74 protein-coding genes and 1 riboswitch are annotated in these 86,331 nt (G+C 61.8%); of the genes, 11 read left to right on the top strand and 63 right to left on the bottom strand.

Features of this window, described 5'->3' with window-relative positions; translation table 11 throughout:
- Positions 1-115: 115 nt before the first annotated feature.
- The 35 genes from IEG05_RS14155 to IEG05_RS13990 all read right to left on the bottom strand — a co-directional run bounded on the left by IEG05_RS14155 (position 116) and on the right by IEG05_RS13990 (position 33,129).
- On the bottom strand, positions 116-586 hold the full coding sequence (locus IEG05_RS14155; protein WP_191122282.1) for a ParB/Srx family N-terminal domain-containing protein: 471 nt from the start codon (positions 584-586) through the stop codon (positions 116-118).
- Positions 587-641: 55 nt separating this feature from the next.
- Complete coding sequence (locus tag IEG05_RS14150; RefSeq protein WP_191122281.1) at positions 642-869, bottom strand: hypothetical protein; 228 nt, start codon at positions 867-869, stop codon at positions 642-644.
- Positions 866-1,396, bottom strand: coding sequence for a hypothetical protein (locus tag IEG05_RS14145; protein ID WP_191122280.1), 531 nt, complete (start codon positions 1,394-1,396; stop codon positions 866-868). Before IEG05_RS14145 ends, IEG05_RS14150 begins: the two co-directional genes overlap by 4 nt.
- A gap of 149 nt (positions 1,397-1,545) precedes the next feature.
- Positions 1,546-2,118 (bottom strand): DUF6441 family protein, encoded by a 573-nt coding sequence (locus tag IEG05_RS14140; RefSeq protein ID WP_191122279.1) that lies wholly within the window; start codon positions 2,116-2,118, stop codon positions 1,546-1,548.
- The gene (locus IEG05_RS14135) at positions 2,105-2,308 is read right to left on the bottom strand and encodes a hypothetical protein (protein ID WP_191122278.1); all 204 of its coding nucleotides are present in this window, start codon (positions 2,306-2,308) and stop codon (positions 2,105-2,107) included. Before IEG05_RS14135 ends, IEG05_RS14140 begins: the two co-directional genes overlap by 14 nt.
- 168 nt (positions 2,309-2,476) lie before the next feature.
- The gene (locus IEG05_RS14130) at positions 2,477-2,767 is read right to left on the bottom strand and encodes a helix-turn-helix domain-containing protein (protein ID WP_145770281.1); all 291 of its coding nucleotides are present in this window, start codon (positions 2,765-2,767) and stop codon (positions 2,477-2,479) included.
- The gene (locus IEG05_RS14125) at positions 2,760-3,083 is read right to left on the bottom strand and encodes a type II toxin-antitoxin system RelE/ParE family toxin (RefSeq protein WP_191122277.1); all 324 of its coding nucleotides are present in this window, start codon (positions 3,081-3,083) and stop codon (positions 2,760-2,762) included. The genes IEG05_RS14130 and IEG05_RS14125 overlap by 8 nt, the downstream gene beginning before the upstream one ends.
- A 7-nt stretch (positions 3,084-3,090) precedes the next feature.
- Positions 3,091-3,675 (bottom strand): hypothetical protein, encoded by a 585-nt coding sequence (locus IEG05_RS14120; protein ID WP_191122276.1) that lies wholly within the window; start codon positions 3,673-3,675, stop codon positions 3,091-3,093.
- Positions 3,672-3,956, bottom strand: a complete 285-nt coding sequence (locus IEG05_RS14115) for a hypothetical protein (RefSeq protein ID WP_191122275.1) — start codon at positions 3,954-3,956, stop codon at positions 3,672-3,674. The genes IEG05_RS14120 and IEG05_RS14115 overlap by 4 nt, the downstream gene beginning before the upstream one ends.
- Before the next feature lie 74 nt (positions 3,957-4,030).
- Positions 4,031-4,504: a crossover junction endodeoxyribonuclease RuvC gene (locus tag IEG05_RS14110; protein ID WP_191122274.1), complete on the bottom strand. Its 474-nt coding sequence runs from the start codon at positions 4,502-4,504 to the stop codon at positions 4,031-4,033.
- A gap of 149 nt (positions 4,505-4,653) precedes the next feature.
- Entirely contained in the window at positions 4,654-6,042 is a 1,389-nt protein-coding gene (locus IEG05_RS14105; protein WP_224742830.1) for a hypothetical protein, read from the bottom strand.
- Positions 6,035-6,508 (bottom strand): hypothetical protein, encoded by a 474-nt coding sequence (locus tag IEG05_RS14100; protein ID WP_191122273.1) that lies wholly within the window; start codon positions 6,506-6,508, stop codon positions 6,035-6,037. The genes IEG05_RS14105 and IEG05_RS14100 overlap by 8 nt, the downstream gene beginning before the upstream one ends.
- Complete coding sequence (locus IEG05_RS14095; RefSeq protein ID WP_191122272.1) at positions 6,508-7,242, bottom strand: hypothetical protein; 735 nt, start codon at positions 7,240-7,242, stop codon at positions 6,508-6,510. The genes IEG05_RS14100 and IEG05_RS14095 overlap by 1 nt, the downstream gene beginning before the upstream one ends.
- Entirely contained in the window at positions 7,242-7,808 is a 567-nt protein-coding gene (locus IEG05_RS14090) for a DUF6511 domain-containing protein (protein WP_191122271.1), read from the bottom strand. Before IEG05_RS14090 ends, IEG05_RS14095 begins: the two co-directional genes overlap by 1 nt.
- Positions 7,809-8,666, bottom strand: a complete 858-nt coding sequence (locus IEG05_RS14085) for a P63C domain-containing protein (protein WP_224742829.1) — start codon at positions 8,664-8,666, stop codon at positions 7,809-7,811.
- Between the two features lie 14 nt (positions 8,667-8,680).
- On the bottom strand, positions 8,681-9,046 hold the full coding sequence (locus tag IEG05_RS23345; protein ID WP_224742828.1) for a hypothetical protein: 366 nt from the start codon (positions 9,044-9,046) through the stop codon (positions 8,681-8,683).
- A gap of 6 nt (positions 9,047-9,052) precedes the next feature.
- Positions 9,053-9,319: a hypothetical protein gene (locus tag IEG05_RS23340; protein ID WP_224742827.1), complete on the bottom strand. Its 267-nt coding sequence runs from the start codon at positions 9,317-9,319 to the stop codon at positions 9,053-9,055.
- Positions 9,320-9,325: 6 nt separating this feature from the next.
- A complete protein-coding gene (locus IEG05_RS14075; protein WP_191122270.1) occupies positions 9,326-10,165 on the bottom strand; it encodes an ATP-binding protein in 840 nt (279 codons plus the stop codon).
- Entirely contained in the window at positions 10,165-10,710 is a 546-nt protein-coding gene (locus tag IEG05_RS14070; protein ID WP_191122269.1) for a hypothetical protein, read from the bottom strand. Before IEG05_RS14070 ends, IEG05_RS14075 begins: the two co-directional genes overlap by 1 nt.
- Positions 10,711-10,812: 102 nt before the next feature.
- Positions 10,813-11,739: a hypothetical protein gene (locus IEG05_RS14065; RefSeq protein ID WP_191122268.1), complete on the bottom strand. Its 927-nt coding sequence runs from the start codon at positions 11,737-11,739 to the stop codon at positions 10,813-10,815.
- 11 nt (positions 11,740-11,750) lie between these two features.
- Positions 11,751-13,148 (bottom strand): hypothetical protein, encoded by a 1,398-nt coding sequence (locus IEG05_RS14060; RefSeq protein ID WP_191122267.1) that lies wholly within the window; start codon positions 13,146-13,148, stop codon positions 11,751-11,753.
- Between the two features lie 108 nt (positions 13,149-13,256).
- A complete protein-coding gene (locus IEG05_RS14055) occupies positions 13,257-14,078 on the bottom strand; it encodes a hypothetical protein (protein WP_191122266.1) in 822 nt (273 codons plus the stop codon).
- 11 nt (positions 14,079-14,089) lie between these two features.
- A complete protein-coding gene (locus IEG05_RS14050) occupies positions 14,090-14,359 on the bottom strand; it encodes a helix-turn-helix domain-containing protein (RefSeq protein WP_191122265.1) in 270 nt (89 codons plus the stop codon).
- Positions 14,360-14,495: 136 nt separating this feature from the next.
- Positions 14,496-15,185, bottom strand: coding sequence for a hypothetical protein (locus IEG05_RS14045; RefSeq protein ID WP_191122264.1), 690 nt, complete (start codon positions 15,183-15,185; stop codon positions 14,496-14,498).
- A 110-nt stretch (positions 15,186-15,295) separates the two neighbouring features.
- Positions 15,296-18,064, bottom strand: coding sequence for a DUF4214 domain-containing protein (locus IEG05_RS14040; protein WP_191122263.1), 2,769 nt, complete (start codon positions 18,062-18,064; stop codon positions 15,296-15,298).
- Between the two features lie 379 nt (positions 18,065-18,443).
- Positions 18,444-20,036, bottom strand: coding sequence for a glycosyltransferase family 4 protein (locus IEG05_RS14035; RefSeq protein ID WP_191122262.1), 1,593 nt, complete (start codon positions 20,034-20,036; stop codon positions 18,444-18,446).
- The gene (locus IEG05_RS14030; protein WP_191122261.1) at positions 20,033-22,885 is read right to left on the bottom strand and encodes a glycosyltransferase; all 2,853 of its coding nucleotides are present in this window, start codon (positions 22,883-22,885) and stop codon (positions 20,033-20,035) included. Before IEG05_RS14030 ends, IEG05_RS14035 begins: the two co-directional genes overlap by 4 nt.
- 7 nt (positions 22,886-22,892) lie before the next feature.
- Positions 22,893-24,239 (bottom strand): class I SAM-dependent methyltransferase, encoded by a 1,347-nt coding sequence (locus tag IEG05_RS14025; protein ID WP_191122260.1) that lies wholly within the window; start codon positions 24,237-24,239, stop codon positions 22,893-22,895.
- 73 nt (positions 24,240-24,312) lie between these two features.
- The gene (locus tag IEG05_RS14020; RefSeq protein ID WP_042920170.1) at positions 24,313-25,539 is read right to left on the bottom strand and encodes an ABC transporter ATP-binding protein; all 1,227 of its coding nucleotides are present in this window, start codon (positions 25,537-25,539) and stop codon (positions 24,313-24,315) included.
- Between the two features lie 2 nt (positions 25,540-25,541).
- Positions 25,542-26,339: an ABC transporter permease gene (locus IEG05_RS14015; RefSeq protein WP_191122259.1), complete on the bottom strand. Its 798-nt coding sequence runs from the start codon at positions 26,337-26,339 to the stop codon at positions 25,542-25,544.
- 13 nt (positions 26,340-26,352) lie between these two features.
- Positions 26,353-27,348: a glycosyltransferase gene (locus IEG05_RS14010; protein WP_191122258.1), complete on the bottom strand. Its 996-nt coding sequence runs from the start codon at positions 27,346-27,348 to the stop codon at positions 26,353-26,355.
- Positions 27,349-27,624: 276 nt separating this feature from the next.
- Entirely contained in the window at positions 27,625-28,671 is a 1,047-nt protein-coding gene (gene gmd / locus IEG05_RS14005; protein WP_042920171.1) for a GDP-mannose 4,6-dehydratase, read from the bottom strand.
- Positions 28,668-30,023, bottom strand: coding sequence for a TolC family outer membrane protein (locus IEG05_RS14000; protein ID WP_191122284.1), 1,356 nt, complete (start codon positions 30,021-30,023; stop codon positions 28,668-28,670). Before IEG05_RS14000 ends, gmd begins: the two co-directional genes overlap by 4 nt.
- A gap of 36 nt (positions 30,024-30,059) precedes the next feature.
- Entirely contained in the window at positions 30,060-31,373 is a 1,314-nt protein-coding gene (locus tag IEG05_RS13995; protein ID WP_191122257.1) for an HlyD family type I secretion periplasmic adaptor subunit, read from the bottom strand.
- A gap of 22 nt (positions 31,374-31,395) precedes the next feature.
- Positions 31,396-33,129, bottom strand: coding sequence for a type I secretion system permease/ATPase (locus IEG05_RS13990; protein WP_191122256.1), 1,734 nt, complete (start codon positions 33,127-33,129; stop codon positions 31,396-31,398).
- A gap of 422 nt (positions 33,130-33,551) precedes the next feature.
- Here IEG05_RS13990 and IEG05_RS13985 point away from each other — a divergent pair, with 422 nt between their 5' ends.
- Positions 33,552-34,673 (top strand): glycosyltransferase family 4 protein, encoded by a 1,122-nt coding sequence (locus IEG05_RS13985; protein ID WP_191122255.1) that lies wholly within the window; start codon positions 33,552-33,554, stop codon positions 34,671-34,673.
- Positions 34,674-34,814: 141 nt separating this feature from the next.
- Here the strand turns inward: IEG05_RS13985 and IEG05_RS13980 are convergent, their stop codons facing one another.
- The 4 genes from IEG05_RS13980 to thiC form a co-directional block, all read right to left on the bottom strand.
- Positions 34,815-35,276: an REP-associated tyrosine transposase gene (locus tag IEG05_RS13980; protein ID WP_191122254.1), complete on the bottom strand. Its 462-nt coding sequence runs from the start codon at positions 35,274-35,276 to the stop codon at positions 34,815-34,817.
- Positions 35,277-35,903: 627 nt separating this feature from the next.
- On the bottom strand, positions 35,904-37,331 hold the full coding sequence (locus tag IEG05_RS13975; RefSeq protein ID WP_191122253.1) for an MBL fold metallo-hydrolase RNA specificity domain-containing protein: 1,428 nt from the start codon (positions 37,329-37,331) through the stop codon (positions 35,904-35,906).
- Positions 37,332-38,001: 670 nt separating this feature from the next.
- Positions 38,002-39,297, bottom strand: a complete 1,296-nt coding sequence (gene cytX / locus IEG05_RS13970) for a putative hydroxymethylpyrimidine transporter CytX (RefSeq protein WP_191122252.1) — start codon at positions 39,295-39,297, stop codon at positions 38,002-38,004.
- A gap of 560 nt (positions 39,298-39,857) precedes the next feature.
- Positions 39,858-41,738, bottom strand: coding sequence for a phosphomethylpyrimidine synthase ThiC (thiC, locus tag IEG05_RS13965; protein ID WP_263481113.1), 1,881 nt, complete (start codon positions 41,736-41,738; stop codon positions 39,858-39,860).
- 100 nt (positions 41,739-41,838) lie between these two features.
- Positions 41,839-41,945, bottom strand: a riboswitch (TPP riboswitch).
- A 175-nt stretch (positions 41,946-42,120) separates the two neighbouring features.
- On the opposite strand from thiC, the gene IEG05_RS13960 reads away from it, so the two are divergent.
- Positions 42,121-43,575, top strand: a complete 1,455-nt coding sequence (locus tag IEG05_RS13960) for a TolC family outer membrane protein (RefSeq protein WP_191122251.1) — start codon at positions 42,121-42,123, stop codon at positions 43,573-43,575.
- 173 nt (positions 43,576-43,748) lie between these two features.
- Here IEG05_RS13960 and waaA read toward each other — a convergent pair whose 3' ends face one another.
- Positions 43,749-45,017 carry a lipid IV(A) 3-deoxy-D-manno-octulosonic acid transferase gene (gene waaA / locus IEG05_RS13955; RefSeq protein WP_102832205.1) on the bottom strand — a complete coding sequence of 423 codons (1,269 nt, stop codon included), beginning with the start codon at positions 45,015-45,017 and terminating at the stop codon, positions 43,749-43,751.
- A gap of 118 nt (positions 45,018-45,135) precedes the next feature.
- Between waaA and IEG05_RS13950 the strand changes: the two genes are divergently transcribed.
- The 4 genes from IEG05_RS13950 (at position 45,136) to IEG05_RS13935 (ending at position 48,488) form a co-directional block, all read left to right on the top strand.
- Entirely contained in the window at positions 45,136-45,468 is a 333-nt protein-coding gene (locus IEG05_RS13950; protein WP_038656415.1) for a DMT family transporter, read from the top strand.
- A gap of 60 nt (positions 45,469-45,528) precedes the next feature.
- Positions 45,529-46,704, top strand: coding sequence for an NAD(P)/FAD-dependent oxidoreductase (locus IEG05_RS13945; RefSeq protein ID WP_191122250.1), 1,176 nt, complete (start codon positions 45,529-45,531; stop codon positions 46,702-46,704).
- Positions 46,701-47,510, top strand: a complete 810-nt coding sequence (locus IEG05_RS13940; protein WP_191122249.1) for an aldo/keto reductase — start codon at positions 46,701-46,703, stop codon at positions 47,508-47,510. The genes IEG05_RS13945 and IEG05_RS13940 overlap by 4 nt, the downstream gene beginning before the upstream one ends.
- A gap of 90 nt (positions 47,511-47,600) precedes the next feature.
- Positions 47,601-48,488: a metal ABC transporter ATPase gene (locus IEG05_RS13935; RefSeq protein WP_191122248.1), complete on the top strand. Its 888-nt coding sequence runs from the start codon at positions 47,601-47,603 to the stop codon at positions 48,486-48,488.
- A gap of 70 nt (positions 48,489-48,558) precedes the next feature.
- Here the strand turns inward: IEG05_RS13935 and hldE are convergent, their stop codons facing one another.
- The 4 genes from hldE to msbA all read right to left on the bottom strand — a co-directional run bounded on the left by hldE (position 48,559) and on the right by msbA (position 54,182).
- The gene (gene hldE / locus IEG05_RS13930; RefSeq protein ID WP_191122247.1) at positions 48,559-49,980 is read right to left on the bottom strand and encodes a bifunctional D-glycero-beta-D-manno-heptose-7-phosphate kinase/D-glycero-beta-D-manno-heptose 1-phosphate adenylyltransferase HldE; all 1,422 of its coding nucleotides are present in this window, start codon (positions 49,978-49,980) and stop codon (positions 48,559-48,561) included.
- A 79-nt stretch (positions 49,981-50,059) separates the two neighbouring features.
- Entirely contained in the window at positions 50,060-51,454 is a 1,395-nt protein-coding gene (locus tag IEG05_RS13925) for a PIG-L deacetylase family protein (protein ID WP_191122246.1), read from the bottom strand.
- A gap of 2 nt (positions 51,455-51,456) precedes the next feature.
- The gene (locus IEG05_RS13920; protein WP_191122245.1) at positions 51,457-52,353 is read right to left on the bottom strand and encodes a GNAT family N-acetyltransferase; all 897 of its coding nucleotides are present in this window, start codon (positions 52,351-52,353) and stop codon (positions 51,457-51,459) included.
- Positions 52,353-54,182 carry a lipid A export permease/ATP-binding protein MsbA gene (msbA, locus tag IEG05_RS13915; RefSeq protein ID WP_048330043.1) on the bottom strand — a complete coding sequence of 610 codons (1,830 nt, stop codon included), beginning with the start codon at positions 54,180-54,182 and terminating at the stop codon, positions 52,353-52,355. Before msbA ends, IEG05_RS13920 begins: the two co-directional genes overlap by 1 nt.
- A gap of 198 nt (positions 54,183-54,380) precedes the next feature.
- Between msbA and IEG05_RS13910 the strand changes: the two genes are divergently transcribed.
- Positions 54,381-54,956, top strand: a complete 576-nt coding sequence (locus IEG05_RS13910; RefSeq protein WP_181090258.1) for a BUD32 family EKC/KEOPS complex subunit — start codon at positions 54,381-54,383, stop codon at positions 54,954-54,956.
- A gap of 21 nt (positions 54,957-54,977) precedes the next feature.
- Here the strand turns inward: IEG05_RS13910 and IEG05_RS13905 are convergent, their stop codons facing one another.
- The 16 genes from IEG05_RS13905 to glnE all read right to left on the bottom strand — a co-directional run bounded on the left by IEG05_RS13905 (position 54,978) and on the right by glnE (position 73,372).
- The gene (locus tag IEG05_RS13905) at positions 54,978-56,129 is read right to left on the bottom strand and encodes an O-antigen ligase family protein (protein ID WP_181090186.1); all 1,152 of its coding nucleotides are present in this window, start codon (positions 56,127-56,129) and stop codon (positions 54,978-54,980) included.
- Positions 56,126-56,887, bottom strand: coding sequence for a glycosyltransferase family 2 protein (locus IEG05_RS13900; protein WP_181090259.1), 762 nt, complete (start codon positions 56,885-56,887; stop codon positions 56,126-56,128). The genes IEG05_RS13905 and IEG05_RS13900 overlap by 4 nt, the downstream gene beginning before the upstream one ends.
- Positions 56,888-57,760: a DUF6625 family protein gene (locus tag IEG05_RS13895; protein WP_048330046.1), complete on the bottom strand. Its 873-nt coding sequence runs from the start codon at positions 57,758-57,760 to the stop codon at positions 56,888-56,890.
- Between the two features lie 2 nt (positions 57,761-57,762).
- Positions 57,763-58,719: a glycosyltransferase family protein gene (locus IEG05_RS13890; protein WP_191122244.1), complete on the bottom strand. Its 957-nt coding sequence runs from the start codon at positions 58,717-58,719 to the stop codon at positions 57,763-57,765.
- Between the two features lie 21 nt (positions 58,720-58,740).
- Complete coding sequence (locus IEG05_RS13885; RefSeq protein WP_224742826.1) at positions 58,741-59,508, bottom strand: AarF/UbiB family protein; 768 nt, start codon at positions 59,506-59,508, stop codon at positions 58,741-58,743.
- 105 nt (positions 59,509-59,613) lie between these two features.
- Positions 59,614-60,702 (bottom strand): glycosyltransferase, encoded by a 1,089-nt coding sequence (locus IEG05_RS13880; RefSeq protein WP_191122242.1) that lies wholly within the window; start codon positions 60,700-60,702, stop codon positions 59,614-59,616.
- Entirely contained in the window at positions 60,689-62,443 is a 1,755-nt protein-coding gene (locus IEG05_RS13875; protein WP_191122241.1) for a carbamoyltransferase family protein, read from the bottom strand. Before IEG05_RS13875 ends, IEG05_RS13880 begins: the two co-directional genes overlap by 14 nt.
- A 12-nt stretch (positions 62,444-62,455) precedes the next feature.
- Positions 62,456-63,901: a lipopolysaccharide kinase InaA family protein gene (locus IEG05_RS13870; RefSeq protein WP_191122240.1), complete on the bottom strand. Its 1,446-nt coding sequence runs from the start codon at positions 63,899-63,901 to the stop codon at positions 62,456-62,458.
- Positions 63,901-64,644 carry a lipopolysaccharide kinase InaA family protein gene (locus IEG05_RS13865; protein WP_191122239.1) on the bottom strand — a complete coding sequence of 248 codons (744 nt, stop codon included), beginning with the start codon at positions 64,642-64,644 and terminating at the stop codon, positions 63,901-63,903. The genes IEG05_RS13870 and IEG05_RS13865 overlap by 1 nt, the downstream gene beginning before the upstream one ends.
- On the bottom strand, positions 64,641-65,375 hold the full coding sequence (locus tag IEG05_RS13860; protein WP_191122238.1) for a lipopolysaccharide kinase InaA family protein: 735 nt from the start codon (positions 65,373-65,375) through the stop codon (positions 64,641-64,643). Before IEG05_RS13860 ends, IEG05_RS13865 begins: the two co-directional genes overlap by 4 nt.
- A complete protein-coding gene (gene rfaP / locus IEG05_RS13855; protein WP_191122237.1) occupies positions 65,375-66,181 on the bottom strand; it encodes a lipopolysaccharide core heptose(I) kinase RfaP in 807 nt (268 codons plus the stop codon). The genes IEG05_RS13860 and rfaP overlap by 1 nt, the downstream gene beginning before the upstream one ends.
- Positions 66,182-66,218: 37 nt before the next feature.
- Entirely contained in the window at positions 66,219-67,340 is a 1,122-nt protein-coding gene (locus IEG05_RS13850) for a glycosyltransferase family 4 protein (protein ID WP_191122236.1), read from the bottom strand.
- Positions 67,340-68,341: a lipopolysaccharide heptosyltransferase I gene (waaC, locus tag IEG05_RS13845; RefSeq protein ID WP_191122235.1), complete on the bottom strand. Its 1,002-nt coding sequence runs from the start codon at positions 68,339-68,341 to the stop codon at positions 67,340-67,342. Before waaC ends, IEG05_RS13850 begins: the two co-directional genes overlap by 1 nt.
- Positions 68,342-69,376: a lipopolysaccharide heptosyltransferase II gene (gene waaF, locus IEG05_RS13840; RefSeq protein WP_191122234.1), complete on the bottom strand. Its 1,035-nt coding sequence runs from the start codon at positions 69,374-69,376 to the stop codon at positions 68,342-68,344.
- Between the two features lie 77 nt (positions 69,377-69,453).
- Positions 69,454-70,377 (bottom strand): branched-chain-amino-acid transaminase, encoded by a 924-nt coding sequence (ilvE, locus tag IEG05_RS13835; protein WP_041015860.1) that lies wholly within the window; start codon positions 70,375-70,377, stop codon positions 69,454-69,456.
- A gap of 49 nt (positions 70,378-70,426) precedes the next feature.
- Entirely contained in the window at positions 70,427-73,372 is a 2,946-nt protein-coding gene (glnE, locus tag IEG05_RS13830; RefSeq protein WP_191122233.1) for a bifunctional [glutamate--ammonia ligase]-adenylyl-L-tyrosine phosphorylase/[glutamate--ammonia-ligase] adenylyltransferase, read from the bottom strand.
- Positions 73,373-73,638: 266 nt separating this feature from the next.
- On the opposite strand from glnE, the gene aceE reads away from it, so the two are divergent.
- Both aceE and aceF read left to right on the top strand, forming a co-directional pair.
- Complete coding sequence (gene aceE / locus IEG05_RS13825) at positions 73,639-76,284, top strand: pyruvate dehydrogenase (acetyl-transferring), homodimeric type (protein ID WP_191122232.1); 2,646 nt, start codon at positions 73,639-73,641, stop codon at positions 76,282-76,284.
- Between the two features lie 27 nt (positions 76,285-76,311).
- Positions 76,312-78,318 (top strand): dihydrolipoyllysine-residue acetyltransferase, encoded by a 2,007-nt coding sequence (aceF, locus tag IEG05_RS13820; RefSeq protein WP_191122231.1) that lies wholly within the window; start codon positions 76,312-76,314, stop codon positions 78,316-78,318.
- An 86-nt stretch (positions 78,319-78,404) separates the two neighbouring features.
- Here aceF and IEG05_RS13815 read toward each other — a convergent pair whose 3' ends face one another.
- On the bottom strand, positions 78,405-78,893 hold the full coding sequence (locus IEG05_RS13815) for a hypothetical protein (protein ID WP_191122230.1): 489 nt from the start codon (positions 78,891-78,893) through the stop codon (positions 78,405-78,407).
- Between the two features lie 149 nt (positions 78,894-79,042).
- On the opposite strand from IEG05_RS13815, the gene IEG05_RS13810 reads away from it, so the two are divergent.
- Positions 79,043-81,715 (top strand): bifunctional diguanylate cyclase/phosphodiesterase, encoded by a 2,673-nt coding sequence (locus tag IEG05_RS13810; protein ID WP_191122229.1) that lies wholly within the window; start codon positions 79,043-79,045, stop codon positions 81,713-81,715.
- 111 nt (positions 81,716-81,826) lie between these two features.
- Positions 81,827-82,474: a peptide-methionine (S)-S-oxide reductase MsrA gene (gene msrA / locus IEG05_RS13805; protein WP_014818872.1), complete on the top strand. Its 648-nt coding sequence runs from the start codon at positions 81,827-81,829 to the stop codon at positions 82,472-82,474.
- Positions 82,475-82,886: 412 nt separating this feature from the next.
- On the opposite strand, the gene IEG05_RS13800 is transcribed toward msrA, so the two are convergent.
- Both IEG05_RS13800 and IEG05_RS13795 read right to left on the bottom strand, forming a co-directional pair.
- A complete protein-coding gene (locus tag IEG05_RS13800; RefSeq protein WP_191122228.1) occupies positions 82,887-84,665 on the bottom strand; it encodes an acyl-CoA dehydrogenase C-terminal domain-containing protein in 1,779 nt (592 codons plus the stop codon).
- Between the two features lie 139 nt (positions 84,666-84,804).
- On the bottom strand, positions 84,805-86,094 hold the full coding sequence (locus IEG05_RS13795) for a GGDEF domain-containing protein (RefSeq protein WP_191122227.1): 1,290 nt from the start codon (positions 86,092-86,094) through the stop codon (positions 84,805-84,807).
- Positions 86,095-86,331 lie beyond the last annotated feature (237 nt).

Here is an 86,331-nt window from a genome sequence, read left to right as displayed (position 1 = left end):
GAGGAAACAGGCTGCTTTGCTGACGACCTTCGCCCTGGATGTAGCCCATAAACGACAATGCCCCCATCAACTGATGGAGGCATTGTCTTCAGCTTGCTCTCAGACTGCTAGGTTTTCACACAGTCTGAATTGGCGGATTTGTTTCGTCGCCCGGATCGGCATCGCCGAGCAGATCGTCGATCTCCTTGTCGCTGAAACCGGTCAGCGCCAGGTCGAAACCGGCGGCGGACAGATCGGCCAGTTCGGCAGCCAGCAACTCTTCATTCCATCCGGCCTGCAGCGCCAGTTGGTTGTCCGCCAGGATGTACGCGCGGCGCTGAGTAGGTGTCAGATGATCGAGCACGACCACCGGCACGACATCGAGCGCGAGTTTCTGCGCAGCCGCCAAGCGACCATGTCCAGCCAGAATGCCGCCGTCACCCGAGACTAGTAGCGGCGCGGTGAAACCGTACTCGACGATGCTGCTGGCGATCTGCGCCACCTGTGCATCGGAGTGGGTGCGCGCATTTTTGGCGTAGGGCTTGAGCCGGTCCAGCGGCCACAGCTCGATACGGCTGGCCATGGCAGGGGTGAAGGGAGTCGTCATGGATGACCCTCGACGAAAGTGTTGAAACATTCGTCAGGGGGATCTGACGAAGAAATCAACGCAGGCGCTGCGTGATCTCGCGGGCGACGATAGGAATCAGCGCATCAAGGTGCTGGCGCAGAGCGTCGCGCACCAAGGCTTCGAGAAGCTCGGGTGGCCGCTCTGCCGACACCGGCTCCTCGACGGGATCGGGGCGCAGGCCCGCTGCGAAGGCTTTGCCGACCACATCGCTCACATCGGCGTAGTTCGGCTCGTTGGGGTTCCACATCGGGTGGTTCTTCATCGGGCCAAATCCTCCAGGGCTTCACGAATGGCGACATCGAGGATGTCGGTGACGCCGCGCACATCCGGGTCAGCCACCACCAGGGCGACGATCTCGGGCGCGACCTTGCGCGGGATCTGCTGCATCCGATCCCGCAGCTGGCGGGCCAGCTGGAAATACTTGATGTCGACCTCGTCCTTGCTGATGAGCTTGCCCGTGCGCTCTTCGAATTCGAGCTTGGCCAGGCGGGCCGAGTAGGTTTCGCGCACCGCCCGGGCCTTGTGGTAATCGACGCCCCGGGCATCGTCGCTGGCCTGGGGCAGCGGCGGCGGTGCAGCAGGCTGGGACACCGGCTGTGGTCGGGCGGTGGTCACCCTCGGGGTGGTCGGCTGTGCCGTCCGGGTGTGCCGATCCCACTGGGCATCAGCCTTGGCCGGATCGATGCGGCCATCGAGCTCAGGGTGAATGCGGCCCGTGGCAATCGCCTTCTGGACGGCGGACAGCGCCACGCCGCGATGCCGGGCGTAGGCGCGCAAGCTCATGCTCATGGAAATCTCCAACTGGTCGATGGCAAACCGGGTGACCACCGACCACCTGACCACCTATTTTTTGAGTCTGTCGCTAGGCAAGCGTCGCGCTGCGCGCGGCCCCCGCTTTTTAGATGGCCCGGGAGGACCCATCAGATGTGTCAGATGCGTCAGGTCGCACGGGTGAGCTCTTCCCGCAGTGCCCGTTCCATCTGCCGCTGGTACTCACGCAGCGCGACGCTGCGCACGGTGTCGGCCATGCCAAAGCGCGGCTCGACCTTCTGCTGCCGGCGCAGCAGGTACAAGGCCAGGATACGCTTCTCGTCGCGGCGCTCGAACACGGCACCAGCCCGGTAGAACACGTTCTTCTTCGCCAGCATCGGACCCGGCCACTGGCTCTTGGGGATGACGCGGGTCTGCGCGGTCTGGGCCATCGGGCCGACGGGGATCGCCAACTTGCCGGTCTTGGTGCCGCCACTCTCCTGTAGTGCCATGAACCGATCTCGCGACCAGACCTCGGCCATCAGCGTGCGCGGCTTGGCCGGCGTCACACCGATACCCCGGCTGATCCACGGCCGGCGCAGGTTGAAGCGCTCGGGCAAGCCGTCACGCACCGCATCACGGGCATCGAAGGCCGTGCGGGTCAGTGCGCGGGCGGCGGCGTTCGGAACGTGCTGCCGGGCCAGATCCGACAGGTGCTCTGTCGCCTTGGCCACATCGGCGGTGACATCAAGTTTCAGCATCGGCGGACTTCCGGCGGCGTGGGGCGGTTGGGGTGTCGGCGTTGGTGGTCGGCTCGGCAACGATGCCAGCCTGCTGTGCCAGGATCTGTTCAGCAGTGGCGGCATCAATCTCGACCGTCAGGCCAGGGACGAACGAGCGCACGCCTCCGTCGCCGGTGAGGACAACCGGGCGGGTGATGAGGAGTTTCATGGGGAGTCTCCAGAGGTGGAGCAGGTGGGGCGCGTGGCATTGGCCAGGCCCAGAAAGCACAACGCCCACCGGAACGAATCGGGCGGGCGCAGGTATCAGCAGTACGGGATTAATGTACTTTGTGGGGGGCCAGCATTCAAGTAGGTTTGTTGTCGACCCGCAAAATTTTCACGCGTGAATGGCCGAGAGCGCGTCGGGGTTGGCTTCGACGATCTTGAGCAAGGCGCGCGCTGGTCCGGCAGGACGCACTCGGCGCTGCTCCCAGTTCTGAAGCGTCTTGGGCTTAACCCCAATCAGGTAGGCAAACCGACTCTGCGACAGCCCCGTGCGCTCGCGGATTGCCTTGACGTCAGGCTCGGGAAACTCCTGCACACGCACACCGGCCACGGCCTCTCCACGCATATGGCGGCCCATGTCACGCACGCTGCTCAGCAACTCATCGAACTGTTTGTCATTCATCTCGTATCTCCGCTTGCATCACTTCCGCCAACCGCCGCAGCTGATCCGGCGTCAGGTTCGCACTGACATTCTTCGCGTAGGCGTAGACCAGATAGCACTGCTCCTTGCTGACCCAGTGGTAGTAGATCACCCGGGCACCGCCACGCTTGCCTCGACCAGGCAGCGGAACACGCAGCTTGCGCAAACCCCGACCACCGGGGATCAAGTCACCGGCGGCAGGGTTTTCCAGCAAGGTGTTCTGCAACTCGGCCATATCCTCATCCGAGAACAGTTCGGCTGCACAGCGGACGAAGATCGGGAGTTCAACAAAAACCATGGTCACATTATCCGCTAGAAGCGGACACCTGTGCAAATGGCTTTCTGCTGCCGGAACGCTCATAGCCGTAGTACCGAGCCAGCATCCCAAGGGCTGCCACCAGATAGCCCTTGGCCTCATCCCGATCCTGCCGCCGACCGTTCCAGCCTTCACGCTGAGCCCAATCACGGATCGACATCTGCAGCCCAGCCACGTACCACAGCGCCGATCCGGCCGGACCGCCACTGCCTCCCACAGCGTCCAGTGCATCCCGAACCGCACGGGCGGCGCTGGCGTTACGCTCGATCAACATCTCTCCGGGTGCTGTTCCACACGGCAGGCCATCGAGTCGGCTGCTGGCCACGCCACTGGCAAACGCCCGGGCGAAGTCCTGCGAGAACTGCTGCCCGGCGTCGTGCATGGCGCCAGTGATACTGCCGTTTCGGAGCATCAGCGCCAACGTGTCCACGGTGCGGTAGTGGTCGACGGGCTTCTGATCATCGTCCTCCTCGCGCACGTAGCGGATCACGCTGCCATCAGGGCGGATGTGCTCCTCGCCCAGACGAGGTTTGCGTTCGGCTCGCGCCTTGGCCCGTTGGGTTTTCTTGGTCATGGCCGCCCCTCCCCGAGTTGTCCGAGGGTGGCCAGCGCGCCATCGCGGTCGCGCTGTACCGTTACGGACTTGCCCGTGGTCGCCACCACCGTCCAGGTCTCGCCATCGCCCCGGTCGATAACTTCCCCCTCGGCCCAAGGTGTGCTCTTGCGGGAAGCGCTGGTGCGTGCACCGTAGAGCTTGGTGGCGATACCGGTCAGAAACGCCCTGTCCCAATCGTCGAAGATCTCGTCCAGCGGCACGACCACGACGCCTTGCTTGTGCCAAGCGGCCGCGCGCATTGCCCGCAGCTCATCCGCATGGGCTGGTGATGGCGGCGCTATCCGGCCCAAAGCGCAGGGAATCGAAGGTGTGCTCATACGCATGCGACACCCCCTTGGGCCATAGCCCAGCCCAGCAGCGCCAGCGCATCGGCGTGGTTGTCATCGACCGGATCGAAGCCACCCGCCTTGGCCGCTGCGATCATCTCGGCCTTGCCAGCATTGCCCTTGCCCGTCGCGTGCTTCTTGATCGTGCCCACGGATACGCCCTGGTAAGGGATCTGGTGGTGCTCGCACCATGCCGTCAGATGGGCCATGAAGCCACCGTAGGCATGGGCCGCATCGACGCCGGCGTGTTTACGCACCTCCTCGAATACCACCCAGTCGAGCCCGTCGGCGCACTGCTTGATGTCGGTGAGCCAGCGCTTGAAGCGCAAGTAGCGCATGCCGCCGCCTTCAAACCGCTGCGGCTTGAAGGATTCGCTGCCGCCGTTGATGAGTCCGTCGCGACCGACCAGTGCCCAGCCGGCGGTCGTGCCCAGATCAAGGGCCAAAATCGTTGTCGTCATCGTCAAATCTCCTTTTTGACCGAACCTGACCGGCTCCCGGATAACTCCCTATAGGCGTGTACGCGCGCGCGTGTAGGGGTAAATCCATGGCTCGGACAGATTCGGTCAAATCTGTTCAAAATCAATAAGTTGCAAATCTCTGTTTTCAGTCATCGCGGTAGGGCAAACGGGCGCCGTAGTCCTTGGGTTTGAGCGACAAACCCAAGATCGCCTTCGCGCCGGATGAGGTACGCCCACGCTGGAATCCACGGCGCAGCAGTTGCTGCACGAGCCAGCGGCTGGTGCCGATCCGAGCGGGCCAAGCGCTCCACCCCGCCCACGGTGCTGCTGGCCGCGAGCTTGGCTGCGACCTTGCTGCTGTCTGCACGCACAGCGGCGTGGCGACAGACGTGGCGGATCAGATCGGTGGCCGCCAAGGTCTCCTCGGCCCGCCAGCGCTGGCCATCCCACATGAGCCACTTGCCCCAGGCCGCGATGTAGCGCCAGTCGCGCTGGTAGCGCCGGGTAAAACTCACCGCCAGCGCGTCCTCGGTGCCCCAGACCGTAACATCGCTATCGTGAGCATCGTCATGGTCCGTGGCACTCAAATAACCGCAAGGTGCTTGGTCGTCATCGAAGGGCCGCACCGTGATGCGTGGCCCGGTGGCAATTAAGCCCGCAACGTCGAAGCCCTCAGCCAAGGCGTCCGCCGCATCCCAGCCTTCCGGCTTGGCATCAGGTGGCAGCAGAATGGCGCAGGAAGTGGCGCCGGCCATCAGCACTGCTTGCGAGGCGGCCTCGGCATAGCCGAATCCGGGTTTGTCCCGGTCCGGCCAGATGAGCACGGCTTTACCGGAGAGCGGTGACCAATCCGTCTTGTCGACCGGCGCGTTGGCCCCGTGCATCGCCGTGGTCGCCACGATGCCTGCCTCGATCAAGGCCTGAGCGCACTTCTCGCCCTCGACCAGGATCACCTGCTCGGCAGCACCGATGCCCGGCTGGTTGTAGAGCGGGCGCGGCTCGGGTGGCGCCATCTTGCGGCGCTTGGCATCCCAAGGGCGGAACTCCTTGCGACCCGGTGCCGGGTCGTAGCGATAGACACAGGCGATCAGGTTGCCAGCCGCATCCAGGTAGTCCCACTTGGCCGTGGCCGGACCCAGCTCGTCGACCGGGGCTTCCGCCTTCTTGCGTTTCGGAGGATGGCTGGTGGCCCGACCGACCAGTTGCCCGGCGATCTCCAGCACCCGGGCAAAGTCTGCCTGGGTGTCGAGCCCATGGTGGGCGGCGATCAGATCGAAGATGTCACCGCCTTCACCCGTGGCGTGGTCGTGCCACAGGCCAGCCGTTTCGCCCTTGAGCGAGACCTCGAGGCTGTCACCGGGACTGCCCAGGACATCGCCGACCAGGTACTTCTGGCCACGCTTCTTGCCGGCTGGCAGCAGCGTCATCAGCACCGATTCCAGCCGCGCCAGCAGATCGGCACGGATGGCGTCGCGTTGTGCGTTGAGATCACCACCAGCGGGGAAGGCCTGCGGCGGCACCGAATTGAAATCAAGCATGGATCAGTCCTCCCTGTGGCGGATGGTTGTGGGCATGGCAGGTGATGGAATGCACGGGCGCGCTGCAGGCGCCGACCACCGGATCGGTTGGCACTGAAGGCACCGGCACCTTGATCGGCACCTTCTGCCAGTGCGCCTTCTCGTCGGCGAGGTAGCCGGCCTTCCTGGCGATGCAGCGCACGAAGTCCGGATGCAACCCAACCAAGTCGCACCAGCGCGTGAGGCGATCTCCAAGGAGAAAGCGTCGCGCCTCGCGCCGCTGCCGACGGTTCGTCGTGCTCAGGCAGTCGTGAATGGCTCGGGCGATCACTGCTACTACCAGCCGGGACTCCGGAGTCACCAAAAAGGTGTGGCGATTGAGCAGCTTCTCGATGGCCTGCAGGCCGAACAGGGGCTTGGGCGGGGACCAGCGATCCACCCACTCGGTGCGGTAGGTCTTACGCTGCTTGGAAGAGGCGGTGCTCATCACACACCTCCCCAGCAGCGCTGCGTGTAAGAGCAGAACTTGCATTCGAAGTGGCTGGCCTCGGCAAAGCCGCGTGGCAGCAGTTCACCCGCCTCGGTCGCCTGAATCACCCGCACCGCGCGGTCAGACATCTTCTGGGCCAGCGCCGCATGGAAGGGCACCAGCTCGGTGTAGATCTCCATCGAGTCGGCATTCACCGCCGTGAAAATCGCCGGGTGCTCGTGCAGTCCGAGATAGGCCTGATAGGTCACCACCTGGGCGTGATAGATCGGCTTAGAAACCGCTAGCCCCTTCTTGGCCAGATCGGTCCAGGATTTGTGATTGAGCGCTTTGCACTCCCACAGTGCCGGGTAGGCAAAGCCCTCAGGGCCACCGACGAACACGCCGTCGCAATGCCCTTGCAACTTGCCATCGGCCACCGAGAAGCCGAACTGCTGCCCGTCCTTACCTTCGGTCTTGAGCACGAACCCAGCTGCGCGCAGCCAGCTGACCATGGCGTCTTCCATGCGATGGCCGCGCTCGAAGATGCGCAGGATGCGGCCCGAAAACCCCTTGTCCGGATCGACTGGCGCCTGGGCGTACTCGTATTGCAGCTGGCGCTCGCAACTCACCCCGAGGCGCGAGGCCCCGAGATACTGCCGGCGTGCCTGCTGCTGCTCGCGCGCCTGCAGCCCGGCATCGATCAAGGCCTCGAAGCGTTCAGGGAAGGTCGAGGTGGAATTGAAGTCCAACATCACTTCGCCCTCCTACGCTTGCCTGGCTTGGCCGGAGCCGACTCCACGGTTTCCCACGGCAGGTCGTCTTCCAGATCTGCGAACGGATTGGCCGGATCGAAGGCGCTCGTTGCCGGTGCCGGCTCCAACGTGGCCACCGGCTGCGGTGCCTGCGTTTCATAGGGCGCAATCCCCCGCACCGGCGGATACTTCGCCTGTTGGTGGTGCGCCGCCATCGCCTCCGTCCAGCCGGCGACAATCGCCTCGATCACTCGCAGGGCTTCAGCTTCGCTGTACTGGCCAAGGGGCTTATCGAAGCCGATCTCACCGGCCGCTTCGCCGAAAAACTTCAGGCAAGCGCGCATCGCCGAGCGCTCAAATTCAGTCGGATCAACCATCAGCACATCCCCCTGCCTCGGGCCGGTTTTGAGCCAGCAGCCGTAGAGCGCGTGAAACGCGTCCTGGCATCGGCGACTGCAGAACACCCACTCCATCGGGTACCGACGGGGTTCGCCCGCCTTGAAACGGTTGTCGCTGTGCTTGATGCCCCGGGCCTGTCGCTTGCAGACCCAGCATTGGCCGGCCATTCATTGCCCTCCCTCCAGCGCGCCGATCAGAAGGGTCATCTGCAGTGGCTGGCTGCCGAAGGCGGTGGCGCAGCGGGTGTCGAAGTCCCGGTAGGTCATCGACGAGCGCGCGATCATGGTCACCGCGTGGATCTGCTTCTCCAGCAAGGCAAGGCCTCCGTCGGAGAGCCACTGGTGCGCCTTGTCGGAGAGGCGCTTGCGGTTGCGGATCTGCTCGATAATCTCGCGAGGCATGATCACGTCGTACACCCAGCGCAGGGTGATCTGACCGATCACCGCAGGCGGATTCTGCTGGTGGCCCTGGTAGTGCCAGCCGAAGAGGCTGAACAGCGCCCGGTAGTAGTCGGGGCTGAAACGCCGCTCCCAACTGGCCACGCGCTCGCGCAGCAGGCGCGAGATCAAGGCCTGCAGCGCATCGGGCGCGCGGTGGTACTGGTAGCCGGTGGCCTCATCGATCAGCGCGACCTCTCCGGCCTTCGCCAAGGCCTTCAGGATGCGCTGGCAGTTGGGTACCAGGTGCTGGCGCTTGCGGTGCAGACGACCTTCGAGAGCGGCATCGATCACGCCGGAGGCGACCTCGCTGATGACCCCAGCCGGGAAGAAGGCCGTGGTCTGGCCTGAAGGCAGGCGGATGCTGCAGGCGTTTTCCTGCAAGACCTCCGCTGCACCCGGGGCGACATCGGATAGCAAGGTTTTGAGTTGACTGCCGCGCCGTGATTCGTGCAGGCCAATGGCGGTGGCCAGTTGCCGCTGTACATAGCCCCGGGTGCCGTCTTCCAGCACCACGGCCTCCACCGCCAGGTCACCGAAGCGCACCACGCCGTAGTGGCTGGTCGTGAGAATAGGTGTGCTCATCATCGCCACGCCCTTCCTTACTGCGCCCAAGCGGGTTTGCCGCTGGGGACGTTCGAGGACGCTGGACGTGCTCCAGCTGCCGGTGGCGTATAGCTGGGTGATGCGAGCGCTGCCGGCGCACCGGAGTTACCGCCGGGATTTCCCTTGGGCACAACACCCATGATCAGGGCGTAGTCCTTGTGGTCCGGCTCGATGGCGGCCTTGATGGTGTTGCGATCATCGCCCCGGCCATCCTTCTCAATGTCGATGCGTGCGGCGAACTCGAGGCCATCGAGGTCGGCAAAGCCGCTGATGCGACGGGCCGCCTGCGCCTGGGGGCTGTTGTCCCCCGGATGGACGTTGCGCGCGGAGTTGAGCGCAGCCCGGATGAAGGTACGCCCCATGTTCCCTCAGGTCGGTCCCTTGGGAGAGTGCAGGCCCACGTTCCACCAGATCTTGCGTTTGGCAAACGGGCCTTCCAACACTACGCCTTCGCAGGCGAGGTAGACCGCACCCGTCTCGAAGCTCTGGCTGGCCCAGCCGCCAGTCCAGCCTTGGCTTGGGTCATCGAAACCACCCGGCTTAATGCTCATGCGCAGCTTGGCAGCCGTGTTGCGCGGGATGAGGTCGAAGGACTGCTGTTGTTCAGCGTCGTTGAAATCGTTCCAGTTGGACATGGCGGGTTACTCCTGGGACGCGCGGGCGTTCGGGAAATCAGTGGCGGCCGCAGTGCGGCCGAGGCATTTGGCGATGAGCTTTCCGAGGTGGGGTTCCTCGAGGGGGTCGAGCCGGCCGCTGCGGTCCTTGCTCGGGAAGCCCCAGGCGTTGTCCGCGCCGGTGACAAAGGCGCGATACGGCGTGCCGTCATCGGCCTTCAAGATGGCCAGCGTGATGACTTCATCGAGCACGCCCGGCAGCTCGGCCGAGGTCTTGGCGCCTTCGAGTTGCAACTGGTAGATGCGGCGGTTGAAGTCGTCCAGCTTCTCTTCGAGGATGCAGACGTAGATGACGTGCTTGTCGCGCACGTGCTGCAGGTGCGTGAGCGCGCCGATCATCTCGGTGCCCAAGAGGCCATAGGCACCCCGGGTGTCGGGCTTGCCGGTCTTCTCGGAGAAGGCCGCCGGCTGGGTCTTGCACCAGGCCAGGCACATCCGCGAGAGCACGGTCAGGCTGTCGACGAAGTAGGTGTCGTACTTGGCCAGCTGCCCCGGATCGCCGTACTTCTGGCAGACGTGATCGAAATGGGCTTGCGAGAAGGCCTGCTCGGGCGAGGCACTCGGACTCGGCCCGGCCAGGAACACCACCAGGTCCTTGAGCTCCGGCCAGGTGCGCGGACGAAGGGTGTCCCCCGCCCAGTCGAGGATCGACAGATCGCCGGCCTCGGTATCCACCAGCAAGGTGCGCTCGGCATCGAGCGTGCGGATCTGTGAGGTTTTACCGGCACCCGGCACGCCCACGAGGGCGACCTTGGCGCAGCGTTTTTCTGACAAGCGCTGGTCAGCACTGATGATTGGGAGTGCCATCACTTGCCCTCCCCAACGAGTGCCAGGCGGAAGGCCGGCTTGGCGGGTTTTAGGGTGCGGGCAGCCTCGAAGGGACGGCGCAGGGTTTCCGGCCAGGCGGCGAACTTGCGCTCGGACACCGAATACTTCACGTCGATGTATTCGGCCGGATCGTCGCCATTGCTGGCGATGCGCTGCGCGATAGCGGCCAGCTCATCCTGATCCCAGGACACCGATTTCTTGATCTCGACCGTGACGGCCAGCTCGCCATCGGTCAGATGCGTGGTGCCGGTGTCCTTGCCCGCGTCGAGCAGCTGCGCACGAGCAGCGTCGCCGTAGAGGTCATCGAGTGCGGCGGTCAGTTGCTCGCGGGCGTGGCGCAAGCATGAGTCCATTTCGGCGAGCAGCACGGAGAGTTCCTGCAATGCCGGCTTCGGCAGCGCCTTGATACGCTCGCGGGTAAGGTCTTCGAGTTGGAGGGGAAGGCTGCCGATGTCGAGGACGGGGACAGTCGGTTGTGGGGTGGCCGAAGCCGTGGCCGGGAGGGCCGAAGAATGGGTTTGCATTTCGCAACTCCTTGGAGGTTAAGGAGTCACCTATTCTTCGCACGGCTTGGCAGACGTTTAGCCCATGGTTTGGCAGATGATTTGGCAAAGATGCCGATTGACCTATGACCGCCGCAGCCGATATTTCCCTCGCGTGACGATCTCGATGAAAAGCTCGCGCCGCTCCTTACCGCCCATCGCTTTGTCGAGCGTTGGGGCCACGGAGCCGGAGCGCCCTTTGACCTCAGCGGTCCACGATAGCGGAGCACCATCGCGCGCCTTCCAGAAGAGCTCGATGATCTTGGCCTGGATGCCCTCGAACATCACCGGTGCATCCAGATGTTTGAGCTGCAGTCGGCCCGTCTTGGCATCGAACCATTCCTCAAGCTCGTCGGCCGGGTCTGCGGGCAGCCCGACCAGAACCCGCTCCAGCACCCGCAAATCGAACTGCTCCTCGCCGCCCTCCTCGATCAGCAGATCCTTGACAGCGCGCACTTGGTGACCGTTGGGCAAAGCCAGCTTCGGATCGGTCAGCGCCAACACCACACCCCCGGTACCGAACGCCGGGTCGGACAAGGCTGGGGTGATTTGCTCGCCCGGCAGCTCCTTGAGCCGTCGCCCGAAAAACACCGGCGCGAAGACGTGGCTTTTACCGACACGGATCTCACCCAGATACCAGAGATGACGATCGATCAGGCACCGCCTACGCTCTGCAAACCGGGGTTCGATGCCCAGCAGCGCTGACAGACAGTCAAAGAAGGGCTTACGCTGGAAGCGGTAGCGGGTGATTTCAGCCAGAGGGCCGGTGAGGATCACCTTGCGTCGGTGCGGATGTGGGTAGGTGTAGCGACCAGCGGCTTCGTCGACCGTGACCTCCACCTCCTCACGGATGCCTTCTATCACTTCGACATCGATGTGGCTGAAGTAGCCAATGGCGGCGATCCAGCCCCGATCCAGGAGCACACGGCCAAAGCTACCCAAGTCTCTTCCGAACAGCGTGCTGTCCATCCCGTCCAACCGCTCCAGCCGTTGCAGTGTCTCGTTCAGCATCGCCCGCCTCCTCAGAACTCGGTGACGATGTTCCAGCGTTTCAACAGACGCATCACCAGTTGGCGCTCATCCTCGGTCTTGGCGTTATCGTTCAGGCCGTTGGGAGCGGTGATCTGCACCGTGATGTTGTGGGCGCGACGGTCTTTTTGCTTGGCCATGCGCAGCACCAGCTTGACCTGGCAAAGCGTCCACTGCCTCAGGTCGTCAAGGCCGTAGTCCTCGTAGGCCACGGTGTACACGTTACGGCGATCACGCCGGTCGCGGCGCACCGTGAGTTCGCTGGCGAGATGATGAGTACCGTTTTCGTCTTCCTGCTCGAAGGGCTTGGCCACCTTGATGAGATTAATGCTGATGCGCTCGATGCCGTCGCCCGACTCGGGTTTCAGGAGATTGAACACCTCGGCCGTACCGAAGGCCTCCAGACTGAATTCCCGCAGGGGCATCTCGTCGATCTCGGTGTCGCTGGCCAGCACCACGTCGCGCAGCGCCTTGGCCAGATCTCGACGCGCATTGCGGTCGTCGCAAAACACCGAAAGCGCGCCGCTGCTCGGCTCATACGAGAAGGTGATGCGCTGCAGGGCCTGATCGTGCCTCGTGGTTACTTCGCCGTCGACGATCTTGTCCCAGTGGGCTTCCTTGCCGTTGAAGCCGACCACGATGGTGTGCAGCCAGACCGGTGCTGCATCGCCCTGACCGGCACGGTCCTCGGCCTGGGTCAGGTCACGGCGCTGGAAATGTTCGATCACTACATCCTGCAGCGGCGCCTGCGGGTAGATGGCGGCAATTGCCGTCTTGAGCTTGCCCTGCAGCGAGTCATCCAGTGTGATATCCACCGCCTTCGGCCCCCGGAAGTGGCTGGCGTAGGCTTCGGATTTCCACTGCTTGTTTTGCTGGCGAGCTGTCTCGGCCTGTTCGAACCGACGGTCACGGTCGTCCACCAGCCGACACAGGTACAGGTAGAGCGCGCGGCCGTACTTGTCACCGGCATCCGCCACTGCCTGTTGCTCGGCTTCGTCGTCCTCGCTAAGCAGAGATTTGACGGCCTCGCACCCGTAGTCATCCGACAGCAGCAGGATACGCTGAGCGGCCTCCTCCAGCCGCTGACGGATGGCACCGGACAGGCTCGCCACCACGGTGAACAGGCTTTGCTTGTAGCTGGCGCAGACCTTGTGCTCCCACTCGATGCCGGGGAGCTCCTCAGGGTGCAGGTGCTGCAGCCATTGCTCTACCAGCGCGCGATGCTTGATCTTGCGCACCAGGGTCACGCAGTGCCCCATATCGGGCAGGATCTCTGGCCCGCCATCGGTTGCCCGAGGCTTGCGAGGTTTGCCGCCACCCGTAACAGTCGCCTCTGCGACGAGGACTGTCAGATTTGACTCGTGGTTATCCATCACATCGACTTCTGCCATTCTTCTGCTCCTTTACGAGTGACGGCTTGTTATGCGGTTGCGCGTTTTGTTAATCATAGAGCTCAAAAAATGCCGGCGCCAGGCCGGCGTGTCAGGCACTTCAGCAGCTCAACCTTGCCCTTTGCCGGGCAGCAGCCCGTAGCGTTCCATCCGCACCCGGATGAACTTCGGGTTCACGCCGAAGGTGGCGGCCAATGCGCGCTGAAGGTTTTCCATACCGACAAAACCGAAGGTGCCTTGCTCGACCAAGCGAGGGGTCGAGGCGTGCAGCTCGTCGGAGAGGCCGCCGTCGCGCTTGATGCCGACATCGAAGTCCGGCGCGCGAGCCACGGCAAGTTCGACCAGGCGGTCGTGCGGCACCAGAAGCGAGCCCATGAACTCATTCGCACGGAACTCGGCGATACGGATCTCTTTTTCGAGAGCGGTGTTCTGCGGCAACGCCATAGCACCCAAATGTTCGGCATCCGGCGTGGCGGTGCGGTAAGCACGTCGCTGGCTGTTATCTGGCTCGTCGAACAGCCCCGGTCCTTGCTTTGCGGCGACCAACCAGGCCGGGGCGTCGAAGATGGCGTGGCCCAGTTCGTGGGCGAAAGTGGAGAGCGCCAGCTCGGGCGTAAGTTGCTCGCCGACAGGCGAGATCAGCACGGAGACAGCGTCTTCGCCGCAGTCTGGGTCGAACTCGCACAGGCCCAATACGGGCAGGCCATCTTCATCGGTGACCGGGTGTTCCAGGCTGACCCACAGCTGGTACGGTAGACCGTTGATGGTCAGATCGGAGATGGCCGCCAGTTGCTCCAGCGTCAGCGCATCCGCGCCAGGCGACAAAAGCTGTGCTCTGGCCTCACTGGCGACAGTCTCGATGGCGGACTTTTTCAGGTAGCGTGGTTTGTGAAGGGCGCAGTGGTCATACCGCAGGGAAAGCGCTGGCATCCGTCACCGCCTTAACCCAGGGATTTGCGATACAGGCGAACGACGGTGCTGACGTCCTTCTGCATGTCAGGGGGAAGCCGGCTGGCCTCGATAAAGGCTTCGTCGGGGTTAATGCCTAGCTGCTCGGCAGCCTTGACGATCAGCTCATCCTTGGGTGCCTTCTCCAGCTCGCGCTCGATGCGCGACCAGTAGGCCGGCGAGATACCCAGACTGCGGGCGAACTCGTTCATCGGCACATTGGCCTGCTCGCGTTTTTCTCGGATGAAGGTGCCGAAGCCCATGATCGTTAACCGTTGCGTGATTCGTTAACGATGATTGTAGAGAAGGTGAAGGTTTGCCGTCAACTGTTTCGTTAACGATCAATCAACCCCAACCACCTCCACCTCCTCCCGTAGCCGCTCCCTGCTCAGGTGGGTGTCACTGCCGCCGAAACCGATCCGCTACCCAAGCCACCACACCGCGCTTGGCCGGTTGTGTTGCCTGCGCCTCCTCGCGCTCGATCAACGCCAGCGCTTCTTTCACGCCCATGGGCACGATGCCGTCGGCAGTGACCAGCCCTCGGCGTCTCATCTCCTCGTGCCGGTACGGGTCTCGACGGTTCTGTATCAAGGCATACTGGGCTTTGAGCACTTGCGATTGCGCTTCGACGGACAGGTTGCCGTCTGCTTCGTATCGGCGTTTGAAGGCCTCGCGGTACTTGGGCAGGACGCTGCCGAAGTTGTCCAGGCAATCGGTGACACCCGGGATGAAGTGCTTGACCAGTGCCCAGTGACCCATGCGGTAGATGCCCGCTTGGAGGACCACTTCGTCGTGGAGGCTCTCCTGGTCGGGGGGCTGCTGCTGGTACGCGGCGATGAACGCCTCCAGCGCATCGGCGAGCTTCGGTGTGCCGTCGTCAAAGGCCAGCAGCGAACGCCAGTTGGCCGCCAGCTGGACTAGGCGCTGATGCTCCTTGTCGGAGAACGGCGCACGCAGCACTCTCGCCAGCGTCTTGACCTGGTTCGACAGGCGGCTGTGCTCGCGGTGGATGAGCACGGCGATCAGGGCGGGATCTGGCGTGGCGATGGCAACGGCTCCCTTGTTGTTTCTTCCGTAAAGACCCTGCACACCCGCAAGGCCCTTATGGAAAAAACCCCGCCCCTCTTTCGAAGGACAGGGTTTCAATGGCTTTCACCTCAAGCACCTACCCGAGGGCGGGTGCTTGTCTCTAGGGGAGATTAGGCGAAGGCAAAGTCAGCTACAGTCTGAGTGGACAGATCGACCAGACCAGTCAGCTTTACGACAACGTCAGTAGCAGCGGTGTACGTGCTGGCACCAGTTGCGTCTGCAACCACATAGGTGTCAGCGCCATACTGGAACCAAGTGATCGCAGTGTTGGTAGAGCCATCGCCGGCGGCAGCCAGATTCAGAGCATCAGTCAGGTTGGTGGCTGCCGAAATATTCACCTTGGTTGCAGTGAAAGTCTCATTGCCACGATCAGCAAACACCAGCTTGTCAGTACCGACCACAAAATCAGTGATAGTAGTGACGTTACCGAGTGCAGCCTTGACGTTGAACACGTCTTTGCCTGCGCCGCCAGTGAAAGTACCGCCAGCAGCAGCGGAGACGATGGTGTCGTCGCCAGCGCCAGCAACTACGGTAGCCTTCTGAGCGAGAGTGATAATGTCGTTGGCAGAGCCGCCGTTGACAGTCAGACCTACGCCAGCCTTGTCATCAGCCACAACGTTAGCAGTGTTGATGCTCAGCTTACCGGTAGCTGCGGAACCGTCGATCAGCTTCACAGCACCGCCAGCAGTAGGAGTACCCACGTTGGTGCCGTTGACACCGACGAACGTCAGGTCCAGGTTCTTATCGCCAGTAACAGTCACAGTCTGAAGCTTGGCGTCAGTCAGGGCAATGCTGTTCCAGGTGTTGGCCGCACCGGTAGAAGCGATGCTGACAGTTTCGACGCCCTCAAGCACTACGGTACCAGCCTTAACGTTGGCGGCAGTAGCGGTAGCACCAGTAACAGCGGCACCGTCAAACTTCACAGCGAAGCTATCGGCGGTGCCGGTAGCAGCGTCTTTGACGTTGATAGTGGAGGTACCGGTGTTGTTACCGGAAACACTAAGGCCAACGCCAGCTGCAACGTTATTCAATGTAGCGCCATTAGCACCACCAGTCAGAGTCAGACCAGTGATGGTAGAACCAGTCATCAGCGCAACGTCGAGGTTAGCAGCTGCGGAAATATCAAGAGCTTCGAAGTTCTTGAACTGAGCAGCGTTACCAGCATTGATCAGCGCAGCAGCTACGGTATCAACGCCGTCACCAGCATCGATAACAGTTACAGCGGTAGCTGTAGAAGCTGCCACCGAACCACCATTGACCAGCAGCTTGTCGTTGCCTGCACCCAGGTTGATTGTCGAGCCAGCAGCGACGGCCGACTTCAGGGTTACGGTATCGTTACCGGCACCTGTAGCGACAGTAGTTTTCGCGATGGCCTGGATCGCCAGGCTGTCGTTGCCTGCGCCAGTGGTGACCGCGACAGTGCCAGCAGCCAGGTCGCCCAGAGTCAGGTTACCGGTTGCTGCGGAGCCGTCCAGCTTAGTAGCTGTTGTTACCGGCGCCAGTACCAGATCAGCCGAGCCAGTGATGTTAACAGTCTTAGCAGCAGCGCCAGTTACTGTCAGATTGCTCTTTGTACCGGTGGCATTAACAGTGATCGTTTCAGCCTTCGAGCCAGCTGCAACGCTCACCGCTGCGGGGGTAGTACCGTCTGCTGCGTAGCCTACGCCGTTTGCATTTACGGTCAGGGCAGTAGAAGTATCGTTAGTTACAGTTACTGCCAGTGCCGACTTCTGGTTCTGCAGGCTAACAGTAGCCAGCGCAGCGCCTTTAACACCAGCCGTCGCGCCGGCGATACCGTCAAGAGTTACGGATGTCAGAGTGGTGCCTACCGCGGTGGTGGCAGCGGCAGTGTTTGCAACGTTATCTACAGTAGCAATGCCACCGCCCTTAACGGTTACAGAGGTCAGCGCCTTACCAATAACGTCTGTTGCGCCAGTTCCGGCAGCACCAGACACAATGTTAACAGCCTTACCGCCGTCAACTGCTGCAGCTGCGTTGCCAGCAACAGTCAACGAAACGTTGGTGGTGTCAGCAGCTTTGACTTTGCTACCAGCGGTCCCTGCGGCCACACCGTTAAAATCAGTCAAACCGGCAACGGTAGACACGTCAAATGCCGTAGCGGTAGCGCCAATGTTGCCATTGGTGGTGATGTTCAGCTTTTCAACATTGGTCATCGCGAAGCCAGCGGGAAGCGCGAAAGCATCACCAGGAGCGACTACGGTATCAGCGATGTTCAGCGTATCCACGCCAGCGCCGCCATCGACCTTGTCCAGGCCACCCAGCACAGCGCTGGTAGCAGTCACGGTAGCATTGATGGTATCGCCACCAGCGGTACCGACGATGCTATCCACACCAGTAGTGAGCGTGAAAGTCTTGCCGCTATCACCAGCCGAAGCACCTGCAGCTGCAGCCAGAGCAGCCGGAGCCGACGCCTTGGCGGCATCCAGGCTGGCAGCGTTGGCGTTGACCTTGCCCAGCCACTCGCGGGCGGACTGTGCAGCATTGGCGCCGGTGTAGCCGAGGATTTCAGGCGTGGTGTCGATCTGTGCGGTGAAGGCTTCGGCAGCGGCCAGCTTGTTGGCCACAGCAGTGGCGTCACCGGCGCCAGCGTTGTTCAGGATGGTGTACATGGCTTCAGCCTGGGAGACTTCGCCGCTGTTCAGCTTCTGGACCCAGTACTGCAGGCCTGCCGGCTCGGCATCACGAGCAAACAGGTTGTTGTAGATGGCGTTGACCTTGGCAGCGGAGCCCTGGTTGCCGAACAGCGCCTGCGACTCGCTCGAAGCGGAGAAGCCAGCGATGATCTGGGCCTCGGTCTTGTCAGCCCAATACTGCAGGCCGATGGTGTCCGCCGGACGACCGAAGTAGGCGATGTACATCTTTTGAATCGTTTGAGTAGAAGCAGCCATTGCAATGTAATCCTATTGGGTTAAGTAGGCGTGTGGAGCATAGAACGGAGGTTTAAGGCGGTCAACGAACCGTTACCCCGTCGCCAGCGCGATTAAACCGTAGCTTGCAAGCGGCGAAAAGTACCGTTTGGCCTCTTTTAACCAAATGTGCAGAAACCAGGACTCAATCCCGCTGACCTACCCCTGGCTTAAATCGGGCGACTTGCGCCTGAATTCAACCAGAGGTGCGCTTTGCACTGCACAAAACACGCAAATACGGGTCGTATTGCTGACGCTCCTCGACACGAGGCGGCATTTTGCCTTGGTAAACGGCATTTGGCCAGCAGAATGACGTCAAAAAGATATGTACTTAACCTTGGCGGCGTAGCAGCTCCGGCACCGAGAGCGACAGACCTTGAGCTCCTCGTGCGAGCAGCACCTGGCCCTCAAAGCGCCGCGCCAGGGCCTGACAGCGCTCATCGAGCAGCACCGGACGGCCTGCCAAGAGGTAAGCCTGAATCATCGCGACGGCTTCATCCTGCCGACCGGCGGTGCTGCCCGCGACCCAGAGCATGCTGGCATCGTGCGGCTGAATCCAGCCCGCCGGAACGATGCAGGGCTGATGTTCTGGCTGAGGCTGGCCGGGCAGGACTGACGCAACCTGCTGGAGGATGCGCTGCCAGGTGCTTGGTGTGGGCACGCCAAAACACGCGATGCGTGGAAAGGCCGGCGGCGGCGGCAGTGGTCTTTGCCCGCCAAGAATCTGTTCGAGGCGATCGATCTGCCGGTTGAAGGCGTAATCACGAATGCGCGTGCGTCCGGCTTCAGCGTGGGCGTCGAGCAAGGCGGGCTGGTCGAGATAGGTCATTAGCTGACGGGCCAGGTCTTCGTCGTTACCCGGCTCGAACAGCCAACCGTTGACGCCATCAACCACCAATTCGGGGATGCCGCCAATACGCGATGCCACTACCGGCACGCCGCTGGCCATGGCCTCGGTGATGGTGACCGGCTGGTTTTCCGGGCAGACCGAGGGCAGCACGAAGACGTGGGTGGCGGCCATGCGCTCGGCGATCATGTCGTTGGGCAAGCGCCCCCAGAATCGCTGAGGCAGGTCCGGCGCGAGGCGGCGCAGTTCGTCCTGATAACGGATACGAAGATGCCCATCACCGACGAAATCCACCTGAAGGCGATCAGCGGGCAGCCGCGCCAGCGCGCGCAGCAGCGTCGGTACACCTTTGTGCTCGCCCATGTAGCCAATGAACAGCACGCGCAGGCGGCCCTCGAAGGCCGGCCGCGGGACATTGGCGTAAGTGTCGAGCTCGATGCCGTTAGCTACCACCTGCATGCGCGCGGGATCGAAGCCGGTCGCGACGTAGGCATCGGCCAGGTAGTCACTGGGCGAGATGAAACGATCAACGCCGCTGAATTGCCAACGCAGGTAGTCCTGGCGCATGCGCTGGGGCAGCGGCTGGCTGCCGACATGGATGCTGGCGTGGCAGCTGGAACAGCCGGTTGAATCGACGCACAGGCTGCGCTCATCGGTCATGCGGATGCTCTTGATGCAAAAGCCCCAGTGGTCGTGCAGGGTGAGCACTACTCGAATGCCGCGCGCCCTGGCGCGCTGGATGATCCCGAGGGACAGGCCGACCAGGTGATGGGCATGGACAACGTCTGGAAGCCATTCATCTACCAGCGCATCGAAAATGTCGTCGACTTCGGGGTGCGCCACGTTGTTGCCAGTAGGCGCGAAGTCGGCCGGCTGCAGTGCGACCCGCGTGACCGGCATGTCATCGAACGTTTCGTGCAGCACCGGGTAGCCGGGTTGCGGTCGACTGTTGTCGCCGGCCAGTACCCGCACCTCATGCCCGCGCGCCTGCAGCGCGAGCGCCTGTCGGTGGGCGATGATCTCGGCGCCACCAATGAAGTGCGGCGGAAAGAAATTGGAGATCAGCAGGATTTTCATCGCGTGACCTCGAAGCGGTAGCCGGTCATCTCCGGTAGCCGTATGCAGCGCTCCAGGCCGACAACGCTGAACGCCTCCGCCGGGGCGTCTGCTGGCGCACACACCAGCACACCTTCATCCAGACTGGCACGCGCGCGTCGCACAACGTCCAGGGTAGCGGCCAGGTCCGGCAGCCCTTCGCCCAGTACGATCAACCCCGGTGCACGGCCAGTTCGTGCCAATTCGGCAGCGAGCAGGCTGAATCCGGTATCGGTCGGCAGCGCCAGACAGCTAAGGCCATCACGCACCTCGACCGAGCCTGGGGTAAGCGTGGCGGAAGTTTCGAGCCACCAGGCCTGCGACACGCGCCGCACCACCAGTGCCTTGAGCCAGTCCGGCTGATCAGCGAGCAGCACGGCACTGACCGGTGCATGCCGAATAAGCAGTGCCGCGAACGCAACCTGAGCGGGGCTATCAGCTAGCTCCAGCCCTTCGGGGACCAGTAGATGCTGCCAGTGCTCAGGCAACTGCGCCGGTGCGCGGGCGTGGCCCGCGAGCTGGCCAAGCAAGGCGCGGGCGTAGCTGCGCCAGGTAAGAATTGGCCGGCTGACTGCCTGCTCGGCTAGCCTCGTGTAATAAAGCGCATCGCTGGCGACGGCGGCTATGGCACCGGCCAGGGCTGCAGGGTCGTTCATGTCGAGCGTATGGCAACCGCCGTCTGCCGCCAGCTCGGCCATCACGCCCTCGCTGTGGCAAAGGCAGGGTCGCGCATGCCACAAGCTTTCGACGATGGGCATGCCGTAGCCCTCAACAAGCGAGGGATAGATGGTCAGGTGCGCATTGGCGTACAGCTGATTGAGGCGCCCATCATCAACCACACCGTGCCAGACGATGCGACTGTCATCAGCACTGGCCTGGCTGACCTCATCGGCAATCCACTGGGCACCGGCGTAACGATTGCCGACCAGATCCAGCTGCCAGTCGAGCTGGGGGTAACGCTCATCGAGCAGGCGCAGGGCCGCGAGCAACGTACGGTGATTCTTGCGTGGCTCGAGGGTCGAGACGCAGAGCAGGCGTAAGGCCTGACCAGGAGCCGGTACGGCTGGGGGGTTGCCGGCACGCGGGGCGCCGGTCAGCTCGCCGGGTATCCAGCAGGGCTCGACGACGGCGTGCGGCGTTATGCCTTCCCGGCTCCAATGGGCAAGCAGGTTGCGCCCCGCATCCGGCGAGATGGGCAGTACCCGATCGCATTGCGCCAGGCCGCTCATATACGCGGCGTGGTTGTCCCGAATCGCGAGATCCGCGACGTATTGCGGATGGGTCACGGGTATCGCGTCATAAAAGATGGCTGCGACCTTCATGCCGAGCGCGCGCGCCTGTTTGCGGCGCTCGGGGCCCTGGCGCTCGAAGACGATTTCGCCTTGTAGCAGCCAGGCATCTTGCAGTGACTGGCCGATGGCCGCCAGAGCCAGACGCCGCCCCGGCAAGGAGCGCGGCAGGCGATAGTGCTTAGGGTTAGACTCTGGGCCGCCGTAGGCGCCCAGGTTGCGGTACTCGTCTTCGGTCGGCAGCACGTAGCAGGCAGCCTGCTCGTCCCAGGCAACGAACAGTGGCTGACCGAGCGCCTGAAGCTTGCGTGACAGGCTGCGTACCACCCTGGCTACACCGGTGTTGGCCGGATCTCGCAGACAGGCGCTGGCATCGACAACCAGCCGCGGCGCAGGCAGGTCGCGAATCGGGCCGAGACTGCCGAGCAACTCGACATAGGCCTCGACGGTTCGGGACCAGGTGAAGCGCTCGCGGAAGCGGTCAACGGCCTGACGCCAATCGTCGCCCTGAAGCAGCTGACCGTCGAGCACGGCAAGCGCGCGCTCGGCCATCTGCTCGGCGGTATCACAGAGCTGGTCGGGATGCGCGGCCACTTCGGGATGGGCGCCGAGCCGATAGGCCAGCACCGGCCGGTACAGCCGCTGCATTTCAGCAAGCGGTAGATTGAAGCCTTCCCACAGCGATACGCTCAGGCCGAGATCGGCGCGCGCCATGAGGCGTGCCAGAGCAGCGTCGTCCGGGTGGCCGAGGGGAACGAAACAGGCCTGCAGGTCATCGGGCAACTGCAACTCTTCGGCGCTGGCGAGTACGCCGATACGGGCCTCTGGATGCGCCTGAAGGATGTGACGGGCCAACGGAAACAGCGATTCGCTGTTCTTGTAATTGCCGGTTTCCCAACGCCCGAGGTTGAGGATGAACGGCCCCTGCGAGGTGCTTGAGTCCTCACGGTTGGCGTCACTGCTCCAGAGAATCGCATCGGCGCTCTGATCCAGGTGGTCGGCGCCCAGATGAATAGTGCAGATCCGTGCTTGCGCCCCGGCGTCCGGCTGGCTTTGAGTGCGCGCGATGAAGTCACTGATCGGGGTGACCACCTGCGCTTCGGGCAGATACTCGCGGCGCAGGCTGCGCAGGCGCTCCTGCACCTCGCGGGCCGGGCCCTGGAGGTTATCGAAGGGCACGCCGCCGCAATCGAGCGCCACGACTGGGATACCCCATTGGCGGAACAGCGGGATGGAACCGTAGAACGGCCAGCCACCGATCAGCGCCACGGTGCCTTGTGGCGGATGCCGGTCCGGCGCGAATGCCTTGCGCTGGCCCGCCAGCCATTCAGCGGTAGCCGTATCAAGATCCAGATAGGGACCGGTATGGGAGTCGGGCTGGAGAATGTTGCCGCCGATGCGTTCGAGGACCTGGCGGTCAAGGCGCTGTGCAATGAAGGTGACTTGCCAGCCGCGAGCCTTCAGGCCCTGGGCCAGCAATAGCAGCACGCGGTCGACGCCAAAGCGGAACAGCAGTCGTTCGTTACAGATGATCAGGTGCATGCAAGCCTCAGGGTGCGTAGCCGATGACAGCGTAATCCTGCGCGCCGAACAGCAGGCGATTGAGCGTCTGGGTCAGGGCCTGATCCTCTCCCTGCAGCAAAAGCGCTGGGTCAGCCGGGTGGCGGCGGTCGATCCGAACGTTCACGAAACCACGCGACTCCAGCATGAAAGCCATGAGCGCCGGCGGCAGCGGATTGCGATGGGTCGGATCGGTGTAGAAGTTGCACGCTCCGACGATGAGGTTTTCTGGGTTTGGCGTCTCGAACAGGACCAGCCCGCCCGGTCTGATCACCCGCAGGGCCTCGTCTATCAGTTCGACAAGCACACTCAACGGCACATGCTCGATGACGTGAAATGCGGTTACGGCTGGTAGGCTCTTTTCCGGCTGCTGTCTCAGGTAGACCAACGCGTCGGCCACCTCAGCCTGCAGTCCGCCGCTGCGGCAGTGCTCGACCATGCTGGGGTTGGTGTCTATTCCGAGCGCCTGGACGTTATTGTCGACTAGCAACCGCAGCCATTCGCCGCGTCCGCACCCAAGGTCCAACACCGGCCGGTCTTGACCGAGCACCACCGCTTGCAGCAGCGGGACATTGGCCTGAAGGCGTTCGCGAATCTGCTCAGAGCTGCCGCGGAACCGGTCTTCGAAGGCCACGTACATTTCGGCCGGCATGTCTGCTGCGATCACCGGCTCAGCAGCGACCGTCGGCTGGCTTGTACGGTGCTGTCGCACCTGCTGCTCGAGGCGCTTGATGCGTTCCAGCAGGTAGGCCTGATTTTCCTGTATGGCCAGCCCCTGACTGTAGAGGCTCTGGTTCGCCTGGTCCTGGATTTGCAAACCAAGATTTCGCAAACGCGTATTGCCGTCGGCCGCATGATATTCCAGGTCGCGCAGGCGCTCCGGCAGGTAGCGCAGCACAACAAGCAGATGCAGCAGCCTGTGTGCACCCGGCACCCGGCGTACGATGCCGGAGATCACAACGCGCAGGAGGTTACCTAAGGTGGCGCCGCCCGGTCGCTGTTGCGCACGGCGCAGCAGGCCCGTGACCCGAGGGTGATTGAGTACCCGGCGGAGTGGCGTGCCGGTCAGGCGCGTATAGAGTCCGCGGGCACGCTGCTGCGCATCGGCACCCGCTGCTTGCGCAGCAGGCGCGACGGTTGGCTCCGCCCAAGGCGCGGAAGGCAGGTAGCTTTCCAGCTCGAGAAGCTCGTAAGCGCGCACAAGATCATTGGGCAAATTAGGTGTACCCGCAGCCGGCCCGCCTGCGGCCTCTTCAACCTCAGTAACGCGTTCATACTCTCGGCGAGCCACTTCAGCCGCAATGATGTTCTGTAGTGCTTTTAGATCGGTATCCATGAGGGCATCTGAAAAATGAGCGGCCTGTCGGCCGGTGGGACGTAATCCGGCCGAGACCGGAAAGCATGAGTACTTATTCTGCCGAGGGTGCTGCGAGAAGCTCTCTGACCTCGAAGCGCGACTGCAACGCACAAGCACCGACGAAATGTGGCAGTTCGTGGTTGCTGACCACCTGGAAAACAACCGCCTTGTCCCACCAGTCATAGTTGTCGTCGAGGTGATCGGCGCCGCTGTGGAGGGCGAGCGTCAGACTGTAGCTGCCGGGCCCGACCAGCAACGACGGGATCTCGACACAGACTTCGCGCACCTCGCCTGGCTGCTTGCCGAGATCGCGGAATTCGCCGCGCAGCCAGGTGTTTGTGCCGTAGATATCGTAACCGGTGCGGTCCTTGAGCATGAATCCCAGCGACAGGTCAGCAATAGGTTCATTAGCAAGGATGCCCAGGCGGATGGTCAACGGCGCGCCTACCAGCAAAAGGTTAGCCGGGTAGCCGCGCGAGGACACATCCAGGCTAACAATGCGCGCCTTGCCATTGCCGGAGCGGCCGAGGTAAGCCTCGCCATCGAGCCCAGCCACGACCTCCTTGCGCGCAATCAGCGAATTGTAATAATCAAGCACATCGTCCGGCTTGCCATCGAGCAGCATCTTGCCCTCGCCCAACAGGATCGCCCGGTCGCATAGGCTTTTTATGGCACCTGGATCATGGGATACGAACAGCAGCGTGGTGCCCTGCTCACGGAACTCACGGATGCGCGCAAAGGACTTGTGCTGGAAGTAGACGTCGCCGACAGCAAGCGCCTCGTCAACGATCAGCACTTCCGGACGCACCGCGGTAGCAACGCTGAACGCCAAGCGGACAAACATACCCGAAGAATAGGTGCGCACAGGCTGATCGAAGTATTCGCCGATTTCGGCAAACTGCTCGATGGCCGGTATCAGGCTGGTCGCCTGCTCGCGTTCGAGCCCCTGCATACGCGCGGCCAACAACACGTTCTGGCGTCCGGTAAACTCGGGGTGGAAGCCCATCCCCAGTTCTAACAGTGCGGCAATTCGCCCGCCGGTGCGCACGCTGCCTTCGGTGGGCACGCATGTGCCGCTGATCATCTTCAGCAGAGTGCTTTTGCCGGCGCCGTTTACGCCAATGATGCCAACGGCCTCGCCCTCACCCACCCGGAAGTCGACACCGCGAATGATCCAGTTCTGTTCGCGGGCTACGAGCCCGAGCCAGACGCCGATCGCCTGCCAGCGTCCCTTGATCCTCGGATAAGCCTTGCCAATATTTTCAACAATTATCGTCATGTCTAGATTTGGTCCAGCAGATCGGCATAGCTTCTGCGGTACAACAGCAGGGCAAGTGCGAAAAATACAATGGCAACCGCTAGCGGATATCCCAGCGAGGCGATATCTGGCACATCACCCAAAAAGCTGCTTTGCGCTGCCCGAACAAGCGGGAACAGTGGGTTCCAGGACAACGCCTGTTGCACTGCCGGGGACAGAATCGAAACCGGATAGACGATCGGCGTCGCCCAGAAGATACCTTGGAAGAACACGTCGACAAACTGGCCCACATCGCGAAAAAACACGTTCAACGTAGCCAGCAATGCACCTAAGGCAAGCCCCATCAGCAGAACAACGGCCAGCACCGGAAGAATATAGGCCAGTGACGATGGCATTGGGTAACCGGACAGCAGCATGAAGCCCAGGATCAGTACCAGCAAAATCATGCTGTTGAGCAAGGCAACCACGACCACCGGTATGAAGAGGATGAACTTGGAGAAGTTCGACTTCTTGATAAGGTTAGCGTGCTCAAGAAACAGGCCCTTGCTGCGCTGAACGAGTTCCAACAAGAGATTCCAGGACAGCAGCCCCGCGCAGAGATACATGCTGTAGGCGAACTGGTGCTCTACTCCAGGCAACCGCGCTCGCATGATCTGCGAAAAGATTACCGTGTAGATGAAGACCATGAACACCGGAGGCAGCACCAACCACAAGGGGCCGAACGCCGACCCGACATAGCGGCTTCTGATATCCCGGAGCGTAATGGCATAGACCAGCCCACGGAACCGGAACACGTCACCCACAAGGGGCAGTTTAGTCAAGGCTGAATACAACCTAGGCATAGGCATTTTCCAGAGTTGCGACAAGGCGGGCCAGCGTGCTGGCCCAGGTTCGACCCGCCGAAGCGGGTTTGCGAGGCGCAGGATGCATAAGCGCCTGCGTCAATGTCTCCTGACGAGGCTGAATGTAGAGCGGCCAGTTACCGCCGGCTTCCCGCAATACGGGCAGATCGGTCGCTATGACGGGACAGCCACGCATGCTGGCCTCGAGAACCGGCAGGCCGAAGCCTTCGGCACGAGACAGATAAATCAGCCCGTCAACATTGCGGTACAGCCAGTCAAGCATGGCATCGTCGATTTGCTGGAGGTGAAATAGCCGGTCGTGCAAGCGAGGGTGGTGGTCGATCCGCTCAATCAGCGCATCTACCTTCCATCCAGACCTGCCCACAAACAGCAGCTTGGCCGGATGCAGGCTGTTCCATAGCTCATCGAAGGCATCAAGAATGAGTGCGTGCTGCTTGCGAGGCTCAAGCGTACCGGTGACTAGAAATATCGGCCCTTGCCCGGTTTGCAGGCTGGTGGGCAACCCATGCGGCGAGCGCAACGGCTCGCCAGCAAAGAAGTCACCACCATGAGGCAAAAGCTTGAGCTCGACGCTAAGACCTTTGCGATTGACGTATTCAGCCAGGCGCTGCTGGACGTGGACGCTCGGCGCGAAAAGCACACCGACCCTGCCAAGCAAGGCATCGAGATGGCATCCGAAACGCTGCTGCAAGCCGGGCCGGAACCAGACAGGCTGCTCAATGGGGAGAAGATCATGCACCATCGCATGCACTTGGGCGCCCTGCTCCAATGCGCGGTCGATGGCTGGCCACGGCTCGAGGTACCACGAGGCGTCGAACATGAGCAAATGATCGCCTTCTCCTGGCAGGAACTCGATGCCCTGCTCCTGCCGTGTGGTCACGGCACCTTCGAGCGGATGGGGGGCCAAACCGGGCAGGAGGTACCAGCGTTCGCCCTCGAAACGAACCGGGGCAACGCGGACGTCCATAGGGCCTGACGCCTTTTGCCCAGCCCGGAGAAGACACCGAACCACTCGCTGAATACCCGTATGAAGGCCGGATTCAAGCAGACGAGTGACGTCGAATAGTAACCGCACTTGCGATCCTTCTGGTGGGGGCAATTGGGGCAACAATCGACCTGTGGTGGGCTGAAATTTGCCAAACCAACCAATCCTGATTTACACGCTGCGCCAGCCCTGCAGTTCCCGCCGAAACCAGATCAACAGGGGCAGCGTGCCAACGGCTCAGGGCAAATTCACAATAGGTTAGAAGGACTTACCCGTCTGGACTCGCTGCAAGTCAGCCTCGACCATCAACTGACAGAGCTGTTCAAGCGTGGTCTGAGGTTTCCAACCAAGAACCTGAGTCGCTTTCTCCGGATTGCCGATCAGCAAATCGACTTCCGCCGGCCGATAGAAGCGAGGATTGACCTGCACGAGCGTCTTGCCGGTCCGGCTGTCGATACCGTGCTCGGTTTCAGCGTTGCCCTGCCAATCAAGCTGGATATCCACGGCCTTGAACGCCAGGGAGACGAAATCGCGAACGGTCTCGGTACGATTGGTAGCCAGCACGAAGGTGTCAGGGGTATCAACCTGTAACATGCGCCACATGCCCTCGACGTACTCCTTGGCAAAACCCCAGTCGCGCTTGGCGTCGAGGTTGCCCAGTTCAAGCACAGGCTGCATCCCCAGGGAGATGCGAGCCGCCGCGTCGGTGATCTTGCGCGTGACGAACTCTTTGCCACGTAACGGAGACTCATGGTTGAAGAGGATGCCGCTGGTGCCGAATATGCCGTAGGACTCGCGATAGTTGATCGTCATCCAGTGGGCATAGAGCTTGGCAACGCCATAGGGGCTGCGCGGATAAAAAGGCGTTACTTCGGTCTGCGGAATCTGCTGGACCTCGCCGAACATTTCGGAAGTCGAGGCTTGGTAAAAGCGGATCTTGGGATCGACGATACGAATCGCTTCGAGCAGGTTGACAGCGCCAAGCCCGGTGATCTCAGCGGTAGTAATCGGCTGGTTGAACGACACACCGACAAAGCTTTGTGCGGCAAGGTTGTAAACCTCGTGCGGCTGGGCTTCTTCCATCAGGCGGATGCTTGCGCCCAGGTCGGTAAGATCGTGCTCGACCAGCTCCAGGTTAGGATGCCCGATGGCGCCCACTTCCTCGAGACGCCAAAAGTTCACCGAACTGGTCCGGCGGTAGGTGCCGAATACCTTGTAGCCTTTTTCCAGCAGCAGCTGGGTGAGATACGCACCGTCCTGACCGGTGATGCCAGTGACGATTGCGGTCTTGCTGTTCCTGCTCATTCCGTTGTTTTCCGTTCCAGGGCTCGGGCTTCTTCGCTGCGAGCCAGCCACACGTTGACGTTTTCGACGCTCTGCTCGGACAACCTGCCGGCCCAACGATTCAATACCAGCAGATTGATGATGAAATCGTACTGGGCCTTGAGCAGATCACGGCGTGCCGTATATTCGTTCTGTACGCTTGTCAGGACATCGACAGAGTTGACCACGCCGTACTGAAAACCTTTTTCAGCGGCAACACTGGACTTCTCGGCTGACTCCAGAGCATTGCGCGAGGCACGTATTCGTTCGACGCTGGACTGGGCCGTCAGATAGGCACTGGTGGTTTCCTTGACTACCTGCCGACGTATGGCTTCTAGCTCCTGCTCGGTTGCAAGACGATCGTTATACAGTGCCCGGACCCGTGCGGAGGTCGATCCGCCGCTATACAAGGGAATCTGCACACCAACGCTTGCGACGTAACTGTCGGAGAGTGGCGCCAAGGTATTGTCATAACCGACATCGCTGCGTTGAGCGGTGAGATTCAGGCTCAACTGGGGATAATGCCCCCCTTTGCCCTCACGCACAGCTGCCTCGGCCGCGGCAAGCGCGCTTTCCCGCGCCTTGAGCGCCGGGTTTGCCGCGACAGCCCGATCGATCCAAACATCGAGGCTCTCGCCTGGCACCTGCAACGCGACGTCTTCGCGGATGCGGCTGAGCTTTTCGGCAACCGTGCGCCCGACTAGCTCGGAGAGGTCCTCGCGGCTGAGCCGAACCTGATTACGCGCCTCGACCTCCTGGGCGGCAAGTGCATCGACCCGGGCCCGGAGATCGAGCACGTCGGTGATCATCGCCAGCTTTCTTTCATACATCGCGTTGACACGGTCGAGGTTTTTCTGAGTTGCACGGCGCTCGGCCATGACCAGCTCCAGCTCATCGTCGGATGCCAGCGCTACGAAATAGCGCTGCGCGAGATCGACCGTAGCCTCGGCTTGGGCGTCGACCGCCTGGAACTCGCCCTGGCGCGCCAGGCTTTTGAACTTTTGATAGTTTTCCCAGGCGGCCTTGTTATAGAGGTGCTGAGTCAGGCTGACCAGGTAGCGCTCGTTGTTGTACACCTGCTCGGTGGTGCGGTTGTCGTATTTGGTGCGGTTGAGCGAACCGCTGGCGTTAAGCTGTGGGAGCAGACCACCAAGGGCTTCGCGCTGGCGGGCCTGCCCTCCTACGGCGCGCGCGTACGCGGCAAGCACGCGCGGGTCTTCCAGCCGCGCCTCGCGGTAGAGCGACATGAGGTCGGTGGCATAAGAGGATGCGCTCACGCTGGTTGGAACCGGAATGGCATCCCTCTCAGGCTCGGCTCGCAATGACGCAGCCATCGACGCTAGCAGGATGCAAACAAGGATGCGCACGGGTCAGTCCTCGATCATCGATCGGGCGAAGGCATCCGTCGCCGGTTGCATCAGGTATTGGAGCATGGTGCGGTCGCCGGTGTTGATCAGCACCTCTGCAGGCATGCCGGGCTGCAGCTTGAGCGAACCGAGCGAACGGACACCTTCTTCAGTGAGACTCACCCGCGCGAGGTAGTAGGGCATCCCGGTCTGCTCGTTCATCAACCGGTCCGCCGAAATCTGCACGACCTTGCCTTCGATCTCAGGCGTGGTCGCATTTTTGAACGCGCTGAAACGAATGTCCGCCTTTTTGCCGACGCTGACTCGATCAATATCAATCGGTGAAACCTGAGCTTCGACAATCAGGTCGGATACGGAAGGCACGATATCCAGTAGCGGCGTGCCAGGACTGACCACCCCGCCCACGGTATGAATTTTCATGCCAAGGATCATGCCGTCCTCAGGTGCTCGGATTACGATGCGGCTGATGCGATCTTCGAGCGCTGAAACTCGCTCCTGCAGGTCAAATACCCGCGTTTGCACTTCGGCTAACTGACCGACTACCTCAGAGCTGAAATCTTTGTTGAGTTGGAGAATTTGCAGCTCAGTTTCGCTGATCTGGAGCTTCGTCCGGGTGATGTCGGACTGGTGGTCGGCTATTTCCGCGCGGAGCATGCCGAGCTTGCGCTCCTGCTCCAGCAAACGTTGTTTGTCGACGTACCCCTCGGACAGCAGCTCGGTCAGCTCACCAATTTCGCCACTGTAGGACTTCTCCAGGCTGCGCTTGGTCGCAATCATCGACTGCAGGCCGCTGATTTGCTCGTTCAGCTGACCAATGCGCTTTTGCAGTACCGAAATCTCACCCAACCGCGAACCACGTCGGGCATTGAATATTTGCGTTTCACTTTGTCGCGCTTCAGTTGCCCGCTCGCTGTCGGCCTCCAGCATGCGACTGAAATCGATCGTTTCCAGCCCGTCTCGCTCGGCTGCCAAACGAGCCTCCATCGCTTGCGCTGCGACCAGCTGGCTACGCGTCATGCCATATTCGGCACGCAACTGCGTGTCGTCGAGGACGATCAACGGGTCTCCCGCAGCAACCATATCCCCGTCACGCGCCAACAGTTCTTTAACGATACCGCCCTCAAGATGCTGGACCGTCTTGCGGTACGACTGGACCGTAACGACGCCCGGCGCTAGTGCGGCACTCTCCAGCGGCGCAAAGGTGGCCCAGGTGCCGAAGATACCGAAGGTAACGAAGACGATAAGAAAGCCAATGAGGCGAGAACGGCTATCCGAGGTAGGGAGATCCGCAAGGCTATCGTTAATCTGAGTGTTCATGCTGGTCATCGATAGTCCCTGCTCAAAAGCGAGCCGACGCAACGGCAGGCTGCGACGCTTGAGCTTGCGCGGCCGATTGTTGCTTATTGAGTTCCGCCATGACCTGATCGCGCGGGCCATACATATTGATCGTTCCGCCAGTCATGACCATGAGCCGGTCCAGTTGGCTGAGAATGCTTGTGCGATGCGTAATGACGAAGATCGTCGCCCCGGTCGCCTTCAACTGCTGGATAGCGCCCGCCAAGGCGCGCTCACCCACATCGTCAAGGTTTGAGTTCGGCTCATCCAGGATGATCAACCTGGGGGTGCCGTAAATCGCACGAGCCAGTCCGATGCGCTGCCGCTGCCCTCCGGACAGATTGACCCCGGCAGTACCGATTACCGTGTCGTAGCCCTCCGGCAGCTGCAGAACCATTTCGTGAACACCGGCTGTTTTAGCCGCCGCGATTATCTTTTCGGAGTCGATGTCACCGAAACGTGCAATGTTATCGCTAATGCTTCCTTCAAACAGTTCGATGTCCTGAGGCAGATAACCGACATACGGACCCAGCTCCTGCTTGTCCCAATTGTTGATATCAGCACCGTCGAGCCGCACCACGCCATGCTGAGGTGTCCAGACGCCGAGCAGCGCACGGGCCAACGTCGACTTACCGGAAGCGCTGGGCCCGATGATGCCAACCACCGCCCCGGCTGGAGCCGCGAACGTGATGTTCTTAAGAATGGGGGTCTTTGAGCCAGGCGCGGCGACTATCAGGTTTTCGACCTGGACGTTGCCATCTGGCGCAGGGAGCGACATGCGCTGCGGCTCTGCCTGCTGCAAATCAAGCATCTCGTTAAGCCGAGAATATTGCGAGCGGGCCGCAATGAATCCTTTCCAGCTGCCGATTATAAGGTCGATTGGCGCCAGCGCCCGCCCCAGCAGAATGGAGCCGGCGATCATCAGGCCAGGAGTGATCTCATGCTGCACCGCCAGATAGGCACCAACACCAAGAATCAGCGATTGGATAAGCATCCGGAATGATTTCGATAATGACGTGATCAGTCCGCCGTTATCACTGGCCTCTGATTGCAGCACCAGCACTTTGCGCTGACGCTGACCCCAGCGCCCCATGAGGGTCTGCAGCATGCCCATGGACTCGATGACTTCGGCATTACGCAACGTCTTATTGGTATGCAGATTCGCCGCGATATTCTGCTTGTTGGCTTCAGCGATCGACTTACCGGTCAAGCGCTCATTGGCAACAGCCAGGCACAGCAGGACGATTGCGCTTGCGATGGCGATCCAGCCGAACCAGGGATGAAAGAGAAACATCACGCCAATGTAGATTGGCAGCCACGGCGCATCGAAAAATGCGAAAAGACCGTTTCCAGTAAGGAACTGACGCAAACCGGTGAGGTCATTAAGGGGCTGCGCCGATGCGTCCATGCCACCGCTATCCAGGGCTCGCTTGAAGCTCGCACGATAGACGTCGCGGCTAAGTAACACATCGAGCTTGGTGCTGACCCGAACCATGATCCGTGAGCGAACCCATTCGAGCGCACCCATCGTTATCATCAGGACGGTCATGATGATCGTAAGCATGACCAGCGTCGAAATGCTGCCGCTGGTTACGACCCGACCATAGACCTGCAGCATGTAGAACGACGGCACCAGCATCAGGGCGTTAACAAAGAAGCTGAAGAACCCTACCGAAACGAAACTCCCCTTGCACGCCTTGAGCGCGACCCTGAGGGCGTTTTCCTGCGCGTTACGCATAATTCCAAACTGCCGGGTGCTGAAAAGCGGCGGAGTGTATCACCGAAGCGATCAACATTGAATGTGCCCAGGCTGCACGCGACGAATAGCCGTTCTTGCCGCTGGTCACCCTCGCCGGTAAAGTCGGCGCGCCTTCGCGAATAGCCAAACAACGACTCATGAAGACCTTGGTGCATTAGAAGGCACGGAGAAGATGTCTGCAGATCATCTGCTTGGCGCAGCCTGAGCCGCTCCAGCTGAACCACGATAGAACTCCGTCTGTTCGACTTCGTATTGCTTTGTTTGGCTGCGTTGGCTCGATGCTTTCGACAAACCGCCCGTCAGGCGAACGCATCATGAGACGGCTACCCGGCATCGGAGTGTCAGCCCCAATTCAAGCGTCTAGTCGGGCCAAGCAATCACCAGACCATTACAGGAAAGCAATGCGCGTCCTTCACTTTTTCAAGACCTACCTGCCCGACACAACTGGCGGTATCGAACAGGTTATTTTTCAACTCTGTGAAGGCGGCCGCACGCACGGTGTGCAAGGAGAGGTGCTGGCGTTGAGTGCGACACCTCAGCCGGAGCGGGTTCAGGTGGCCGGCCATGAGGTGAGACGCGCACGCCAGGATCTATTCATAGCCTCGACCGGTTTCTCCCGCGAGGTGTTCGGTATGTTTTCCGAGATGGCCGCCGAAGCCGACGTTGTGCATTTTCACTTCCCTTGGCCGGTGATGGATGTGGTGCACTTCGTGACCCGCCATAGATGTCCTACAGTCGTGAGCTATCACTCGGATATCGTCAAGCAACGCACATTGCTGACCCTCTATCGCCCCTTGATGAAGCGGTTCCTGAGCAGTGTCGACAGGATTCTCGTCGCTTCACCGAATTACCAGCGCAGCAGTCCGGTGCTACAGCAGTACGCAAGCAAGGTCGAGGTCATCCCCTATGGCCTGGATCGGGCGGCTTATCCGCCTTGTTCGCCGGCGAAGCTTGAATACTGGCGCCAGCGGGTCGGGCCGAAGTTCTTTCTGTTCGTGGGTGTGCTGCGTTATTACAAGGGGCTGGGAAGCCTGCTCGACGCGCTGCATGGCACCGAGTTTCCATTGGTGATCATCGGCTCCGGCCCGCAGGAAGCGGAACTCCGCGCCCAGGCAGAGCGACTTCAGCTGCGACAGGTGCAGTTCCTCGGTCGGTTGGACGATGAAGACAAGGCGTGCCTGCTTCAGTTGTGCCATGCGATGGTGTTTCCATCCCATCTGCGTTCGGAGGCTTTCGGCATATCGTTGCTGGAGGCCTCGATGTATGGAAAGCCGATGATTTCCTGCGAAATCGGTACCGGAACGACGTTCGTCAATCTTCACGAAACGACGGGCCTGGCCGTACCGCCGGCCAACCCTCCCGCATTGCGCGAGGCGATGACGCGTCTTTGGGGCAGCCATGAAGACGCAAGCCAGTTCGGCGCGAATGCCGCAACACGCTTCGAACAATTGTTCACCGCCGAACGCATGTGCGCCGAAACCGCACGCGTGTATCGGGAGGTGATCAAGCAACACAGCCACTAGGAGCGGGCCATGCGCGCGAATCGGCCCTGAACCATCGAGCCGGCTTCTGTTCGCGGCCATGGGCCGCTCCTACAAATGCCCGTACCCCACCGTAGGAGCGGGCCATGCCCGCGAACCACGCACCCGATCTGGCCACGACGCTCAAAGCCATTTCGCATCCCACAAGGGATAGTCGGCAATCCGCGTTACAAGGCCTGCGCGCAAAGGATTGGCCACAACGTACCGAGCAGTCGCTAGCAGCTCTTCATCACCCCGGATAGCGCGGTCGTGATAGCCCGCCTGCCATATCGGTTGATTTGAACCGGCCGCCCGTTTGATCAGCCTTCCGCTCTGGGATTTCACATCGCGCATCAGCGCGCCCAGCGAACCTCTGTTCAAGCAGACCAACCAATGCAGGTGATCCGGCATGATCACCCAGGCGAACGACTCTATGCGACCCGCGTCCTCAGCTTGCTTCATGGCAGCAATCAGTATCCGGCCGGCATTGAAGTTGGTGAAAACCGGGCGCCTTTGGTTTGTTATAGCGGTCAGGAGATAAGCCCGACCTGTCTCCGAAACCCTTCCTTTTCTCAGATCACATCCATGCGCTATTCGTGGAGGCATCCCTTGCTTCCTTTTATCTGTTGTTTACGGTCGTGGACCGCTCCTACAAATGCCCGTACCCCGCCGTAGGAGCGGGCCGTGCCCGCGAATCGATCCTGAATCATCGAGCCGGCCCTATTCGCGGCCATGGACCGCGCCTACAAATGCCGGCACCCCGCCGTAGGAGCGTGCGATGCCCGCGAATCGGTCCCAAATCATCGAGCCCGCTTCGGTTCGCGGCCATGGGCCGCTCCTACAAATGCCCGTACCCCGCCGTAAGAGCGAGCCGTGCCCGCGAATCGGTCCTGAATCATCGAGCCGGCTTCGGTTCGCGGCCATGGGCCGCGCCTACAAATGCCGGTACCCCGCCGTAGGAGCGGGCCATGTCCGCGAACCGATCCCGATTCATCAAGCCGGCCCTATTCGCGGCCATGGGCCGCTCCTACAAATGCTTGTACCCCACCGTAGGAGCGGGCCATGCCCGCGAACCACATCCAAATCATCGAGGCGCCCCATTCGCGGCCATGGACCGCGCCTACAAATACCTGTACCCGCTGTAGGAGCGGGCCGTGCCCGCGAACCGATCCCGAATCATCGAGCCGGCTTCTGTTCGCGGCCATAGGCCGCACCTACGTAAACCTGGCGCGGTCAGGGGATATGGATGCTGGCGTTAACGCCTTTGCGTTGGTATTCGCGCTCCAACACCTGACGCAGTTGCTCCTTCGCCTGGGCCTCGCCGTGTACCAGGCGAACCTCGCCTGGCCATTCGCGCATGCCGGTGATGAAGCGCACCAGTCCATTCTGGTCGGCATGTGCCGAATAGCCTCCGAGCGAATGAATTTTCGCCGTGATCTCGTAGCGCTCGCCGTCGAGTTCAACATAACCACCGCGCGGACCAAATTGTTGTATTTCCGCGCCTGGCGTGCCCCGCGCCTGATAGCCGACAAACACGACGTTGTGACGCTTATCGCCAAGCATCGCCTTGAGGTAATTGACGATGCGACCCCCGCTGCACATACCGCCACCAGCGATGACCACGGAGGGCCGTCCGGTCTGTGCCAGATGGTTGACCGTGCGCTGATGGTCGGCGTGGCTGTCGACGGTGATCAGCTGGTCGAACGCCAGCGGGCGTCGGCCGTTGCGAACTCGCTTGGTGGCCTCTTCGTCCCAAAAGGGCTGCAGCTGGCGATAGGCTTCGGTGAAACGGCTGGCAAGCGGTGAATCGAGGATTATCGGCAGTCTGGGCCAGAGATCCGCGTCGGGCATCGCCGACGAGTGATCGCCATTGACGCAGCGATGGATGATGTCTTCCAGTTCGTAGAGCAGCTCTTGGGTCCGGCCAATACTGAATGCCGGGATCAGCACCGTACCCATATCGCGCAATGCGTCTTCGATGACCGCCTGTAACCGCTGGCGCCGATCGGCACGGCTCTGGTGTTTGCGATCGCCGTATGTACTTTCCAGCACCACGATGTCTGCGCGATGAGCGGGCTTGGGCGCTGACAATAATGGCGCGTGGGGCGCGCCCAGATCTCCGGAGAAGACGATGCGTTTCTTCTCATCCGTACGCCGGTCGTGTACATCCACCTCGACGTAGGCCGAGCCGAGAATATGGCCGGCGCGCTGCAGACGGATCCGCGCATGCAGCGAGGCATCATCATGCAGCGTGAACCAGGTTTTGTAGGGCAAGGCGATGATTCGTGCCTCGATGACCGCGAGGTACCGCTCAACCTTCGCCTGGTCACGGCTGATGCCAAGCTTGAAGACATCCTCGAGCACGATCGGCAGGAGTCTGGCGGATGCTTCACTGCAGAGAATCGGCCCCTTAAACCCGGCCGCGAGCAAATTCGGAATGCGGCCAACATGGTCAATGTGAACATGCGTGACGACCAGCGCACGGATGCCGGAGAGGTCAAAGTCGATGTCTAGCCTGTCACCGCCAGCCGCGCCGGACGCAGACGCCTCGGCGCCCTGAAAAAGGCCGCAGTCGACCAGCACGCTGGTGTCGGTGTTCATCCGCAACTGATGGCACGACCCAGTGACACCATCGCGAGCTCCATGGTGGAGGATTTCCATGCGCTATTCCCTTAGCTGTGATTGGACACCGAACAATACCCCAGCGAACGGCGATAGAAATCAGGCAGGTCACATAAGCGCCGTGCGGAGCCTGATAGCCCGCATGGCCGGTTCTGGTTCGCCGCCCATGGCCACGCCCACAGGTTGGCCTACCGTAGGAGCGGGCCATGCCCGCGAACCCGGCGCACGCCCAAACAGGAACCACTAAGCTCCGGCATCTTGCAGCGGTCGTGCGGTGCCTGATAATTCGCATGGATGGTTTCGGTTCGCCGCCATGGCCACGCCCACAGGTTGGCCTACCGTAGGAGCGGGCCATGCCCGCGAACCCGGCGCATGGCCAGGCAGCAACCACTGAGCTCCGGCGTCTTGCAGCAGTCGTGCGGTGCCTGATAATTCGCATGGATGGTTTCGGTTCGCCGCCATGGCCACGCCCACAGATTGGCCTACCGTAGGAGCGGGCCATGCCCGCGAACCCGGCGCATGCCCAGGCAGCAACCACTGAGCTCCGGCGTCTTGCAGCAGTCGTGCGGTGATAATTCGCATGGATGGTTTCGGTTCGCGACCACGGCCACGCCCACAGATTGGCCTACCGTAGGAGCGGGCCATGCCCGCGAACCCGGCGCATGGCCCGCTGACAGCGGGCCTGCTGAGCTGGTCGCTCCAACGCCGCTTATTGTGTAACCGGCGTGCCTGCCGTAGCCCCGCCAAAACGACTCAACACCAGCAGCAACCCGCCAGATAGGAACAATGCCGGCAGGCTGGCCCCGATTTCCGGCCAGGTGTTTGCCAGCACGTGGTAGGCAGCCGCACCACAGCCCCAGGCCAGCAACGTCTCCCAGCGCAACACCGAATTGGTCATTTGCAGCCTGCCGCGGCGCCGCAGGACGTAGTGATCCACCAGCACCACGCCGAACAACGGCGCGAATACCGAGCCGATCAGCAGAAGGAAGTTCTGGTATTCCGCCAGCGGCGCGAACCAGGCAATCAAGGTGCACAGCGCGCCAATGACTAACGCCAGCCGTTCGACCTTGAACGGCAGCAGAATGCCCACTGACACCGCCGCCGAATGGATGTCGGCAAAGGCATTTTCCGACTCATCCAACAGGATCAACAGCAGCGGTATCCCCAGTCCGGCGCCGGCCAAAGCCAGCAGCAAAGCATTGACCTCACCGCTATCGGCAAAGGCCAGGGTGTAGGCGACGCCGAGGCTCATCAGCCAGACGTTGCCGACGAAGAAGCCCAGCACCGTGCCGCCGAACACCCGACCCGCTGCCTTGCCGAAGCGCGAATAATCGGCAATCAGTGGAAGCCAGGAAAGAGGCATAGCGATGGCGATATCGAAGCCCAGCGCAAAAGGCAGCGAGCCGTCGCCTTTACGTGCCCACAGTGCATTGAGATCGGCCTTGTCCAGCAGGTTCCAAGTCAGCCAAACGCAGGCCCCGAGTAGCAGCCAGATACCCCACTTGCGCAGTATTCGGCGAACGAAGGTCAACGGGCCGGTGATCGCCAGTAGGGTGGCCAACGCACCGAAGAACAACGTCCAGAGCGCAGGACTGACCAGCCCACTCTGCTCGCCGAATGCACGGGTTGCCAGCAGGCTCGCCGCGTCGCGCATGACGATGATTTCGAACGCGCCCCAACCGATCAGCTGCACCAGATTCAGCAAGGCCGGTAGCACAGCGCCGCGGTCACCCAGGGTGCGCTTCAGATTGGCCATTGAAGACAAGCCGGTGTCGCTGCCGATCACTGCGACCGCCCCGAGCAATATCACGCCGACGGCGGTACCGCTGACGATCGCCAGCAAGGCGCCGCTCATGCCGAGGCCCGGCGCCAGCAAGGCGCCGAGTTGCAATACCATCAGGCCGACGCCGAGGGAAAACCACAGGGAAAACAGATCGCGTCCGCCGAATACACGATGTTCGGCGGCGATGCTTTGATGGGGGGAATACAGACCTGGAGTCTTCACGTGTTTTCTCGAAGAGTTATTTGAAAACCTGGCACAGCCAGGGTTGTGTTCGCGGGCATGGCCCGCTCCTACGGAAGCATCCTGACGCCTGGTTGTAGCCATGCAGGCTAATCAAGCTCCGCTGACCGCCGGACGGCGGCGTACCGGCGGTTGCGTAGGAGCGGCCAATGGCCGCGAACCGTTTGGCCCGGAATACCCTGGGCTGCGCTCGCGGGCATGGCCCGCTCCTACGGAAGTATCCTGACGCCTGGTTGTAGCCATGCAGGGGAATCACGCTCTGCTGATCACCGAATGGCGGCGTATCAGTGGATGCGTAGGAGCGGCCCATGGCCGCGAACCGGTTGGCCCGGAATATCCTGGGCTGCGCTCGCGGGCATGGCCCGCTCCGACGGAAGTATCCTGACGCCTGGTTGTAGCCATGCAGGGGAATCACACTCTGCTGATAATCGAACGGCGGCATATCGACGGATGCGTAGGAGCGGCCCATGGCCGCGAACCGGTTGGCCCCGGAATATCCCGGGCTGCACTCGCGGGCATGGCCCGCTCCTACGGAATCATCATCACACCTGTTTGTAGATCACCGACCCTTCATCCTTGAAACGCGAGGACTGCTCGGCGAAGCCCGCCTCGATGGCCTTCTGCTCGTCGGTCAGGCCGTGCTCAGCGGCGTATTCGCGCACTTCCTGGGTAATCTTCATCGAACAGAACTTCGGTCCGCACATGGAGCAGAAGTGCGCCACCTTGGCCGATTCCTTCGGCAGCGTCTCGTCGTGGAAGGCACGCGCGGTGTCCGGGTCGAGGCCGAGGTTGAACTGGTCTTCCCAGCGGAACTCGAAGCGCGCCTTGGACAGGGCGTTGTCACGGATCTGTGCGCCCGGATGACCCTTGGCGAGGTCGGCGGCGTGCGCGGCGATCTTGTAGGTGATGATGCCGGTCTTGACGTCATCCTTGTTCGGCAGGCCGAGGTGTTCCTTCGGCGTGACGTAGCAGAGCATGGCGCAGCCGAACCAGCCGATCATCGCCGCACCGATGCCGCTGGTGATGTGGTCGTAGCCAGGGGCGATGTCGGTGGTCAGCGGGCCCAGGGTGTAGAACGGCGCCTCGTCGCAGCATTCCAGCTGCTTGTCCATGTTCTCCTTGATCAGGTGCATCGGCACGTGGCCGGGGCCTTCGATCATGCACTGCACGTCGTGCTTCCAGGCGATCTTGGTCAGCTCGCCGAGGGTTTCCAGCTCGCCGAACTGCGCGGCGTCGTTGGCATCGGCGATCGAGCCCGGACGTAGGCCGTCGCCCAGCGAGAAGCTGACGTCGTAGGCCTTCATGATTTCGCAGATGTCTTCGAAGTGGGTGTAGAGGAAGTTTTCCTGGTGATGCGCCAGGCACCACTTGGCCATGATCGAGCCGCCGCGCGAGACGATGCCAGTCACGCGCTTCGCCGTCAGCGGTACATAGCGCAGCAGCACGCCGGCGTGGATGGTGAAGTAGTCAACGCCCTGCTCGGCCTGCTCGATCAAGGTGTCGCGGAACAGCTCCCAAGTCAGGTCTTCGGCCACGCCGCCAACCTTCTCCAGCGCCTGGTAGATCGGCACCGTGCCGATCGGCACCGGCGAGTTGCGGATGATCCACTCGCGGGTTTCGTGGATGTGCTTGCCGGTGGACAGGTCCATCACGGTGTCCGAGCCCCAGCGGATGCCCCAGGTCAGCTTGGCCACTTCCTCTTCGATCGAGGAGCCCAGCGCCGAGTTGCCGATATTGCCGTTGATCTTCACCAGGAAATTGCGGCCGATGATCATCGGCTCGAGCTCGGTGTGGTTGATGTTGGCCGGGATGATGGCGCGACCGCGGGCCACTTCGTCACGCACGAATTCCGGCGTGATCTCCTTGGGGATCGAGGCACCGAAGCTATGCCCGGCGTGCTGATCCTTCAGCAGCCCGGCCTCGCGAGCTTCGGTCAGCTTCATGTTCTCGCGGATGGCAACGTATTCCATCTCGGGCGTGATGATGCCCTTGCGCGCATAGTGCATCTGGCTGACGTTATGCCCCGGCTTGGCCCGCCGCGGATGACGTACATGGGCAAAGCGCATGGCGGTCAGCTCGGCGTCGTTCAGGCGACGCTGGCCAAACTCGGAGGTCAAGCCCGGCAGCTTCTCGGTATCGCCGCGCTCCTCGAGCCAGGCACTGCGCAAATCGGCCAGGCCCTTGCGTACGTCGATCTGCACGTTCGGATCGGTATAGGGGCCGGAGGTGTCGTAGACGGTAACCGGGGCGTTGATCTCGCCGCCGAAGTCCGTGGGCGTCACGTCCAGGCTGATCTCGCGCATCGGTACGCGGATATCCGGGCGCGAACCCTGCACATAGATTTTCTGCGAACGCGGGAAGGGTTGGATCGACTGCTGGTCGACCTGGGCGGATTCACTCAGGTTCTGTTGTTCTACACGCATCAGGCTGGCTCCTAGAGAATTGTCGGAGCGAACCTGAAAACACGGATGGCAAGGGCATCGGGTGCGCCGCAACTGGCGCTGAGAGAGCTGGCCGAACGACTGGCGAGCACATCTTGTTCCCTACGCAGGCCTTAACCTGATCAGGTTCAACGGGATCCGGAACTTTCCGATCTCAGCCTTCGCTTCAAGGCACCCCGACAAGAACGCCATCGAGTCTAATCAAGACCCAGTACGAACGCCATGCCAAGGGCGAAAGTAGTCGACCGTTCGGTCATTCCGGCCGGCCGCAACCGGCATCTGACATTGCCTCGCACACGCGCCTTGACCCCCCGTCAGCCGCCGCTTAGCCTTGCCCATCAGCTCTATTCAGGATGGACCCAACATGCTGCGCAGACTCCCCCTGGCTCTCGCCGTGGCCTCCCTCACCGCCGGAGCAGCCTGGGCGCAGGAGACCATCCCCCTCGCCAGCAAGACCGATCTGGTCAGCGTCTATCAGCAAGCCGTCAACAACAACGCCGACCTGGCCGCGGCGCGCGCGCTGTTTCGCGCCCGCCAGGAAATCGTGCCGCAGGCGCGGGCCGGCCTGCTGCCCAACCTCAGTGCCGGCGCCGAGCTGAGCGACACCGAAACGGACGTCGACACCAGCATGGGCTCCACCTCGCTGTCGCGCAGCGGCACCGCCTATCAGGCGACGCTGAGCCAGCCAATTTTCCGCGCCGACCGCTGGTTCCAGCTCAAGGCTGCGGAAGCCGTGAGCGAGCAGGCGGCAATCGAATACTCCATCGCTGAACAGGACCTGATTCTGCAGAGCGCCCAGGCCTACTTCGCCGTACTGCGCGCGCAGGACAACCTGGCGGCAGTGAAGGCCGAGGAGGCTGCATTCAAGCGCCAACTCGACCAGGCCAACGAGCGCTTCGAAGTCGGCCTGTCGGACAAGACCGACGTGCTCGAAGCCCAGGCCGGCTTCGATACCGCCCGGGCCAACCGCTCCATCGCACAGCGCCAGGTCGAGGACGCCTTCCAGGCGTTGTACACACTGACCAACCGCGAATACATCGCCCTCGAAGGCATCCACCACACCCTGCCGGTGCTGGCCCCGGTGCCGAACGAGGCCAAGGCGTGGGTCGATACCGCAACGCGGCAGAACCTCAACCTGCTGGCGGTCAATTACGCGGTGACCGCAGCGGAAGAAACCCTGCGCCAGCGCCGCTCCGGCCATGCACCGACGCTCGATGCGGTAGCGTCCTATCGCAAGGGCGACAACGATGCGCTGGGCTTCAGCAACAGCCAGAGCATCCCGGGCTTCGACATGCCGCGCTATACCGGTGACGTCGAGCAGCGCAGCATCGGCCTGCAGCTGAACATTCCGCTCTACAGCGGCGGCCTGACCACGTCGCAGAGTCGCGAGGCCTATTACCAGCTCAGCCAGAGCGAGCAGCAGCGCGAGAGCCTGCGCCGCCAGGTGGTCGAATCCACACGCAATCTGCACCGAGCGGTTAACACCGATATCGAGCAGGTCGAGGCTCGCCGGCAATCGATCATCTCCAATCAGAGCGCGCTGGAGGCGACGGAGATCGGCTATCAGGTCGGCACGCGCAACATCGTCGACGTGCTCGACACCCAGCGCCGCCTGTATGGCGCCGTGCGGGACTACAACAACGCCCGCTACGACTACATCCTCGACAACCTGCGCCTGAAACAGGCCGCGGGCACGCTCAATCCGGACGATCTGCAGCAGCTGGCGGCGTACCTGAAGCCCGACTACAACCCGGACACCGACTTCCTGCCACCGGACCTGCCGCAAACCATCGGCCAGCCGGTGCGGATCGATTACTGAGCGACGGAGGAGAAACAGGTGCATGATCGGCCGGGTAGCGTAGCGATACCTTCATGCACCTGTGCGAGAGCCCAACGGCTAAAACTCTAGCGTTGAGCTGCCCGGGGCGGGAAAACCATCAAAAGCATCCCGCGCCGAACATCGCGGCCTGACGCCGAATCCGCCCGGCCAAATTACCCGAGCAGCCGCCCCAACCCCGCCAGCAACCGCTCCAGAGCACCCTGATTGGCCTTGAGCACGCCGAGACCGGCATCGCGCATCGCCTGGGCCCCGGCTGGATCGCCCCAGAGTTCGCTGACCACCTGCGCCAGTTGCGCGGCATCCTGCACTTCACGCAGGGCGCCAGCAGCGCGTAACTGTGCCGATATCTCGAGAAAGTTGAACAGGTGCGGGCCGCTGAGCACCGGCTTGCCCAGCGCTGCGGGCTCGAGGAGGTTGTGCCCGCCGTTGGGCACCAGACTGCCGCCAACGAAGGCGATATCCGCCAGTGCGTAGAGAAACAGCAGCTCGCCCATAGTGTCGCCGACCAGTACCTGGGTGCCGGCGTCGACTACCTCCCCCGTCGAGCGCCGCACGGCGACAAACCCATCCCTGACCGCCGACTCGTACACCGAGGCGAAGCGCTCCGGGTGCCTGGGCACCAGGATCAGCAGCGCCTGCGGGTGTTCACCGAGCAGCTGGCGATGCGCAGCCAGAATTATCTCGTCCTCTCCGGCGTGTGTACTGGCGGCGATCCACAATGGCCGTTCCAGCGCCGCCCACTGCTGGCGCAATTTACTGGCACGCTCCAGCAGTGCCGGATCGATGGTAAGGTCGAACTTGATCGATCCAGTCACCTCGACGCACTCATCGCGCGCACCGAGCTGGCGAAAACGTTCGGCTTCAGTTTCGGTCTGCACGGCAATCAGGCTCAGCTTAGCCAGCATCGGCGCAGTCAGACGGGCGAAGCGCGCGTAGCCGCGGGCCGATCGCGCGGACAAGCGCGCATTGGCCAGCGCTACCGGAATGCCGCGGCGTGCACACTGATGGATATGGTTGGGCCAGAGTTCGGTCTCCATCACCACCGCCAGCTTCGGCCGCGCGCGCTCAAGAAAGCGCGCCGCCGCCCAGGGCAGGTCATAGGGCAGATAGCAGTGCTGCACGCTGTCGCCGAACAGTGCCTGGATGCGCTCCGAGCCGGTCGGGGTCATGCAGGTGACGGTGATCGGCAGATGCGGATAGCGCGCCATCAGTTCGCGGATCATCGGCGCCGCGGCGATGCTCTCGCCGACCGACACCGCATGCACCCAGATGCCACCCGGACGAAGCGGCGGCAAACCAAAGGCGAAACGTTCGCCGATACGACGGGAGTAGGCCGGCGCGCGCCAGGCGCGCCAGAGCAGGCGCAGAAATACCAGCGGCAGGCCGAGATGGAACAGCAGGGTATAGAGGGTGCGATTCATGGGCGCGGAGCTTAGCAAGCCGCCTGCCGGCGAGCCACAACCGCCACGGCTGGCGAACTAGTTGGCGAGGACGCGACCGAACGGAGTTGACCCTTCCAGTCCACGATCAGGATTTCCCATGTCCGGTTACGTTTACCTGGCCATCGCCATCTGCGCCGAAGTGGTCGCCACCACCTCGATGAAAGCCCTGGCCGGCTTCAGCCGCCCGCTGCCACTGTTGCTGGTGATCTGCGGCTACAGCCTGTCGTTCTGGATGCTGGCGCTGGTGGTGAAGACCATTCCGGTGGGGATTGCCTATGCAATCTGGGCGGGCCTGGGCATCGTGCTGGTCAGCATCGCTGCGGCGCTGATCTATGGCCAGCACCTGGACCTGCCGGCGGTGCTCGGCATGGCGCTGATCATCGCTGGCGTGGCGGTCATTCAGCTCTTCTCCGGCAGCACCGGCCACTGAGCGCCCCGCGAACTGCATGCAGTTATACTGCGCGTCCGTTTCCCCGTATAAGGTCTGCACATGCCTGAATCCCTCAGCACCGACGTCCTGATCGTTGGCGGCGGCGTCGCCGGCCTGTGGCTAAACGCGCGCCTGCGCCGACAAGGTTTTGCCACGTTGCTGGTGGACAAGGGAACGCTGGGCGGCGGGCAGAGCGTGAAGTCCCAAGGCATCATTCATGGCGGTACCAAATACGCCTTGAGCGGCGCCCTCACCGGCGCATCCGAAGCCATCGCCGACATGCCACGGCGCTGGCGCGAGGCTCTTGCAGGCAAGGGCGAGCTGGATCTCAGCGGCGTGCGTCTGTTGTCCGATGCGCACTACCTGTGGTCGCCAGGCACCCTGGCCGGCAACCTCACCAGCTTCTTCGCCAGCAAGGCGGTGCGCTCGCGGGTCGGCCAGGTCAAGGGCGATGAGCTGCCGCCTGCGCTGCAGCATCCACGGTTCAAGGGCAAGGTCTATCGGCTCAGCGAGCTGGTGCTGGACGTGCCCAGCCTGATCGCCCGCCTGGCCGAGCTGGCTGGCGACAGCCTGCTGGCCTGCCAGCAGATTGAACCGCTGCTCGACGGCAACGAGCTGGTCGGGTTGCGCGTCGATGGTCGCGAAATTCGCGCTCAGCGCATCGTATTCAGCGCCGGGGGCGGGACTGCCGAGCTGCTCGCATCGCTCGGCCTGCAACAACCGGCCATGCAGCGCCGTCCGCTGCACATGGTCATCGTCAAGGCGCCGACGCTCAAGCCGCTCTACGCCCACTGCCTGGGCGGCGGCACCAAACCGCGAATCACCGTGACCAGCCATCCGGCGGCAGACGGCGAATGGGTCTGGTACCTGGGCGGCGATCTGGCCGAAGCCGATGGCGTGGCGCGCGACGAAGCCAGCCAGATCGCCGCGGCGAAGAAGGAACTGGCCGAGCTGGTACCCTGGATCGACCTGTCCGCAGCGCACTGGGCCACGCTACGCATCGACCGCGCCGAGCCGGCGCAATCGGCCCTCGCCCGTCCGGACAACGCCTTTCTCGCCGAGCAGGGCCGCCTGCTGGTCGGCTGGCCGACCAAGCTGGCGCTGTCACCGGACTTTTCCGACCGCGTCGAAGCCGCCCTCGCCCGCGACGGCATTCGCCCGGCCAACCATCCCGCGCTACCTGAACTGCCACGTCCGCCGCTGACCGGGCCGTTCTGGGAAGGGCTGCTGCCATGAACGCGACGCTGCATGACCTGCACCGCCCACTGGGCAGCACCGGCCTGCGCATTTCTCCGTTGGGTCTGGGTACGGTGAAGCTGGGCCGCGACCAAGGCGTGAAATACCCCAGCGGCTTCGCCATTCCCGACGATGCCCAGGCGCGCCAACTGCTGAATCTGGCCCGCGGGCTGGGCATCAACCTGATCGATACCGCCCCGGCCTACGGCGTCAGCGAAGAGCGGCTGGGCCCTCTGCTCGCCGGCCAGCGCGATGAGTGGGTGATCGTCAGCAAGGTCGGAGAGGAGTTCGAGAACGGACAGTCGCGCTTCGACTTTTCCGCCGCCCATACGCGCTTTTCGGTCGAACGCAGCCTCAAGCGTCTGCGCACCGACCGCATCGAGCTGGTACTGGTGCATTCCGACGGCAACGATCTGGACATCCTGCAGCACGCCGAGGTCTACCAGACCCTCGCCGAGCTCAAGCGCGAGGGCAAGATCCTCGGCTACGGCCTTTCCGGCAAGACTGTGGACGGCGGACTGCTGGCGCTGCAGCAAGGCGACTGCGCGATGGTGACCTACAACCTCAACGAGCAGGCCGAACGGCCGGTCCTCGACTACGCTGCTGCGCACGGCAAGGGCATCCTGATCAAGAAAGCCCTGGCCAGCGGCCACGCCTGCCTCAAGCCAGGTGAAGACCCGGTGCACCGCAGCTTCGAGTTGCTGTTCGGCCACCCTGGGGTCAGTGGCGCGATCATCGGCACTATCAATCCGCAGCATTTGACGGCTAACGTACGGACTGCTGCTGCCGTTCTGACCGGCAACTGAAGCGGTCCTGGCGGCAACGTTCATCCGCTGCGCGGGCGCGCATTACGCTGATGCCGCGCAGTTACTTTCTTCGCCGCAAGGAGAAACCGAATGCCAAGAGTTCTGGTGCGCAAGAGCCCTGCCGCATTCAAGACCCTGCCGCTCTACGTCGAGGCCAGCCAGGACCACCTGAGCTACCAGAGTCTGGGCCGGCCGTTGAACTTCAGCGAAGTGATCGAACGCCGCCGCCCGGTGGAGGTGTCCGATCCGGGCCGTTTTGCCATCGAACTGGCCAATCTCGGCGTTTCGGTGCGTCTGACCATGAGCTGGCAGGGCCGCGAATACTGGGTACTGGTCCGTCAGCAGCGGCCGGACCGTGGTGACGTGGTCCTCAAGCTGATTTCCGGCTACATCCCGGCCCATGAGCTGAACCTTCCGCTACTCACCGCCATCCAGGAAATCGCCGAAGAATGCCTGCTGGAAACTCCTGAAGGCTGGCTAGCCGGGCGTTTCGGCGATACCTGGCTGCCCACTCCGTACCAGGCCAGCCTGCACTACCGCGAGGCGGTGCACTTCAAGCTCGCCTCGCAATCCGGCGCCACGCGACCGGTGCAGTGCGGCAACATGGTGCTGATGGAGCGTCCTCGCGCCTATGTTCACCTGCCTACGGCATCGTTGCAGCTGGTCTATGACATGCGCATGGAACTGCCGAAGGAAGCGCGTCAGCTGAGCCTGTTTCATGTCGACGAACGCCTGGAAGACGGTCAACTTGTTGCGCGTCTGGAGCGCAGCCGGCCCGACATCTACCTGATACCGCTGCATCAGGGCCAGCCGCAGGATCAGCTGCTGCAACTGCGCAATGGCCAGTTCAGCCCGGTGAACACTCGCGGCCTGTGGCTATCGGAAAGCTTTGCGCCGCAGGAAGGCTGGGTGGTGCGCGACGAGCGCGTTCGCTGGCGGGATTGGTGGGCGGCACGGCCGATGGCGGCCGCCCGTTAACGCGTAGTGGGTAGCCGCGAAAAGCGGCTATCCAGCTACTGACGATACGCGGTAGGCGTATCCAATAGACTCAGCGGCTGCGGATCTTCTCGACGATGGCTGTGGTCGAGCTGTTTTCCACCAGCCCCAGCACCTTCACCACGCCACCGTACGCCTTGACCAACTCGGCACCGACCACCTGAGCGACGCCGTAGTCGCCGCCCTTGACCAGCACATCGGGGCGGACCTGGGCCAGCAGGTTTTCCGGCGTGTCCTCCGAAAAGCACACCACCCAATCCACCGCTTCCAGACCGGCGAGCACCGCCATGCGGCGATCCACCGAGTTGATCGGCCGCCCCGGCCCCTTCAGGCGGCTGACCGAGCCGTCGTCGTTGACTGCCACGACCAGACGGTCACCTTGCGTCCGGGCCTGTTCCAGATAGGTCACATGGCCAGCGTGCAGGATGTCGAAACAGCCATTGGTGAAGACGATTTTCTCGCCCTCTGCCCGTGCATCCTCGACCGCAGTGAGCAATTGTTCGACGGTCATTACACCGCGCTCGGAGCCCTCTTCGCGCTGCACGGCTCGGCGCAACTCGGGTGCGCTGATACAGGCGGTACCCAGCTTGCCGACCACGATACCGGCGGCCAGGTTGGCCAGTGCCACGGCCTGCGGCAGCTGTTCGCCGGCAGCGATGGCTGCCGCCAGAGTTGAAATGACGGTATCCCCGGCGCCGGTCACGTCGAACACTTCACGGGCACGAGCCGGCAGGTGCAGCGGCGCCTGATCGGGACGCAGCAGGGTCATGCCGTGCTCGCCGCGGGTGACCAGCAGAGCCTCAAGGTCGAGAGACGCCATCAGCTCGGCGCCCTTGCTCACCAACTCGGCCTCATCGGCACAATGTCCGACGATCGCCTCGAACTCGCCCAGGTTCGGCGTAATCAACGAAGCGCCGCAGTAGATTTCAAAATCCTTGCCCTTGGGGTCGGCCAGCACCGGAATGCCACGGTGCCGCGCCGCCTGGATCAGCGCCTGATGGTTCTTCAGCGCGCCCTTGCCATAGTCCGACAGCACCAGCACCTTGACCCCGGCCAGCAGCCCTTCCACCTCGGCCAGCAACGCGGCCGGATCGGTGTTGAACGGCTCCTCGAAATCCATGCGCAACAGCTGCTGATGGCGACTCATCACCCGCAGCTTGACGATCGTCGGCTGGTCCTCGATGCGCTGGAAGTGCGCCTGCACGCCCGCCGCAGCAAGGCTGTCGGCCAGGCTCTGGCGCGCTTCATCTTCACCGGTCACACCCACCAGCGCAGCAGGCGCACCCAGTGCCGCGATGTTCAGCGCCACATTGGCCGCCCCACCGGGCCGATCCTCGATCTGCTCGACCTTGACCACCGGTACCGGCGCCTCAGGCGAGATCCGCGACGTGCCGCCATGCCAGTAACGATCGAGCATGACGTCACCGACCACCAGAACGGCGGCTTGGTCGAAACGGGGCATGGACAGCTTCATTGGGGCTCCGATGACTGACAGAAAACGGCGGCGATCATAGCATGCGGCCCGCGCTGGTCCGGCCAGCGTGTCAACGCTGCTAGAGCTTGCGCACCCAGAATAGCTCGTGCCTGCGAACGGCCTTGCGGAAAAACTCGTCGTCGCCGGTGGACGGCCAGCGGCGACCGGCGAGCAACCGCTGGATATGCCGACGCAGCCGTTTTTTCAAGGGTAGCGGCACCTGCAAATCGTGCTGCATCGCCAGCGCCATGGCCTTGTTCAGCCGAGCCTCGGAATCCAGCGTCGGGCTCCATAGGCGATCGGCCGGCAGCGGCTCGATCGCGGGTGGCAGAGCGACCCCATTCTCCGCCGGCCCCATCGGCCACCGATCATTGTCGTGCAGGTGATTGGCATAAAGCAGCAGCGTCTCCGGTTTCCACTCGCCCTCCTCGATCGCCTGCCGTACAGCCTGAGTGGCGGCAACATGGTCGGCATGAGGGTCGAGCTCCGGGTGGGGTGTCACCACTACATCAGGGCGGAAGTGCATCAGCAGCGCACGCAGATCGGCTTGCAGATTTACCCAAGTGGGTTGGCCATTCGCATCCCCAGGCAAAGGCACGTGGTTGCGATTGCGCACACTACGGATGTCTGACTCTCCCGACTCTCGCGAGCCGTAGGCTCGTTCCGGGTCTGCAGCCATAAGCGGTAACTGAAGGCAGTAATAGCCCAACTGTATGCACGATTGCTGTGCGACACCTCCCCAGAGCGGTACCGCCAGGCTGCCCCAAGAGCGCAGTCGTCCCTTCAGCCTTGCTGCGGCAGCGCTATCCAGACCGAGTCGACGATAGTTGTCCGCCTCGATTTCTCCCTGAGTCAACGTAACGATGGCGACTTCACGGGCCCGGCTATACACGCCGAAGGCGGCTAGCTCAGCATCGTCCGCATGGGGCGCGATAATCAGAATTCGCCGTTGCGTATAGTCAGGATTGCGCATCACGTGCAGCACAACATCTGCATCTAGCCGGAAATAGCGGCAATCCAGGCGAAGCGTCCCGGCACGCAGTGCATCTAGCTGTCCCGACAGATTCACGTAACGGCGGCCATGCACACCCCGCTCGAAATCCTGGCGATCATTGTCGACATATACGCGCGGGTCACGTAACCGGCCGAGGCAAGTGGCACGCAGCATCACTTCGAGAATCAAGGTATCTGCATCAGGCAGCTCACCTGGAAACTGCAGACAGCCATTCTCGATACGTCCCACCAGTCGCTGGGCATCGGCAGGGAAATCGTAACGATAGTCTTCATCCGGATAGTAAAACAGGTGATCGGCGAACCAGGCCTCGTGAGCCACCCAACCCAACACCAGCAAAATGGGTATCCACCAGAAGCTGAACACTATGCCCACCACGAGAAGGGCGGCGAACGCGGCGATCATTACAATACGCTTGCTACGACGATGCTGACGGAGCAGTTGCTGCTTGCGTGTACTCATCCTTACACCTGATAGACCGGCACTCGGTTGCACCAGCGATCCTTGTACTCACGATCCGCCCGGCCAAAGGAGTAACGCAGCGGTTTGCCCAACGCCCGCGCCTCGGCCCAGGCTGCCTGGGTATTGACGAAGCTGAGCACGCTGCCTGGGCTGAAGTCCCGCTGCACCGGGTCGACACCGCCATTGATGTACTCGACGGACACCCACTTCGGCGACTCGACCCGATAGAGAACCTGGATGGCGATCGGCTGCTCGTCGAGAAACACCACCGAGCCGGTCATGAACTCGCGCAGCAACTCGAACACCTCATGCAGGTGCGCCTTGCCCGGCGCCTCGAAATTCCAGCGCCGTTGAAACAACTCGGCGTATATCGCCGCCTGCTCCGCCGCAGAAAAATCGAGCATGGGGCGCAGCGCACCGCCCGCCTCTTCCAGCAAACGCTGTTCGCGGCGCTGGTTGTAACGAAACTTCTTCGAGTACGCCTCCGGTTCGCGCGCTAGCGCCAGCCCCTCCGGTTGCTCGCGCAAGGTGCTGATCGCGCCAGCATTGAGCTCGGACACGTAGCGCATGCGCTGGCGGACCGGAATCGCCGCCTGCTCGGCGACGGGCAGGATGATCTCGGCATTACCCAGATCGAACAGCCCGCGCTTGCCGGTCTTTTTCAATACGTCCTTGGACAGCGCCAGATGGCGTCCCCAGCAGGGAATAGCGGCGATCAATTCGCCCTGCCGCTCCCAGGCCAGATAGCGCACCGGAATAACCGCAAGACCGGCCAGGCGCTCGACGACGGCTGGGTGAGTGGCAACGCTGCCGCCATAGCGCTGCCAGATCTGCGCATAGGTGTCGGCATCGATCTCGCACCAGCCGCGCTCACGCCAGCTTTTCAGAAGCTGCAGCATCAGGCGCCCTGCTCGTCCGATACATCGTCCTGGAACTGCGTCGCATGAAGCCTCGCATAGGCACCGTTCGCCGCCAGCAGCTCGGCATGGGTGCCACGCTCGACGATGCGGCCCTGCTCCATCACCAGGATCAGATCGGCCTTCTCGATTGTGCTCAGGCGGTGAGCGATGACCAGCGTGGTGCGGCCCTGCATCACATGGTCCAGAGCCCCCTGGATATGCCGCTCGGACTCGGTATCCAGCGCCGAAGTCGCTTCGTCAAGAATCAGTACCGGGGCATTCTTGAGCAGCGCACGCGCAATCGCCAGGCGCTGCCGCTGTCCACCTGACAGCAGCACGCCGTTTTCCCCGACCTGGGTCTGATAGCCATCGGGCATTTGCTCGATGAACTCGTCGGCGTAGGCATCGCGCGCGGCACGGCGGATGTCATCCAGCGGCGCGCCGGCTAGATCGCCGTAGGCGATATTGTTCGCCACGGTATCGTTGAACAGGGTCACTTGCTGCGTCACCAAGGCGATATGACGGCGCAGGTTGCGCAAGCGATAATCTGCCACCTCGACGCCATCAAGCAAGATTTGCCCCCGATCGTGTTGATAGAAACGTGGAAAAAGATTCGCCAACGTAGACTTCCCACTGCCCGAACGTCCGACCAACGCCACCATCTGGCCCGGCTCGACGGAAAAACTAATGTCGTGCAACACCTGTTTGCCAGTACCGGGATAAACGAAATTCAGTTCGTTGACATCGATTCGACCACTGACCCGGTCACGCTCGACCGTACCGTGATCCTGTTCGGTAACCTCGTCCAACTGTTCAAAAATGCTCTCGGCACCGGCCACGCCCTTCTGGATCGTCGAGCTGACTTCAGACAGCTGTCGGATTGGCTTGGGCAGAAGGCCAGCCAGGGTGATATAGGCCACCAGATCACCTGCGGACGCATCACCACGCAGCAGCAGCACCAAGAACATCAGCAACGCCATGGCGCTGTAGATTACTAATTGCAGAGAGGGCGTATAGACCGCGTTGGTCTTTACCATACGCAGCTGCTTAGCTGTGTTATCCCGGCTCGACGCCAGAAAGCGAGCCTGCTCGTAGCGCTCCCCCCCAAAGCTTCGCACGACCCGGTAACCCTGAATCGTCTCGGAGGCCACATGGGTCACGTCCCCCATCGCCACCTGAATCTTCTTGCTCTGCTTGCGGAATTTTTTGCTGGCACTCGACACCATCAGGCCGATCATCGGCAGGATCGCCACCATCACCAGCGTGAGTTTCCAGTTCATCCATAGCAAAGTGGCGAACAGGAAGATCACCGTCATGCCCTCACGCACCACAACCTTGATCGCGTCCGTAGCCGCACCCGTGACCATGGTCACGTTGTAGGTGATTCGCGAGATCAGGTGGCCTGAGTTGTGACGGTCAAAGTAGCGATTGGGCAGCGTCAGCAGGTTGTTGAACAACGCAACACGCAGATCGTGTACCAAACCCAGCGAGACCTTGGCGAGGAAGAAATTACCAAGAAACGAACCGATGCCTTGCAGGAGGGCGATCAGCACGATCAGCAATGGTACTGCTTGCAACAGTTTCAGCCCGGCTAACCATGGCGCATGCTCCACCACCCAAGGCACGCCGGCAAACAGCCCGACATCAGGATTGCTCAAGCCATCAACGAAGAATTTGAGGATATAGCCCAGCATCGGCTGGGTAGAGGCGAAGATCAGGAAGCCTAAGAGACTGATTGAGAAATAGCCGATGTAGGGCTTCACATAAGTCAACAAGCGCAAGTAGATATTGAGGCTGGAGGCCTGTTCCTGCTTGGGTGTATCTATCATGGCGGCCCTCGCCCTAAACTGAATTAGTTATCTTAACATTCCCAGACCGGCCGCCGCCTGCCACGCACTAGTCCATCGTACTCGAGTGCACCTTTCCCTCACCCCGTCAAGTTCAGGCATGATATGCCGCCATGCAATCGATGAGGATCTCACCACGTGCTGACCTTCACCCCACTGCCGGCGGCTCGGCTGGCCGAGATGCTCGATGGCGCCCAGATCTTGGAGCGGGACAGTTTCGGCCCCAAGGTCTATCAGTTGCGCGATGGCAACCTTCTCAAACTTTTCCGTCGCAAGCGCCTATTTTCCTCAGCGCTGTTGCGCCCCCACTCACAACGCTTCTGCATCAACGCAACAGCCTTGCAGGCGCTTGGCATACCGACGCTGCAACCGTTGGTGCTGTATCGGCTGGACAATCCAGCTTGGACAGCCGTGCTCTATAACCCCCTGCCCGGCGAAACGCTGTCCCAGCTGCTACGCGATGATGAAAATCTCTGGCAATCCTTACTGCCGGCGCTGGCGGCCTTCATCAATCATCTGCATGCCAGCGGCGTATACTTCCGCTCCCTACACTTGGGAAACATCGTCCGCACGCCGGAGGGTGCGCTCGGCCTGATTGACATCGCCGACCTCCAACTTCGCAGGCAACCTCTCAGCCAGCGCCTGATTCATCGCAACCGGGAGCACTTCGACAAGTACCTTCGCAAGGAAGACCTGGCTTTCGATAGCGCACTGCTGTGGAGCAGTTGCGAGGCAGCTCGACTAGCGCGCCATTGAAGCGCCCGGCAGCGGCAGCGGCTAGGCGATGACTGAACGTCTATTGATGATCAACGCCATCGGTAGCAAGACCAGTAGCCAGAGCTCATCGGGATTGCCAACCAGTTTGCTGCCATCAAAATTCAGCACGATCAATGCGATCAGAAGGTACAACCCCCAGGGATCGCGTTGCCGCCAGGCGCGCTGAAGCACCACCACCATCAGCGCAAGGAAGAGCAACAGGGAGCCCAAGCCGCTATAAAGACCAAGTGCTAGAAAGATATTGTGCGGATGCTGGATTGGCGAACCACCTAGAATAGTCGCTTCGGTCACGAATTGCATACCGCACCCCAGCCAAAGGCCGCACTCCCGCCACTCCCCGACCAGGATGCGCCACAGCTCGAAGCGACCGGAGTCGGCACGGGCGAACAGGCTAGCCACTTCGGGCACTTCAAGCATGAGGAACAGAGTCAAGCCGACGAACAATGCCGCGGCGGCACCCAACAACAATAGATAACGCGCCCGGCTCAACGACAGCCAGAAAGCAAACAGCCCGGCCAGCACCAGCATGCCCACCAGCCCGGAACGACTCTGCAGCACATAGGCCATGCAGAATACTGACAGCAGCGCAGCAGCGGACAGCTCCAGCCAGCGACGCTGAGCGAGCCAGGCCGGCAGCGCCAAGGCGAAACAGCAGGCCAGCCACATGCTGGTATAGATTGGCCCGGTCATCCGCCCCGGCAGCCAAAGCACCCGCTCGCCCGGCGCGTAGCGGCCGGTAATCCAGTAGATGATTGCCGAGCCCAGCACGTAGACACTCAGCACCCAGAACAAACCGCGTGAGAACAGCGGCGTACGCAATAGCTGCGGATCGACCAACTGGCTGACCAACAGCACGAATAGGCCAACATAGAGCACATGTTTGAAATACTGTTCGTCGACCGAGAGAGCGCCCACCATTACGTACCAAGCGCACAGCGCCCCCCACAGCCACAGCGCGGGTGACGACCGCACATCGCGCCCTTTGTGTAACAGCAAGACCCCCATGGCGGGCAACGCCAGCAAAACGTAATAGACGTTATTGACCATCTTGCTGGTCGGGAGCAACAGGAAGCTGGACATGAAGATCAACAATGCCAGCGTGAAGTAGCCGCACCGTTCATGTAGCCCCTTCAGATGCTGGACGAAATTCACAGCGCAACTCCAAACAAAAGCCCCACGATGAACGCTACAGCCAGACGCATGCGCTCATGCTTCTTGCGCCGAGCCTTCTTGGCCCGCTCCTCCGGCACGCTGACATGCTCACCGAAGCCCGTATGCAGCACGGCGTCGTTCTCTAGGATCAGCGCATGGCGCTGCTCGTCGGCGTAAAGCCGCGACAAGTCCTTCTCTCCGGCGTGCTGGGCATAGGGAGCATGCTGCTGGTAATCGTTTAGGCGACGCAATCCAGGATTGAAGGAGAACCCCTGCCAATCCTCCTTGTGCGAACCGACCCGGTAGCAAGGAATGCCCTGGATCACCTGACGCTCGCCCAGGTAGACGTATGGGCTGTGAATCGCCAAATCGTGAGCAAAACTGCGCAACCAGACCTGCAGAGCCTGCGGATCGGCCTCCAGCAACACCCTCGACTCCTCGATAAAGCCCGGCCGGTAGAATGCCCAATCGTCTTCGCAGTGAAATACCCACGGCGTCTCTACGTGCGAATATGCCAAATCGATGGATCGCAGCTGTCCCAGCCGCGGCACATTGACAAAGAACGTGGTGTGCTCGCGCCAGTGGTGGGGGATGCAGGCTTCCACCGCCCTATCACCCGAATCCTCGGTGATGAACACCTCGCGGATTGGCGTTGTATTGAAGGCATCGAAGCTCGCTAACGTCCGAGTAAGCAGGTCGAAGCGCCCGCAACTGGTCACCACCAAAGTGACGTTACTGTCCTTGGAAAAGATCAATATTCAAACCTCTCGAAAACCCTGAGGAGTGATGCTCCAGGCATCCTGTACCGCCAGCGTCGCATCGCCGAGCAGCTCACTTTCGCTATAGGCTGGCCAGGCATCACACTTCCAGCCAATGAAGTGGAAGTAGGGAAACTCCCGCTCGCCGTCTCGGTCGTTGAGCAGTCTCCCATGCTGCCAAACCCAGCGTCGTGGAAAATCGAAACTACCATCGTGCCAGGCAATCCGACCATTGGGCGTACTGAAGGCTTCGATGAACTCGCTGCAACGCCGCCAAGGATTGCACGCATCAGCCAGCTGTCGCAGCGGCTTCGGCCAACTCTTGTGACGGATGAACAGCCGACTAAACGCCCCTTCGTCGAAAGCGTTGTGTTCGCTGGACGCCAGCTTTGCCTGCCAGCCAGGCACCTGCATGAAGGCTTCGCACATCCGAATATTGTTGCGCAGCAGGCACAGATGGCCAGAGATGCGCCGCTCATGGGTAGAGAGTAAATCGACACGCTGCAGCCGCTCGGCGCTGAAATAGCTTCGCAGGTCGCCATACACCAAGTCGATATCGCTGAACCCCCAGAAGTCGAAGCCCACCAACTCGTCGGCATGCACATATCCCAGCGCCGGCTTCAAATCGCAAAGTTTGTAAGGGCTTTGCGGCCGAAAATCGATGCGCAGCCGAGCGGAGACCGTGGTGCAATAGTCGTCAAAACTCATTGCCCGAAAGCGCACGTTGTCGGGCGCATTAGGCGGCGTGCCGCAATCAGTGAAGAACAGCCACTGCACGTCCGGATTGAAACGGCAGCTCTGCAGGAAAAACGGCAGCCAGAATGGCCAGCGGCCGAAATAGGGGATAAGAAATAGCAGACGCGGTGTGGTCATGCTCAGACGCCCAGACGATTACGCAGCCGGCAAAACCAGCCGGGAGTCGGAGCGGACCGCAAGGGAGCCTGCATGGCCTGCACGACTCCGGCGCCGATGCGCGCGAAGCTATAACGCGATTCGGCCAGCATCCGGCCGTTGACGGCAATCCTCGCTGCCCAAGCCGGATCGGCACGCAGTTGCGCCAGCTTGTCACGCAGCTCGACGACCGTCCGGTAGAGCACCAAATTTTCCATGTCGACGAAGCCCAGCGCGCGGTTTTCCTCCTCGCCCTGATCGTAGGCCAGCAGCACGCAGCCACAGGCCATGGCCTCGAAGTTCTTGATCATATACTCGCCCATACCCACGTCAGCGCTGACGAAAAAACGGATGCGGTTGAGGGTGTTGAGATACTCCTCTCCGGAATTGGTGCGCGTCACCACCAGATTCTCGACCTTTGCGAGCTCGTCCAGCAGCGCCTTGCGTCCGCTGTAGGCGACGCTTTTCGTGCTGCCAACGAAGCCCAGTTCGATATCGCGCTCGTATCCAAGGTCGCGCAACAGGGCTTGGTCGTAGCCTTTGGGCACGAACACGGCATCGACACCTTCCTGACGCAGACGCTTACTTACCACATATCCAGAGCTGATAACCCGCGCCCAAGGCAGCTTGTGGTAGTGCGCGCTGAACTTGCCGGTGTACTTGCAGCGTATGTAGTTCTGGTAGGCGTCATGTTCGAGAATCACCAGATTCGGCACACTGCGGATAAAGTCCACTTGGCGAATTTCCTGCTTAAAGCGCAGGAAGAACAGGATGCGCTCGTATCTGGCCACGTCCACATGGTCACGAAAATAGCGGCGGAGGTTGGCCTGATCGTCACGCCCCAACCAACGAATGTCGCATTCGCAGCTCCTTTGGATACCCTCATAGAGACGATCCAAAATGGCGCGCTGCTCAGATTGAACAAGGAAAAGAATCTTCATAGCACCACGTACCTAGTATCCCTAAGGCTCATCTCGGGCAACTTTTATACAGTGAGCCAAAAACTCCCGCCTAGCGCTTAATGAGAGGAAGACTTTATACCGCAACGAACGAGAAACTTTGCATCGCTTAAAATGGTTATAATAAGTCCAAAAATCTTTATTTAAAGGAACCACTGAAGCACCAGCAAACTCACGAGCTAATTGATCATACTCCTGCTCTCGCATAAACTGATAAAACCAGAAGTGATAAAAATACCCCATGCAGAACGCCAGACAAAACGAGCGATCAGACACATCGAATGCGCAACACTCAAAGTCAATGAGCTTAAGAGCTCCATCTTTGGCAAGCAGAATATTTTTAGGGTGTGGATCCATATGTACAAAACCCTGACCCAGCATATTTTCAAAAAGCTCGAAAATCTTGGGCAAAATTACTTCGGGGGCCACCTGATTATTCCTCAACGCCTGATCGACGCTTACGGATCCGTCAAAGTACTCTATAACCAGATACTCGTGCTTGAGCAACCCCATTTCTCGCCGGAACCCGTACCCATAAACCTGAGGGACCAGCTTGCTTTTAGAAAGTTTCGACAAGTTACTAAACTCATCCAAAAGACAGTATTTATTTTTTGAGGGGTAAAAAAGCGAGACTCTTACGCAGACGAGACTTCCAATGGCGAATACAATTATACTTAAGTACGGCTCGCTCTGGACCCAATAGGTAAACCGCTCGCCCGTCTTCAACCACGTCCAATGCAGGATAGACTTTACCTGTAAAAATATAATCATGAGTCAGACTCAAACATTTTTCCGCATCCTGCAAAAAATAAAAACTGCAGCCCTTCTCCCGCGTTAAATGAAAGCGACGAGACCAAGGAAAAAAGAAAGGCATAGTTATTCCCCGTGAAACTTCATCCTAAAAAAAACTTGCCGAGCGACTTCGTCACTAAACTTCGATAATTGCTTGGGACAGACTTTCGGCCGTTCACGGGACGCTGCTTTGAGCTGTAAGGCTAGTGCATCGACATTGCCCAACTCAAAAAGCCACCCTCCCCTGCCAACCACCTCTTGCCCACCCCCGCATTCGCTGCAAATAACAGGCACCCCCGCCGCCATTGCCTCCAGCAGCACCATCCCGAACGGCTCATGATCGGAGGTCAGAGCAAACACGTCGAACGCTTTGAAGTAACTACGCCCGTTCGATACCTGGCCAAGAAAGCGTACCCGCTCGGCTATACCCAGCTCGACCGCAAGCGACTTCAGTGACGCTTCCAGCCTTCCGCTACCCATGATCGCCAACAGGCTACCAACTGGCAGGTCCGGCAAGGCGAGTGCGAAGCCTCGAATCAATGTCGCCTGGTCCTTGTCCGGGTGCAGCCTACCTACGTTGCCGACAACCCATGCCCCTTGCGGCAATCCCAAGTACTCCCGAGCCACTTCACGGGATACCTGCTCAGCCTGAACCGCTTCGATATCGATGCGGTTGTACAGCGTCTCGATGCGCTCGGATGGCCAGTTCGGGAGGCAGGCGCGAATATCATCGCGCACGGCATTGGACACACCGAGTAGCGCTAAACGCTTTCGATATAAATTGGCAAACAGCTGACGTGGCCGTCGCTGATAATCGCCAAAGGCGTGGTGGACACCAATGACCGGAAGGTTGGTTCCGAGCAACGCCACATAAACCGGTTTGAAGCGATGGGCGATGCAGAACTCGAAGGAGCGCGTTGCGGCAATACGGCGAATGTCTCGGATCGCCCCCAACTTCAGCCCACGCACGGCGCGGCTACTGTAGTCGAGAAACAGCACTTCGTCCGACGCCGAACCTCGCACGACCTTCTCGCAGGGAGTTCCAGTCAGGTAGACGGTGCAGACCTTATAGGGGGTGCCCTTGAAAAGCGCGGCGTATTGCCGCGCGCAATCGAGAAAGGGCCCGTCATAGCTGTGGCAAAACTGCAGCACCCACTGTTCAGACGCCGTCATACCAATCCTTGCCGTCCTTGACCACGAGGATGTCCTCCATGATCAGGTACTGCAGGTCCGAGCCGTAGAACATGTTCAGCGCATCGGTCGGCGAGCAGATCATCGGTTCGCCGCGGCGGTTGAGCGAGGTGTTCAGCGACACGCCGTTGCCGGTGAGCTTCTCCAGTTCCAGCATCAGGTCGTACCAGCGCGGGTTGTGCCGGCGCTCGAGAACCTGGGCGCGGGAGGTACCGTCTTCATGGACCACCTCGCCGACACGCTCCTTCCAGCCTTCGTTGACTTCGAAGGTGAATGTCATGAACGGGCTCGGATGGTCGACCTTGAGCATCTGCGGCGCCACGGTATCGAGCATCGACGGGCAGAAGGGTCTCCAACGCTCGCGGAACTTGATCTGCTCGTTGATGCGGTCGGCGACGCCCGGCACGCTCGGGCAACCAATGATCGAGCGACCGCCCAGCGCACGCGGACCGAATTCCATGCGCCCCTGGAACCAGGCCACCGGGTTGCCGTCGACCATGATCCTGGCGATGCGCTCGGGGGTGTTGGCGATCTGCTTGAACACTGGCTTGTTCGGATGCCGGGCACAGGCAGCGATGACATCTTCGTTTGAATAAGACGGGCCGAGGTAGACGTGCTCCATCTTCTCTACCGGAACGCCGCGCTGCACCGACACATAGGCCGCCGCACCGACAGCCGTTCCAGCATCACCGGAGGCCGGCTGGACGAACAGTTCCTTGACCTCCTCGCGGGCGATGATCTTCTGGTTGAGTTTGACGTTGAGCGCGCAACCGCCGGCAAAGGCGATTTTGCCGGTCTCGCGGATGATGTCACCGAGATAGTAGTCCATCATCTCCAGCGCAAGCTTCTCGAACAGCGCCTGCATGCTGGCCGCGTAATGAATGTACGGGTCGTCGGCGATATCGCCTTCGCGCTTGGGTCCCAGCCACTCGATCAGCTTGGGCGAGAAGTAGTAGCCCTTGCCCTTCTCCTTGTAGCGACGGAAGCCGATGACGTTGGCGTATTCGGTATTGATGGTCAGCTCGCCGTTCTCGAAGGTCGCCAGGCGCGAGAAATCGTACTTGGCCGCGTCACCGTACGGCGCCATGCCCATGACCTTGAACTCGCCATCGAGCATCTCGAAGCCGAGGTATTCGGTGATCGCGCCATACAGTCCGCCCAAGGAGTCCGGGTCGTAGAATTCCTTGATCTTGTGGATCTTGCCGTTCTCACCCCAGCCGAAGAAGGTGGTGGCGTACTCGCCCTTGCCATCGATGCCGAGAATCGCGGTTTTCTCGGTGAAGCCGGAGCAGTGATAGGCGCTGGAGGCATGAGCCAGGTGATGCTCGACCGGTTGGATCTTGACCTTCTTCAGGTCGAAGCCCAGCTGCTGGAGACACCATTCGATGCGTTTCTTGTAGCGGTAATAGCGGCGGTTGCCCATGAGAATGGCATCCAGCGCGCGATCCGGTGCGTACCAGTAACGCTTGGCATAGTGCCAGCGCGCCTTTTCGAAGATGCTGATGGGTGCGAACGGGATCGCCACCACATCGACGTCGCACGGTTTGATGCCGGCCTGCTCCAGGCAGAACTTGGCCGACTCGTAGGGCATGCGGTTCTTGGCATGCTTGTCGCGCACGAAGCGCTCTTCTTCGACGGCGGCGATCAGCTTGCCGTCGATATACAGGGCGGCGGAAGGATCATGACTGAGGGCGCCGGAAAGGCCGAGAATCGTCAATGCCACGGGTATTGCCTCTTAATCTTCGATGCTGGTGCCGGGCACCGCGGGTAAACGTTGGTCAAGCAGTCGATGCAGGGCGCAGTCGGCCGGCCAGTTGCGCAGAAATCGCGCACGATCCTTGGCATAGGCCCGGGCGAAGCTGGCATCGCTGCCATGCTGCTGCACGGCATCCAGGTCGATTAACGACCAGCGATCATGCTCCCAGAACAGGTTGTGCCCTTTGAGATCACCATGACTGATTCGCTCGCGGATCAGTGCCGCGAACAGCCGGTCTAGGGCAACCAATTCCTGCTCTGGAGGACAGCCATCCAGATACGGCTGAAAACGCGCAATTATATCTTCTCCGCGCAGCAATTCGGTAATCAGCCACGCCGGACCGCGCATCCACAGCCAGCGGCGCTCGATCACGGCCAGCAAACGAGGAGTGGCGATCCCGAGAAAATCGAGCCGATTACCCTCGACCCAGCTGTGCCAGGCGCGGCTCGGCCGCCAGAAGCGCTTCAACCAATGCAGCGGACTCTTGATGTTGTAGCGCTTGATAAGCAGGGCCCGGCCGTCCAGCTCGATACTGGCTACCGTCGCGCTACCACCGCCCTTTAACAACTTGCCTCGAGCGATGAATTCATTGGGGCCATCGATCACCGCCTGCAGCGCTGCCTGCTCGTCACGCCGAACCACTTGCGCCCTGAACGCCCCGATGCTCGCACTGAACAGGCTGCAGTCCCGCACGACCTTCTTCAAATAGTCAGTTAGACGCCAGTCACGGACTTTGTGAACCTGCTTGAGCAACGCCTCCAGCGGCAGGGCGTGCTCGCTGTTGGTCAGCAGATAGGGCACCAGCAGCTCTTCGATGAACGGCTCGATCTCTGCCGGTAGCTGAGCGAAGAAGACGCCAAGATTCTCCAACACCCGCTCGCGCGACAGAGGGCGCCCGGGCGTCTCCGCCTTTACACCGCCGCCGTCTACCACGTAGAGCTGACCGTCGGCCTTGAGGAAGTTGTCAAGATGCAGATCCGCCTGCCAAAGGCCTTGCGCATGCATCCTGGCGATCAGCTCAAGCGCCTCACCGAGCACGCTACGCTGCCCGTCCGTCAGCACAGGCTCCGCCTCGACGGAGCGCCAGCTCTCCCACAGACTTTCGGCGGAATCGAGCCAGTCGAACAGCAGCCAGCCACCCTCACCCTCGTGCCAGCCCTGCCCCACCAGCTCAGGTGTTGGCAAATGCTGGTCGATCAGCAGCTTCGCACCAGCCAGCTCGCGTCGATAATGACGCTGCGCCTTACCACCCACCATCAGCTTGGCCAGGACCTGGCGACCGTTCCAGCGCGCGCGACCGACATAGCGCTGGCCGGGCAGGATGCGCAGCCACAGGTCGACATGCAGACTCGCCTCACCGGACAACTCGACGAGCGCAGGGCAGGCTGGCTCGCGCCCGGCGACCGCCAGATCAGCCAGCCTCATCAGTGCGCCTCCTTGGCTTCGCGCCGGCGCTGCAACTGCAGCAGCCATGGCTCGACCAGGCGAGGATCGTCCAGATAGACACTCAGCAAGTGCCGCACGCCATGCTCACCGATGCAGCTTGCACGCCGCACGAGCGGCTCCAGATCCTTGATCCGGTCGCGCCACCCCAACAACAGAGGACGGGTTTTCTCCAGGTCGATCAGGCAAGTCTGCCAATGTCCGTCCTGCTCACGGAGAAAGATGTGCTTGGGATAGAAGCAGCCATGCATCTGACCGGCCTGATGCAGCGTGCGCGCCAGCACACCGACCGCACCGATGATGGCCTGGCGTCCAGATTCATTCAGCTCGGGCCATCGTTTCAGCCAGCTGCCCAAATCCGTCCAGCCATCCAGTGCACGCGTCAGGAGAATTGCACGCCTTTCGCCATCAATCTTGCGCTGCCCGAAAAAGCTGGCCTGAAGCGCCGGCACGCCAAGCCGCGCATAACGACGGATATTGCGAAACTCCCGGGCAAAGGTCGGCTCACCGAACGGGTGTGCCAGGGTACGGGTCAGGTGATTGCTCTGCCGCTTGAGGTAGAACGCCGAATCATCGAGCTCCAGCCTGAAAACACTGCTCCAGCCGCCGCGTTCGACATTGGGCTCATCCACCGCCGTCAACTGGACCGACCAGAGCGCATCGAAGCTCGCCAAGCCATGGCGCTCGAGCGTTGGACGATCGGCCTGCGCAATGAAATCGTTCATTCCCGCCCCTGGAAATAATTCAGAATCTGCCGGATGCGCGGCTTGTCCTTGTCAACCAGTCGCTTTCGCTGGCAATACTGCAGATAGAACCTCAGGCGCTGGGTTCGGCTGAGCTGGTACTTGGCCACCTTGTCCAGACATGCCAGGTCCTTGACGATACGCCGCTGCAGAAACGGACCATGCCAGAAGGCGCCGGTAGGGCAGTCAATCAGATACAGACGACGCTGCGGATCGACGAGCAGGTTGCGCCACTTGAGGTCATTGTGGGCGAAGCTCCGGTCGTGCATCGCTCGTGTCGAGCGCGCCAGTTGCAGGCTGACCTCCTGCACCCAACGCGGATCGCGAAGACGGGCATCATGAGTAGTCGCCAGCAAAGCCAGATCATCGGTTTGCTCCAATTCACGCGTAATCAGGGCGCCGCGGAGAAAAGCACCGCCGCGCCGTTCCATGCCATAAGCCACGATCGGCGCCGTGGGGATGCCCCAACGGCGAAAAAGCATCAGGTTCTGCCACTCCGCCTTGACCCGCGGTCGCCCGAGGTAACGCCGCAGGCCTTTGCCCGCACCGGAGTAGCGTTTCACGTAATAGCGCACCCCGTTGCGCTCGACACGAATGACTTCTGAAAGTGGGTCCTGGGTAAGCCGCTCACCTTCCAGCGCGAACACGCTTGCGAGACTGCCGAAATCGTCATGCAGGTCGGCGTACGCAGGGTCCAGCGTCCAGCCGGCCATCAAAGCGCATCCCCGTAGCGCCGCTTACGATCCAGTAGCTTTTCCGCCCTGCGCTGCAGCCACGCCAGCAAGGCAGCCTCGTCGCGCAGGACTTCACGCAGCGGCCGCTGGAAGTAATCGCGCAGAAAGCGCAGCTTGTCGCGGCCGGTCAGGCCAATCTCAAGGGCCGAGAAGTACAGCCCGGCCAGATCCTTGTTGCGCCAGCGAACAGGTGTGTGACTGCGAGTCTGGGCGCGGTGCAGGTCGATCAAGGACAGGCGCAGATCGCTGACCGTCACCGGCCGGTCGGTGTGCAGCAGGAAGTGGCAGATGTAGAAGTCGCGGTGATTGACCCCGGCGCGGTGCATGGTGCCGGCCATGCGGGCAACTTCGGCGATCAGGGCGCGCTTGAGTGCTGGCGGTGGCGGCTGGTCGCGCCAGTTCGCCGAGAAATCCTCGAGGCTGACAGTCGGCGCCAGTTCTTCCGTGATGATGAACGAGTGCTGGCTTGCCGGATTGCCACCGCGCTCGCCATAGGCCACCGCGGTCATGGTCGGCACGCCGACTTCCTTGAGGCGCTGTATGGCTCGCCATTCCTGGCCGGCGCCAAGCACCGGCGCCTTGGCCGTGAGCAGGTTCTTGGCAATCTCGCCCCAGCCGATGCCGCGATGAATCTTGGCGAAGTAACCGCGCCCGGCAACCTCGGTACGCAGCGTGCGGCGACCTTCCAGTTCCCGGTAGACCTGGCCCTGCAGACGCTCGACCTCTTCGAAGGGGTCCTTGCCCTGCCACAGGCTTTCGAACGGCTCGGTCAGCATCAGACGCATGGAGCCCCCAACGGCGCCCGCAGGAGACACACGACGTTCATGCGCCTTCCCCGAGAATCACGTCGGCGGCCTTCTGCGGCATCGAGTAGAGATCGGCCGTCTCGGCAAAGGCCAGCGCGTTGCGACTCCAGGCCGAGCGCTGCGCGTCATCGGCGAGCATCTGCGCCAGCATCTGGTCGAGCACCTGCTGCTCGAAGGGGCTGGGCACCACGCGACCGCAGTCGGCGTCGGTAATGTAGTGCGCATAGCCACATACATCGGTGACCAGCACCGGCAGCCCGGCGACCAGAGCTTCCAGCAGTACGGTACCGGTGTTCTCGTTGTAGGCTGGGTGGATCAGCAGATCGGCGCCCAGCAGGAAACGCGGGATATCGCTGCGCCCCTTGAGGAATTCGACCATGCCGGAAACGCCCAGCGTCTTGGCCTGCAGCTTGAACGGCTTGGGATCGTCCTGGCCGATCACCAGCAGCCGGGTGCGCTGACTCAGTTCGCGCGGCAATGCGGCAAGCGCCTTGAGGCTGCGGTCCAGACCCTTGGTCTTGAAACCGGAACCGATCTGCACCAGCAGCAGCTCCTCGGGCCGCACCTCGAATTCCTCGCGAAACTCGGCACGGATCTGCGCGGCATTGGCCGGCGCGCGGCGATCCTGGGCGATGCCCGGCGGCAAGAGGTGAAAGCGTTCGGCGGGCGTGCCGTAGTGTTTGACGAACAGCGGCTGCTGCACCTCGGAGATCATCAGGATTTCGGTCTTCGCCTCGGGCGCAAACACCGCGCGCTCGTACTCGGCGAAGTGCTTGTAGCGACCCCAGCGGCGGTAGATAGGATTGCGCAGGGTCTGCGCCTTGTCCTCGAAGCAGGGGTCGGCGGCGTAATACACGTCGAGTCCCGGCATCTTGTTGAAGCCGATCACCCGGTCCACCGACCGCCGCGCCAGATCGGCCTCGACCCAGGCGGTGAAGCGCTCGTTGCGGGTGTGGTTGAACAGCGCCTTGACCGGCGCGATTAGCACCTCGAAACCTTCGGGCACATCACCTTCCCAGATCATCGCGTAGACGCGGATCGCGTGGCCGCGACGCTGGCATTCGAGGGCAATGCGCATGAAGTCGCGCTGCAGCCCGCCGAAGGGAAAATACTTGTAGAGAATGAAGGCCAGTTGCATCAGACGGACTCCGGGGCCCGCAGCAGGGCTTTCAGTTCGGTGACGACGCGCTCAGGGCGCAGATCGTCGAAACAGGGCTTGTGGCGATCACCGCGACCGGCGTTCGGCCCGCCGGCGCACAGGTGCACCTGCGAGCGCCCATAGGCGCCGACCCGCCCGGGCAGGGTCGGACCATAAAGCGAAATGCTCGGCACATCCAGCGCCGCGGCCAGATGGCCGAGGCCGGTATCCACTGCGACGCAAGCCCGCGCACCAGCGATGACCCGTGCAACGCCGGCCAGATTCAGCTTGGGCAGCACCGCTGCGTTGGCCACGCCGCTGACGATACGCTCGGCGCGCGCCTTCTCTTCGGCATTGCCCCATGGCAGGCGGATAGCCCAGCCGAAATCGCTCATGCGTTCGGCCAGTTCGCGCCAGTAGGTTTCCGGCCAGTGCTTGCTCGGCCAACTGGTGCCGTGCAGAAACAGCAGATACGGCTGATCGCTGGGCGCGGCCATCTGCTCGCGATTCAGGCCGTAGTCGGCAACATCCTGCGGCAGCGGGTAACCGAGCGCCTGAGCGAACAGCTGACGCACCCGCTCCAGCGCATGCTGCTCACGCGGCACGGCATAGCACCGATCATAGAAGCGTGTCGCCAGCGGCTCGCGGGCCGAATCGTGGTCCAACCCGGCGACCGGCGCCTTGACGTAGCGGGTCAGCCAGGCGCTCTTGAGCAAGCCCTGGGCATCAATCACCAGGTCATAACGACTTTCGCGCAGGCGCGCCTTGAAGCGTCGCCACTCGCCGCTGCGTAGGGTATTGATCGGATGTTTGCGCCAGCGACGAATCGCCACCGGAATCACCTGCGCCACCGCTGGATGCCAGGCCGGGATCTCGGCGAAGCTCTCCTCCACGACCCAGTCGAACTGGATGCCAGGCAGCGCCCGCTGCGCATCGGTCAGCGCTGGCAGGGTATGCACGACATCGCCCAACGACGAGGTCTTGACCAGCAGGACCTTCAATCAGCGCACCTCAACTGACTGCGGGGCCAGGCGATCCAGCGCCTCGATCACCGCGCGCGGCTTCAGCTCGCGCATGCAGTTGTTGTGGCCGAAGCGGCAGGTGCGTTCAAAACAGGGGCTGCAGTCGAGACCCAGCCGCACCACCTTGACCTGCTCGGAAAGCGGCGGGGTGAAGGCCGGTGACGTCGAGCCATAGACTGCAGCCAGAGGCCGGCCCAGCGCGGCGGAGACGTGCATCAGCCCGGAGTCGTTGGACACCACTGCGTCAGCGCAGGAGAGCAGATCGATGGCCTCGGCCAGGCTGGTCTCGCCGGCCAGGTTCACCGCCTCTTCGCGCAACCCAGGAATCAATCGCGCGAGGATTTCCTCGCCCACCGGGTGGTCGCTTTTCGAGCCGAACAGCCAGACCTGCCAGCCCTCGCGAATCTTCAGCTCGGCGACTTTGGCGAAGTGCTCGGCCGGCCAGCGCTTGGACTCGCCAAATTCGGCACCTGGACAGAGCGCCAGTACCGGACGATCCAGGCTCAGACTGAAACGTGCCAATGCCACATCGCGAGTCACGGGGTCGATACGCAGCGAAGGGTTCGGATACGGTCTGGGCAACTCGGCGCCCGGCTCGAACGCTAGCGCCATGAAGCGTTCGACCATCAGCGGATAGCGTTGTTTGTCGAGCTTGCGCATGTCGTTGAGCAGGCCGAAGCGCATTTCGCCGCGCCAGCCGGTGCGCTTGGGAATACCGGCGAAGAACGGCACCAGCGCCGACTTCAACGAATTGGGCAAAAGGATCGCCTGCTCATACTGACCACGCAGGCTCTGCGCCACCTTGCGCCGGGTCGCCATGTCGAGCACGCCGTGCCCGACCGGAAAGCTCAGCGCCTGGCGTACCTCGGGCATGCGCTCGAGAATCGGCCGGCTCCACTCGGGCGCCAGCACGTCGATCTGGCAGTCGGGATGGCGCTGTTTCAGGCAGCCGAACAACGTCTGCGCCATCACCATGTCGCCAACCCAGCTGGGTCCCACAATCAGTATGTTCATAAGCTCTAAGCCATAAGCTGAGGGGCTGGAAGCGTGGCCGGCAAGCGATTCATGCGTGCCGGCTCCCAGCGCCAGGCTTACTTGACCAGTGTCCGCCATTCGGCATGCGCCGCGGTCTTGCCGGAGACCAGATCGAAGTACGCCTTCTGCAGCTTTTCGGTGATCGGTCCACGACGGCCGATGCCGATGGCGCGACCGTCGACTTCGCGAATCGGCGTCACCTCTGCGGCAGTTCCGGTGAAGAAGGCTTCGTCGGCGATGTACACCTCGTCGCGGGTGATGCGCTTCTCGACCACCTTCAGGCCGTGCTCGGCGGCCAGGGTCAGCACGGTGCCACGAGTGATGCCATTCAGGCAGGCGGTCACTTCCGGGGTGTAGATCACGCCATCCTTGATGATGAAGATGTTCTCGCCCGAACCTTCGGCCACGTAGCCTTCAGGATCCAGCATCAACGCTTCGTCAGCGCCACCGGAAATGGCTTCCTGCAGGGCCAGCATCGAGTTGATGTAGGCACCGTTGGACTTGGCGCGGGTCATGGTGATGTTGACGTGGTGACGGGTGAAGGAGCTGGTGCGCACCTTGATGCCCAGTTCCAGCGCCTCGTCGCCCATGTAGGCGCCCCAGTGCCAGGCGGCGACGATCACGTGCACTTTCAGGCCGCTGGCGCGCAGGCCCATGCCTTCGCTTCCGTAGAACACCATCGGGCGGATGTAGGCGCTTTCCAGGTTGTTCTCGCGCACTGCGGCGCGGGTCGCTTCGTTGATCTCTTCCTTCGAGTACGGCATCGGCATGTTCATGATGTGTGCCGAATCGAACAGGCGGTCGGTGTGCGCCTGCAGGCGGAAGATCGCCGTGCCGTCCGGGGTGTTGTAGGCGCGTACGCCTTCGAATACGCCCATGCCGTAGTGCAGGGTATGGGTCAGCACATGGGTGGTCGCATCACGCCACTGCACCAGTTCGCCGTCATACCAGATGACGCCATCACGATCGGCCATCGACATCGTTGCCAGCTCCTCAGAATTCGAATTTGCCAGTAGCCCGACGAGGGGCTCAGCTTAGGCCCAACTCACGCCAGATACGCATGACAGCGCGGCGCTCGTCGTGGAATTGATCCCCACTCACCACTCCGGGCTGCTTCTGCAGTGATTGCCGGTGCGCTGCGGCGCGGTAGGCCTTGTAGGCATCCTGCAGCAGCCGAACCTCATCGCCGGTCATCAACCCGGCCTGCTCCAACCCATCGAGAATGCGGATGTTATCGGTATAGCGCAGCAGTTCGGGATGCTGGTGCGACCACGCCAAAGCCGCGTATTGCACCATAAATTCGATATCCACGATACCACCGGCGTCCTGCTTGAGATTGAACTCGGCAGCGGCGTCGAAGGCTTGCTCGGCAGTCCCCGCATGTGTCGCGCGGGTCCCGAGGTTGTCGCGCATCTTCGCGCGCATGTCGCTGACTTCGCGACGCAGCGCATCCAGATCACGCTCACGACCGAGCACACCGGCGCGCACCCGTTCGAAGTCGGCGGTCAGCTGCGGGCAGCCAACCAGCACCCGCGCACGCACCAGCGCCTGGTGCTCCCAGGTCCAGGCTTCCTGACCCTGGTAGCGCTCGAAGGCGCCGAGGGAGCTGACCAGCAGCCCGGAAGCGCCGGACGGACGCAGGCGCATGTCGACCTCGTACAGCTGGCCGGAGGTGGTCTGGGTGGCCAGCAGATGAATGATGCGCTGACCGAGACGGGTAAAGAACTGCGCGGTGTCGATGGGCTTGGCGCCATTGGTCTCGGCGGCAGGGTCCCCGTCATGGATGAACACCAAATCCAGGTCGGAACCGTGACCGAGCTCGATCCCGCCGACCTTGCCGTAACCGACGATGACGAAGGCCGGATCGCACAGCGTGCCGTCGCTGCGCTGCGGCTGACCATGACGCGCGACAGTGTGGCGCCAGGCCAGGGTCAGCACTTCCTGCAGAATGGCCTCCGCCAGCCAGGTCAGGTAGTCGCTGACCTTCATCAACGGCAGCGTCCCGGCGATCTCCGAGGCTGCGACGCGCAGGCGATGCGCCAGCTTGAAATGACGCAGCGCCTCCATCTGCTGCTCGAGGTCATCCTCGGGAATACGCATCAGCCGCTCGCGCAATTCTGCGGCCAGCTCCGGCGCCAGCGGCGGGCTATACAAACGACCGGCGTTGAGCAATTCGTCGAGCAGCAACGGGAAGCGAGCGATCTGCTCGGCGATCCACGGGCTGGCCGCGCAGAGTTCCAGCAGCCGCTGCAGCGCCCCGGGATTTTCGGTCAGCAGTACGAGATAGGCCGAACGCCGGGCGACCGCTTCCACCAGCGGCAGTACACGTTCGAGCACCAGATCCGGGTCGTCCTGCTCGACGGCCTGCGCCAGCAGACGAGGAATGAAGGCGTCCAGTCGCTCACGGCCGAGACGCTGCATGGTCCTGACCTGACTGGCATTGCGCAGTGCAGCAAGACGCTGACAGGCGCCCTGGCCATCACGGAAACCCGCCTCGGACAGCTGGCGGCAGGCGAACTCCTCGTCCCAGTCCTGCTCCCACAGCGGCAGCCACTCGCCGCCGACCAGCGCCTCGCCTTCGGCATTCTCGTCCTCGTCCGGGTCGGCGATAACCTGGTGAAAATGCCAGTCGATACGCCCACGCCAGTGCAACAGCTGCTCGTGGAAGGCCTGCCAGCTGTCGAAACCGAGCATGAAGGCGACCCGCGCGCAGTCAACTTCAGTCTCCGGCAGCATCTGCGTCTGGCGATCGGCGATGGCCTGCAGCGCATGCTCGGTATAGCGCAGAAACTCGTAGCCTTCGCGCAGCTCCTTCACCGCCGCACCCGGCAGATAGCCCTGACCTTCCAGGGTAGCCAGCACCTTGAGCAACGGCCGCTGTTGCAGGCTGAGATCGCGCCCGCCGTGAATCAGCTGAAACGCCTGGGCGATGAACTCCACCTCGCGGATGCCGCCGGCACCCAGCTTGATATTCGAAGCCATGCCCTTGCGCCGCACTTCCTGCTGGATCAGCTGCTTCATGGTGCGCAGCGCTTCGATGGCGGAGAAATCAAGGTAGCGCCGATAGACGAACGGCCGCAGCATTTCCAACAGCTCCTTGCCGGCCTGCTGGTCGCCACCGATGACACGCGCCTTGATCATCGCGTAGCGCTCCCAGTCACGCCCCTGGTCCTGGTAGTACTGTTCCAGCGCGTTGAAGCTGTAGACCAGCGGACCGGACGAACCGTACGGGCGTAGGCGCATATCGACGCGGAAGACGAAGCCATCGACGGTGATGGCGTCCAGCGACTTGATCAGCCGCTGACCGAGCCGGACGAAGAACTCCTGATTGTCCAGCGAGCGCTTGGCACCCACGGTTTCGCCACCTTCGGGGTATCCGAAGATCAGGTCGATGTCCGAGGACAGATTCAGCTCATGGGCGCCCAGCTTGCCCATGCCAAGGATGACCATGTGTTGCGGGTTGCCGCTGCGACGCCCGGTGGGTACGCCGAACTGCTCGCAATGGCGTGTGTACAGCCAGTGATACGCCAGATCGACCGAAGCGTCGGCGAGATCGGAAAGGTCGCGACAGGTTTCGGCAAGCTCGGCCTGACGGGTCAGGTCGCGCCAGATGATCCGCACCTGCTGGCGGGTCCGGAAGCGGCGCAGGGTCAGCGCCAGGGCATCCTCGCTGTCGCACGCGGCGACCTGCTCGCTCAGTGCGTCACGCATCTCGACCGGCGCGAGCGATCTGTCCAGCCAGCCCAGCTCGGCCAGCTGCAGCAGCATCTGCGGATCTCGACTAACCTGTTCGCTGACAAAGTCGCTCGCCGCACAGACCCGGCCGAACGCCTCGCGCTGCTCCACCAGCCAGGCGCGGCAACGTGCCGCAATGGCATCCGACAGGCTGCCGGCAGCAGCGAGGAACGACTCTTCGGCACGACTGACAAAAGGCAGAAGCGAGGGCGGCAATGCAACCAGCGATGGCAGACTCATTGAGGTTTCCTTCACAGCAACACAGTGAAACCGCTCGATTCAGAGCCTCGCAGATGCCTTTCTCAGGAAAATGCCAGCGCCGCTGATCTGTAGTTTTACTACTAAAGAGTATTTCAGGGGGCTGATCCCGACGTCATTTTGTAGTAAAACTACAGACGCCCGGTCCTACCCCCGGCACTCGTCCAAGAACATTACACGCACCGGCCCACAAAGCCGGTCGCGAACAGGCAACCGATTCTGGAAGCCTTTCCGCCATGGAGCAAGCCATGCAAGATCTCGATCCCGTCGAAACCCAGGAATGGCTGGACGCCCTCGAGTCCGTCCTCGACCGCGAGGGTGAAGACCGCGCTCACTACCTGATGACCCGGATGGGTGAACTGGCCACACGTAGCGGCACCCCCCTGCCCTACGGCATCACCACGCCGTACCGCAATACCATCCCCGTCACCCGCGAAGCCAAAATGCCAGGCGACCTGTTCATGGAGCGGCGCATTCGCTCCCTGGTCCGCTGGAACGCACTGGCCATGGTGATGCGCGCCAATCTCAAGGATCCGGATCTGGGTGGCCACATCTCCACCTTTGCTTCCAGCGCGACCCTCTACGACATCGGCTTCAACTACTTCTTCCAGGCGCCAACCGAAGAACATGGCGGCGACCTGATCTACTATCAGGGCCACGCTTCCCCCGGCATCTATGCCCGCGCCTTCCTCGAAGGCCGCCTGAGCGAAGAGCAGATGCTCAACTTCCGCCAGGAAGTCGATGGCAAGGGTCTGTCGAGCTACCCGCACCCGCACCTGATGCCGGACTTCTGGCAGTTCCCGACCGTGTCCATGGGCCTCGGCCCGATCACTGCGATCTACCAGGCACGCTTCATGAAGTACCTGGAAAACCGCGGCTTCATTCCGAAAGGCAAGCAGCGCGTCTGGTGCTTCATCGGTGACGGCGAGTGCGACGAGCCGGAAACCCTCGGCGCCATTTCCCTCGCCGGCCGTGAGAACCTCGACAACCTGGTGTTCGTAATCAACTGCAACCTGCAGCGTCTGGACGGCCCGGTGCGCGGCAACAGCAAGATCATTCAGGAACTGGAAGGCGTGTTCAAAGGCGCCAACTGGAACGTCAACAAGGTGGTCTGGGGTCGCCTGTGGGATCCGCTGTTCGCCGCCGACGAAGACGGCCGCATGCAGCGCCGCATGGACGAGGCGATCGACGGGGAATACCAGAACTACAAGGCCAAAGACGGCGCCTATGTGCGCAAACACTTCTTTGGTGCTGACCCTGAGCTGCTCAAGCGTGTCGAGAGCATGTCCGACGAGGAAGTCTGGAAGCTCAACCGCGGCGGCCACGATCCGTACAAGGTCTATGCGGCCTATCACCAGGCGGTCAACCACAAGGGTCAGCCAACGGTCATCCTGGCCAAGACCATCAAGGGCTACGGCACCGGTGCCGGCGAGGCGAAGAACATCGCCCACAACACCAAGAAAGTCGATATCGACAGCCTGAAGAAATTCCGCGACCGCTTTGACATTCCGGTCAACGATTCGCAGCTCGAAGAACTGCCGTTCTACCGCCCGGCCGAAGACAGCGCCGAAATGCGCTACCTGCGCAAGTGCCGCGAAAAGCTCGGCGGATCGCTCCCGCAGCGCCGGCCGAAGAGCTTCAGCATCCCGACGCCGCCGCTCGACACGCTCAAGGCCGTGCTCGACGGTTCCGGGGATCGCGAGATATCCACCACCATGGCGTTCGGTCGGATTCTCTCGCAGCTGGTCAAGGACAAGGATCTGGGCAAGCGCATCGTGCCGATCCTCGCCGACGAGGCACGTACCTTCGGCATGGAAGGCATGTTCCGCCAGCTGGGCATCTACTCCCCGGTGGGGCAGCTGTACGAGCCGGTCGACCGCGACCAGGTGATGTACTACCGCGAGGAAAAGGATGGCCAGATCCTCCAGGAAGGCCTCAACGAAGCGGGTGCATTCTCCTCGTTCATCGCTGCCGGTACCGCCTACAGCAACTACAACCAGCCGATGCTGCCGGTGTACATCTTCTACTCGATGTTCGGCTTCCAGCGCATCGGCGACCTGGCTTGGGCGGCGGGCGATGCGCAGACCCGCGGCTTCCTGCTGGGGGGCACCTCCGGACGCACCACGCTGAACGGCGAAGGCCTGCAGCACGAGGACGGCCACAGCCACATCCTCGCCAGCACCATCCCCAACTGCCGTAGCTATGACCCCACCTACGGCTACGAGCTGGCAGTGATCATGCATCACGGCATGCACGAAATGATGGAGCAGCAGAAGAGCGTCTACTACTACATCACCGTGATGAACGAGAACTACCAGCAGCCGGCCATGCCGCAGGGTGTCGAGGACGGCATCATCAAGGGCATGTACCTGCTCGAAGAAGCCAAGGGCGACTTCAAGCACCGCGTGCAGTTGCTGGGCTCGGGCACCATCCTGCGTGAAGTGCGCGCCGCGGTGGACATCCTCGCCAAGATGGGCGTCGGCGCCGACGTCTGGAGCGTGACCAGCTTCAATGAGCTGCGCCGCGATGGCCTGGCGGTAGACCGCTGGAACCGTTTGCACCCGACCGAAGAACCTCGCAAGAGCTACGTCGAGCAGTGTCTGGAAGGCCGCGAAGGTCCGGTGGTGGCCTCGACCGACTACATGAAGCTGTTCGCCGATCAGATTCGCCAGTGGGTTCCGTCGCGCGAATACCAGGTGCTCGGCACTGACGGCTTTGGCCGCAGCGACTCGCGCGCCAAGCTGCGCGACTTCTTCGAAGTCGACCGTCGCTGGGTTGCCGTCGCGGCACTGCAGGCACTCGCCGATCGCGGCGCCATCGAACGCACCGTGGTGGCCAACGCCATCACCGAGTTCGGTATCGACCCCGAGAAGCGCAATCCGCTGGATTGCTGATGCTGCGTGCGCACAGGAGAACCTATTGTGAGTGAAACCATACGCGTACCCGACATCGGCAGCGGTGAGGGTGAAGTAATCGAGTTGTTCGTCAAGGCCGGCGACCGTATCGAAGCCGACCAAAGCATCCTGACGCTGGAGTCCGATAAGGCCAGCATGGAAATCCCCGCGCCCAAGGCTGGTGTCGTGAAAGCCTTGAAGGTCAAGCTCGGCGACCGCCTGAAAGAAGGTGACGAGCTGCTCGAGCTGGAAAGCGAAGCAGGAACCGACAGCGAAGCGCCGGCGCAAGCCGCGGCCGAGCCTGCCGCTGCCAGCACTGGCGGCCCGACTGATGAAGCCGAAGCACCTACGCCTCCGGGAGATGACAATTCTTCGGCCTCCGCCGAGGAAGGCGAGTCGCAGGAAATCAAGGTTCCGGACATCGGCTCCTCCGGCAAGGCCAGCGTGATCGAGATATCAGTGAAGGCCGGCGATACCATCGCCGCCGAGCAACCGCTGATCACTCTCGAGTCCGACAAGGCCAGCATGGAGATCCCCTCTCCAGCCGCTGGCGTAGTCGAGAGCATTTCGGTCAAGGTGGGCGACGAAGTCGGTACCGGCGATCTGATCCTGATCCTCAAGGGTACCGCCTCGAGCAAGCCGGGAGCGGCCAGTGCTCCGACCAGCCAGGCACAAAGCCCGGCCAAGGAGAAACTGACCGAGCAGGCCGCAGAAGCACCGGCCGAAACTGCAGGCGAGTCCGTGGAGGAGGTTCGTATTCCGGACATCGGTTCCAGCGGCAGCGCCAAGGTCATCGAAGTCATGATCAAGGCTGGCGACAGCGTCGAGGCGGACCAGTCGCTGATCACCTTGGAATCCGACAAGGCCAGCATGGAAATTCCGGCGCCCAAGGCGGGCGTGGTGGAGTCGCTGTCGATCAAGGTGGGTGACGATGCCAAGACCGGCGACCTGATCCTGACCCTCAAGGTCCAGGGCTCGGCGCCAGCGAAAAAGGCCGAGAGCAGGCCGCAGAAGGCCGTTTCCCAGCAGCAGGCCGTCGCACCGAACAAGCAGGGCGTACCGGAGGCGAAGGCCGCGGCGACGCCGGCTCCGGCCGTCAGCGGTCCGAGCAAGGCCGGCACCAAGGTTCACGCCGGGCCGGCGGTTCGCATGACCGCGCGCGAGTACGGCGTCGACCTGGCCGATGTTCCGGCCACCGGTCCCAAGGGCCGGATTCTCAAGGAAGATGTCCAGGCCTACGTCAAGAACATGCTGCACAAGGCCAAGCAGGCTCCGGCCGAAGGTGCCTCGGGTGGTGCCGGCATTCCGCCGATCCCGGCCGTGGACTTCAGCAAGTTCGGCGAAGTCGAAGAAGTCGCGATGTCGCGCCTGATGCAGATCGGCGCAGCCAACCTGCACCGCAGCTGGCTGAACGTACCGCACGTGACCCAGTTCGAATCGGCCGACATCACCGAACTGGAGGCTTTCCGCGTCTCCCAGAAGGCTGCCGCCGAGAAGGCCGGCGTCAAGCTCACCGTGCTGCCGTTGTTGCTCAAGGCGTGTGCGCACCTGCTCAAGGAGCTGCCGGACTTCAACAGCTCGCTGGCGCCAAGCGGCAAGGCACTGATCCGCAAGAAGTATGTGCACATCGGCTTCGCCGTGGATACGCCGGATGGCCTGATGGTCCCGGTGATCAAGAACGTGGATCAGAAGAGTTTGCTGCAGTTGGCTGGCGAAGCGGCCGAGCTGGCGGAGAAAGCGCGCAGCAAGAAGCTCTCGCCTGACGCCATGCAGGGTGCCTGCTTCACCATTTCCAGCCTTGGCCACATTGGCGGCACCGGCTTCACGCCGATCGTCAACGCGCCGGAAGTGGCGATTCTCGGGGTATCCAAGGCGACGATGCAGCCAGTCTGGGACGGCAAGGCATTCGAGCCGCGCCTGATGTTGCCGCTCTCGCTGTCCTACGATCACCGTGTGATCAACGGGGCTGCCGCCGCACGCTTCACCAAACGGCTGTCGGAGCTGCTGGCGGATATCCGCACCCTGCTGCTGTAACGGCTGAGCCAAACGAAAACGCCGCATCCTCTGAAGAAGATGCGGCGTTTTCTATTGTGCAGGGATCACGCGTACCGACTGCTGCGTCAACCCTTCTGCAGATTACGAATCAGAAAAGACAGCGCCTTGGCCAGCTCTTCGGCACCCTGCGGGTCGCGCAGAATGACCAGCAAAGGCAGGCCGTCGATGGGGCTGCTGATCGAACAACTGAACCCTTGCGCAGGACACTGATATTGCAGGTAGGGATCAAGCCCGAATACCGACAGACTGCGGTTGCGCACGGCAACACCGCTGCTGCTGCTGCGGACTTCCTCGCGTATGCGCAACTCGCCAGGAGTGGCCACGCTCAGCTCGTAGAGAAAGTCCTGCGGATTGGCCTGGCCAACCTGATAACCCGCTCGCAATGCGTAGGTATCGAGCAATCCGTTACTATGCGCGAGCAGCGCTTCGCGATCGCTGCTGGTGAGATAAAGCTTTTTCAATTCAGTGAGATAGCGAGTCGACTCATCCGAGCCGAACTCCACCACTTCACTCGCGATCAGAGGTGTTCCGATCACGCAGAGAACCGAGACCATCACTAACTTTGCAAGCCGACTTGTCAGTCCCTGTCGCATGATGCACCCTTGCCGAAATTAATATTATTTAGCCATCGTCCTTCGCTGGAACGGCGCCTGGAGCACAGGCCAGCCCGACTCCGTGGAGCATACTGGAAGCCAACCGCTCGATGAAAATACATACCGATGCCGCCAGCCGTCTGGCGACCGAGGTTGTGACGCAGTTGCCAGTGCCTTCACGGCTCGGCATGCTGCGTTTCGAGCGCTTGAACGAGTCCAGCTGGACACTGCTGTTTCTCGACCCTGCTTGCGAGCGTTATCTCGGTGTTTCCGCCGGCGACCTTTGCTCCCTGGTAGACGCCCCCTACGCCAGCCTGATGGAGCCCAGCGTCCGTCACCAGCTACACGAAGAGATTCAGCAACAGCTGACAGGCCGCAGCCACTATTCAGTCAGCTATCGACTGCACACGCCTGACGGCGTGCAGGACATCACCGAACTCGGCGAAGTTTGCCAGCAGTATGGTCGCGAGCTGCTCAGGGGCTATCTGATGCCCGGACGCCAGCCTGAATCGGATCAGGATCTCAGGGCGCAGAACGCCCGACTGCGCACGGCGCTGCAGCAACATCAGCAAGCCCAGGACGAACACATCGAGCACATGCTGCGCTCGCGCACCCAGCAGAGCCTGATCGTCAGGCTGGCTCGGCATCGCTACGGCTCCGCCAATCCGGAACTGGAAGCGGCACAGCTGATCACCCAGGCCGCCTGCGAAGTCTACGAGCTGAACCGCGCGACAATCTGGCATCTGGACGGCACGCGCCTGGAGCCGGTGTCGTGCTACCGACTCGACAGCGACCATTACGAAACGCCCTCAGCCCTGGAACTCGCACCCTTTCCCCGCTACTTGCAGGCGCTGCAGAGCGGTCGCGCCGTCGATGCGCAGGACGTGTCCCAGGATCATCGCACCTGCGAACTTGACCAGCTTATCTATCGCCCGCAGGGCGTTCGCTCGATCCTGGACGCCAGCATTCGAGTCGGTGGGGAGGTAATCGGCGTTCTCAGCCTGCAACACACAGGCAAACCGCGCGCATGGCAGGCCGACGAGATCGCCTTCGCCGGCGAGCTGGCCGATCAGTATGCGCAGGTGCTGGCCAATCAGCAGCGGCTCAGCGCAACCCATATGCTCGGCCTGTTCCAGCGCGCCGTGGAACAGAGCGCCAGCGCTTTCATCCTGGTCGACCGAGAAGGCCGGGTGGAATATGTGAATCCGGCATTCACCGTCATCAGCCAGTTTTCCTCAGCCGAGGTACGCGGTCAGCGTCTGGCCGATCTGAAGGCTCTGGAAAACCTCGGCGAGCTACTGTTCGACACCTCTTCGGTACTTGCCCACAGCAACAGCTGGCAGGGCGAGTTCCGCTCCCGACGCAAGAACCTCGAGCCGTACTGGGGTCAGCTTTCCATCTCCAAGGTCTTCAATGATGAAGGCGCGCTGACCCACTACATCGGTATCTACGAGGACATCACCCGCAGCAAACTGGCGCATCAGCATATCGAGCGTCTGGCCTATACCGACAACCTGACCAACCTGGGCAATCGCCCGTACTTCATTCGCAGCATCGAGGAGCGCTTTGCCGCCGGCGCCGAGCCCAGACTCTGCCTGTTGCTGGTGGACATCGACAACTTCAAGCGCATCAACGACAGCCTCGGCCACCAGACCGGCGACAAGCTGCTCACCAGCCTTGCCCGGCGACTGCGCAACGGACTCAGCCAGCAGGCCGTACTGGCACGCTTTGCCAGCAACGAGTTCGCCCTGCTGTTCGATGACAAGGGACTGGACGAAGGCGTCCGCCTGGCAGACCAGGTGCTGCGCATCCTCGATAAGCCGCTATTCGTCGACAAGCAGCTGATCAGCGTCAGCGGGTCCCTGGGGCTGGCGTGCTCGCCTCAGCACGGGCGTGACCCGGAAACGCTGATGAAGCATGCCGGGCAAGCGCTGCACAAGGCCAAGGCGAACGGCAAGAACCAGGTGCAGATATTTACCGAAGCCCTGCATGCCGAAGCCAACTACAAGCTGTTCGTCGAGAACAACCTGCGCCGTGCGCTGCTGCAGAACGAGTTGGAGGTGTTCTACCAGCCCAAGCTATGCCTGCATACCGGCCGGCTGCAGGGGCTGGAAGCGCTGCTGCGCTGGAACCATCCGGAAAAGGGCATGATCCGCCCGGATCAGTTCATCAGCGTCGCGGAAGAAACCGGGCTGATCATCCCGATCGGCAAGTGGGTCGCGCGGGAAGCTTGCCGGATGGGCGTCACCCTTTCCGCGCTAGGCCTTGGCACGCCCCAGATCGCAATCAACCTTTCACCCAAGCAATTCTCGGATCCGGATCTGCTTGGCACGATCGCCGCAATTCTGCTCGAAGAGCAACTTCCCGCCGCGCAGCTGGAGCTGGAGCTGACAGAAAGCCTCCTGCTCGAAGCCACCGAGGAAACCCGACAGCAGCTGATCGGCCTCAAGGCGCTCGGCCTGACGCTGGCCATGGACGACTTCGGCACTGGGTATTCCTCACTGAGCTACCTGAAGAAATTCCCCATCGACGTGATCAAGATCGATCGCAGCTTTATCAAGGACATCCCGGGCAACCAGGACGACGTGGAGATCACCTCGGCAGTGATCGCCATGGCCCGCAAGCTGCACCTGAAGGTCGTCGCTGAAGGAATCGAAACACCGGAGCAGCTGAAATTCCTGCGTCGTCATCGCTGTGATATCGGTCAGGGCTACCTGTTCGACAAGCCGATCCCCGGCAACATCCTGACCGAGGCTCTGCGCCGCTATCCCCAATGGTGCTAAGCGCCAGTCGTTTGCGCAGGACTCTGCGACGCGTGGTAGCCGTGGCGCTTTCACTGACTCCCGGGCTTTTGTAGCCTAGCTCGTCAGCCACCTTCCCCGCTCGAGGCTCGCATGTCGCTACGCTCGCAGATTCTGATCAACAAACAGGCACTGCCCACCGCCGAGCAGGCCTTGCCCGGCCGCTCGACACCCATACCGGTCCCCCCCGCCCACTACGTCAATGGCAACCCGCTGCAGCCGCCCTTTCCAGCAGGGCTTTGCCAGGCGGTGTTTGGCATGGGCTGCTTCTGGGGAGCGGAACGCCGGTTTTGGGAGCAGCCGGGAGTCTGGACGACGGCTGTCGGCTATGCCGGAGGCCTGACCCCGAACCCGACGTACGATGAAGTCTGTTCCGGGCTTACCGGGCATACGGAGGCGGTACTGGTGGTCTTCGATCCTCAGCAGATCGACTACGGCACGCTGTTACGCGTTTTCTGGGAGGCTCACAACCCGACTCAGGGAATGCGGCAGGGTAACGATGTCGGCAGCCAGTATCGTTCGGCGATCTACTGCATGGATGCACAGCAGCGCAGCGAGGCGGAGACGAGTCGTGAACGTTTCCAGCAGCAACTGAGCGCAGCGGGCTTTCCGGCCATCACCACCGAGATCGACGACGCGCCGCCCTTCTTCTACGCAGAGGCCTACCACCAGCAGTATCTGGCAAAGAATCCTGGGGGATATTGCGGGTTGGGCGGCACTGGTGTGTGCCTGCCGAGTTGATGCCGGGACATCGGCCTAAGCCTAAGCGGTCGCAAGGCCGCTTGAATGGCTGACTACTGGCATAAGAACTAAGCAGAAAAGAAAAACCCCGCCGAAGCGGGGCTCTGCAGACTGAATCCTGACATCCATGATCGCGCGCCATCCTGGCGCCGCTCCCTGTGTGATCCGTTTTATTGATTTGCGCTTTCCATGCGCCACGTCCTTAAGCAGTAGATTACCGTCAGACCTTGTGAGCCTGTAGTAGCCATTGTGCATCACGCCTTGTAAGCCTTTTCCTACATCGCGTCATCCTTGATGCAATGCTGTAAGTCCAGGCTTACATGGTGCGGTTTTTATGACCTGAAGGGCGGCTTAATCGTTCCGCGTCATGGCCAAATAATTTCATATTGCCTTTAGATTAAGCCGCGGCTTCTCAGAATTGAGCAGCGTCGAGCAGGTACAGCGACTCGCTTCCGGCCTTGACCGAAGCGCTCAGCGAATGAATTCGCGGCAACAGGCGAGCAAAGTAGAAACGCGCGGTTCCCAGCTTGCTCTGGTAGAAGTCGCCTTCATCCTGTTTGGCGAATGCCGCTACCGCCATGCGTGCCCACATGTACGCATAAGCGGTGTAGCCGAACACGTGCAGGTACTCCACCGAGGCGGCGCCGATTTCGTTCGGATTCACCTTGGCCTGATCGATTACCCAGGCGGTCAGCTCATCCAGATTGTCCATGGCAGCCTTGAGGGGCTCGGCGAACTCCGCCAGCTCCGGACCGGCATCAGCGATGAATGTACGAATTTCATCGACGAAGGCCTGATACATGGTGCCACCACTGCCGACAATCTTGCGCCCAACCAGGTCCAGCGCTTGAATGCCGTTGGTGCCCTCGTAGATCTGAGTAATGCGGCAGTCACGCACCAGCTGCTCCTGGCCCCACTCGCGGATGAAGCCATGGCCGCCGAAAATCTGCTGCCCATGTACCGTGGTTTCCAGCCCCATGTCAGTGAGGAAGGCCTTGGCTACCGGTGTCAGCAGCGCCACCTGCGCCTCGGCTCGCAGCCGCGCCTCGTCGTCGTCGCTGAACTTGGCGATATCGAGCTGCAGCGCGACATAACTGGAGAACGCGCGACCACCCTCGTTCAGCGCCTTCATGGTCAGCAGCATGCGGCGTACATCCGGATGCACGATGATCGGATCGGCTGCCTTGTCCTGCGCAATCGGTCCGGTCGGTGCGCGGCTCTGGATACGCTCGCGGGCATACTCGATGGCGCTCTGATAGGAGCGCTCGCCAGTCGACAGGCCCTGAATACCGACGCCCAGACGCTCGTAGTTCATCATGGTGAACATCGCTGCGAGGCCCTTGTTCGGCTCGCCGACCATCCAGCCGGTGGCACCGTCGAAGTTCATCACGCAGGTCGCCGAGGCCTGGATACCCATCTTGTGCTCGATGGAACCGCAGGACAGCGAGTTGCGCTCACCCAGGGTGCCGTCCTCGTTGACCATCACCTTCGGCACCAGGAACAACGAGATGCCGCGGGAGCCAGCTGGCGCATCCGGCAGCTTGGCCAGCACCAGGTGGATGATGTTCTCGGTCAGGTCATGCTCGCCACCGGTGATGAATATCTTGGTGCCGCTGATCTTGTAGGAGCCGTCTGCCTGCGGCTCGGCCTTGGTGCGGATAATGCCGAGGTCGGTACCGGCATGAGGTTCGGTCAGACACATGGAGCCGGACCAGACACCGGCATACATGTTCGGCAGGTACTTCTGCTTGAGCTCCTCACTGGCGTGGGCGTAGATCGACAGGCAGGCGCCGGACGTCAGCATCGGATAGAGGCCGAAGGCCAGGCTGGCGGAGTTCATCATCTCTTCGACTTGGGCCGAGATGACCTTGGGCATACCCATCCCGCCGAACGCAGGATCGCCACCGACACCGACCCAGCCGCCTTCGGCATATAGCTGATAAGCCTCGCGGTAGCCGGCGGGCGTAGAAACAGCCCCGGCGTCCCAGCGGCAGCCTTCTTCGTCACCGCTGCGGTTGAGCGGCGCGATGCTGTTGGCGGTGATCTTGCCAGCTTCCTCGAGAATTGCATCGGCCGTCTCGGCATCGACCACTTCGGCCAGCGCTGGCAGCGACTGCCAGAGTTTCGGCGCGTCGAAGACTTCATTCAGGACAAAACGCATGTCGCGCAGCGGCGCTTGGTAGTCAGCCATGGCAAGGTTCCTCGCAAGACACTGGGTTGCGACCACTATGGGCCGTTTGCAGCGAGTCTAACCGAATAACCAGGACAGGATTAAGCGTCTTTTTATGACCAGATAGTTTTGACCAGTCACTATCAATACCGATGCAACCCTAACGCGAATGCTCGGCCATGCGCACCGCGCCGCGGCCACCGCCATGCACTCGCAAACAGTTTCTTCCTGCTTTTTTTGCACTGTACAGCGCTTGGTCGGCGGCCTTGATCACCTCTTCCGGACTGCGCTGCTCGCCTTGTCGCTCCGCCACTCCGATGCTGATGGTCACCGAGACCTGGTTCGCCGACGCCGCTCCCCGGGCCATACGGCCGCGACGATCATCCTTCGGCCGATTGTGTGCGTCACGCAGCTGCAGGGCATAAGCCTCCACCGACTGGCGTACCGCCTCGAGGTGCGGCAGGCACTCCTCGATACTGTGCCCGGGAAATACCAGAGTGAATTCCTCACCGCCATAACGATAGGCGCGCCCACCGCCGCCGATCTTGCGCAGCCGGCTGGCAACCATCTTCAGCACCTGATCACCGACGTCGTGACCATAGGTATCGTTGAAGCGCTTGAAGTGGTCCACATCAGCCATCGCCAGCACGTACTGCCGCCCCAGGCGCTGCAGTCGCTCATTCAGAGCGCGACGCCCAGGCAAGCCGGTCAGCTCGTCACGAAAGGCCATGAGATAAGCCTCATGAGCGATTGCCGTCACCAGCATCAGCAGCACATGGCTGCTCAGAATGTTGAGGGCGGCATAGCGGCTGAACGTCTGCGGCAGCATCAGCAGAATGCCGAGCAGCGCGATGATCTGCGCCGCATGGGAAGGTCGCGGCTGGCGAAGGTACTGGACGATCAGCAATACCAGCGCCACGAGGAACACCGGATACGCCAGCTGGATGAGCGGTAGCCAGTCGGCCTTGAGCGCGGGCCAGCGAATCACCACCAGCCAGGCATGTAACGCTTCCGGAAACCGCTTTGCCAGCGCCACGGCGACGACACCGACGGCAAACAGCACGGCGGCACGGGCCAGACCGTCCTGCGCCAGGTGACTGCGCTCTCGCCACACGCCATACAGGCCGTAAAGCAGCGGCAGCAGCAAGCTGCAGAGATGAAAGGTCAGTGCAGCATCGTCCAGCAGAGTGCCATGCGCCCGGTAGTGATCGGCGTGGATATCGAGGAGGAAATAGGCAAGATAGACGCAGAGCAGCAGAAACAGCTCGCGGATGCGGCCGTACATCATGCAAAGCGCACCGCCGAGCAACAGCAGTACGGTCGGCAGGACGTTATAGAGCGACGTGAAGAACTCGCTCAGCGAAACCTGACGCGCGATGACCTCTCCGCCGAGCAACAGGGCCAATGGCGCGAGAAAATGGCTGAGGCGAGGCGGGACGGCACGCGACACGGCAACTCCGGCATGCTGCCGAGAAAAGCTAGCATTTTGCCTTCTTGCTACCCGTTGTGCAGCCGAAATACCGGCGAAGATGCGGCAAAAGCAGTACAACGTCTGGATCGGGATCGGGTAGGAGGCGGCCTCACGGCCGCCGTCCTCCCACACCACCGTGCGTACGGTTCCGTACACGGCGGTTCAGGCCATGCGGTTAAGCCGATTGATCGTATCCAGTATCGAGACCAGTCCAAG

Source organism: Stutzerimonas kunmingensis, from assembly GCF_014764705.1.
Taxonomy (GTDB): Bacteria; Pseudomonadota; Gammaproteobacteria; order Pseudomonadales; family Pseudomonadaceae; genus Stutzerimonas.
This window is presented reverse-complemented; position numbering and strand designations above follow the sequence as displayed.

What these genes read in the sequence shown, in the direction of transcription:
- IEG05_RS14100 (WP_191122273.1), bottom strand. Translation starts at nt 6,508, where the DNA reads ATGAGCACCGCCTCTTCCAAGCAGCGTAAGACCTACCGCACCGAGTGG.
- IEG05_RS14010 (WP_191122258.1), bottom strand. Translation starts at nt 27,348, where the DNA reads ATGGACGTCCGCGTTGCCCCGGTTCGTTTCGAGGGCGAACGCTGGTAC.
- IEG05_RS13870 (WP_191122240.1), bottom strand. Translation starts at nt 63,901, where the DNA reads ATGAGGCTGGCTGATCTGGCGGTCGCCGGGCGCGAGCCAGCCTGCCCT.
- IEG05_RS14135 (WP_191122278.1), bottom strand. Translation starts at nt 2,308, where the DNA reads ATGAAACTCCTCATCACCCGCCCGGTTGTCCTCACCGGCGACGGAGGC.
- IEG05_RS14075 (WP_191122270.1), bottom strand. Translation starts at nt 10,165, where the DNA reads ATGGCACTCCCAATCATCAGTGCTGACCAGCGCTTGTCAGAAAAACGC.
- IEG05_RS14125 (WP_191122277.1), bottom strand. Translation starts at nt 3,083, where the DNA reads ATGGTTTTTGTTGAACTCCCGATCTTCGTCCGCTGTGCAGCCGAACTG.
- rfaP (WP_191122237.1), bottom strand. Translation starts at nt 66,181, where the DNA reads ATGCGTCTGATGCTGACCGAGCCGTTCGAAAGCCTGTGGCAGGGCAAG.
- IEG05_RS14055 (WP_191122266.1), bottom strand. Translation starts at nt 14,078, where the DNA reads ATGCCAGCGCTTTCCCTGCGGTATGACCACTGCGCCCTTCACAAACCA.
- IEG05_RS14105 (WP_224742830.1), bottom strand. Translation starts at nt 6,042, where the DNA reads ATGCTTGATTTCAATTCGGTGCCGCCGCAGGCCTTCCCCGCTGGTGGT.
- IEG05_RS13850 (WP_191122236.1), bottom strand. Translation starts at nt 67,340, where the DNA reads ATGCAACTGGCCTTCATTCTCTACAAGTATTTTCCCTTCGGCGGGCTG.
- IEG05_RS14090 (WP_191122271.1), bottom strand. Translation starts at nt 7,808, where the DNA reads ATGGCCGGCCAATGCTGGGTCTGCAAGCGACAGGCCCGGGGCATCAAG.
- msbA (WP_048330043.1), bottom strand. Translation starts at nt 54,182, where the DNA reads ATGATAGATACACCCAAGCAGGAACAGGCCTCCAGCCTCAATATCTAC.
- IEG05_RS13985 (WP_191122255.1), top strand. Translation starts at nt 33,552, where the DNA reads ATGCGCGTCCTTCACTTTTTCAAGACCTACCTGCCCGACACAACTGGC.
- IEG05_RS13810 (WP_191122229.1), top strand. Translation starts at nt 79,043, where the DNA reads ATGAAAATACATACCGATGCCGCCAGCCGTCTGGCGACCGAGGTTGTG.
- IEG05_RS13945 (WP_191122250.1), top strand. Translation starts at nt 45,529, where the DNA reads ATGCCTGAATCCCTCAGCACCGACGTCCTGATCGTTGGCGGCGGCGTC.
- IEG05_RS14050 (WP_191122265.1), bottom strand. Translation starts at nt 14,359, where the DNA reads ATGGGCTTCGGCACCTTCATCCGAGAAAAACGCGAGCAGGCCAATGTG.
- IEG05_RS13895 (WP_048330046.1), bottom strand. Translation starts at nt 57,760, where the DNA reads ATGACCACACCGCGTCTGCTATTTCTTATCCCCTATTTCGGCCGCTGG.
- glnE (WP_191122233.1), bottom strand. Translation starts at nt 73,372, where the DNA reads ATGAGTCTGCCATCGCTGGTTGCATTGCCGCCCTCGCTTCTGCCTTTT.
- IEG05_RS14145 (WP_191122280.1), bottom strand. Translation starts at nt 1,396, where the DNA reads ATGAGCATGAGCTTGCGCGCCTACGCCCGGCATCGCGGCGTGGCGCTG.
- IEG05_RS23345 (WP_224742828.1), bottom strand. Translation starts at nt 9,046, where the DNA reads ATGGGGCGTACCTTCATCCGGGCTGCGCTCAACTCCGCGCGCAACGTC.
- IEG05_RS14140 (WP_191122279.1), bottom strand. Translation starts at nt 2,118, where the DNA reads ATGCTGAAACTTGATGTCACCGCCGATGTGGCCAAGGCGACAGAGCAC.
- gmd (WP_042920171.1), bottom strand. Translation starts at nt 28,671, where the DNA reads ATGAGCAGGAACAGCAAGACCGCAATCGTCACTGGCATCACCGGTCAG.
- IEG05_RS14000 (WP_191122284.1), bottom strand. Translation starts at nt 30,023, where the DNA reads ATGGCTGCGTCATTGCGAGCCGAGCCTGAGAGGGATGCCATTCCGGTT.
- hldE (WP_191122247.1), bottom strand. Translation starts at nt 49,980, where the DNA reads ATGAAGCTGTCCATGCCCCGTTTCGACCAAGCCGCCGTTCTGGTGGTC.
- IEG05_RS13975 (WP_191122253.1), bottom strand. Translation starts at nt 37,331, where the DNA reads ATGGAAATCCTCCACCATGGAGCTCGCGATGGTGTCACTGGGTCGTGC.
- IEG05_RS13960 (WP_191122251.1), top strand. Translation starts at nt 42,121, where the DNA reads ATGCTGCGCAGACTCCCCCTGGCTCTCGCCGTGGCCTCCCTCACCGCC.
- IEG05_RS14060 (WP_191122267.1), bottom strand. Translation starts at nt 13,148, where the DNA reads ATGGCAGAAGTCGATGTGATGGATAACCACGAGTCAAATCTGACAGTC.
- waaF (WP_191122234.1), bottom strand. Translation starts at nt 69,376, where the DNA reads ATGAACATACTGATTGTGGGACCCAGCTGGGTTGGCGACATGGTGATG.
- IEG05_RS13860 (WP_191122238.1), bottom strand. Translation starts at nt 65,375, where the DNA reads ATGGCCGGCTGGACGCTGGACCCTGCGTACGCCGACCTGCATGACGAT.
- IEG05_RS13995 (WP_191122257.1), bottom strand. Translation starts at nt 31,373, where the DNA reads ATGAACACTCAGATTAACGATAGCCTTGCGGATCTCCCTACCTCGGAT.
- IEG05_RS14115 (WP_191122275.1), bottom strand. Translation starts at nt 3,956, where the DNA reads ATGCGCGCGGCCGCTTGGCACAAGCAAGGCGTCGTGGTCGTGCCGCTG.
- IEG05_RS14065 (WP_191122268.1), bottom strand. Translation starts at nt 11,739, where the DNA reads ATGCTGAACGAGACACTGCAACGGCTGGAGCGGTTGGACGGGATGGAC.
- aceE (WP_191122232.1), top strand. Translation starts at nt 73,639, where the DNA reads ATGCAAGATCTCGATCCCGTCGAAACCCAGGAATGGCTGGACGCCCTC.
- IEG05_RS14025 (WP_191122260.1), bottom strand. Translation starts at nt 24,239, where the DNA reads ATGGATACCGATCTAAAAGCACTACAGAACATCATTGCGGCTGAAGTG.
- IEG05_RS13935 (WP_191122248.1), top strand. Translation starts at nt 47,601, where the DNA reads ATGCCAAGAGTTCTGGTGCGCAAGAGCCCTGCCGCATTCAAGACCCTG.
- IEG05_RS13865 (WP_191122239.1), bottom strand. Translation starts at nt 64,644, where the DNA reads ATGAACGATTTCATTGCGCAGGCCGATCGTCCAACGCTCGAGCGCCAT.
- msrA (WP_014818872.1), top strand. Translation starts at nt 81,827, where the DNA reads ATGTCGCTACGCTCGCAGATTCTGATCAACAAACAGGCACTGCCCACC.
- IEG05_RS13910 (WP_181090258.1), top strand. Translation starts at nt 54,381, where the DNA reads ATGCTCGATGGCGCCCAGATCTTGGAGCGGGACAGTTTCGGCCCCAAG.
- IEG05_RS13950 (WP_038656415.1), top strand. Translation starts at nt 45,136, where the DNA reads ATGTCCGGTTACGTTTACCTGGCCATCGCCATCTGCGCCGAAGTGGTC.
- IEG05_RS14095 (WP_191122272.1), bottom strand. Translation starts at nt 7,242, where the DNA reads ATGTTGGACTTCAATTCCACCTCGACCTTCCCTGAACGCTTCGAGGCC.
- IEG05_RS13800 (WP_191122228.1), bottom strand. Translation starts at nt 84,665, where the DNA reads ATGGCTGACTACCAAGCGCCGCTGCGCGACATGCGTTTTGTCCTGAAT.
- waaA (WP_102832205.1), bottom strand. Translation starts at nt 45,017, where the DNA reads ATGAATCGCACCCTCTATACCCTGCTGTTCCATCTCGGCCTGCCGCTG.
- ilvE (WP_041015860.1), bottom strand. Translation starts at nt 70,377, where the DNA reads ATGTCGATGGCCGATCGTGATGGCGTCATCTGGTATGACGGCGAACTG.
- IEG05_RS13890 (WP_191122244.1), bottom strand. Translation starts at nt 58,719, where the DNA reads ATGAAGATTCTTTTCCTTGTTCAATCTGAGCAGCGCGCCATTTTGGAT.
- IEG05_RS14085 (WP_224742829.1), bottom strand. Translation starts at nt 8,666, where the DNA reads ATGATGAGCACACCTATTCTCACGACCAGCCACTACGGCGTGGTGCGC.
- IEG05_RS13880 (WP_191122242.1), bottom strand. Translation starts at nt 60,702, where the DNA reads ATGACGGCGTCTGAACAGTGGGTGCTGCAGTTTTGCCACAGCTATGAC.
- IEG05_RS14155 (WP_191122282.1), bottom strand. Translation starts at nt 586, where the DNA reads ATGACGACTCCCTTCACCCCTGCCATGGCCAGCCGTATCGAGCTGTGG.
- IEG05_RS14150 (WP_191122281.1), bottom strand. Translation starts at nt 869, where the DNA reads ATGAAGAACCACCCGATGTGGAACCCCAACGAGCCGAACTACGCCGAT.
- IEG05_RS13885 (WP_224742826.1), bottom strand. Translation starts at nt 59,508, where the DNA reads ATGATTATATTTTTACAGGTAAAGTCTATCCTGCATTGGACGTGGTTG.
- IEG05_RS14035 (WP_191122262.1), bottom strand. Translation starts at nt 20,036, where the DNA reads ATGAAAATCCTGCTGATCTCCAATTTCTTTCCGCCGCACTTCATTGGT.
- IEG05_RS13925 (WP_191122246.1), bottom strand. Translation starts at nt 51,454, where the DNA reads ATGAGTACACGCAAGCAGCAACTGCTCCGTCAGCATCGTCGTAGCAAG.
- IEG05_RS14030 (WP_191122261.1), bottom strand. Translation starts at nt 22,885, where the DNA reads ATGCACCTGATCATCTGTAACGAACGACTGCTGTTCCGCTTTGGCGTC.
- IEG05_RS14110 (WP_191122274.1), bottom strand. Translation starts at nt 4,504, where the DNA reads ATGACGACAACGATTTTGGCCCTTGATCTGGGCACGACCGCCGGCTGG.
- IEG05_RS14120 (WP_191122276.1), bottom strand. Translation starts at nt 3,675, where the DNA reads ATGACCAAGAAAACCCAACGGGCCAAGGCGCGAGCCGAACGCAAACCT.
- IEG05_RS14040 (WP_191122263.1), bottom strand. Translation starts at nt 18,064, where the DNA reads ATGTACATCGCCTACTTCGGTCGTCCGGCGGACACCATCGGCCTGCAG.
- thiC (WP_263481113.1), bottom strand. Translation starts at nt 41,738, where the DNA reads ATGCGTGTAGAACAACAGAACCTGAGTGAATCCGCCCAGGTCGACCAG.
- IEG05_RS13990 (WP_191122256.1), bottom strand. Translation starts at nt 33,129, where the DNA reads ATGCGTAACGCGCAGGAAAACGCCCTCAGGGTCGCGCTCAAGGCGTGC.
- IEG05_RS14020 (WP_042920170.1), bottom strand. Translation starts at nt 25,539, where the DNA reads ATGACGATAATTGTTGAAAATATTGGCAAGGCTTATCCGAGGATCAAG.
- IEG05_RS23340 (WP_224742827.1), bottom strand. Translation starts at nt 9,319, where the DNA reads ATGTCCAACTGGAACGATTTCAACGACGCTGAACAACAGCAGTCCTTC.
- IEG05_RS13920 (WP_191122245.1), bottom strand. Translation starts at nt 52,353, where the DNA reads ATGCTGCAGCTTCTGAAAAGCTGGCGTGAGCGCGGCTGGTGCGAGATC.
- IEG05_RS14130 (WP_145770281.1), bottom strand. Translation starts at nt 2,767, where the DNA reads ATGAATGACAAACAGTTCGATGAGTTGCTGAGCAGCGTGCGTGACATG.
- IEG05_RS13815 (WP_191122230.1), bottom strand. Translation starts at nt 78,893, where the DNA reads ATGGTCTCGGTTCTCTGCGTGATCGGAACACCTCTGATCGCGAGTGAA.
- IEG05_RS14070 (WP_191122269.1), bottom strand. Translation starts at nt 10,710, where the DNA reads ATGCAAACCCATTCTTCGGCCCTCCCGGCCACGGCTTCGGCCACCCCA.
- IEG05_RS13980 (WP_191122254.1), bottom strand. Translation starts at nt 35,276, where the DNA reads ATGCCTCCACGAATAGCGCATGGATGTGATCTGAGAAAAGGAAGGGTT.
- IEG05_RS13940 (WP_191122249.1), top strand. Translation starts at nt 46,701, where the DNA reads ATGAACGCGACGCTGCATGACCTGCACCGCCCACTGGGCAGCACCGGC.